The sequence below is a fragment of the Pseudomonas sp. HMWF032 genome (genome assembly GCF_003060885.1).
Taxonomy (GTDB): Bacteria; Pseudomonadota; Gammaproteobacteria; order Pseudomonadales; family Pseudomonadaceae; genus Aquipseudomonas.
Map to the genome: position 1 here is coordinate 31,125 of NZ_QAIG01000001.1, position 106,569 is coordinate 137,693.

Consider the following 106,569-nt stretch of genomic DNA (forward strand, 5'->3'; position numbering starts at 1 on the left):
ATGCCCTGCTCAATGTTGTCGCGGCTGAAGAAGTTGCCCCGGTGGTAGAACAGCACTTCATCGTAGTCGTCATTGTTGTGATAGAACGGCACCTTCAACGCGCCGGGGTCGCTTTCCACCGGACGCGGGGTGAAGGTGCAGATCACAAAACCATTGGCGACAAAGGTGGTGTGCGCTGACGGCGGCAGGTGATAGCGGTGGCTCATCAGCGGGCGGATATCGCGCCAGTTGAGGCGCACCACCGTGTTGTCGCCATGCCAGCCGACCACATCCAGCGGGTTGTAGGGGTAAGTCACGGTGCTGATCTGGCCGCGGCGCTTGATGCGAATCTGCCAGGTGTTTTCGTCCTGCTGCGCCTTGAAGGCATCATCGATGCGTGGATGATCAAGCACCGCCGGATCGAAGATCGCCTGCGGGCCGAGCAAACCCTTGTCCGGAAGCTGATAGGCGCCGTCGGTGCTTTCGATCAGCAGCATAAAGGTCGGCTCGCAGGCCTCAATACGCCAGGCGGTTCCGCGGGGGATCAGCAGGTAATCGCCGTCGCGGTAGGTCAAATGACCGAAATCGCAATAGAAGTGCCCTGCTCCCTCATGAATAAACAGCAGGTCATCGCCATCGGCGTTGCGCACCAAATGGCGCATGGCACCAACGGTTTTCCACACGCGCAGTTTTACATCGCTGTTATGCAGGGTCAGCGGCGCGGCCAGCGGGCAGTCGCGCTCGCTGGCAATGGTGTTGAAATTGAACGCGTGCGGGCGCAGTGGCCCCTGCCAGTCGATCCAACCGGTGGGCGGATGCTTGTGGTGCAGGTGCGCGGTGGGGCCGAAAAAGCCCTCGCGGCCCATCTCGCGCTCGTAGGTGCCTTCGGGAAAGTCGCAGTGCGCCTGACGCGAGCACTCGCCTTCACGCAAAGGGAAACGGATCCATTGCCGGCTCATGGCATTACTCCTCGGAGATCACGCCGCGCTTAATCTGGTCTTCTTCAATCGACTCGAACAGCGCCTTGAAGTTGCCCTCACCAAAGCCCTGGTTACCCTTGCGCTGGATGATCTCGAAGAAGATCGGGCCAATCACCGTATTGGTGAAAATCTGCAGAAGGATGCCGTCATCGCCCGGCGCACCGTCGATCAGAATGCTCAATTCACGCAGCACATCGCTCGGCTCACCATGCCCGGCCACGCGGGTGTCGACCTTGTCGTAGTAAGTGCCAGGTGTGACCATAAACTGCACGCCATTGGCCCGCAGCTGGCGTACGGTGGTGTAGATGTCTTCGGTGCTGAGGGCGATATGCTGGATGCCCTCGCCCTGGTACTCGCGGATAAATTCCTCGATCTGCGACTTGTCGTCGGCCGACTCATTGATCGGGATGCGAATCTTGCCGCACGGCGCGGTCATGGCGCGCGACAGCAGGCCGGTGAGCTTACCTTCGATGTCGAAGTAGCGGATCTCGCGGAAGTTGGCGATACGCTCGTAGAAGCCTGACCACACGTCCATCTGCCCACGCTTGACGTTGTGAGTCAGGTGATCCAGCGCTTTCAGGCCGACCGCGTTATCACTGGCGCTGCGCCCTTCGATGTACTCGAAGTCGACGTCGTAGATGGTCTTGTCGCCATAACGATCCACCAGGTACAGCAGCGAACCCCCAATGCCTTCCACACAGGGGATATTCAGCTCGCCGAAATTGGCGTGACTACCGACCAGTTTGGCACCCTGGGATTCTACATAGGCGGCCGCCTGAGCCGCGTTCTGCACACGGAAGGCCATGGCGCAGGCGCTCGGACCGTGCTTCAGACCGAATTCACGCACGTGCCCGGTGGGGCTGCCGTTGAGAACGAAGTTGATGTCGTTTTGCTGGAACAGCCAGACCTCTTTCGAACGGTGCTTGGCCGTTTCGGTAAAGCCCATGGCGGTAAACAGCTCACGCAGCTGCTGGATGCCTTCCGGGGTCGGCGCGGTGTATTCAACGAACTCGAAGCCGTCGGTGCCGATGGGGTTGTGCTGCTGGATCTTGTTCACGGCGTTCATTGCGCCTCCTCGTTGTTGTTTTGATCAACCGCTGCGCGATGCAACGGCGCGGATTGACCTCATAACAACCGAGCACAGCCCTGCTCACAAGCCGGCCCAGAGCGCCCTGCCACAAGTGTGGCCATGGCTTTCGGCAAGTTTTTAATACAGCGAGAGAAACAGCGGGAATGCTGACCGAAAGCACCCACCATGCGTAACGATAAATTTACAAAGCGGTCGATTTAACTGCCAGGCGCGGGGCAGCAGCGCGTCCTGGCAAGGTCATGACCCACGAAAAAGTGTGCAATCAGAAGAAACCGTAAGGTGGATGACGCTTGCCCAGCGCAGCTATAAGTGCTGCAGATGCCCATACAGCTTGGCGTAAAGCCCGCCCTCGGCGATAAGCTGCTGATGCCCGCCGTCTTCGGCGATGCTGCCACCGTCGAATACCAGCACCCGATCGGCCTGCTTAACCGCACTCAGGCGGTGGGCGATGATCAACGTGGTGCGGCCTTGGAGGAATTGATTGAGCGCCTGGTGCAAGGCGTATTCGGTGGCGGCATCCAGGGCCGAGGTGGCCTCATCCAGAATCACCACTTTCGGCTCGGCCAGCACCATGCGGGCAATGGCCAGACGCTGACGCTGACCACCGGACAGACGCACGCCGGAACGCCCGACGATGCTGTCCAGGCCTTGTGGCAAACCGTGAATGGTGTCAGCCAATTGAGCAATCTCCAGCGCACGCCAGCAAGCGTCATCGCCCCGCTCACGCCCCATACACAGGTTGGCGCGCACCGTGTCGTTGAACAGCGCCGGATGCTGCAGCACCACCGCCACGTGCTCTCGCACGCCTTCCAGACCGATTTCTTCCTGGCTGCTGCCGCCAAAGCGGATGGTCCCAGCCTGCGGCGTGTAAAGCCCGAGCAGCAGTTGCACCAGGGTGCTCTTGCCACCGCCACTGGCGCCGACAATGGCGACCTTCTCGCCGGGAGCAATGCTTAGGTTGAGCTGGTTCAGCACCGGTTCATCGTTGTAGGCAAAGGTTAACCCGCTGACTTCGATGCCCACCGTGTCGCGCCCCTTGAACGGATCAACGCGACCGGGGTACTGCGGCTCATCCTTGCGTGCCAGCAGTTCGTTGATCCGCGTCAGCGCACCACCGGCCGCGTAATAGGCGTATTGCAGGCTGAGCAATTGCTCGACCGGACCGATCATAAACCACAGGTAGCTGAACACCGCGAGCATCTGGCCGATCGACAGGTCAGAGAACAGCACAGTGAGCATCGCCGCCGCGCGAAACACGTCGATACCGAACTGGAACAGCAGGCCGCTGGCACGGTTCGAGGCATCGGTTTTCCACTGTGAGGCCACGGCATAGTCGCGTACTTCCTTGGCCCGACCACCCAGGCGACCGAGGAAGAAGCCCTGGCGGTTGCCGGCACGGATTTCCTGAATCGCCTCGAGGGTTTCGGTCAGCGCCTGGGTAAAGCGCGAGGTGCTGTCGTTCTCCAGCTTCTTCAGGTGTTTGACGCGCTTGCCCAGCTGCACCGTGGCGTAGATCACCAGCGGATTGAACAGCAGGATCAGCAACGCCAACTGCCAGTGCATCCAGATCAGGATCGCCGAGGTGCCGGCCAGGGTGAGCATGGCCACCAGAAAGCGACTGAGTGTTTCGCCGACAAACTTATCCAGCGTGTCCAGGTCGGTGACCAAATGCGTGGTCACGGTACCGCCGCCCAGGCTTTCATATTCGCCCAAGGAAATGCGTTTGAGCCGCTCGATCAGTCGAATACGAATGCGGTACACAATGTCCTTCGACAGACGCGCAAACAGCCGCGCCTGCACCACGTTAAAGACCAACGCGCCGCCGCGCAAAAACAGGGTCAGCACCAGCATCAGGCCGATGTAGCCGGCGGCGGTTTCCCAGTGCGCGGGCAGGAAGTTGTCCATGACCTTGAGCGCGGCGTCACCGTCGTTGAGCAGCACTTCGTCGACCAACAGCGGCAGCAACAGCGGGATCGGCACGCTGCATAGGGTCGCCAGCACGGCAACCAGGTTGGCCCAGATCAGCGCCTTCTTGTGCTGCAGGGCCAGCCGACGAACTTCCGCCCAACTCAAACGATCAGGCATGGGCAACCCGCTCCAGCCAGCGCGTCAGCAAGGGCTGCAGCACTTCAAGGGGTTGATAGCCGTTGGTCAGCAGCGCCAGTTGGCCGTTGCGTTCAGCGAGCAGCGTGGGAAAGCCGGCAATGCCCAGATCCTGGGTCCAGCTGAAGTCAGCCGCGGTGGCGGCGCGCTGTGCAGCGCTGTCAAAGGCTTCGGCAAACACGATACGTGGAATCCCGGCGCGCTCGGCCAACTCCACCAACACGCTGGCGCGGGTGACATCCACCCCTTCGGTGTAGAACGCCCGCTGAATCAACCGGGCCAATGGCCAGGTCAATTCAGGTGCCAGGCTGCGCGCAGTGACCAGGGCGCGGCAAGCCGGCTCGGTGTCGTAGACCAAACCCTCAGGCAGTCCGGCATTGAAGTTGAACAACTGCCCAGTGCTGGCATTGACCGCCTGCCAGTAGCCCAGGTAACGCACCCGCGCCGCCGCATCAATGGCCACGCCATCACGGCGCAAGCCACCTAGCACCAGTTCCAGCCCCACACCTGCGGCAGCAGCCTGCTCAGCGAGGGACTCAAGTACCGGGGCAAAACCCCAGCACCATGAACACATCGGGTCCATCACATAGAGCAGGCGTGCGTGCATGCTTAAGCCTCGCGATTTTGTCGGGGGTTGTAGCCCAGCGGGTGCGGCTGATTGCGCTCTTTAGCCAATTCAATCTGCCGTTGACGCTCGCGGGCGCCGGCGCGGGTTTTCTCCGGCAGCGAGTCCCAACAATGCGGACAGCTGACGCCAGGGGTGTAGAACTCGGACTGACGATCTGCCACCGACACCGGGGTGCGGCAGGCGTGGCACTGGTCGTAGTCACCTTCGCTGAGGTCGTGACGCACAGTAACCCGGTTATCGAAGACAAAGCAGTCGCCCTGCCATTTGGTCTCTTCCTGCGGCACTTCTTCGAGGTACTTGAGGATGCCGCCCTTGAGGTGGAATACCTCCTCAAAACCCTCACCGAGCATATAGCTGGAAGCCTTCTCGCAGCGGATGCCGCCGGTGCAGAACATCGCCACTTTCTTGTGTTTGGCCGGGTCGAAGTGCGCCTTGATGTAGTCGGGAAACTCGCGAAACGACTTGGTTTTCGGGTCGACCGCGCCTTCAAAGGTGCCAATCGACACTTCGTAATCGTTGCGCGTATCGATCAGCAGCACGTCGGGATCGCTAATCAGCGCGTTCCAGTCCTTGGGTTCGACGTAGGTACCGACCTTCTGGTTCGGATCAACGCCGGGCACGCCCAGGGTGACGATTTCCTTCTTCAGCTTGACCTTGGTGCGATAGAACGGCTGCTCGTCGCAGTAGGATTCCTTGTGGTCGATGTCGGCCAGGCGCGGGTCCAAGTCAAACCAGGCCATCAGGGCATCAATACCGGCACGCGAGCCGGAGACGGTGCCATTGATGCCCTCTTCGGCCAGCAGCAAGGTGCCCTTTACCGCGTTATCCAGCATGCATTGCAGCAGCGGCTCACGCAGGTTATGGAAGTCAGGCAGGGAAACGAATTTATACAGCGCGGCGACAACGATCTTGTCAGTCATAAGCAAATCCTTCAGTAGTCGCCCACGTAAAGGGCGGACCGGGACACAAACGTGACCAGCAGCGGCTTTGACAGGCTGCTGAGCCACAAACAAAAGCGCCGGCGCTAGGCCGGCGGGGTGCGCAGTTTACTGCCCTTGAGGGGAACCGTGTAGAGGCGAATTGCCTCAGAACCTGCTTACGATCTGCTGCGCGTCGGCCCTGCTGCGTTAAAAGCAGACTCGGATGCTCATGTACAACTCGTACACTCCGCTTCCTCGCCTGCTTTTGCCTTACGGCGCTCTAGCTCGCGAGATCGAAAGCAGGTTCTCAGTGGCCGCCCTTGCAGGTCGGCGAAGCCGGAGCCACGCCCTGCTGTGACCACTCATCGGGTGTATAGGTATGCAGTGCCAGGGCATGGATCTGCCCCATAAGCTCGCCTACGGCGGCATAGACCTTCTGATGCCGCTTGACCGCATTCAGGCCGGCGAAATGCTCGCTGACGATCACCGCCTTGTAATGGGTTTCCAGCCCCCGGCTGTGCATATGGCTTTCATCCAGCACATCGAGCTGCTGGGGCTGCAAGCTTGCCAGAGCGGCCTGCAACAAATCGATCTTCGGCATAGGGACTATCACTCAGGGCTTCTTTGGAGTCAGCTTGGTGGTCATTTCCGCCAATAGCTGATTGACCTTGGGTACGGCGGTTTCCAGCTTGCCCTGAGTCAGCTGCGCCGACTGTGCGGTCAGCGTTGGCATTTTCTCCAGGACTTTCTTGCCCAGCGGCGACTCGTAGAAACGGATCAGGTCCTTCATTTCCTGCTCGTTGAAGTTGCTGGTGTAGAGCTTGACCATATCCGGCTTGAGCTTGTCCCAACCCACGGCTTGTTCCAGAGCCGTATTGGCCTGGGCCTGGTAGGTTTCCAGCACAGCCTTCTCGCTCTGCGGCGCATTGCTCTCGGCAAAGCGCTGGGCAAACATCTGCTGCACCTGGGCAAACACCGGTACAGCGAGCTTGTCAGCACGGGCCAGTACGAGGAAACGCTCGGCATCAGCAGCGTGGCCCTTGGCATCGGCGAGCACCTGAGCACTACCGCACGTCAGTATTAGGGCAGCGCAAAAGGCAGGTAAACGTGACATGTACTACTCCTGAATGAGAGAAGAGCCGTGTTTGACTCACTTTGCGGCATTTTGTGCCCAAGGGCTTGTCCTACTCAAGCCTGCACGCCGCTTTGACCAGATCAAGCTACAACTGTGCACTGGCGCACAACCTGCTTAAAGTTCAAAATGCCAGTAATTGCTGTGTTGATGTGCACCTGTGCATGCTCACAGCATTGGCCATCTCTGTTTCAGCGCACCGCCAGACTCGTAAGGTTGCGCACACATGGACGTGTTTGATGAACAGCTTTACTCATCCCGAACCCTTCGCCGCTATTGCCCTGTGCGATAGTCATGGCCAGTTGAACCCTCAGGCGGTTGGCTGGGCACCCAGGCCAATGGTCAACTGTGCCATTCCCGGTAACCTGGGCCGCCGAAAACGCTGGAATCACTGGTGCATCACCACCCCACAGTGGATGCTTGCGTTCACCATTGCCGACCTGGATTACCTGGGCTACGCCGCGGCCTACTTTCTGGACCTACAGTCTGGACAAGGCATGGCCTACAGCCAATTCCGCCTGTTCGGCCGAGGCTGCGAGCTGCCGGATCACCCCCAGATCAGCCATGAGTTCAACCACCCTCGCCTGCAATTGCGTGTGTCGGAACATACTGGCCGTACCCGTATCACCATTAACGCACCTGACCTCGGCGGGCAGCCGTTACAGGCATCACTGGATATCCAACGCCCCGCCCACCTTGACTCAGTGAACCTGGTGGCTCCACTCAAAGGAAAGTGCTTTCACGCCACAAGCCGGCAACTGGGCCTCCCCTGCTGTGGAACAGTGCAGTTGGGTAAACGCCAATATGGTTGTCTACCTGGGCAGAGTTTTGCTTCCTTGGACTTCGGTCGCGGTGTCTGGCCGCTTAATAGCCATTGGACGCGGGCGGCCTTTGCGGCACCGGGTGGCATCGCTGGCAATTTCGGCGCTGGCTGGACAGATCATAGCGGGCTCTCCGAAAACACCTTGTGGTTTGGCGGTGAACTGCTGCACCTGGACAGCCCTATCGCCATCACCCAAGGCCCGAACACCAGCCTGGCGCCCTGGCAACTGCGCAGCCAGGATGATGCCGTACAACTGACATTTTCCCCGCGCCAGCGCCACCAGGCCTACCGCCGGCTTGGGCCGTTCTTTGCTGACACGCAGCAGTGGTTTGGGCATTTCGAGGGGGTTCTGCGCGGCCCGGAAGGTGAGCGCGTACCCGTCAACAACGCCCTTGGCTGGCTCGGTGAAACCCGCGCCCGCTGGTAGTTAACTGCGGCATTTGAACCTCTGCTGATGCACAGCGACCTAAGCTGAGATACGCCCAGGCTGGCAGTCGCTGGCCTGGCAATCCCTATGCTGCATGCGCAACCATCAGGAGAGCCACCATGAGCCGCACTGAAACCGACAGCCTGGGTTCCATCGAAGTACCCGATGAAGCCTATTGGGGCGCGCAAACCCAACGCTCGCTGATCAACTTCGCCATCGGTCAGGAGCACATGCCCTTACCGGTCGTGCATGCCCTGGCGCTGATCAAGAAAGCCGCCGCGCGGGTCAATCAGCGTATCGGTGAGTTGCCGGCCGACCTGGCCCGACTGATCGAGGAGGCCGCCAATGAAGTCTTGGCCGGCCAACATGATGAGCAATTTCCCCTGGTGGTCTGGCAGACCGGCAGCGGCACGCAAAGCAACATGAACGTCAACGAGGTGATTGCCGGGCGGGCCAACGAACTGGCGGGCAACGACCGTGGCGGTAAAACGCCGGTGCACCCCAACGACCACGTCAACCGCGCGCAAAGCTCCAACGACAGCTTTCCCACCGCCATGCATATCGCCGCCGTGCACGCCGTGCAGCAGCAATTGCTGCCCGCCTTGCGCGAACTGCGTGCTGGACTGCAGGAACAAGCTGAACGGCATGCGCGGCAGGTCAAAACCGGGCGCACACACATGATGGATGCTACACCGATGACCTTCGGCCAGGAGCTATCGGCCTTTGTCGCGCAGCTAGGTTATGCCGAACATACTATCCAGGCCGCTCTGCCGGCCGTCTGCGAACTGGCCCAAGGGGGGACAGCTGTGGGCACTGGGTTGAACTCACCACAGGGTTTTGCCGATGCTATGGCTGCCGAACTGGCCGCTTTGAGTGGCCTGCCACTGGTCAGTGCGCCGAACAAGTTTGCCGCCCTCGCCGGCCACGAACCGCTGGTGGCGCTCTCAGGTGCCTTGAAAACCCTGGCAGTGGCCCTTATGAAACTGGCTAACGATCTGCGGTTGCTGGGCTCCGGCCCTCGCGCAGGCTTGGCCGAGGTGCGTTTACCGGCCAATGAACCGGGCAGTTCAATCATGCCAGGCAAAGTCAACCCAACCCAATGCGAGGCGCTGTCGATGCTGGCATGCCAGGTATTGGGGAACGACACCACGATTGCCTTTGCCGCTAGCCAGGGCCATCTGCAACTCAACGTGTTCAAACCGGTGATCATTCACAACTTGCTGCAATCGATACGTTTATTGGCGGACGGCTGCCATAACTTCCAGCAGCACTGCGTCGCGGGCCTGCAACCGGACGCAGGGAAAATGGCCGAGCACCTGGAACACGGTCTGATGCTGGTCACCGCACTGAACCCGCATATCGGCTACGACAAGGCCGCAAAAATCGCCAAGCTGGCCTATCAGGATGGCACTACCCTGCGTGACGCAGCGCTGCAACTGGGCTACCTGAGCAATGAACAATTCGACGCCTGGGTGCGTCCCGAAAACATGCTGGAGGCGGGTCAACATGAGTGACGCAGTAAAGAGCGGCGCAACACCACTGGAAGGTGATGGTAAACGCATCCTGATGATTTTCGGCACACCCAAGGCCAACAGTTTCTGCCATGCCCTCGGTGAAGCCTATGCTCAAGGCGCACGCCGCAAGGGCCACGTGGTACGCCAGCTGAAGCTGGGTGAAATGGACTACGACCCAGTACTGCGCGACGGCTATGAGCAAAGCCAGCCACTGGAACCCGACCTACTGGAAGCACAGCGGCAGATTCATTGGGCCGAACACCTGGTATTCGTCTATCCGGTCTGGTGGGGAGGTATTCCCGCACTGCTCAAGGGCTTCTTCGACCGCACCTTTCTACCAGGCTTCGCCTTCAAGTACCGCAACCGCTCGCAACTCTGGGACAAGCTGCTGACGGGACGCACTGCCGACCTGCTGGTGACCATGGATACGCCGCCCTGGTACTTCCGCTGGATCTACGGTGCGCCTGGGCATCGGCAGATGACCCGCACCATCCTCGGTTTCAGCGGCATCAAAACCCGCCGCCTGGCCGAATTTGCGCCGGTACGCCCCTCGAGCGAAGAACAGCGCCAAAGCTGGTTGCGCCGCGCGGAAAACCTTGGCGGCAAAGCCTAGTCGCCGAGGTACTCACGGGCTTTCAAACCGACATAACGCCGACCGGGGTTATCTTCACTGGCGCTCCACTCCTCAGGGGAAAACAGCTGGAACAGGCCAATGCGGCAGAGCGTAGGAACGGCCAACGCCAACTCACGCTCGACCTCGCCGCGCTCACCCTGGTTGTACAGTTCGATATTGTGCAGCATGGTGGCGACCGTACCCGTCTGGACTCGGCTGCCATCACGCAAGGTCACCGCCGGTAAAGACGGCTCTCCGGCAGCCAGTATCTTGCCGTTGACTCGCGCCAGTTCATCGGTACTCATTTCAGGGCTCCTACAGGCATCACGCCGCTCTTGCGGGCTTTCCAGCTGGCGACCAGGGATGGGCCGAGCGCCGTCAACGCTGACCCCAGCACCACCAGTACTGCGCCACCATAGGCTAACCAGTTGATCTGCTCAGGCTGCACATGATCAGGCCACCAGCTGGCAGCCAGCGCCACCGAGGCAAACGTCACCAACGGGGTAATCGCCAATGCCGCACTGACCCGCGAAGCCTCCCAATGCGCCAACGCTTCGGCAAACGCGCCATAAGCCACCAGCGTGTTCAGGCAACAGGCAAACAGCAGCCAACCCTGCAGCGGGCTCAACTCCAACGCTTGCAGCGGATGTGCCCAAGGCGTCAGCAGCATGGCGCAGGCCAGGTAGATCACCATCATCACCTGCAGCGAGTTCCACACCGTCAGCAACTGTTTCTGCGCCAAGCCATAGAACGCCCAGACAAACGCCGCCAGCAGCACGATCAACACACCGGTGGTGTAGGCCGTCAGTGAAGTCAGCAGCTCATCCAGACGTTGATTAAAGAACAAGACAAAACCGATCAGCAGCACCAACAAGCCCAGCCCCTGGCCAAGGCTGAAACGCTCGCGGAAGACAAACAGACTGCTGATCAACAACAAAATTGGCGCAACCTGAATCACCAGCTGCGTAGTACCGGGGCTGAGCAAATTGAGGCCAACCAGATAAAGCACATAGTTGGCGGTCAACCCGGCTATCGCCAGCAGCAACAGCCATACGCCCTTCTTGCCCAACGGACGGAAGGCGGGCAAGCGTTTGCTGGCCGCCAGATAGGCGAGCAGGATAGAGCCGGAAACCAGCAAGCGAAACCAGGTCACCGTAACCGGGTCCATCACCTGCAGCACTTCCTTGAGCTTGATCGGCAGTACGCCCCATAACAACGCCGTTAACAGTGCCAGGAACAACCCATACAGCCAACGACCGGAGGAAACATGCATAAACGCCTCTAAACCCAGCGCTACAACCATCGACTGATGCAGGTTGCAGCCGCAAACCAGCATTCTAGGCCGCGCCCATGGACCGGCACAGCCACAGCTAGGCAGTGCTATTCACTGCAACTGTACTGATAGCCAGGCAACATCAAGTCACCCAATTGACGCCAAAAATACAAAATCAAGGAAAAAGATGGCGATATTCGGCGAAAACGACCATTTGTCGTTAAATTCAGCAGCCAGAAAAACGCCGTTTAGACTGATTTTCATCAGCTCATCTTGCGGGAGGTTCATCCATGTTCGGTCAACGTAATGTCGATCACAGCCCTGGCACCCACTACCGCAGTGAACGCGTTAGCGCGGTCAACGGCCAATACTTCTTCTCCACCCGCGAGGGCACCCTGGAAGGCCCCTACTTCAACCGAACGGATGCCGAGCGAGAGATTGCCTTTTATATCCGTCGAATGGCTCAGGCCAACGAGATCATCGAAAGCCGTGCATTCTGAATCACCCCAGCCAGCCCTCTCTAAGCCAGTGAGGGCCATAGAACGGGGCTTGCAACAGGCCTTTAACCTGACCTCAACAGAGCTTTTCAGAAAAAAGCGCCAATGTAGTCGCCCTCATCATGACGGTGATGGTATCGCCACACGAGATCCAGTTCAGGTAATGGCCCGCCTGTAGCGAAAGGCTTACATACCATGGCTGCAATGCCGATAGGGGTAAGCGTATATCTCATGCAGCAATGGTTTGTCGTAGAAATACATTCGGCGAATTCTGCCCACCATTTCCATGCAGATCCCCTGTTTTCTCCTACTCAAAAAACGAGCGGAGGCAGTTGAACACCCGCCTCGATAAGCTGCGCAGCATGAATACTCCTGTGCTCAGTCAAGCCTACTCCCGCCGCGAGATGGTCTACAATTTAACCTATTCCTATGCTAACGGTTCTCATTACATCGGAGGGCTGAACTATGATTGAGCTTTGTTATGTCAGTAGTGCCAATGAGAGATACAAATCAAAAGATTTGGTGCAGTTATTGACCCAGGCAAGAGCAAAAAATCAGCGTCTTGGCATTACGGGTCTATTACTCTATGACGGAACCGGCACCTTTATTCAGGCCCTTGAAGGTGATAATAAAATAATAGAGTCGTTATTTGATGTTATCAAAGCCGATAGCCGGCACAAGAGAGTCAATTTGCTCGGTATCCACGAAATCCACGAGCGTTCGTTTGGGGGCTGGAGTATGGGTTTTCGCTCATTAGATCATCCTGAAATAACCAGCCTGAATGGTTTTTCTGAGTTTTTGAATGTTTCGCCAGATACTTTTAATCAAAAAGTACAAACGAAATCAGGTTTTGCTTTAAGGATGTTGTCTTACTTTAGGCAGCAGGCATTGGCTGAGACAGAAGATAAACATGATATTTAATTGTTACTTAGGTTGAGGTTGAATATATGCTGTCGCTCTTGAAGATATCTCATAAAGTCTATTTGATGGGTGTTGTGCAGTTAGGCTTGCTGATTTTAATCGGAGGTATTTCAATAGCGCAGATGGCGAAAATAGGCACTCAAATACTTGAAGTTGCCGAAGAGGATATTCCTCTGACGCGAAAAATTACGAAAACAACTGACTACCAGTTACAACAAGCTATTGTTTTAGAAAGAGTCTTCTTTAAAGCCACCTTAGTGAAGGAAGGTTACTCAGGTGCCCAGTCTGAATTGGATAAAAATATTCAAAAGGTTTCTGAGTACCAAAAGAGCGCCCAGGCAGAATTGAATAACGCGAAGAACTTTGCACAGGACGCAATGAGCAAGTTACATACCGAAACAGCCAAGACAGAGTATCGCGCAATAGTTTCTGACCTTGCGGCAGTTTCGTCTGAATTGACCGTACTGGAGGGGCTAACGGCTAAAGTTATCAGCTCTGCCAGGGCTGGCGATATTGACAGCGTTATCGAGCAGGCCAAAGTCATTGAAGCACTGGAAGCTGAAGTCAATGCTCAACTTATCGAGTTGCTAGACACTATCCAAAATTTCACTCAGCGGTCTGTATCGCAGGCTGAGGCCGATGAGCAGTCTGCCATCGAACTCATTGCCGGCCTGTTCATCGTGTCGCTTGCTCTTTCGATTGCGCTGCCATTTCTCATAAGCCGTTCCATTGTTGTCCCTATCAACAACCTACTCACTAGGCTTAGAGAGGTTGCTGATGGCGACGGCGATTTGCGCCTGCGTCTTGATGACTCTGCAAAAGATGAAACCGGCGAGGTGGCTAAAGCCTTTAATAAATTTATGATGGTGTTGAATAAGGTTATCAAAAGTGTGTCCACTCAGGCTGATGAGCTTGGGACTTCGGCAGAAGTCAGCCTTAGGGTGATGGAGATTACCGTTAAGAACGTAGATACACAGCATCGTGAAACGGAGCAAGTGGCAGCGGCTGTTGAAGAAATGAGCGCCACCACTAATGAGATTGCCAGAACTACCAACGAAGCCAGTCAGGTAGCCGACGCAGTTCGAGATAAAGTTCGTGAAGGCCAGAATATTGCTCAGAACACACAAAAAATCATAGAACAGCTGGCCACTGAGGTAGAGCAGGCGGCCGAAGTTATTTCAGGTTTAATGGCGGAAACCAACAATATTGGCCAAGTGACGGATACCATACAGTCCATCGCCGAGCAAACTAACCTACTGGCCCTGAATGCTGCCATTGAAGCCGCTAGGGCGGGTGACAGCGGGCGCGGGTTTGCTGTAGTGGCTGACGAAGTGCGCTCTCTTGCAAAACGCACAAGAGATTCAACTGTGGATATTCAGGGGTTGGTGCAGCGACTGCAAGAGCAAGCCAATAAAGCTGTTAATAGCATGGCCAGCGGTAAAAGAAGTACTTCCCTGTGCTTTGAAAAAGTCGTTGAGACTACCAAAGCGTTTGACGATGTATCGACTGCCGTTGATGGGATTTCTGATCTAAATACGCAAGTTGCTGCGGCGTCAGAGCAGCAGGCTTTCGTGTCTCAAGAGATCAACAACACGCTGTTGAGAATAACCCATATTGCTCAGCAAACCGCCGACGGTGCCCGAGAGACTTCTGATGCCAGTGAAAAAATTGCCAAGCGTTTGATTGATTTGCATACCAATATCAACATTTTCAAAACTTCGTAAATATTGAATACAAAGACCAGCCAATAAAAAACCGCGACACGTCGCGGTTTTTTATTGGACGCAGGACGATCAGCGCACGGCTTCAAACAACCCGGTCGCGCCCATGCCGCCGCCCACACACATGGTGACGATGCCGTAACGCAGGTTACGTCGCTGCAGCTCACGCACCAGATGACCAACCTGGCGCGAGCCGGTCATACCGAACGGATGGCCGATGGAAATCGAGCCGCCATTGACGTTGTACTTGGCGTTGTCAATTTCCAGACGGTCGCGCGCGTACAGGCACTGCGAAGCAAACGCCTCGTTAAGCTCCCAGAGGTCGATATCGGCAACACTCAGACCCTTGGCCTTGAGCAGCTTAGGCACCGAGAACACCGGACCAATGCCCATCTCATCCGGCTCGCAGCCGGCGGCCACAAAGCCGCGGAAGAACGCCAGCGGCTTGAGGCCTAGTTCGATGGCTTTTTCCAGGCTCATCACCAGAGTCATCGAGGCGCCATCGGACAGCTGCGAGGCATTGCCAGCGGTGACCGACCCGTCGTCGGCAAATACCGGTTTGAGCGCGGCCAGGCTTTCCAGAGTGGTGTCGGCACGGTTGCAGTCGTCGTGAGCGACGATGCCATCGATGATGCTCTTCTCGCCGGTGGCTTTGTCTTCGACCTGATACTTGACGTGCATCGGCACGATCTCATCATCGAACAGAGCTTCAGCCTGCGCCCGCGCAGTGCGCTGCTGGCTCTGCAGGGCATAGGCATCCTGGGCTTCGCGGCTGACGTTGTAACGACGAGCGACGATCTCGGCGGTCTGACCCATGGGGTAATAGATACCCGGCAGATCTTTTTGCAGCACCGGGTTGAACAGGTTCTGCGTGTTCATGCTTTTCAGGGTCATGGTGATCGACTCGACGCCACCCGCCACGATCACATCGCTGCAACCCGACGCCACCTGATTGGCTGCAATCGCAATGGCCTGCAGGCCCGAGGAGCAGAAACGGTTGAGGGTCATGCCCGCCACATTGGTGCCCAGGCCGGACAGCACGGCCACGTTACGACCAATGTTCATGCCCTGAGCGCCTTCATTGGAGCCGGCACCAACGATGCAGTCATCCACCAGCGCCGGGTCGATACCGGTGCGCGCCAGCAGTGCATTGACGCAGTGAGCCGCCATGTCGTCTGGACGGGTCAGATTGAACTTGCCACGAAAGGACTTGGCCAAACCAGTCCGTACGCTGTCAACGATCACCACTTCACGCATGTCGCACCTCATTGTAATTGGGTTGAGTTGCCAACAAGAATAAAGCTGGACAATCTCACTCAGCGACAATCATTCATCAGCCGTATGCGCGACCATCCTGTTGCCCGTGTAACTCAGTCTTTGCCGAATGCGGCCTCAAGCGCTTCATTGATAGTGCGCAGCACCTTGATCCGGGCAAAGCGCTTGTCATTGGCTTCCACTAACGTCCACGGGGCGATCTCGGTGCTGGTGCGATCGACCATATCGCCAATTGCATCGCGGTACAGCGGCCATTTCTCGCGATTGCGCCAGTCTTCTTCGGTGATTTTGAAACGCTTGAAAGGAATCTGCTCGCGCGCCTTGAAGCGTTCCAGCTGGGTTTGCTGATCGATCGACAGCCAGAACTTCACCAACACCACGCCGGCTTCGCTGAGCTGCTCTTCGAAGTCATTGATCTCGCCATAGGCGCGCAGCCAGTCGCCGGTGCTGCAAAAGCCCTCGACCCGTTCCACCAACACTCGGCCATACCAGGAGCGGTCAAACACGGTGAACTTGCCGCGCGGCGGAATGTGCCGCCAGAAACGCCACAGATAGGGCTGCGCGCGCTCTTCTTCGGTCGGCGCGGCAACCGGGACGATGCGGTACTGACGGGGATCGAGCGCACCAATCACCCGACGAATCGCCCCACCCTTGCCGGCCGCATCATTGCCTTCGAACACTGCAATCAACGAATGGCGACGCATGCGCTTATCACGCATCAGGCTGGACAAGCGAGCCTGTTCGATAACCAACTGTTCAGCGTACAACTCCTTATCCAGCGCCTGACTCATGTCCAGGCTGTCGATCAGCCCGCGCTGATCGAGACTGGAGGTCAACGGCGCAGCATGAGGATGGGGCACGGGGCGCGTCTTGGCCTTCAACGCGGCTTGCAAGCCATCGAGCAGAATGCGCCCGACCGTCAGGCTGCGGTAATACTCATCCACGCCTTCCACCACATACCAGGGCGCGTAGTCGCGACTGGTGCGGCGCAACACACGCTCGCCGACACGTACAAATTTGTCGTAGGTTTTTGATTGCTGCCAGTCCAGCGGACTGATCCGCCAGCTGTGCAGCGGGTCATCCTGCAGCGCCTTGAGGCGCGCTTTCATCTGCAGCTTGGATAGATGGAACCAGAACTTGAAGATCAGCGTACCCTCATCGCAGAGCATGCGCTCCATCCCCAGGGTGCTATCGATGGCCTGGTCAAGCACGGCATTCTTAATCCGCCCATGCACCCGCCCCTGCAGCATCTGGCTGTACCAGTTACCAAAGAAGATGCCGATACGCCCCTTGGGGGGCAGTTGCCGCCAGTAACGCCAGGCCGGCGGTCGCGCCAGCTCCTCATCGGTCTGCTGGTCGAAGGTATTGACCTGAATCAGCCGCGCATCCATCCACTCGTTAAGCAGCTTGACCGTCTCTCCCTTACCCGCACCTTCGATCCCGTTGATCAGAATAAGCACGGCAAAACGTCCTTGCTGCTGCAACTCGTACTGCGCCTCAAGCAACGCTTCGCGCAGCGCGGGAGCCTCGGCTTCAAAAGTTTCTTTATCAATACGGCGGCCGATCTCGGCGGATTCGAACATAGCCCACTCCCTGACATTATCGTTTGAGCCTAGCGGATCGGCAGTGGCTTTGGCCAAAGCTATTGCGGGATTCATTCAGCGCCGAGTGATCAGCCCCTGCTTGGCTACACGCGTCAACTGACGCACGGTTTCATCCAGCTGCGCGGCCGTTGGCGCCTGGATCACCGCCATATCGAAATGATTGCTGGCAAAGCGCGCAAGCGACTCGCCATCGTGAACGAAGTTGATCAGAAAGGTCCGCGGCCCTGCCCAGCGCTTGGGCCAGCCATCGAGATAGCGCAACAGCGTCGGCTGATGGCTACCGCCAAGGAGTATTTTCGGATTGCGCAGGGTCAGCCCAGAGGTGATCGGGGCCAGGCGAATAAGCGGTTGGGGACAGTGCATCGATATGTCTCCGCCTCATTGAGTCCGCTGGGCAGCGGTGAGAGGCGACACCGAACCAGCGCTTTAGCGGAATTTCAAAGCCTCCAAGAGAGTACTTCTCAGGGCGCTGCAATCAGCAGGTAACCCGGCGCCCCGCAAGTAGCTGTTTAAATCGGCGCTGGGTCAGCATCCTAGAGAAGCACGCGCAAAACTGTCAAGGCAGCGGCGCGCCCAACCGCCACCCAACCTTCGATTGGAAAAGCAGATAAACAGCCTGCCAATCCATCAATAAACCGGCGTGCACTAGCCTCTCGCCCCGACATCTGGGGCCTGCCAGCAAGGTTGGGCCGTTTCAGCCCGTAACAACCGCGCAGCAACCTGTTTGCGACAGGCGCGCAACAGACCAGACGCAAGGCCCGTGGCAGAGCCTTGCACGTATTTTGTGCTGGAATGGCATGCTTTCTGCCATTGCCTTGGGGCTGAAGTACGCGCCATGGGACGGGCGTTTTGGCTGCATGGACTGCCTTTAACTGCCCGATAAACCCTAGCGAGAGCACCAATGAACAACAATAAAACCCTGCTCGCCCTCTGCCTGGGCGCCGGCTTGCTGGCCTCTGGCAACACCCATGCCTTCTGGTTCGGCTCCTCTGGATACACCCAGACCAAGTATCCAGTTGTACTGGCCCACGGCATGCTCGGCTTCGACAGTATCCTGGGAGTCGACTACTGGTACGGCATTCCTGCCGCGCTGCGTCGCGACGGTGCCAGCGTGTACATCACCGAAGTCAGTCAACTGAACACCTCGGAAGCCCGCGGCGAAGAACTGCTGAACCAGGTGGAAGAGATTGTCGCCATCAGCGGCAAGCCCAAGGTCAACTTGATCGGCCATAGCCATGGCGGGCCGACCATCCGCTACGTCGCTGCCGTCAAACCAAACCTGATTGCCTCCGCCACCAGCGTCGGCGCACCGCACAAGGGCTCGGCCACCGCCGATTTTATCCGCCAGGTTCCAGCAGGCTCGGCCGGTGAAACCCTGCTAGCCGGCATCGTCAATGGCCTCGGCACGCTGATCAACTTCCTCTCAGGCAGTTCCAGTACCAGCCCGCAGAACGCCCTCGGCTCCCTGGAGTCGCTCAACAGCCAAGGCGCGGCGCGGTTCAACGCCAAGTTCCCGCAGGGTATTCCCACCACGGCTTGCGGTGAAGGGGCCTACAGCGTGAATGGGGTGCGCTACTACTCTTGGAGTGGGACCAGCCCGATGACCAATATCATCGATCCCAGCGATTTACTGCTAGGCGCTACGGCTCTGACCTTCAAGGGTGAAGCCAACGACGGTTTGGTCGGCCGCTGCAGCTCGCGTATGGGCAAGGTGATCCGCGATAACTACCGGATGAATCATCTCGACGAGGTCAACCAGACACTGGGGCTGACCAGCCTGTTCGAAACCGACCCGGTTACGGTCTACCGCCAACATGCCAACCGCCTGAAAAACGACGGCCTGTAATACAGGACCGGGGGCTGGCGACAGCCCCCGGTTTCAGTGCAACCGTTTCCACACCAGATGAAGAGTTCCCGTGAAGAAATTTCTGCTGCTATCGCCACTGGTGTTTGCCGTTTGCGTGACTCTGGCGCTGTACCTGAAACCGGTGGATATCCCTGCTCAACTCAACGGCAATCCTCTCGCAGCAGCCACGCCCCAGCCACAACGTCCCCCCCCCTTGCTGCACGCCGGAACAACTAAGGCTGCACATGCGCTGCAGAGCCTGCCAGCCTCCTTCAGCGGTACCATGGTGGACGGTACATTTCGTCTCGACGCAGCAGGTAACCTACTGATCAGCGAAGACATCCGACGGATATTCGACTACTTCCTCGCCGCCGTGGGCGAAGAACCATTGCGCACCAGCGTGGAGCGGCTGCGGGCCTATATCGCCGAGCAACTGCCGGCAAATGCTCGTGAACAGGCGCTGGCCCTGCTCGATCAATACCTCGACTACAAACGCGAGCTGGTCTTGCTGGAACGTGACCTACCACAGGTTGCCAACCTGGACGCCTTGCGGCACCGAGAAACAACCGTGCAGGCACTGCGTGCGCGAATCTTCGACACGGCAACGCAACAGGCATTCTTCGCCCGCGAAGACGCCTACAACCAATTCACCCTGCAACGCCTGGCCATCCTGCACGACAGCCAACTGGACGATGCCGGTAAGGCCACTGCCGTCGATCAACTGCGCAACAGCCTGCCTGCCGAGATGCAGGATGCTGTCCTGCCTCAGCTGCAGAATGAACTGCGCCAACAGACTGCTCAGCTACACGCCGCTGGGGCCAAACCCGAGCAAATTCGCCAACTGCGCCAACAACTGGTGGGCGCAGCAGCCACCCAACGTCTAGAAGTGCTCGACCAACAACGACAGACCTGGAAGAAGCGGATTGCTCAATACCGCATCGACAAGGCCGCAATCGAAAACAACCCTGGCCTGAGTACCAGCGATAAGCGCGCAGCGATTGCCCAACTGGCAGCAGAAAACTTCGATGAACGCGAACGATTGCGCCTGGAAGCCGCTGAACAGTTGGCGACACAGAACAAAGCACAACCCTGAAATGCAAAAAGCCCACCGAAGTGGGCTTTCCGCAGTTTACGCAGGCTTCGCTTAACCGGCGATGCGCTTGTCCAGTGACAGCTTGCCAGCCCCCTCGATCATCACCGCAATACTGATTGCCAGCAGAGCCAGGGCAAACTCGTAGCCGTTATTGCTCATAAAGAAGCCATTGGCCAAATGCACAGTAGCAATCGCCACCACCATGGTCAGCGCCAGTACCGCAGCAGCTGGGCGCGCCAGCAGGCCAATGATCAAGGCCAAGCCGCCAAAGAACTCGGCGCTACCGGCCATCAGGGCCATCAGGTAACCCGGTGCCAGACCGATACTTTCCATCCACTGAGCCACGCCTTCCAGGCCATACCCACCAAACCAGCCAAACAACTTTTGTGCACCGTGAGCGGCAAAGGTGATGCCAGCGATGATACGCAGGACAGTTAGGCCATAGCCTGCTTGAGTTGCAACAACGGTTTTGATCAGAGCGTTCATGTGCAGCAGTCCTGTAGTGAGAAGTTGATGGGGTGCAGACTAAACTAAAAATCGAATACTTAAAGCGAATAAAATTGCTATAAACAATCTAATAAATAGATTAATTATTCACTGAGCTGCATCAAGGCTCCAGTAGATAACGCTCACGGTCATACGCCAGGTAGTACTTATTCACACTATTCACATAGCTGACGACCCCCATACCCATCTGCTCCATGGCCACCCGCTCCACCTGGAAAAACCACTGATTGGGATTCAGGCCGCGTCGGCGCGCTTCAGCACGCAGCCCCTGAACCCGCTGCGGCCCCAGGTTGTAGCCGGCCAGAATAAATGCCATGCGCTCGCGCTCATTGAGTTGCGGGCTGTTGAAGTAGTTGCGGCGAATCATCGCCAGGTACTTCGCGCTGGCCTGCACGTTATTATCCAGCGCACTGATATTGCTCACCCCAACGCTGCGGGCGGCCACTGGGGTGATCTGCATCAGGCCGGTGGCACCACTTGCCCCCCGCGCGGCTGGATTGAGGGTCGACTCCTTAAAGGCCAGTGCTGCCAGGGCCAGCCAGTCAAAATCATGCTGGGAGGCGTAGCGTTGCAAGACTGGACGAACTTTCTCCAGGCGCTGGCGCTCGGTACGCCCAAGCGGGTAATGCACCTTGTACAGACGACGGTAAACGCGCTGGAACACGGCATCCAGATCCGCAGGATCTTTGTACCCCTTGAGAAAGCGATCAATGCTGGCGCCGAGCATTGGCGTATCTCGCCGCACATACCAGCGCATGTCACCGTCCTTGGATAGCTGCAGATGACGATCCAGGCGCAGCTTGGGCATCACCTTGGCCCAACGCTCGGCAATCGGCTGCTCGACCGCTGTTACCGCGAAAATTCCAGCCTGCACCATCTCCAGTACATCTTCGACGGCAAGGCTCGGGTCGACCCATTCGATGACAATGGGCGAGCGCTTCTTATCAATCAACTTCTGATTAAGCAGCCGAATCGCTTCGGCAGCCACACTACCCGCAGGTAATGCCAGGCTGCGCCCGGAGAGCTGTTCAAGATTCTGGTATCGCCGATTCCCCTGGCGAGCCACGATGATCAGCGGCACATCCTGGCGTATTGCAGCACTGGCGCTGAGCTTACTGCCACGCGGCATATTAAGCAGCTCTCCGGGGGCCACCAGATCGCCCTCACCGCGCTGCAGAGCCGCCAGCAACTGATCCTTGGCTCGCGGGACAAGCTTCAATTTGAGGCTACGGCCATCGCGCGCGTTGCGATTGAGGTACTGCTCAAAGGCTCGCAAACGGTGGTACTCAACGCCGATACTCTGGCCTTTGACTTCCCCCGAGCTGTTGCGGCTCTGATTGACCAGCACACGCAGTTCACCACTGCTACGAATGCTCGCCAGGTCTCGGGCAGCCTTGGGCTGCTCGACTTCCAGCGGCCCAGCCACACGTGCTACCGCTGTACAGGACAGCAGCAACAGGCAGCAGGTGAGCAACACTCGCAGCATCTGGGCTCCAGGGAAAAATGCTCGACAGATCAGCAACACGCCTGTCGGCTAACACATGACTGGCCGCTCGCGCGGGGCGCGGAGGTTCGCACAGCCCACCCATGGACGCCAGCCAGTTGTCACACAAAACATCACATAAACAGGATAACTATTTGTATTTATTGACCTTTTAAATAGACAAAAAAGCTCTGCTATGCTGCCCGGTCAATTCAGCAGGTAGCACCATGCAACTCATCGACATCGGCGTCAATCTGACCCACCCCAGCTTTGCCGAGCAACGCGAAGCCCTCCTCACTCGGGCCTATGCCGCAGGCGTCCAGCAAATGCTGCTGACCGGTACCCGCCTCGACGAAAGCCGCCATGCCTTGGAACTGTGCCGGCAATTGGATAGCAGCGGCACACATTTGTTCAGTACCGCCGGTGTCCATCCTCACGATGCCAGCAGCTGGAACAGTGACAGCTATGCCGAACTCAAGGCTCTGCTGGACGATGTCCGAGTTCGCGCCGTGGGCGAATGCGGCCTGGACTTCAACCGTGACTTTTCCCCCAGGCCACAGCAGGAGCAGGTGCTGGAGCAACAACTGGCCCTGGCCGTGGAGTTGCAGCTGCCCGTGTTTCTGCATGAGCGCGATGCTGACGAGCGCCTGCTGGCGATCCTGCGTCACTACCGCGATCAGCTACCGGCTGCCGTGGTGCACTGCTTTACCGGGGAGAAACGCGCGTTGTTCAACTACCTGGATATGGACCTGCATATCGGCATCACCGGCTGGATCTGTGACGAGCGCCGTGGCAGCCACCTGCACCCACTGGTCAAGGAAATACCCCGTGGCCGCCTGATGCTGGAAAGTGATGCGCCGTTCCTGCTGCCCCGCAGCCTTCGGCCGAAACCGAAGAACGGCCGCAATGAGCCGGCTTTTCTGGTAGAGGTGCTGCGTGAAGTCGCATTGCACCGCGGTGAAACCGAACAGATTTTGGCGGCCCATACCAGCGCTGCGGCGCAGGCGTTTTTCCAATTGCCTGCACCCGGCAATAGCCAGCCACACACCTGAGCCCGCGGTTGATAAGGGTCAATAGGCCTGCGCAGGTTTTACCCGATACTGGTGGCACGGTGGCAAATGCTTTTATTGCCATCGGCCTAAACCCGGCAGGGACTTCGCCGATACAGACTGTGCCGTCCATTGCATACCGAACATCCCATAACGCCCTGCGAGTAAGCAGCCAACCTCCACAAGGAAGAGATGTGCATGAGTCACTGGATTAGCGATCTTTCCCTGAAGTACAAATTCTGGGCCGTCAACGCGGTAGCCTTCTTCACTACGCTGCTGCTGGTGCTGTATGCCCTCCATCTGGAACATCAAACCCATCTGGACGCAGCCAAGCTTGCCGCCCAGCAGCAAGCCCGCCTACTGAGCCTGTGGCCGGCAGAGCAAGCCTTGCCCAGCGCTAATAACCTGCTGAAACTGACCAATGGGCAAACGCCGCGCCTACCGGACAACCAAGGCAGCGCTCTGGCCAATGCTCGCGGCTGGGTCGAGCTCAATGGCAGCGAAGGGTTGATCGGTGCCGAGGTCATCACCCGCCAGGACGGTCAGCGCCTGGCTGTCACCGCCACAGCGCCAAGCCCGACCGACATATTCCTTGACCGTGCGCCCAGCTATGCGCTGGTGGTTGCCCTACTGATGCTGCTGCTCCTGGCCGCCTCACAGTTGCTGATCCGCTTCCTGCTAAGCCACCTCAACACCCTCAAGGATGTCATGCTGCAAGTGGAGAAAAGCGGCGATCTCAGCGCCCGCGTCCCCCTCGACAGCCGCGATGAGGTGGGCCAGATGGCCAGTGCCTTCAATGCCATGCAAGCTGGCTACCAGCGAGTTGTCGGCATCGTCGCGCAATCGGCAGCGCAGCTGGATGAAGGCGCCGAGCGCATGGCCAGCAGCATGCGTGACGTACGCCAGGGCATGCTTGATCAGCAGAGTGAAACCGAACAGGCGGCCACCGCGATCAACGAGATGTCCGCCACGGTGCACCACATTGCCGAACATGCTGCCGACACCCGCGATCAGTCCCAGAATGCCGAACAACTGGCCCGCAGCGGCCAACAGGTGGTTAATCGAGTCACGCAGTCAATTTCCGGCCTGTCCAGCGGTGTGCAAGAGACCGCGCAGATGATCGAGCAACTGGCCGCCGACAGCCAGAAGATTGGTGGTGTGGTCAGCGAGATTCATGGAATTGCCGAACAGACCAACCTGCTCGCCCTCAACGCGGCCATTGAAGCCGCCCGCGCCGGTGAAATGGGCCGAGGTTTTGCCGTGGTAGCGGATGAAGTGCGCAACCTGGCCAAGCGTGTACAGGACTCCACTGACCTCATCACCCAGATGATCAATACCCTGCAAAGCGGCACACGCGATGCTGTGGACTTTATGCAGGACAGCTCGATCAAGGCCGATGAATGTGTCAAGCAGGCGGATGAAGCGGGTCAGGCGCTGGCAGCCATCACCGAATCCGTGGCGCATATGCGTGAAAGCAACACGCAGATCGCCGTGGCGGCCGAACAGCAAAGCCAAGTAGCTGAAGAGATGAACCGCGCGGTGATCCGCATCCGCGATGTCACCGAGCAAACCGTCGGACAGACCGGCGAGTCGGCGCTGACCAGCGCCAACCTGGCCAACCTGGCCGGCGAACTGAACAAGGCTATCCGCCAACTCAAGCTGTAGAGGACCAAGCAGCTATTGCCGTGCTGCACACTGCTGCAACGGCAGTAACCGGCGCTTAACCGAACACCGCCACCGTCTGCCGGCTGATGGCCAGCAACTCACCATTGGCCGTCCACATTGCTGCCGCCACGTGGCCGTACCCATCACGGGCATGCTCGATGTGCGCGCGGTAGAGGCACCAGTCCTGCGTCGTCAACGCACTCATGGGCTGCACGAACTCAATGGTCCATGTCAACGTGCTGCCAGGCGCTGGCGCACTCAGGTGCGGCAACACGGCGGGCGGCCAGGCATCGACCAGGGCGAGCAGGTGAGCCTCACTGACAGGTTCAACCGCCGCCTGATCACGCAAACGTACCCAACCGCCCATGTCCCGCGATGTATTGCCGCTGAACGGCACGCCACCGAAGGCCCAGCGCATGGCCAGGTAACGGGTGAATTCAGGGGTGACGTTGGGGATATAAGGTAACTCCTGGCAGGCCTCCACGGCCGTGGCCTGCGGTGCCGGCTCAGCTGCAACCGCGATGTGCGACTCACGCCCGGCGCCGAAACTGCCCTGCACGATGGTCACCACCTGACCATCCTGTATCGCCCGGCCGAGCACCTGACTGACGGCCTTGCCTTCGCGCAGCACGTCCACTTCAAAACGCACCGGCACATCCGGCGCCGCCGGGCCCACAAAGGTCATGGCCAGGGAGCGCAGCGGTCGCCCGCTCGACACCTGGGCGCGCATGGCTTCATACACCAGCGCAGCCACCAGGCCACCAAAGCTGGCGCGACCCTGTCCCCACTGCGCGGGAATCAACACCGCCTGCGGGTTGTCGCGCACGGCCTGAAGTAACTCGGAAAAACCCATAACCACCTCGAAATCTGAAGATGCGGATGATCTTAGGGTAAAGGCAGCGATGAATGACACGACATTTCGGCCAAACAAGCCGAATGTATAACGACTCTTCAGCCAACTCAGCTGCTGGCGTGAACAAACCCTGCGGTCAATCCTTGCAAGGCCAGACTGGCTTGCTGCTCGGCACTCTGCATAGCGTCACGCCAAGCAAGCACGCAAGGCTGCAGATCCACCTCCGCTTCGGCACGTTGTAACCACTGCCAGTGGTCGTGCCAATCACCCAGCGCTGACTGCACCTGCTTTAGCTGCAAGCGCATACGCCCAGGCATATCGGCCAACGCTGGATAGGCCTCGGCGGCATAACGCAGACGCTTGACCAACAAGCGCAGGCGATGACGGTCATGGGCGGGGTCAAGCAGAGCCTGTGCCAGGCGTTTACGATCCTTGCGCAAGCGTTCCTTGATCAGTTTATGCAGGCCGTGCAGTTGCCCATTGCTGGCAGCCTGGCGCCATTGCTCTGGCCAGTCATCCAATGCATCAAGCAAATGCGCCAACGGTGCACTGTCCAATAGCTGCAGATAGCCTTGCTGCAGCAGTGGCATCCGCGAGTACGCAGCACTCTCGTGACCTTGCTGTTGCAGATAAGCCTGCAGCACTTCAAGGTCGCGCAGTGGACCGCTCAAGCGCCCCAGCTCGGCCGCACGCTGCTGCAAGGCCTCACAGACCGCGACCGAAGATAACGGCCGCAGCAGGCTGCGTAATTGGCGCAAGGCAATACGCAGATCGTGCAAGGCCTCGTCATCGGTGCACACACGTAGCCGCTCGCGGCAGGCAAACAAACGCATTTGAATGCGTAGTACGTGTCGCGGTACTTCATCAATCATGCCTTGCATCGCCTCACTCCTGTGATATCGCACCCAGCTTATGCACTGGTTGATTAGCCACAAGTGGCCAATGGTCGCTATGAGTCCAAACGAGTAAGCCGCCAAGGCAATGCCTGCCGCAGCGCCTTTAGATGCTGACGTAACTGCACAGCAGAAGGTTCTTGCCCGGCATAGCGCTGAGCCTCGAACGCGGCTGCAAAGTTGCCAATCGCTTGCGCCTGGGCCGGCATCTGCTGGGCTGCCCGCGCGGCATAGTCGCGCGGGCCTTCACCGGGTTTGCGTGGCACACCATGACGCGCCAGCAAACCCTCGAAACGGCGGAACAAGCGCTGCTGCACATCGCGCTCGCGCTGCCAGGGCTTGAACAGCCAAAGTGAAAGCAAACCGAGCAGCAGCGCCCCGCCGCCGACCAGGCCGATCACCAGCGATTGGGCATCCACCCGACCCAACCAGCGCTGGAGAAACTCCAACTGCTGCTGACTCTGATAGCCCAATACCCAGCGTTGCCAGCCGTAGTTGATGTTGTCCCAGGCCAGACGCAATTGATTCAACCAACTGAGATTGCGGTAGCGCAGTGGGGAAAAGGGCGAGTCTTCAAGAAAACTCTGCTCGTCAGCCAAGGCTTCTTCCAGGCCCATTTCGACCCGTTCGGGGGCTACCTGGAAGGTCGGATCGACACTGACCCAGCCCTGCCCCTCTTGCCAGTATTCGACCCAGGCATGGGCATCGAACTGACGCACCTGTACGTAATTGCCCGTGGGGTTGTACTCACCGCCCTGATAACCCGCCACCACCCGCGCTGGAATGCCGGCCGCACGCAGCACATAGGTCATGGCTCCGGCGTAGTGGGCGCAGAAGCCGCTGCGGGTTTCGAACAGAAAATCATCAATATTGTTTACGCCTAACGTTGGCGGAGTCAGGGTGTAAGCAAAGGGCTCACGGTTGAAATGGCTAAGCAGCGCCTGCACCAGCTGTTCGGGCTGTGGGTGCTCACGTTTAAGTTGTTCGGCCCAGGCGCGGCTGCGCGGCTCACCTTGAGCCGGCAACTGCAACGCACGGCGCAGGGTCTCCTGGGCCGGCTGCGGCTCGCGTAGCGCCTGTGGCCAGGAGGTGGCCTGATAGATCAGCGAGCGATCCACCGGCTGACGGCGTTGCAAGCGAAAGTCGCTCATCTGCCGAGTCTGCTCCAGCGGGGTTTCCGCCACATCCAGAGCAAACAGCCAGCGCTGCGCACTGGGCTGCATGACGATGCTGTAACTCAGTGACTCGCCCTGCTTCTGCCACTGCGCACCGGGGCCAAACTCGGCGTAATCGGATTGTGACCAGCGCCGGCCATCAAAACGATCCAGGGTCAGTGCACGCCAGTACAGCTCACTGCGCGGCGGTGTTTCGCCGTTGAAGCTGGCGCGAAACGCCAGGGCCGCGGAACGGCTCAGATCGGCGATATCCGCCGGCGCCATACTGTCCGACAGACCGGTGGTGGCCTTGTCATTCGGCACCGGCAAGGACCACAGAGGCCCCATACGCGGGAAAAATACAAACAGCAGCAGCATGACCGGCAGCGCTTGCAGGAGCATCGCGCCCGCCAGCCGCGCGGTCGGCCAAGGCTGAGTGGCCAGGCGGCTCTGCTGCAGGCCAATCAAGGCCGCGAGCAAAGCGGTGACCGGTAGCAGGCTGTAGAAGGCCACCAGCATGCTGTCATCGAACAGGTAAGCGGTGACCACCACAAAGAAGCCCAGAAACACCAGTACCAAAGCATCGCGTCGTGTACGCATCTCAAGCAGTTTCAGGACAAAGGCAGCGACCAGCAACACCACCCCGGCATCCAGGCCAATCAGGCTGCCACGGGAGAGAAACACGCCAAGCGCTGCGGCCAGCATCAGAGCACCCTTGGCCCAGGCATTCGGATAACGCGCGCGCATGCGGAAAATCTGAATACGCCAGGCTGCGCTCCCCAGCCACAGGCCGATAATCCACAGCGGCAAATGCGTCAGATGCGGAAGGATCACCAGCGCCTGCGCCACCAGCAGCCAGGTCAGGCTGATGCGCGGAATCGTCGTAACCCGACTCATGGTGCACGCCCGAACAGCGCCAGGGCGCGCAGGCAGGCATCACGGTGCAATTCGCCGCTGTCGACCTCCAGCACCTGGCCAGGCAGGCTCAGGGCAAAGGGTTGCTGCCGCTCGGACAGCTGCAATACCCAATGGCAGAGCAGCGACAGGCGCGTCTCCATATCTCCGGACAAGGCGTCGAAATCCAGGTACAGGTCACGCCCGGTGATCGAGGCGAAGTCCTTGACCAGCAAACCCTGGCCACGGGAGTAGGCTTTCCAATGCAGGCGACGCTTGGAATCGCCCGGCTGATAGGTTTTCAGCCCCTGGTAGTCATCCACACCCTGACCATGGGGCCGACTACCCTCCTCGTCCGGATCTTCACTGGCACCGGCGGACAGCGGCAGATCACCGGGCAAAGGCTGTGGGTAAACCAACACACGCTGATCCAGATCGACCCAGCTCCAGGCCACCAGAATGCCCAGCGGGAAACGGCTTTCGACCCTCAGCCGACCAGGCCGCAACCAGCCGCGCTGCAGTGCCGGCAGGTTCAACTGGCATTCGCTCACGCCTTCGGCTGGCACATCCAGCGTCTGCAATTCGGCCGGTGGCCAACCCAGACTGACGGCCTGATGGGCCCGCTGGCTGCTTTCCAGGCGCAGGCGAAAACCGGCTGGCTCGCCAACAAATACTGCCGGCGCACTGCCGGCCTTGAGGATCAACCCGGCGAGGTTCCGGTAAGTGTGCAGAATGGCCACGACGAACACCGAGGCCAGCAGGAAGGTCAGGCCATAGGCCAGGCTGTTCTGGTAATTGATCGCCGCCAGTAGCATCAACAGCAGCGCCAGCATAAAGGCACCACCGACACGGCTGGGGATGATAAAGATCCGCCGCTGGTTCAGGCGTACGCTGCTGGCTGCCGGAATGCGCCGTGCTAGCCAGCGGTTCCAGCGCGGTCGGAGCTGGGCGATCAAAGCGCCGGCACCTCACGCAGCAACCACTGCACCAGGCTGCCGGCACCATGCCCAGCGGGGTCGGCGCGCTCGCGCAGGCGATGGCCGACCACTGACGGCAGCACGGCCTGTACATCTTCTGGAATCACATAATCACGCCCGGCGAGGAAGGCCCAGGCTTTCGCAGCCGCGAGCAGTGCCAGGCTGGCCCGAGGTGACAGGCCCCAGGCGAATTGCGGCTGGGTGCGGGTGGCATCGACCAGGCGCAGCACGTAGTCGATCAATGCATCACTGGCGCGCACTTTCGGCACTTCGGCCTGCACCAGCGCCAGTTCAGCGTGGTCCAGCAGCGCTGGCAAAGTGGGCAGCAGGGAGCGCCGCGAGTCGCCCAGCAGCAGGGCCTTTTCCGCGGCCTTACCGGGATAGCCGAGCGACAGACGCATCAAAAAACGGTCCAGCTGCGACTCAGGCAAGGCAAAGGTGCCGCCCTGGCTGACCGGGTTCTGCGTGGCGATTACAAAGAAGGGTTCCGGCAGTGGCCGGGTCGCGCCTTCGATGGTCACTTGGCCCTCCTCCATGGCTTCGAGCAGCGCACTCTGGCTTTTCGGCGTGGCGCGGTTGATCTCATCGGCCAGCACCAGCTCAGCGAAAATCGGCCCCGGATGGAAGATAAATTGCCCGCTGTCCTTATCGAACACCGAGGTACCGAGGATGTCACCGGGCAGCAAGTCGGAAGTGAACTGGATGCGCTGGAAGCTCAGGCCCAGCACCTTGGCCAGGGCATGGCTGAGGGTGGTTTTGCCCATACCGGGCAAGTCCTCGATCAACAGATGGCCCTGGGCCAACAAACACGTCAGCGCCAAACGCACCTGCGGCTCCTTGCCCAGAAGCACGTGATTGACCGTCTGCAGCACAGTTTCCAGTTTGGCGCGCATGTATCACTCCTTTAAAACCGATTGGTGATGCTACTGCGCCGCGTTGCCACGGCATAGCGGCTGGAAACCTTTACTGACGAACTTGTGAGCCATTCAATTGATCAAAGCTAACACCCACCTCGTTTGTGGTGTTTAGGCTAAAGACCCGAACAGCGCTGGAGCAGATCAAATGCAAGCGCCATCTGGCCATAACTGGCACGCCCTGCCAGCGCATCAAAGCCTGCAGCACCTCAACAGCAGCAGCCAAGGCCTGGACAGTGCTGACGCCGCCCAGCGGCTCAGCGAGCACGGCCTCAACCTGCTGCCGCAACAACAGGCCAACGGGCCGCTAAAGCGCTTTGCCCTGCAGTTTCACAACCTGCTGATCTACGTCCTGCTCGGCGCCTGCCTGCTCACCCTGCTACTGGGCGAATGGCTCGACAGCGCGGTGATCTTTGCCGTGGTGCTGATCAATGCGCTGGTCGGTTTTGTTCAGGAAGGCAAAGCTCAGCACGCCATGCTGGCGATTCAGCAGATGCTCAGCCTGGAAAGCCGGGTACGGCGCAACGGCCAGGTGCACAGCATTGCCGCCGAACAGCTGGTACCCGGCGACTGGGTGCTGCTGGAGGCCGGCGACCGCGTGCCCGCCGACCTGCGCCTGCTGGAGACCCGCGACCTGCGTATTGACGAGGCCGCACTGACCGGTGAATCCCTACCCGTGGATAAACACCACGATGCCGTAGCCACCTCGGCCAGCCTGGCCGACCGCCGCAGCATGGCCTATTCCGGCACCCTGGTGAATGCCGGCAGCGCTGCGGGCGTGGTAGTGGCCACGGCCAAGCAGACCGAGCTGGGCAAGATCAGTCACATGCTTGAAAGCGTGGTCAGCCTGCAAACGCCGCTGCTGGTCGACATGGCCAAATTTGCCCGCCACCTGACCCTGGGCATTCTCGTTCTGGCGCTGCTGACCTTTGCCTTTGGCATCCTGCTGCGGGGTTACAGCGCCGAGGACATGCTGCTGGCCGCAGTCAGCCTGGCGGTGGCGGCCATTCCGGAAGGCCTGCCGGCGGTGCTGACGATCATCCTCGCCCTCGGCGTGCAGCGCATGGCCAAGCGCCGGGCGATCATTCGCCACCTGCCAGCGGTGGAAAGCCTCGGCGCGGTCACAGTGATCTGCTCGGACAAGACCGGCACCCTGACGTGCAATGAAATGACCGTACAGCAGGTGTTTACCGCCGCTCACCATTACCGCGTAGACGGCGTCGGCTATGCGCCCCAGGGCAGCATTCACGGTGATGACGGCCAACTGTGCCAACTAGGCGCTGCCGATGATCTGCGTGAACTCGCGCGTGCCGGGCTGCTGGCCACTAACGCCAGCCTGCGCAGTGGCGAGAACGGCTGGTGCATCACTGGCGACCCCACCGAAGCCGCCCTGCTGACCCTGGCCGGCAAGGTCGGTCTGGAGCTGCAGCAGGAGGCGCACAACCTGCCGCAGGTCGATGTCATCCCCTTCAGTTCCGAGCAACGCTGCACCGCCAGTCTGCACCATGACCATGCTCGGCATGGTCTGATCTATATGATCGGTGCCCCGGAACGCGTGCTCGAAGCCTGCAACCGCCAATGGCGTGACGGCCATCCCGAACCGCTCGACCCACGCCACTGGCATCAGGCCCTGGACAGCGGCACCCACCAGGGCCTGCGTATGCTTGGCCTGGCCATTCGGCCGCTCGGCGAACCGCAGCAGAGCCTCGATTATCAGGACTTGGACGGCGATTACGTGCTGCTCGGCCTGGTCGGCATGCTCGACCCGCCACGCGAGGAAGCCATTGTCGCCATTGCCGACTGCCACAGCGCTGGCATCGCGGTGAAGATGATCACCGGCGACCATGCCGGCACCGCCAGCGCCATTGCCCAACGCCTTGGCCTGGGCGGTGGCAAACCGCTGACCGGGGCCGAACTCGACAGCCTCAGCGACAGCCAGCTGGATCAGCTGCTCCCCATCACCAGCGTATTCGCCCGCACCAGCCCGGCGCACAAGCTACGCCTGGTTGAACGCCTGCAAGCCTGCGGCGCGCGGGTGGCCATGACCGGCGATGGGGTCAACGATGCGCCCGCGCTGAAACGCGCCGACATCGGCGTGGCCATGGGCATCAAGGGCACGGAAGCTGCCAAGGAGGCCGCGCAGATGGTGCTGGCCGACGACAACTTCGCCACCATCACCCACGCCATCGAAGAAGGCCGGGTGGTTTACGACAACCTGGAAAAATCCATTTTGTTTATCCTCCCCACCAGTGGTGGACAGTCACTTACCCTGCTGGCGGCCATCGCCCTGGGACTGACCTTGCCGATCACCCCACTGCAGATTCTCTGGATCAATATGATCACCGCTGTGACCCTGGCGCTGGCACTGGCGTTTGAGCCGGCAGAAGCCAACCTGATGCGCCGCCCACCACGTGATCCCAAGGTCAATCTGCTCAGCCACCACCTGCTCTGGCGCGTAGTGTTTATCGCGGTGCTGATGACCCTGGCCAGCCTGGGCCTATTCCTCTACACCCAGACTCTTGGCTGGAGCCTTGAAAGCAGCCGCACCCTGGCGGTCAACGCCGTGGTTGCCTGTGAAATCGGCTACCTGTTCAGTAGCCGTCGCCTCGAAGGGCCGGCGAACTTTGGCCTACACGACAACCCGATGATCTGGTGCATGGCTGGCCTATTGCTCAGCCTGCAGCTGATACTCACCTACTGGCCGGCCATGCAGCAGGTCTTCACCACCGCCGCCCTGCCGGCATACGCCTGGGGTTGGTGCCTGCTGGCAGCGCTGGGCGTATGCGCCTGCGTGGAAGCGGAGAAGTGGCTGTTGCGGCGGCAAGGCCCTTAGGGACGCTGCAACTCAAAGCGCTGCAAGGTGCGGGTATAACCACTGCCGCCAAGACGGCCAATCAGGTCGAGCTGACTGCTGTCGATACGGCCCTGCTCATTCAGCACCGCATCGTCGATATGCGCCAGTAGCACTTCGGCGAAGATCAGATGGCAATTGGGCTTATCTGCCGGGTAGGCCTGGATCTGCGCCACCCGGCATTCAAAGGCCACCGCCGCGCCGGCCACCCGAGGCGGTGCGACTCGCTGCGAGGGCAGGCTGGCGATGCCGCACTGTTCGAACTCGCTGATGCCGTAGGGCAATAGCGCCGCACTGGCATTCATCGCCTCGGCCTGGGCAAACGACACCAGCTGAATCACCAATTCGCCACTGGCCTGCACATTCAACAGGGTGTCCTTGAGGCCACCATCGGCGCGGTGATTGACGTTAACCATCAAGGTTGGTGGATCATCGCTGATCACCTGAAAGAAGCTGAACGGCGCCAGGTTGCTAACGCCCTCAGCCGACTGACTGGACACCCAGGCAATCGGTCGCGGAGTAATGGTCGAAGCCAGCCAGCGGTAACGCTCAAGCGGTGTGAGTGAGGTAAAGTCCAGTTGCATCAGCGACCAGCCCGCGACTCGCGAATATAGAAACGGGCGCGCTCGGATTTCGCCGTGCAGCCTTCATAGCCCTCAAACTGTTGCTGGGTTTTCGCTGCTGTCAGCAGCGACAGGGCCTTGGAATAGCTCACCGTACCGGCAAAACCTTCAGCCTTGGCCAGATCCAGTTCACGCCAGGCGGCATCCAGCTGATTGGCGCAACTGTTGCGATAAGCCGTTTTCCCCGCACAACCGCTCAACACCAGCAGCATGGGCAACACAATCCACAGTTTCATCAGGTAACTCCTGCAAATAGATCCACGAAGAACTCGGTAGCAAAACGCATCATAGCGCTGCATCAATCCCTGCACTCTGACGCACATAACAGACAAAAGTGCCAGGTCGCTCAATGGCCACTGCGCTGGATACTAGCAAATCGCGCCTTGGCGACTGGGGTTGTGGCGCGTATGTTCGCGGCATCTGTTTCGGAGGGCATCGGCATGAGCAAACGCATTGCGCTGGTACTGGGTTCCGGCGGCGCGCGCGGCTACGCGCACATCGGCGTAATCGAGGAGTTGGAAGCCCGCGGCTATGAAATCGCCTGTATCGCTGGCTGTTCCATGGGAGCGGTGGTCGGCGGGATCTACGCCGCCGGCAAACTCAATGACTACCGTGAGTGGACACAGAGCCTGGATTACCTGGACGTACTGCGCCTGCTCGATGTGAGTTTTCGTCTGGGGGCGATTCGCGGTGAAAAGGTTTTCGGCAAAATTCGCGAAATAGTCGGCGAGATCAATATTGAAGAGCTGCCGATCCCCTTCACCGCCGTGGCCACCGACCTGACCAACCAGCAGGAAATCTGGTTCCAGGAAGGCTGCCTGCACCAGGCTATGCGCGCCTCAGCGGCGATTCCCAGCCTGTTCACCCCTGTGGTACAGGGCAAGCGCATGCTGGTCGATGGCGGTCTGCTCAACCCGCTGCCCATCGTGCCGGTGGTATCCAGCCACTGCGATCTGATCATTGCGGTCAACCTCAACTCGACCCAGCAGCGGCATTACGAACTGCCGGTGATCGAACGCACGCCAGCGCTCAAGGGGCGCTTCGACCTGCTGATGAGTTCCCTCGGTTCCCGCTTGCCCTCGTTCAAACGCAAACAGGGTGAGGATGACGAACTGCTTCTGCTGGAAGACCAGCGCCACGCCGTGCAACCTGAAGCGATCAACCCCTGGCAGCAGAATGCCCGTGGCAACCTGGACAAACCCGCCGCACCGAAATCCGCCAGCGGCTCGCGGGTGGCCGATCTGAGCGGCCCGGCGTCACTGCTGGAGCTGATCAACCAGAGTTTCGAAGTGATGCAGACCTCATTGGCGCAATACAAGATCGCCGGCTACCCGCCGGACATCCTGATCAACGTGCCCAAGCGGGTGTGCCGCTTCTTCGAGTTCTACAAGGCGCCGGAGCTGATCATGCTCGGCCGGCAGATCGCCCGCGATACGCTGGATAAGTACGAACGCGGGGATCACTGAGGTCCAGGGTCAGAAGCGATAGGACAGGCTCAACGAGGTGCTCTCGTTGTTCTTGTCCTTGCCGACCTGGTTGGAGTCCTTTTCCTTGTGCTCATAACTGACGGCAACCAGCAGGTCCTTGGTCAGTTTATGGCCCAATGTAAGGGCGTACTTGTCTTCATCCTCTTCTTTACCCTTGGGGTCATTGCCATAGTCGGTATGCCGACGGGTATAGGCGATGCCGGCAAAACTGTCCCAGGGCAATTTGCGTGCATACGCCACTTTCCAGCCGCCCTGATCCTTGTCTTTTTTGCGCTGATCATTGTCCTCGACCTTGGGGGAATAACTCAGGTCGAAACTGTCATGGCTTGTGGGTTTGAACTTGACGGAAAACTTCAGCGTATCGATTTCAACGTCTGGGCTGTTCTCGCTGTTGAGGTCGCGGTTTTCGTAGTTGTAGCGAACCCCTAACTCCAGCACGCGATTAAGCTTGTGGCTGACACCCAGCGACCAGATGGTGCTGGAAACGTCATAGCAGTGATCTTTGTACAGTTGCAGGTAAGTGACCGATGGATTGACCTTCAAACGCCAATCCGGCACCAGAAAAACCGGCCCCGTGGAAAGCGCAATCGTCTCTCGGTTCAGAGTGTCCTGGTCGTCCTGGCGGGCTTGACTGAAATTACCGGCGAGATTCCAGCGATCGCCGCGCTCATTCAGGCCATAGGAATAACGCAGCGCAGCAGACGCTTGACGACGATTGTCATGCACAGAACGCTTGGGCTTGGCGGGAGTAGCGGTATCCCCCGCGTCAGCATCTGCATCATCATCCGCGCCCTCTTCATCTTCCCCGCCGTCCAGGCCCTCTTCTTCGTCGAGGTCATCCTCGTCCAGGTCCACGTCTTCGAGCAGATCATCGTCAAAATCGGCATCAGCGAAGTCATCATCTTCGTCAAAATCGCCGTCTTCGTCGTCGAGGTCTTCATCGTCATCATCATTAAATGACGGTTCACTGACCGGACTGCCAGAAGAAGCATTGGCCGTATCGGTGTCATGGATCATGGCAAACTGGATTTTGCCACCGTAGCTGTGCGCTTTGGTCTTGCTCGCTGCTTTGCGCTGCAGCTTACGCGCCTGCTTGGCCTCTTCACTGTCAGGCGCGGTCGCGATCAACTGCGCCAGTTCACTGCGGGCGGCCGGGTAATCAAAGCTGTCGAGATACAGGCGCGCCAGACGCAACCGAGCGGTGTTGTGCGACGCTTCTAAATCAGGGTTGGCCAGCACTTGGCGATACGCAGCGATGGCAGCACCCAACGAGCCCCAACGCGCCTGTTGCTCGGCCTGTCGACTGATTTCGGCATACTCGGACGCTTGTCCATATAGCGGTAAGCCCAAGGTTCCCAATAATGCGGCAACAGCGACACCCTTGCGATTCATGACAGCTCCTGAGACGCGTACAGATCAGTTTTGCGGCGCAGTCTATGCAGACTCCAGAAAGCCGTCTAGCACGCCGCCAGAATGCGAATGGTCGTTCACAATTTCTCGCGCAGACGATAGCCAACACCGGCCTCGGTGACGATAAAACGTGGCGCGGTGGGGTCGTCGCCAAGTTTCTGCCGCAGGTGACCCACCACCACCCGCAGGTAGTGGCTGTCTTCGCCGTGGGTTGGGCCCCAGATGTCCTTGAGCAGTTGCTGCTGGGTCACCACCCGGCCGATATGCTTGGCCAGTTGTGCCAGTACGGCGTACTCCTTGCGGGTCAGGCTGACCTCGACGCCATCCAGGCTGACCCGACGGTAGGCGAAATCCACCTGCAGCGGGCCGCTGCAGACCGCAGAGCTGGCTTGTTCCGCGCCACCGGCAAGACGCAGCAACACGCGCACGCGGGCGAGGAATTCCTGAATGCCGAAGGGTTTGGTCACGTAGTCATTAGCCCCGCCATCCAGCGCCAGGACCTTTTCGCCCTCGCTGGCCCGCACCGACAGCACCAGTACCGGTACCTGTGACCAGGCGCGCAGCTCGCGCAGCACCTGTTGACCGTCCATATCCGGCAGGCCAAGGTCGAGCACCACCAGGTCCGGCTTGCCCAGCGCAGCTTGAGCCAGGCCTTCCTGCCCCGTAGCACCTTCCAGCACCTTATAGCCCTGGGCCGTCAGGCTGATGCGCAAAAATTTGCGAATCTGCGCTTCGTCATCAATGACCAGAATGGTCGCGGGGTTTTGGCTCATTGGCTGTCCATCACTGTTCTTCTTCCATCGGCGGCTGGGTGTGCAACGGCAGGTGCAGGGTCAGGCTTGCACCCAGGCCATCCAGCCCTTCGCCCACTGTTACCCGGCCGCCATGAGCGCCGAGCATGCCCTGGCAGATCGCCAGCCCCAGACCAGTGCCCTGCCCGCCGCGATCACCCCGGGCAGCGGTATAGAACATATCGAAAATCTTCGTGCGCTCATGCTCGGGAATACCCGGCCCCTGGTCACTGACAATAAAGCGCAGTTCTTCGGCATCCGCCTCGATGGCCACGCACAAACGCCCCTGGGGTGGGGAAAAACGCGCAGCATTCTCCAGCACATTGACCAGCGCTTGCTCAATCAACGCCGCATGCACATAGAGCAGCGGTAACTCTTGCGGTAGCTGAATTTCTAATTGCAAGGTGGACAATACCGGGCGCAAGCGCTGAGTCGCACTGGCAACGATATCCGCCGGGGCGACCCAGTCACGCGCCAATTTCAGCCCACCATGACCCAGGCGCGTCATGTCCAGCAGGTTCTGGATATAACGGTCGAGGCGCTCGGCCTCATCGCGAGTGCCTTCCAGCAGCTCGCGGCGATCCGCCAGGGGAATCTGCTCACCCAGGGCCAGCAGGCTGTCGATTGAGCCGCGCATGGCGGTCAACGGCGTGCGCAGGTCATGGGAGACCGAGGCCAGCAGCGCGCTGCGCAGCTCCTCGGTCTGCCCGTGCAGGCGTGCGGCTTCCAAATCCTCGGCCAGTTGCGCGCGCTCGAGGGCCTGCGCCAGTGGCTGGCCGAGGGCGGTAATCAAGCGGCGCTGCTCGGCAGGCAGTGCACCGCCATCCTTGGGGCTGATGCCAAGCAGCACCAACGGACCGTCCTCGCCCGACAACGGCGACCACCACCAGCGCCCACCCGGCAAGGTGCCGGTGCCCAGGCCGGCTGGCTGATCGTGCTGCCAGGACCAATCCGCCGCTGCCCGTTCCTGCTCGGTGAGCAGGCGCTGTACGCCTGCCTCGACTTTCCATACGCCGTCACTGCTGCGCGCCAGCAGGCTGACTTCAACCTCATGCCACTGGCTGAACTGCTGAATCGCTGCGGCCAGTACGGCCTGGCGGTCGGTGGCGGCTGTCAGTTTGCGCGACAGTTCAAGCAAAGCGGTGGTTTCGCCCTGGGTCTGACGTAACGCCTGCAGCTGGCGGCGCTGACGGCTGGCCAGGTTACCAGTCAGGCCAGCCATGATCAGGAAGAACAGCAGGGTCAGCACATCCTCCTGACGCTCGATGGTCAGGGTAAAGGTCGGCGGAATAAACAGAAAGTTGTAGGCCAGAAACGACAGGCCGGCGCAGGCCAGCGCGGGGCCCAGGCTGCTGCGTACCGCCACCACGAGCACGGCAATAAGGAAAATCAGCGAGATATTCGGCAACTCAAGAAACCGCGACAAGCCAAGCGCAACACCGGCCGCCACCATGGTCGCGAGCAAGGCCAGCAGGTAGTCGGCCCAGGCCAGCGGTGGCGCGCTCCGGCGTACGGCCGGAGCTTGGTCAACCTCGGTGTCCAAGACGCTGACTTCCAGCCCCTCGCCAAGACTTAACAGCCGCTCAGCGAGGCCGCGACCAAAACGCCAACGCCGACGCAGGCGCTGACGACTGCGCCCCACCAGGATCAGGCTGGCGCGACGCTCGCGGGCATGTTCGACCAGGGTGTCGGCCACCGAGTTGCCCCGCAGCAGCACCACTTCGCCACCGAGGCGTTCGGCCAGTTGCTGCGCGGCCTGCAAGTTACCCAGACGCTCTTCGTCGCGCGTGCCGCCGGTGTCTACGTGCAACACCGACCAGGGCAGATGACGCCGCTCGGCCACACGGCAGGCATGCCGTACCAATCGCTCGGCCTGGGCGTCGCCGTCGATACCAAGCAACAATCGGCCGCGTACCGTCGGGGCCTGCTGACCTTGCTGGCGGTAGCGTCGATTAAGGTCAGCATCCACCCGCGCAGCCGCTGTCTGCATCGCCAGCTCGCGCAGAGCCGTGAGGTTGGTTTGGCTAAAAAATGCATCGATGGCGGCGCGCGCCTGCTCGGGCACATACACCTTGCCCTCACGCAAACGCTCCAGCAGCTCACGCGGCGGCAGGTCGATCAGCAGAATCTCATCCGCTTCCTGCAACACCCAGTCCGGCAGGGTTTCGCGCACCTGCACCCCGGTAATGTCGCGCACCTGATCATTCAGTGCTTCGAGGTGTTGCACGTTGACCGTGGTGTACACGTCGATGCCGGCATCCAGCAGTTCCTGCACATCCTGCCAGCGCTTGCTGTGGCGGCTGCCCGGCGCATTGCTGTGGGCCAGCTCATCGACCAGCAGCAGCTTCGGTGGCTTGGCCAGAATGCCGTCAAGGTCCATCTCGCTCAGCGCCACGCCACGGTATTCCAGACGCTGCTGCGGCTGTTGCGGCAAGCCGGTGAGCATCGCCTCGGTTTCCGCACGGCCGTGAGTCTCGACCACGCCCACGCGCAGGTCGACGCCCTGGCGCAACTGCGCCTGCGCCGCCTGCAACATGGCGTAGGTTTTACCCACGCCCGGTGCCGCACCGAGAAAGACCTTTAGCCGACCGCGCCCTTCTCGCGGCATTTCATCAAGCAGGGCATCGGCCCGTACGGCATCACTCATGCAACTTACTCAGTCTTGGCGGGAGGCGAATTGTCGGCCAGCGCCAGGTTCAGCGCCAGCACATTGACCACCGCCGGCCCTACCAGCGGTTTTTCCACGTGCTGTTCGATCAGTCGCTCCAGACTGGCAGCGGGAATACCGCGTGCTGCGGCAATCCGGGCGATCTGAAACTGCGCCGCTGCCGGCGACAGGTGCGGATCAAGGCCACTGGCCGAGGTGGTCACCAGTTGCATGGGCACTGCGCCTTGGCCTTCAGCCTGCAAACGCTGGGCATCGGCGGTGATCCGCTCGGCCAACACCGGGTTGCTCGGTGCCAGGTTGCTGGCACCGCTGGCCACGGTGGCGAAGCCCGCCGCCGAGGGGCGTGGCGCAAACCATTCGGCCTCATTAAATGGCTGCGCCAGCAGGCTGCTGCCGAGCACCTCGCCTTTAGCACCCGTGATCAGGCTGCCATTAGCCTGTGCTGGGAAGGCCAGTTGCGCCACGCCGGTGACAGTCAGCGGGTAGACCACGCCGGTGACCAGGGTCATAAACGCCAGCACGCTGATGGCTGGACGAAGTTGTTTAAGCATGATGATTCTCCACTCTTCACTTGTAAGGTGGACAGCACAGGGCATGTCCACCATTGCGCGATAAGGTTCGCTAGGCGGTTAAACCAGTCCGATCGCCACCAACAGCAGATCAATCAGCTTGATCCCGATAAAAGGCGCGACCAAACCGCCTAGACCATAAATGAGCAGGTTGCGCCGTAGCAGGCTCGCCGCATCGGCGGCCTGCACACGCACCCCGCGCAGGGCCAGCGGAATCAGCGCGACGATGATCAGCGCGTTGAACACGATGGCCGAGAGAATCGCGCTCTGCGGGCTGTGCAGCTGCATCAGGTTGAGTGCGCCAAGCTGCGGGTAGATACCCGCGAACAGCGCCGGCAGGATGGCGAAGTATTTGGCCACATCGTTGGCCACCGAGAAGGTGGTCAGTGCGCCACGGGTCACCAGCAGCTCCTTGCCCACCTGCACCACGTCGAGCAGCTTGGTCGGATCGGAATCGAGGTCGACCAGGTTAGCCGCCTCACGCGCCGCCTGTGTACCGTCGTTCATCGCCAGGCCCACATCGGCCTGGGCCAGCGCCGGTGCGTCGTTGGCGCCGTCGCCGCACATGGCGACCATCTTGCCTTCGGCCTGCTCGGAGCGGATGCGTTGCAGCTTCTTCTCCGGGGTGGCTTCGGCGATCAGGTCATCGACACCCGCTTCGGCCGCAATCGCAGCAGCGGTCAGGGGGTTGTCACCGGTCACCATCACGGTGCGGATGCCCATGGCGCGCAGCTCGGCAAAGCGTTCGCGAATGCCCGGTTTGACCACGTCTTTTAGGTGAATCGCGCCGAGCAACTGGCCATCACCAGCCACCAACAAGGGGGTGCCGCCACTTTGCGCAATCTTTTCGATTTCACGGGCCAGTGTGGCCGGGACGTCGCTGCGCTGGATACCCAAATAAAGCAAGACCGCATCCACCGCGCCCTTGCGGTAGCTGTGACCGTTGTAATCAGCACCGGACAGACGCGTTTCGGCGCTGAACGCGATCGACTTGATTTCACTGCGCTCCGGCTCCTGCATGGTACTGAGCCCGCGCAGGTATTCGACAATCGACTTGCCTTCAGCAGTGTCGTCCGCCAGCGAAGCCAGCAATGCCGCATCGCTAAGCTGCTTGCCGGATACGCCCGGTGCTTTGTACAGCGCGCTGCAACGGCGGTTACCGAAGGTAATGGTGCCGGTCTTGTCGAGCAGCAGCACATGCACGTCCCCCGCTGCTTCCACCGCGCGGCCGGACTTGGCGATCACATTCAGACGCACCAGACGGTCCATGCCGGCGATGCCGATGGCCGAGAGCAGGCCGCCGATGGTGGTCGGGATCAGCGTCACCAACAGTGCAGCGAGGTACACCAAAGGCAGATCACCGCCAGAGTAACGGGCAAACGGCTGCAGGGTCGCGACCACCAGCAGGAAGATCAGGCTCAGACCAATCAGCAGAATATCCAGCGCCACTTCGTTGGGCGTCTTCTGCCGCTTGGCGCCTTCGACCAAGGCAATCATCCGGTCCAGGGTCGACTCGCCTGGGTTGGCGGTGATCTTCACCAGCAGCCAGTCGGACACCACCCGGGTGTTGCCCGTCACGGCCGAACGGTCGCCGCCGGACTCACGGATCACCGGCGCGGATTCACCCGTAATCGCCGCTTCGTTGACTGCAGCAATCCCTTCGATCACCTCGCCATCGCCAGGGATCAATTCACCGGCCTCGACCCGCACGATATCGCCACGGCGCAAGCTGCTGGCCGCCACGGTCTCGAACTGCTGACCATTCTTGCGGCGCGCATTCAGACCCTGACTGCCGGCCTTGAGGCTGTCAGCGCGGGCTTTGCCACGCCCTTCAGCCAGTGCTTCGGCGAAGTTGGCAAACAGCACGGTAAACCACAGCCACAGGGCAATCTGCACGGCCAGACCGGTAGACACCTGAGGGTTGGGGATAAAGCACAGCACAGTGGTCACCACGGCCGTCAGTTCGACCACCAGCATCACCGGTGAGCGCACCAACTGACGCGGGTCAAGCTTGACGAAGGCCTGGCGCAGCGCGGGTTTCCACAGCGCGGCGATCGAGGTTTTCGGTTGTTGCGCGGCGCTGTTCAGCACCGGTTCGGTACGGGCGTTCATCATGGTTCTCCCTTAGAAGCCCTGGAACATAGTCATGTGCTCAGCAATCGGGCCCAAGGCCAGTGCCGGCAGGAAAGTCAGGCCACCAACCAACAGAATGGTCAGGGTCAGCAAGGTGACGAACAGCGGGCCGTGGGTCGGGAAGCTGTTGCTGCCTACGGGCGCACGCTTCTTCGCCGCCAGACTGCCGGCAATGGCCAGGATCGGCAGGATGTAGCCGAAGCGACCGATCAGCATGGCCAGGCCGATCATCAGGTTGTGGTACGGCGTGTTGGAGCCGAAGCCACCGAAGGCCGAACCGTTGTTAGCCGCACCAGAGGTGTAGTTGTAGAGAATCTGGCTGAAGCCGTGGGCGCCCGGGTTGGTGACCGAAGCCGCCGGGCCCGGCAAGCTGGCCGCCAGCGCGCCGAGTACCAGCACGCCAACCGGCATCACCAGCAGGGTCGCCACCAGCAGGCGCACTTCGCGCGCTTCGAGCTTCTTGCCGAGGTATTCCGGAGTACGACCGATCATCAGGCCGGCGAGAAACACCGCGATCAGCACGAACAGCAGCATGCCGTAGAGCCCCGCACCGACGCCGCCGAAGATCACTTCGCCAAGCATCATGTTGAACATCGGGATCATCCCGCCCAGCGCGCTGAAACTGTCGTGCATGGCGTTGACCGAGCCGTTCGACGCTGCGGTAGTGGTGACCGCCCACAGCGCCGAAGCGGCGATGCCGAAGCGACTTTCCTTGCCTTCCAGCGAACCACTCTGCTCAATCGGCAGCGCAGCCAGGGCCGGGTTCGGCTGATGCTCGGCATACAGGGTCACACCCAAGCCGAGCACGAAGATGATCAACATGCAGGCCAACAGCGCACGGCTCTGGCGCAGATCCTTGACGTAATGACCGAAGGTGAACAACAAGGCCGCCGGAATCAGGATGATCGAGGCCACCTCGAACAGGTTGCTCCAGGCCGTGGGGTTCTCGAACGGGTGCGCCGAGTTGACGCCGAAGAAGCCGCCGCCGTTGGTGCCTAACTGCTTGATGGCAATCTGACTGGCTGCCGGGCCAAGCGGTACGACTTGATCGGTGCCGCCAAGAGTGTGCGCCGTAACGTATTCAAGGAAGGTTTGCGGCACGCCCTGCCACACCAGAAACAGCGCCAGCACCAGACAGAACGGCAGCAGGCCATAGAGCGTGGCACGGGTCAGGTCAACCCAGAAGTTGCCGACGCTGTTGCTCGAACGACGGGCAATGCCGCGGCAGAACACCACCAGCACGGCCAGACCGACTGCCGGGCTGACAAAGTTTTGCACACCCAGGCCAACCATCTGACTGAAGTAGCTGAGCGCGGCTTCGCCGCTATACGCCTGCCAGTTGGTGTTGGTGACGAAACTCACGGCGGTGTTGAACGCCAGCGTCCACTCCAGACCCGGCAACTGCTGGGGGTTGAGCGGCAGACTGCCTTGCAGCATCAGGATGGCGAACAGCGTCAACAGGCTGACCAGGGTGAAGGCCAGCAACGCCAGGGCGTAGGTTTTCCAGTCTTGCTCAGTCTTGCTATCGATCCCGGCAATCCGGTAGCAGAGGCGCTCGACCGGCTGCAGCACCGGGCTCAGCCAGGTTTTCTCGCCTTCCATCACCCGGTACAGGTAACGCCCGATAAAGGGCGCTGGCAGCAGGACCAGGGCGAAGAACGCCAGGATCAAGGTGAAATCGTAACTGTGCATATGCGCTCCTACGCCTGATCGGCGCGCAGCAGCGCAACCAGCAGATAAATGAATAGTCCCAAGGCCAGGCCCAGGGACACCCCGTCGAGAATGCTCATGTGTTTGCTCCTTATTGCGGTGGCTACCGCTTGGGGCAAATTGTCGGCAACCAGGGCGTAAAGGAACGAGTGCGGGGGATGCCACCCGGCATAAAGAAAGCGTAAAGATCGTGGGCCACGGACAAACAAAAACGGCCAGGCGCCCTGCTTTACAGGTCGTCTGGCCGTATGTGGCGCTCGCTACGCCCTGGGCGTAGCACTGAAGGCGTTACTGAATGGGGCTTTCAGCCTCGCTTTCGTCCAGCAGCATTTCCTCAGCCGGGGTTTCAGGGGCCATGCCCGCCAACCCACCACCGCTGCTCATGGCCAGTGCCACGAACTGTTCTACGGTCATCTGCTTGCCGTTGAAGGTCACCTGATCGTTGGCGTACTGCAGGCTGGAGCTGATGTCCTGCCCCTGCACCACCGCCAGTTCGCTGGCCACCGCCATGCCACTGGCCATTTCACCCACCATCGCCGCCTGCTGGGCAATCGCTTCCTTGTCGGTTTCCCCGGCCAGTGTGGCCTGCACGCCAATCACATCAGTAATCATCGCCTTGGACACCAGCAACTTGGCATCCAGCTGGGCGATCAACTGCTTGGCCAGTTCAGGCGCCGGCAGGTCGAAGGACGCCGGCTTGTTCAGGTCCAAGCCAAAGCTGAAGCTGCTCTCGCCGTTGGCGGTCTTGAATGCCAGCTTTTCCAGGGCCAAACCCGGTTTGCCGGCCAGCAGTTTTTCCAGATCAGTCTTGAACTGCTCGGTTTGCACGTCGGTTACTTCCGGCATACCGGTTTCACTGTCGATCTTGCCGTCCTTTAGCAGCGTGCCGTAAAGCTCGACCATGGATTTCAGTGCAGCGGCATCAAGGTTCTTTACGCTCCAGTGCATCTGCGAAGAACCGATATCCGTGCCCTGGTAGCTGATCATGCCGACGTCATAGCTGTAACGTGCCGAGAGCTGCTGGTTGGCTTCGCTGGTTTCATCGCGCTGGACAAAATCCTTGATCAGTACCGGGGCATTCTCGCCAACCTGCAACTCGATCAGTTGCAGGCGCACTTCGTTCTGCCCCAGGTAGAAATCACTGACGCCTTTACGCGTGTTGCTGTCCAGGTTCATGCCCTTGAATTCGATACGCAGGTCTTCATCGCTGTCCAGTTTGGCGCTGATCTTGAAGCTGTCCATCAAGCCCGTGGCGCTGATCTGCTCGGCGTCGGCCGTGGTATCGAAGTCAACATTCAGACCAGTGAAATCGATGCGAGTCTGCTCATCGAGGTCCAGCTGCAAGGGTTGCAGGCGCAGATTTCCTTGCATTGAACGGTCATAACCAAGGCTGACCTGGCCTTGCAGCGGTGCACCACTCTGACTGGCGGCAAACCAGGCGTCCAGCGCCGGGCTGCGTTCCAGGGCGTAATTGCTGGTGGCCATGACCGGCAGCAATTTGAATGCCTTGAGTCGCGACAACGGGAAAGGACCGTGCTCGATGTGATCGATCATGGTCCATTCGAAGTTGGCCGGGGCCTCGCCGTCCAGACTCCCCACCAGTTTGATGCGGTAGCGCGCATCGCTGCTGAACAGCTGCTGCTCCAGTGAAACCAGTTCGACCGTGGCACTGAAGCCGACAGCCGGCAGCGTCTTGGCCATGTCTTCGTTGGCGTTCTTGATCGCCGTATCCAGCACCGTAGGCAACTGCTGGCCGGTGTACCAGGCGCCTGCCGTACTCAATGCGCCAAGGGCAACAATAACGCCGATGGCGCTGCCTAGAATTTTCTTCATGAAGGGTATATCCGTTGCTTGGTTAAGAGGTCTTCCCTGTTGCCACAGGCAGCGCCAGAGACGCGACATGTGGTTTGAGGTGCAGCCGCCAATGGCTGCTGCAAAGCGCGTGCAAGGCTACCACCCGGCCCAGCGGCGACCAAGCGGGGCCGCAGAAAATCCACAGAAAATGCCAACCCGCTCGAACAAGTCGGCGGGTTTCCAGCAACGAGGCTCAACTGTGCGACGTGTCGCGGTTCTCCGGCTGCTGTGCAACCGGTTGGCCAAGCGGCGCCTCAACCCAGTCGCTCAGCAGGCTGTAGGCCACTGCCAGCAGGGTGGGCCCGAGGAACAGCCCCATAAAGCCAAATGCCAGGATGCCACCGAACACCCCCAGCAGCACCACGATCAGCGGCAGGTTGCCGCCACGGCTGATCAGGTACGGCTTGAGGATGTTGTCCACGCCGCTGATCACCAAGAACCCCCAGACCAGCATGAAAATCCCCATGCCAACTTCGCCCTGCCAAAACAGCCAGGCCACGGCGGGCCCCCAGATCAGCGGCGGTACCATGATCAGGCTGAAACCGAAGGTCAGAATGCCCAGTATCAGCGCCCCCGGTACCCCGGCGATGGTGAAGCCGATCCAGGCCAGAATGGCCTGCGCCGCAGCGGTCCCGATCACCCCATTGACCACTCGTTGCACGGTGCCGGCGACCAGCTCCAGGTAATGCTCGGCACGCTCACCGATCAGACGCTCCAGCAGGCTCTCGGCAAAGGCCGCCAGGCGTGGGCCGTCGCGGTAGAAGAAGAACACCAATACCAGGCTCAAGGCCAGCTCGACCATGCCACCGCCGATCCGCGCACTGCGCGCCAGCAACCAGTTGCCCACCTGCCCCAGGTACGGCTGCACCGTGGCGAACAATGCCGCGCCCTGCTGGTCGATGGTTTGCCAGAAACCCAGGAGGTTTTCCCCAATCAGCGGCACATCAGCCAACCAGGTCGGAGCCGGCGGCAGGCCGTCAACCTGGAAGTCCTTGAGCATGCCAGTCAGGTCCTTGATGTGGTCGGCCAGGTTCAGCCCAAGCATCACCAGCGGCACCGCCACCAACAGGGTCCACACCAGCGTCAGCACACCGGCGGCCGTTGCCTGACGGCCACCGAGCAGCCGGGTCAGCACACGCATCACCGGCCAACTGGCAAACGATAATACGGCCGCCCAGAACAGCGCTGACCAGAACGGCGCCAGCACCCACAGGCTGGCGCCCAGCAAGGCCAGTAGCAGGATCTGCACGAGCAAGCGATCGTTATTGGCCATTCAAACAGCTCCCAGCAAAAGCGCAAAAAGGCTCTGCCACAAGGGGCAGAGCCACGGCAGTAAAGTGCGGCAAGGTTACCGGCAAATAGGGGGTCAGCGCAGCACGTTGAGTTGCACGCCACTGACATCAGGCTCGCCCAGCTCCAGCCGACTGGCACGCACCCGCTGTTCAATCAGGGCTTCACGCCAGGCTTCGGCCTGAGCGCCACTGATGCTGACCCGCAGTGTGCTGTCGAGTTTAAGCGTACGCGCCAGCAGTTCGACCCAGACCGCGCTGGGCTCAACCTGCTTGCTTAACTGCAATGCACCGCTGCCCTTGAGCTGGCGCTGCAGGGTGGCCGGTGTCGGCATCACATCCGCCAATGGCGCATTCGCCGCCAGCCGTTCGGCATGCAGGTACGCACGCTTGTTGCCACGGGTGATGCTGTACAACGCCAGCAGGCTGTCCTGGTGCGGCGCGGCCAATCGCAGCAAAGCATAGCTCTGCTGCTCATCCGATCCGGTCAGGGTCGCGTTGTCAAAAACGGCGTTGGCCCACAGGCTGCTGGAGCCACATTCACGACCCACACACCAGTAGAGCAACTGCGCATCCTGCGCCTGCAGAGCTTCACGGGCGCTAGCAAAGGCTTCATTGGCCGTGTGGGTGCGTGGCAGCTCATAGGTCACGGCGGTCAGCGGGCCCTGCACCGTCACTTCACGCTCATAGCGCAAGGTGCCACTGATGCGACGAATCGCCCCCTGCGGGTAGATGCGCTCCTGTTCGGTGAGGTTTTTGAAACTGACAATCTTGCTGTTCGCGAAGCGCGGAAGGACGTCAAGGTCCTGGCTGCCTGGAACATCAGCACAGGCCACGGCACTGGTCAGCAGCAGACTCAATCCGAGGCCGTAACGATTAACGCCGCTCATTTGATCAGCATCGCTTGGGCAGCTTTGACGACTTTTTCACCGTCTGCTTCGCGCTGTGGCACCAGCAAACCACGCTGCACAGCTGGGCGCGCAGCCAGCTCACTCATCCAGCGCTGCAGGTGCTCCAGGCCATCGACGGAAACACCGGCCCAGCCATGGATACGCACCCAGGGGTAGGTGGCAATATCGGCGATGCTGTAGTCATCAGTCAGGTACTGCGACTCGCTCAGGCGGCTGTCGAGCACTTCGTAGAGGCGGCGGGTTTCGTGCTGATAACGGTCGATCGGCCCCTGCAGCTTTTCCGGGAAATAGCGAAAGAACACGTTGGCTTGCCCCTGCATCGGGCCGACGCCACCCATCTGGAACATCAGCCACTGAATCACCCGCGAGCGACCCTTGACGTCACTGGGCAGCAACTGGCCGGTTTTCTCAGCGAGATACAGCAGAATGGCACCGGATTCGAACACGGCGAAATCATCATTAGCGCGGTCGACAATTGCCGGGATACGGCCGTTGGGGTTGATCTTGAGAAAGGTGGGACTCTTCTGTTCCTGCTTGTCAAAACTCAGTGCCCGGACGTTATAGGGCAGCTGTAACTCTTCCAGTGCGATGGACACTTTATGGCCGTTGGGGGTGGCGGCGGTATACAGGTCGATCATGTGGGTCTCCATGGCTATCGACCACACCTTTCCCCAGTTGCCTTTAGCAAGTCAAGGCGAACCCAGGAATGCTTTGAAACAGTCTGCTACCAAGCCAGCACCCGCGTCGTCATCCAAGTGCAGGTGATGGCCACCAGGCAGCTGAGCCACCTCGAGGGGAAGATCGGCAACCAGCTCGCGGATGCTTGGCTGCACCAGCAACATGCCCTGCTGCGCCATCACCAGCTTGGTCGGGCATTGCAGGCTGCGCACAAATGCCAGCGCATGGGCGTGTGTCAGGCGCAGTGGCGACGGCAGGGTCAAGCGGCTGTCAGTGCGCCAGGTATAACCACCAGGCACCGGCATCAGGCCACGCTGAGCAAGTAACTCTGCGGCTTCACGACTGACCGCACCTACCCCACGCATGCGCGCTTGCACAGCTCGGTCGAACTCGTCATACACCGGTTTGCTCTTGCCAGCCAGGGCCAGCTGCGCCGTGAGCGCTTCACCCAGCTTCTGCGGCGCCGTGTCCGGCTCACCGGTGTAGGGAATCAGTCCATCAATCAGCGCCAGACGTTCGATTCGCTCCGGCATCGCACCGGCCAGCAACACCGAAACAATCGCGCCCATGGAATGCCCGAGCAACGAAAAGCGCTGCCAGCCGAACTGCTCGGCAACCTGCAGCACATCGTGGGCATAGTCCCAGATGGCGTAACTGCCACCGGGCGGGCGGTGATCGGAATGGCCGTGGCCGGCAAAGTCCAGAGCCACGATGCGCAGCCCCGGCAACAGCGGCGCCAGACGGGCGAAGCTGGCGGCATTGTCCAGCCAACCGTGCAGGGCAATCACCGGCAGACCGTCTTCCGGGCCATACAGATGGGCTGCAAGCTCGATATGTGGCAGGCGCAGACGCACTTCTTCGAAATTCAGGCTCATGCACTTTGCTCGCTTACAGGGTGTCCAGCCCAGCGCTGGAACAGCTTTTTCAGCAACTCCGCGGTGTCTTGTGGGCGTTCCAGGGGAAACATATGCCCGCCAGGCAACGTCAGGTACTCGCCCTTCGGCACGCGGCGCACCAGATGGGCGTGATGCGGCATAACCACTCGGCTGTGCCGGCCGCGAACCATCGCAAGCGGAACCTTCAGCTGCTGCGGACGACCAGGGCTGGTGTGCGGCACGCTGCGGTAGATACTGATTTCCGTAGCCGGATCAAAGCGCAGGCGCAGGTTATTGCCCGTTGCTTGCAGGCCGTGTTGCACATAGGCATCCAGGCAGTCCGGATCAAAGCGACGGAACAGCCCCTTGCCGGCGAAATAACCCCGCGCCTCGGCCAGGTCAACAAACTCTTCCCGCCGCCCCAGGGTACGCCCGGCCGGGGTAATACGGTCGATAAAGCCAAAACGCTTGGCGGCGCGAATCACCATTTTGTCTGCCAGGGTAAGCACCGGCGAATCAAGCATTACCACCCCACGGTACAGCTCGGGGCGCAGCAAAGCGGCGTGATAATGCAGTACGCCACCGAGGGAATGGCCAACACCCCAGACTGGCTGCTGGCTGGCTTCAAGATGGTGGATCAGCTCATCGACCAGGTTGCTCCAGTTGTCGTTCACCGGGAAACGCGGGTCATGGCCATGCTGTTCCAGGTGCTGCACCGAGTAGTCAGGCGCCAGCGCGGCAAACAGCTTGCCGTAGGTGGCCGACGGAAAGCCGTTGGCATGGGCAAAAAAAACGGGCTGGTTCATGGCGGCGGCTTGTCAGGGAAGTTACGGATGATTGTCCGGCAGCCTTGCCGATGCGGCAATGACAAAACGGCCAGTGAATGACGGCACTATAGCCAAAGCTGATGGGAGGCCCGCCAGTTGACTCGACGCTGACGGGTCGCGTTAGCCGCAAGCGGCTTGCCGAGCTTGCTTGTAATGCAGCAGGACCGACAAGCAGCAAACTTTGCGCAGGTTCTAGCGTTGCGCCGGGCCGTTCTCACCCAACGGCACAATGGCCATAGTCAGCCGGGAAATGCAGCTGGCCTTACCATCCTCGCCACTCAGGCGGATATCCCAGACATGGGTGGTACGCCCCAGGTGCACAGGCCGCGCCACGGCCGTAACCCGTCCACTGCGCAGACCGCGCAGATGGTTGGCGTTCACTTCCAGGCCGACGCAGTAGAACTTGCTGCTGTCGATGCACAGATGGCTGGCGGTGGAACCGAGGGTTTCCGCTAGCACCACCGAGGCACCGCCATGCAGCAGGCCGTAGGGTTGGTGGGTCCGCGCATCGACCACCATGCTGGCGGTCAGCGACTCGTCATCGAAGGCGTCAAAACGAATATCCAGTTGTTCGCCAATGGTGTTCTTCAGAAAGCCATTGAGCTGAGCCAGGTTCGGGGTTTGCTGCCAGAGGGCCATGGTTTGTCCTTTAAGGTCGATTCAGCCAGAACGCGGCCAGCACACAGCTGCCGGCCACATGCCAGATCACTCGTGCCAGAGCACCGTTTCACTGCGTTCGGTCCATTCGCCGAAGCGTTCGCTGTAGGTGCCTTCCACCACCGCGCGCTTGATCTTCAGGGTCGGGGTGAGGAAGCCGTTATCCACCGCCCAGACTTCTTTGACCAACACCAAGCGTTGCAGACGCTCATGCTTGTCGAGGCTCTGATTGACCTCTTCCAGCAGTTTTTTCAGGCTGTTCTCCAACTCGCCACGGCCACTGGCGGCCTCGCTGCGGCCGACATCGGAGAGCACACAGAGCGCCATCGGCTGTGGCATACCATCGCCGACCACACAGACCTGCTCAATGCGCGAGTGCTCACCAAGCAGGTTCTCGATCGGTGCCGGGGCGACGTATTTGCCCTTGCTGGTTTTGAAGATTTCCTTGATTCGCCCGGTCAGGCGCAGGTTGCCTTCACCGTCCTGCTCACCCTTGTCACCGGTACGCAGGAAGCCGTCGTGGGTGATGGTTTCTGCGGTTTTCTCCGGGTCCTTGTAGTAGCCCTGCATGGTCGCGCCGCTGCGCACCTGCACCTCACCATCCTCGGCGATGCGCACCTCAACGCCAGGGCTGTTCTGACCGATCCAGCCTTGTTTGAATTTGCCCGGCCGGCAGACATGGGAGTAACCACAGTTCTCGGTCATGCCGTAGACCTCAAGCACATCCAGGCCCAGGCGTTTGTACCAGTTGAGCAGCGCCTCAGGCACCGGCGCGGCGCCAGACAGAGCGTAGCGCACGGCGTCCAGGCCGAGGCCGACCAGCACCTTCTTGCCGACGATGCGACCGATGATCGGCAGTTTGAGCAGGAAATCCAGTTTCTCCGCCGGCATCTTGCTGTAGACGCCCATCTGGAACTTGGTCCAGATACGCGGCACGCCGAACATCACGGTTGGCCGCGCGCGTTTGAGGTCTTCGAGGAAGGTGTCCAGACTTTCGGCGAAGAAGATCGTCTGCCCGGCGTAGATCGAAGCCAACTCGACAAACATGCGCTCGGCCACGTGGCACAACGGCAGGTAGGACAGCACCCGGTCATTTTCGCCGACGCCAAACAACTCGGTGGCGCGGCTGGCGGCAAAGCCAAAGTTGCTGAAGTGATGCATCACGCCTTTCGGCGTGCCGGTGGTGCCGGAGGTGTAGATAATGGTGGCCAGCTGATCGGCGGCCGGTTTGGGGTTGTCCTGAATCGGCGTACAGGCCTGCAAATCATCCCAGGTAAAGCTGAACTCACCCTGCGGACGCAGCGGCAGGCCAATGGTCGGCACGCCCTCAGGCACACCCGCCAACATGGCTGGCCAATCGTCCAACTTGCCAACGAACACCAATGCTGCCTCGGAATGGCGCAGCACCTGACCGACCGAATCGGCCGTGAGGTTAGGGTACAGCGGCACGGAGACGTGTCCGGCCATCCAGATCGCCAGATCGGTGACGATCCAGTGCGCGCAGTTCTTGGAAATGATCGCAATGCGGCTGCCCTGCGGCAATTCGCGGCTGCGCAGCCAGTTGGCCGCACGGCGCGCCTGCTCGCCGACGTCGGCCCAGCTCAGTTCCTGCAGCTGGCCGCCCGGCAGCGGCTGCACCATGTAGCGTTTATTCGGGTGCCGAGCCTCACGCTCATAAAACACCTCAAGCGGCAAACGGATAGCATCAGCCACAGGGCTTCCTCCTTTGTTGTTTTTGTGGAGCCAACCAAGCAATTGCTTGGTCGGACTATTCCACGCACAAAGGCGGCCCGCAAGAGGAGAAATGTTTCGGTGTGTAGTGCGCTGTCAGCGATATGCCGGGTGCTTGTGGAGCGACAATTTCATTAATCCGGCCAGCAGTTCATCGCCTTCCAGCAACGCCAGGCTGGCGGTGTTCATTGGCAACGGTTGCTGGCGGTGGCCGTGGATCAACAGCCCTGCCAGGCTCCCCACCAGCGGTTGATGGGTCACCAGCAGCAGCTCATCGAGGACAACGCCACCCAACTCACGCAGAGCTTGGCGCAGATCGCTTTCCGGCGTCAGCCAGGGCACGGTTGCCCGTAGTCCGCTGAAACCCAGCGCCTCACAAAACAAATCGGCGGTCTGCTGGGCTCGTACATAGGGGCTCACCAATACCGCCTGCAGCGGCTGTCCCAGCATGTAATTGGCAGCCTCACGCACCTGCTGCCGACCATAGGCCGTCAAATTGCGTTCGGCATCGCTGCGGGCCTGCGGCTCAGCCTCACCATGCCGTAACAACCAAAGCTTCACCGCACGCGCCTCCCTGCACAACAGCTCATAGTTTCGGTTCTTCGTCACGTGCCGGATGGGGCGCGGGGGCAATGCTGTGCGGGATTTCACCCCGTGGTGCTTGCGCGGTTGGCCAATCAGCGAACGGCCAGGGTTTATCGTCCGTATTGAAGGTGCCGAAGCGGCCAATCTGCGCCAGGTACTGGCTCAGGCTGTCACCAAAGCCCAGCAGGCCGGCATTCGGTGCACCGTAGAACAGGCGATATCCCAGTTGCAGCAGCACCACGGCCCCCAGGAGGATTTCCGCCAGTTGCCAAACGATGACGAAAATCACCATCCAGAGAATGCGCAACAGTATCGATTCACGCTCAATATCCTGATTACTTTCACTCATGCTCATCTCCTTAAGGGTCGTAACGTTAAAACTCAAAAACCGCTGATGGGGATAAAGTCGACGTCGGTCTTCGGCTCACCGCGCATCAGAGCGCCGATCACCTGATCCAACGTGCGCCCCTCGAACAGAATGGCATGAAGGCCAGCCACTAACGGCATGTACACCTGCAACTCCTCGGCTTTGGACTTCAGCACCTTGATGGTGTTCACCCCTTCCGCCACTTCACCCAGACGCGCTACGGCCTCCTCCAGACTCAATCCCTCCCCCAGGGCAAAACCAACCTGGTAGTTGCGGCTTTTGGCCGACGAGCAGGTGACGATCAAGTCCCCAACCCCCGCAAGCCCGAGGAAGGTCATGGGGTTGGCGCCCAGCTTGACCGCAAAACGGGTCATTTCCGCAAGTGCGCGGGTAATCAGCATGCTCTTGGTGTTTTCGCCCATGCCCATGGCCGCCGCCATACCGGCGATGATCGCGTAGACGTTCTTCAGCGCCCCGCCCAGTTCGACGCCAAAGCGGTCGCCACTGGCATATACGCGAAACGTGCGACCGTGTAACGCGGCCTGCACCTGCCGACAGAGGTCTTCGTCCTCACTGGCAATCACCGAGGCCGTCAAGGCATGCTCAGCCACCTCGCGCGCCAGATTCGGCCCAGACAGCACGCCAATGCGCGCCTGCGGAGCAATGTCCTCGAGAATCTGGCTCATCAGCAGAAAGCTCTGCGCCTCGATGCCCTTGGTGGTGCTCACCAGCAACTTGCCGCTAAGCAGCTCGGCCGCTGGCTGCAAGGCCTGGCGCAAGGCACTGGAGGGCAAGGCCACGAAAATAAGCTGACAGGCATTCAAGGTCGCGCTCAAGTCAGTTACCGGCTCAACACTCGGGTGAATCTTGATGCCTTTCAGGTAACGGGGGTTCTCCCGGGTCAGCCGAATCGCCTGAGCCTGTTGCGGGTCACGCATCCAGTGCAGAACCTGTTGACCATTCTCGGCCAGCAAATTGGCAATCGCTGTGCCGAAGCTACCGCCGCCAAGCACAGCAATGGGGTGCTGATCAGTCATAACGCATCCGTGGTAAACCATTAAAAGTGGCGAATTTCTCGCATTATACGGCGACACCTGTATGCAGCCAGCTTTTAGCAGTTTGCCTGGTACTGGCAAAGCCAGGCCGCTCGGTTAACATGCAACCTTTAAAACGCAAACAAGGTTGTGGCGTGATCTATTGCACCCAAGCCCGGCTTCTCCCCGAGACCTCACACAATCGGCCGGTTCGCCAGTTTTCGCAACGCCTGCGTAATAGCGGAGGAGCCCGATGATTCTGCGCCGCGGCTGGAATATCCATACCCGCACGCAGCTGATAAGTGTCGGGCCCGCCTTGCTGCTGACCCTTCTGCTGACCGGCTTTTTTACCTTCGCCCGCTTGCAGGACCTGCGTCAGGAACTTAACCACTACGGCCAGTTAATTGCCAACCAACTAGCTCCGGCAAGTACCTACGGGGTGATTTCCGGCAACTTCGGCGTGCTCGATGCCTTGTTACAGGCGACGCTGGAAACTCCACATGTGCGCTTTCTCGAAGTACGCGACCGCACGGGCAAGATTCTCGTGTATGTCGAGCAGACGCCCGGCAGTGGCCATGCCAGTAGCCAGGTTGAAATTTTCCAGGCGCCGATACAGCGTCCCAGTCTTGCCATAGGTAACCCTGCCGCAGCAGCTAGTGCGGATGCCTACCTGGGCTATGTTGTCGTCGGCATGTCCAATGACGCGTTCAACACCCGCCAACAGGAAATCCTGTTCAAGGCCACCCTGCTCGCTCTGTTCGCCCTGGCCCTGACCTTTATTCTCGCCCGCCGCCTGGCTCGCCACCTGTCGCAGCCGCTTAGCGCCATGGGTGAAGCCGTCAGTGCGATTCAGGCCGGTAACTACCAGACCACCCTGCCCGAAGTCGGTGAAGGGGAATTGCAGGCGCTCGCGCGGCATATCAACAACCTCGCACACGGCCTGGCCAGCGCCAGTGAAGAACAACAACGGGCCATGGCCCTGCTGATTCAGGCGCGCGAACAGTCGGAGCTGGCCAACCGCGCCAAATCTGACTTCCTGGCGATGATGAGCCACGAGTTGCGCACGCCGATGAATGGCGTACTGGGCATGCTGCAATTGCTGGAAACCACCGAGATGACCCAGGAGCAGGCGGAATACGCCGCCCTGGCTACCGAGTCCACCGAGCACCTGCTGAAAGTCATCAACGATATTCTCGACTTCTCGCGCATCGAACGCGGCGCGCTGGAACTGGAGCGCATCCCATTCAGCCTGCTGGATCTTTTGCATAATTCGATCCAGGTGTTCCAGCACAGCGCTCAGCAGCGCGGCCTGCAACTGCAACTGGAACTGCAGAGCGGTGTGGAACACCTCCAGGTGCAGGGCGACCCAACGCGGATTCGGCAGATTCTGGTCAACCTGATCGGTAATGCCCTGAAATTCACCGAAAGCGGCAGCATTCGCGTGCATGCCAGCTGGCAGGCGCTGGATAACCAGGTGCTGTGGTTCAGCTGCGCCGTGCACGACAGCGGCATTGGCATCTCACCTAAGCGCCTGGAGCACATGTTCGATGCTTTCCAGCAGGCCGACACTTCTATTTCAAGACGTTACGGCGGCACCGGGCTGGGTTTGCCCATCGCTCGCACGCTGGCTGAGCGTATGGGCGGCACTTTGCGCGCGGTCAGCGAAGAAGGTCAGGGTTCGGTATTCACCCTGGAAATCCCCCTGCCGTTTTCCCAGCAGGCCGCCGAGGTGGCCCATGACCACCGGCCTCCAGGCCAGAGTGGCCAGGGTCAGCCGGTACTGCTGGTTGAAGACAACCCGGTCAACCAGACCGTGATCGAGGCCATGCTACGCAGCCTGGGCTACCAAGTCAGCCTGGTCGGCGATGGCGCTCAGGCTGTGCACCAGGTCACCCAGCAGAATTACGCGGCGATTCTAATGGACTGCCGCCTGCCGATCATGGATGGCTACGAAGCCACCCGGCAGATCCGCCGCCTGGCAGATTGCGCTGAACTGCCGATCATCGCCCTCACCGCCAATGCCCTGCAGGGCGACCGCGAGGCCTGCCTGCAGGCGGGGATGAACGATTACCTGGCAAAGCCGTTCAAACGTGCCGATTTGCAGCAAATACTGCAGCGTTGGCTACCCCCTCGACCTTCGACGGGTAGTCAAGAAGGCCCAACTGCTGCAGGCTAGAGCCAGGCATTCAGAACAGCCGCGTAAAAGCGGAGTACAACTGTACTCACAAGGCTGTGACTTTCACCACAACGCAACAGTCTATGACTAGGCTGTTGGCAGGCGCAGAGGCTGCGTCGCCAGCCAGGACGATTCGCCCAGCCTTGGCGCATGGGACATATTGAGGAGCTCGCATGACCAAACAAAACGCCTTCACCCGGGAAGAACTGCTCGCCTGCGGTCGCGGCGAACTATTCGGCCCAGGTAATGCGCAACTGCCCGCGCCGAACATGCTGATGATCGATCGCATCACCCACATCAGCGACACCGGCGGCAAGTACGGCAAGGGCGAAATAGTCGCCGAGCTCGATATCACTCCTGACCTGTGGTTCTTCGCCTGCCATTTCGAAGGCGATCCGGTGATGCCAGGCTGCCTGGGCCTGGATGCCATGTGGCAGCTGGTCGGTTTCCACCTCGGCTGGCAGGGCAACCCCGGCCGTGGCCGCGCCCTCGGTTCGGGCGAAGTGAAGTTCTTCGGCCAGGTCCTGCCGACTGCCAAGAAAGTCACTTACAACATCCAGATCAAGCGCACCATCGCCCGTTCCCTGGTACTGGCCATTGCCGATGGCACCGTCAGTGTCGATGGCCGCGAAATTTACAGTGCCGAAGGCCTGCGTGTTGGCCTGTTCACCTCTACCGACAGTTTCTAAAGGATTCTCTACATGCGTCGCGTCGTGATTACCGGCCTGGGTATCGTTTCCTGCCTGGGCAATGACAAAGAAACCGTCTCAGCCAACCTGCGCGCTGGCCGTCCGGGTATCCGTTTCAACCCGCAATATGCTGAGATGGGCCTGCGCAGCCAGGTATCCGGCTCAATCGACCTGAATCTGGAAGAGCTGATCGACCGCAAGGTCTATCGCTTTATGGGTGATGCTGCGGCATTTGCCTACCTGTCGATGGAACAGGCGATTAAGGATGCGGGGCTCAGCGCGGAAGAGATCTCCAGCCCGCGCATCGGCCTGATTGCAGGCAGCGGCGGTGCTTCCACCTTCAACCAGATGGAAGCAATGGACATCCTGCGCGAGAAAGGCGTCAAGCGCGTAGGCCCGTACCGCGTGCCGCGTACCATGGGCAGCACTGTATCCGCCTGCCTGGCCACGCCGTTTAAGATCAAAGGCGTTAACTATTCAATCTCTTCGGCCTGCGCCACCAGTGCACATTGCATCGGTAATGCCGTCGAGCAGATTCAACTCGGCAAGCAAGACATCGTCTTTGCCGGAGGCGGTGAGGAAGAACATTGGAGCCAGAGCTTCCTGTTCGACGCCATGGGTGCCCTCTCCACCCAGTACAACGAAACCCCGGAGAAAGCCTCGCGTGCCTACGACGCCAAACGTGACGGCTTCGTGATCGCCGGCGGCGGTGGCATGGTGGTGGTTGAAGAACTCGAGCACGCCCTCAAGCGTGGCGCGAAAATCTACGCCGAAATTGTCGGCTATGGTGCCACCTCCGACGGCTACGACATGGTCGCACCGAGCGGTGAAGGTGCGGTGCGCTGCATGCAGCAGGCCTTGGCCACCGTCGATACACCTATCGACTACCTCAACACCCACGGCACCTCGACACCCGTCGGCGACGTGGCCGAAAGCCGCGCAGTACGTGAAGTGTTCGGTGACAAGGCACCGGCGATCAGCTCGACCAAGAGCCTGTCTGGCCACTCGCTGGGTGCTGCAGGCGTACAGGAAGCCATCTACTGCATGCTGATGATGGAAGGCAACTTCATTGCCGGATCAGTCAACATTGATGAAATAGACCCAGAAATTGCCGATCTGCCGATTCAACGTACAACCGTTGAGAACGCCAAGATCGACACCGTGATGAGCAACAGCTTCGGCTTCGGTGGCACCAACGCCACCCTGGTGCTCAAGCGCTGGGCAGGCAAGTAACCCCCTGTTCTTGCTGCACAAGAAAGGCCACCGTGACGGTGGCCTTTCTTATTGCGGAGAGTTTATTGCCAGTCTTTCAGCGCCTGCTTGGCCGCCGGATTCATCGGTTCAGCCAGCAGGCCGGCAGGCGTCAGGTTGATACTGAAAACGGCTTCGTCGGCCAGAGGCAGATAGTTCACCCGACGCGCCTGTGGGTCGAAAATGAACAGATCATGCGAACCCAGCCGCAACCAGCGCCACAGGTCAATACCATAGGGGCTGCGCGCCAGTTCGACACGGGTATGCTGTGCCAGGCTCTGCTGCTCAATGGAAAGAAAACGCCCGGAGAGCTTTTCCAGCCGAAAGCCCGGCTGTAGACCAATCAACGCAGCCAACCCCTTCCACTGGAGAAGGCGTGCATCCAGCTGCCAAAGATCGCCCTCCATCGTCAGCGTACGCTCCTGGGCGCCCTCCAGCACACTCACACGGTACAGCGGGCCATCGGCCTTGAAGCTCAGGGTCGCCAGTGGCTTGCCTGCGGCAACCGGTGCGTAGCTGTACAAGTCATAGGCAAGCACAGCAATCAACGCCGTCAGCGCGACAAAGGCCAGGCCGCAAGTACCGCGCAACCAACCCAAAAACCACTGCCGACTGAACAAAATGCGTGCGGCCACAAATGCCGCCAGTAGCGCCAACAATGCCATTGCCCAAGCCAGTCCGCCGTATTGCATCGCCTTGCATTCCTTATGCGGTGAATTGACGGCATTATGCGCAGCTACCTGACTGGCGAACAGACGAAGTCACGCACAATTAGACACAGCGCGTATTTTGCCGGCTTATCTGGCAAGCTGCCGGTGATAAGCCGACGCTACACGCGATCAAACCTCTTCCGGTAATTGCTCATGGCTTTCCCGTTTGATTTCGGCATGGAATTGTCGACCCTGGCGATTCTGGCTCTGGTGGCCTTTACGGCTGGTTTTATCGATGCAATCGCCGGAGGGGGCGGCCTGTTGACCATTCCCGCCCTGCTCACCGCTGGTCTGCCGCCCCACCTGGCCTTGGGCACCAACAAACTCTGCGCCACCTTTGGCTCTGCGATGGCCAGCTACACCTTTTACCGACGCAAACTGTTCAACCCTAGCCAATGGCGTAACGCTCTGACCGCCACAGCCATGGGCGCCCTGATGGGCGCGATACTGGCGCACTGGCTGCCATCGGACTGGCTCAACCAGTTCTTGCCCGTGGTGGTGTTCGCCTGCGGTCTGTACCTGCTGTTTAGCAAACCGCCCACCGCACCGCTGACAACCGATGCCGCGATTGCCAAGGGGCGTCAGTGGCCGCAGGGTCTGACGCTGGGTTTCTATGATGGTGTAGTTGGCCCCGGCACCGGCGCGTTCTGGACAGTCAGCAGCCTGCTGCTGTATCCGCTCGATCTGGTGAGGGCCAGTGGCGTGGCACGTAGCATGAACTTCATCAGTAACGCCTGCGCCCTGAGCATCTTCATCATCAGCGGCAAGGTCGCCTGGCTGCTGGGCATCAGCATGGGCCTGGCATTGATGGCCGGGGCGTTTCTTGGCGCACGGACAGCGATCAAAGGCGGCTCAAAGTTTATCCGCCCGGTATTCATCATGATGGTGCTGGCGTTGACGGCTCGCTTAGCCTGGCAGCACTGGTTCGGGCAGGCCTAGACGACGCGCGACATAGACGTCGATCAGGTAGCGGGCAATTGAGCGCGGAGCTGGCAGAGGCGGCAGGTCATGGACACTGAACCAGCGCGCATCCTCGATTTCATCCACCTGCATGACAATCTCGCCCGACGCGTATTCGGCATGAAACCCCAGCATCAGTGAATGCGGAAACGGCCAGCCTTGGCTACCCAGGTACTGCAGGTTGCAGATCTCCACACCGACCTCTTCGCGCACCTCGCGCGCCACGCAGTGCTCCACCGATTCGCTCGGCTCAACAAAACCCGCAAGCGTGCTGTACACCCCGGCCACGAAACGTGGCGAACGAGCCAGAAGAATTTCATCGCCGCGGGTAACCAAGACGATCATGCTCGGCGACAGGCGCGGATAATGTTGCTGTTCGCAACCCGCACAGCGCATGGCCCGCTCACCAGGCACCTGTTGCATCGCGGCACCGCAATGCCCACAGAAGCGGTGCTGCGCAGCCCAGGTGGAGGTTTGCGCGGCGTAACTGAGCAAACGGAAGGTGTCGCTATCATCGCCCTGCAGCATGAATTGGCGCAGGCCTTGCCAGAGGAAACCCGGCATGTCATGTAACTGCTGCAGTTCAAGCAGATAGACAGCATCGCCCTTGAAATAACCCAGGCCATGCTCGGCGACCACCGATAAGTCCTGTTTTTTCAACCACTCGCGCGGAAACAATACGCCATTGCTGTCTGCCAGAAAGTGCTGCTGACAATGTACCAGCGCCCAGCCGCCCGGCTGCTGACAATCAAGCACCTTGGGTTGCCAAGGGAGCATGTTCAAACCTCCAACGACATGCCCAGCGCGCGCACGCTCTCGGCTGCAAGATCAAGCACGCTCGGCTGAGTTTCCGGCCTCAGCACAGCGCCGCCCTCGAGGTAGTACTCAAGGCTGCTCAGGGCATCGGCCAGGGTTTCCAACATCTGTTCGGCCGGCATTTGCTGGGCATCGAACATCTGCGTCTGGATGTAATCTGCACAGGCACCCACCAACCCTGCCGCACGCTCCTGCCCAAGGAACCATAAGCCGCCACGCACAGCTTGAAGACTGAACGGTACATTGGACAGGTGCATGCGTTCGCCGCCTGACTCCAAGTATGCCGTGATTGCCCGCTTAGCCAAAGCTAGGCCTGCCTGAGCTTCATCCACCACAACAATCCGCGCCTCGGTGAGTTGGTGCAGGGCAAAGGACTCTGCCTCATCACCTGGTTGCACCTGTGCAGGACGCGCATCACGATGCTCACCACGCTCCAGGCTGGCGACCATACCTTCGACATACAGCACGGCATCCGCCAGTCTGTGCAGCTCCTGGGCGTGCGGCGGGGACGCCTCACTCCAGCTGGCCACAGTTTGCAACTGCGCACCGAGCGCATTGCCCGCTGAGCTGAGCCCCACCATACCGAGGGTTTTGCTTAATTTGCCGAGCAGCGCATGCAAGCTAACAAGGCTTTCGCCTTGCAACGTGCCGCGCTCGATCAGGTCAAGCATATCCTTGACACTATTGAGCTCTTCGCGGATAGCCGAACTCAGCGAGCGCATAACCGCCTGCCCCGGGCCGGCGAGACGCTGGTATTCCTCTTCCAACATGTGGTCGGTAAATGGCAGCGGCATCAACCCGAATACGTCACTCAAGGTTGTCGCCAATGGACCGCGGGTATCAGCCAATGCCACCAGATACAGCAACTCTTTAAGCAGGTTACGCGGCGCTTCGTATTGGCCATTGATCAACAACTGCTTAAGTTCGCGATCAATCCGCGAGAACAGCTGCTTGCGCGACTTGCGTGGCAGCAGTTGTCCATCAACCTGCGCTTCAACTGCTGCGCAACCCACCCAACACAAACGACCGCGCGGCTCATTGGCGAACAGGCTGTCGAGGCGAGTCAATGCACGCCCCATCAGTTTGAGACTGGCCTGAGGATTCTGCTCACGAAGGAAACCGAGCAGACCAACCTGATACATGTGACGCAGACGACGGCCTTCCCCTTCGCGCGCTGCGCCATCAATCGAGGCAGGCGCCGTGCGTGGCCGGGCATGGTCGAGACGCACGCTGAAAAAGAAGCTTTCCGGCAAGGCAGGCTGACCGCCCGCTTGACGTAGATCATTGATGGCCGGCAGCAGCAGTTCCGGCATTTCCTGACGATGTGCCTCGACGTTTTCCAGGTAGCGGCGCAACACGTGCAGCGCATTGCTCAGGGCAGACAACTGGACGTCGCGTTCCTCACCGGCACCGGCTGGGATATCGGTGGCTTGATCGAGTACTTCCTGCGCCAGCAGTTCGGCACCGGCCAGCTCGATCAGGTTCAGCGTGCCGCGCACTTGATGCAGGCTTTCCACCGCCTGCTGCAGCAGGCTGCCGTTGTTGCGATCGGCAATGAATTGCTCAAGGCTCGACTCGGCCTCTTCCATGGTGGTGAACAGTTCATCGCGCACCAGATTAAGCGACGTGGCTCCGGAAACCATGGGCAATTACGCCTCCCGCGCCTGAATGAAAAATAACTGTAAGGGCCGCATCAATCAGCGAACTCCGGTTTCTGCTTGCTCATGTGCGCCGTCATGGCCACACGCAGGTCGGCCGACTGCAGCATGGCCGCGTTCCAAGTGGCGATGTATTCGAGGCCATCGTCGACACGGTGGTCGCGCATGTAGCGAATCATTTCCTTGGTACCACGGATGGCCACTGGCGACTTGCTGGCGATCTCGCGGGCAATGCCCATCACACCATCAAGCAAAGCATCAGCGTCAGCATAAGTACGGTTGACCAGGCCGATGCTGCGCGCCTCCTCACCGTTGATGGTGCGCCCGGTAAAGGCCAGTTCGCGCATCATGCCGTCGCCGATGATGCGTGGCAGGCGCTGTAACGTACCAACGTCGGCGGCCATACCGATGTCGATTTCCTTGATCGAAAACTGCGCATCAACCGTCGAATAGCGCATGTCGCAGGCCGATACCAGGTCAATGGCGCCGCCCAGGCAGTAACCCTGAATAGCCGCCAGGACTGGTTTGCGGCAGTTGTCCACGGCATTGAATGAGGCCTGCAGTTCGAGAATCTTGCGCCGCAGTTTTTCGGCATTACGGCCGACATCCGAGCCCAACTGACTACCGACCGAGGCCAGCATCATCAGGTCGATGCCTGAGGAGAAGTGTTTACCGGCACCGGAGATCACCACCGCACGCACTTCATCGGTGTCATCGATCCAGCGGAAAATCTCGATGATCTCGCGCCAGAAGTCCGCGTTCATCGCATTGACCTTTTCCGGGCGATTGATCACCACATGGGCGACCTTATCTGCCAACACGACATTAAAGGCTTTGTAGTCGGACACGGCAGTCATCCTCAGCAGGGGCGCAAGCGCAAGATGGAAATTTTCTTATGGTAAAAATCGAGCAACTATAACAACCAACCGACAAATGTCGATGCTGGCCACTGTGACGCAGGGCACGTCATTAAAGTTAAGCTCAATTTTTACCTATCGGCGATAAGCGCTTGATCTACAGAGGTAAGCCGCACAGCACAACCAGCCTGCCGCTTAACGCGGCAGGCTGGTCAAGTGTCAGGCCTTAATGCAGTCGACGGTATAAGCCCCATCCTCACGCTGCAGACCGTGCACATCGGCATCGAAACCGGGGAAGCTGCGGTCGAACGTACGGGCAAACGCCAGGTAATCGATGATCGAACGGGTCTGCGCGGTAAACCGCTCACCGGGCATGATGAGCGGGATTCCTGGCGGATAAGGCACCAGCATCACCGCAGCAATGCGCCCCTCCAACTGCTCGATTGGCACCGCCTCGACTTCACCACGCACCAGTTGGTTATAAGCATCGGCGGGCTTGATCGCCACCTCTGGCAGCACCGTGTACATGCGTTTGAGGGCCTTGGCAGTGGCGTTTTCGCGGTAGCAGGCATGCAGTGCATCGCACAGATCACGCAGGCCCATGTCCTGATAGAAGGTCTTGCCGGCCTGAGCAATCGACGGCAGCACATCACTCAACGGCAAGTTGGCGTCATAGCTGCGTTTGAACTCCAGCAATTCGGTCAGCAGCGTGCTCCACTTGCCCTTGGTAATACCCATAGAGAACAGCACCAGGAAGGAGTACAGCCCGGTCTTCTCTACCACCAGGCCGCGCTCCCAGAGGAACTTGCTGACCACCGCCGCCGGTATGCCACGCGCATCCAGCTTGCCGTCTGCAGTTAAGCCCGGCGTCACCAGGGTCACCTTGATCGGGTCGAGCAGCACATAGTCTTCGGCCACCTCACCAAAACCGTGCCAGTCGGCTTGCGGTTGCAGCAGCCAATCCTGGGTGGCCACATCATCGGTGCCTTCGGCCTTGGCCGGCTGCCAGATGCTGAACCACCAGTCATCGGCACTGAGGTTTTGCCGCAGATTGGCCAGGGCACGGCGGAAACTCAGGGCTTCATCAAAGGTTTCCTGGATCAGTGAGCGCCCGGCCGGGCCTTCCATCATCGCCGAGGCCACATCCAGTGAAGCGATGATGCCGTACTGCGGTGAGGTGGAGATGTGCATCATGAAGGCTTCGTTAAAGCGATCCCGATCCAGCTGACGCTTGCCACCGTCCTGCACATGGATCATCGAAGCCTGACTGAACGCGGCCAACAGCTTGTGAGTGGAATGGGTGGTGAACACCAGTGGCGTGTCTTCGCTGCGCGCGGTGCCCATGCCGTAACGCCCGCAGTAAAACTCATGAAATGCCGCATAGGCGTACCAGGCCTCATCGAAATGCAGCACCTCGACGCTGTTGCCCAGGGTCTGTTTGATCAGCTCGGCGTTGTAACAGAGGCCGTCGTAGGTCGAATTGGTCACCACCACCAGCTTGACCATCGCGCCACTGCTACTTGGCACACGGCCGCGCGCCAGCGGGCTGGCATCGATCTTCGCCTGAATCGACTCACGACTGAATTCGCTCAGCGGAATCGGACCAATGATGCCCAGCTCGTTACGCTCCGGGCACAGATAGAGCGGAATCGCCCCAGTCATGATGATCGAATGCAGGATCGACTTGTGGCAGTTGCGATCCACCAGCACCAGGTCGTCGCGGCCGACCATGGAGTGCCAGACAATCTTGTTCGCCGTCGAGGTGCCGTTGATCACGAAGTAGGTGTGATCGGCACCGAAATTGCGCGCCGCGCGAGCTTCGGCCTCAGCAAGCGGGCCCGTGTGATCAAGCAGCGAACCCAGCTCCGGCACCGATACCGAGAGATCAGAACGCAGGGTGTTCTCGCCGAAAAACTGGTGAAACGCCTGCCCCACCGGGCTTTTGCGATAAGCCACACCGCCACCATGGCCGGGCGTGTGCCAGGAATAGTTGGACTGCGCAGTGTGCTGCACCAGCGCCTTGAAGAACGGCGGCAACAGGCAATCCAGGTAATTGCGCGCGGCGCGAGCCACTTGGCGGGCCAGAAATGGCACGGTGTCTTCGAACAGATAGAGAATGCCGCGCAGCTGATTGAGATCGACCATGGCCTCGGCCGGCGCGTTTTCGATGGTTACCTGCTCGCCCAAGGCAAAAATCGGCAGTTGTGGCGCACGGCGGCGAGCGATGCGAATCAGCTCGACCATGTCCTGCAACAGGGTCTTGTTCTCCCCTGCACCTTCGGCGGCGACCAGAATGCAGGCCAAACCATGGTGCGTGGAGGCCACGATGCGCCCCTCGGCGGAGCTGGCGGTAGAAAGGATACTGAAACCGTCCTGCTCCAGTTCTTGGGCGATGGCGCGTACCCGGTCACCGGCCACGGTATCGGCCTTGATGTCGCGGTGCACGATCAGGACGGGGAACTTGAGGTCTTTATACATTGTGGCGTCCCTGAGTGTGACAGGCTGAGCCTGCCTATCTCATCAGGGTAGAGGCTGGCTCCGCCAGGCGGAACCCCCTCTGCGTGACGCTGTACGAAAAGGTCGCGAGTGGATAACTCAACACTCGCTAGAGCCGTTCACCTACAGGCTAACGGCAACCGCCTGGCGGCCGATCAGGCCTCCACCTTGGGCTGCTCAAGCTGAACCCAGAGTGGCGGAGCACCGGCCGACTTCTCGATGATTGCCAAACGCGCCAAATGGGCATTCAACTCGTCGTCACTGGCGCGGATCACCCGTGTGCGAGGCCGCTCAGCCGACAACCGACGAATTGCACTGGGCTGCTGACGGCCATTGCTGTCACCTTCCGAGCCGTCACCAGCGAGGGACAAGTTGGTCTGTCCGCCGGTCATGGTCAGGTAGACGTCAGCGAGAATCTCGGCGTCGAGCAAGGCCCCGTGCAGATCACGACCAGAGTTGTCGACACCATAGCGTTTGCACAGGGCGTCGAGGTTGTTGCGCTGCCCCGGATGGCGCTCGCGGGCCATCATCAGGGTGTCGAGGATCGAGCAGTGCTCACTGATATCAGCGCGGTCGTCCTGCTTGACCAGGGCAAATTCGTTGTTGATAAAGCCAACGTCGAACGCCGCGTTGTGGATGATCAGCTGCGCGCCCTTGATGAACTCGAAGAACTCATCGGCGACGTCCTTGAAGCGCGGCTTGTCTTTGACAAAGTCGTTGGTGATGCCGTGCACCGCAATCGCGCCTTCGTCGATTTCGCGATCAGGCTGTAGGTAAACGTGAAAGTGCCGCCCGGTCAGACGCCGGCCGATCAGTTCAACACAGCCGATTTCGATAATCCGATGGCCATCAGCCACCGGCATACCCGTGGTTTCTGTATCGAGCACCACACTACGCATGCTTCAACCCTCTTACTTCATCAACACCGCGGTTGGCCAACTGGTCAGCGCGCTCGTTACCTGGATGGCCGGTATGGCCGCGTACCCACTGCCACGTCACTTGATGACGATTGACCTGCTCATCCAGCGCCTGCCAAAGATCGGCATTCTTTACCGGCTCCTTGGCGGCGGTCTTCCAGCCGCGTTTCTTCCAGTTCGGCATCCACTCCTGAATGCCCTTCATCACATACTGTGAGTCGGTAACCAGGCGCACCGAACAGGGCCGCGTCAGTGCGATCAAGGCGCAGATTGCCGCCATGAGCTCCATGCGGTTATTGGTGGTATTGGGCTCACCGCCCCACAGTTCCTTCTCCACACCCTTGCAAATCAGTAACGCTCCCCAGCCACCCACGCCAGGATTACCTTTGCAGGCGCCGTCGGTGTAGATCTCGACCTGTTCACTCATCTATCTGCAATCTCTCGCTCAATTAGTCCGGCCGGTTCTACTGCCTATGCCAGCTACTTCTGCGGTGTTTCACGCCGGCTGACCTTGGCCACCGGCATCGGCAACAGCTTGCCCACCGATTGCCGGCTGGGTTGGCGCAACGGTCGCAGCCCCACCACCAGCTTGCGGGCCACCAGCACGTAAAAACCGCCACCAGGTGGCTGCCAGGCCGCCCCAATGCGCTCCAGCGCAACCAGGCGTGCTTGCCAGGCCGGCGCAGAAAGCGGCGGACGATAGCACCCGAAGCGGCGTTTCTCCAGCGCGAAGCCCAGCAGGTGCAACCAGTCGCTGACCCGACTAGGCGCAATACATCGGGCCAGACGGAACGCGTCGCGAGAAAAAAGATGGCGTACACCCCAGCTACTCATCGGGTTTATCCCGACGATCAGCAGATGACCGCCTGGCCGCACGCTACGCGCTGCCTCACGAAGCAGGCCATGGGGCGACAGGCTGAAATCCAGACCATGCTGCACCACCACCACATCCGCAGCATGCTCGGTGAGCGGCCAGGATTGTTCCTCACAGACAATCTCCACCCCCTTGAATGGCGCGCCCAGGCGCACGCTGCGCTGAATTTGCCGAGCATTCGGCGGCGTGTCTGCAGCAGGGCCGTAATGCACCAGGTACCCGCCAAAAAAACGCGCCAGCTCTTCCTCCAGCAACTGCCGCTCCTGCTCTAACAACAACTGCCCGAGCGGGCCGCTCAGCCAGGTGCGCGCGGAACCAATCAGGTCGAGCCATTCACGGTCTGCATGGGCAAAAGGGTGATCGGACATAAGGGGCTACTCCCGTAATATTCACGACCGAGCGGGGACTTAGAACCTACTCACGATCTCGCGAGCTAGAGCCATGCAAGGCATAAAGAGGCGAGGAAGCGGAGTGTACTTTTGTACATGAGCATTCCGAGCCTGTTTTTAACGCAGCAGGGCCGACGCGCAGCAGATCGTGCGGCGTAGCCAGCACCGCCATTGCGCCCTAAGATGCACCTTTGTGTTCTGCTTAGCGACCCGCTGATGATAAAAATCGACGCCCTGCCTGCATTCTCCGACAACTATATATGGCTGCTGCAAGACCAGGAGCAGCGTCGCTGCGCGGTGGTTGACCCGGGTGACGCTGCGCCAGTCGAAGCCTGGCTGGCGGCCAATCCCGGCTGGCAGTTGAGCGACATTCTGATCACCCACCATCATTTCGACCACGTCGGCGGTATTGAACGGCTAAAGGCGGCAACCGGTGCCCGGGTATTGTGTCCGGCCAATGAAAAGATTCCAGGACGTGACCTGGGGTTGTACGACAGCGACCAGGTTGACGTGCTGGGCCAGCGATTCGATATATATGAAGTGCCGGGGCACACACTCGGACATATCGCCTATATCCAGCCCGAGCAGCACTGGCTGTTCTGTGGCGACACGCTGTTTGCTGGCGGCTGTGGTCGCCTGTTCGAAGGCAGCCCCGAGCAGATGCACACCTCGCTCAGCCGCCTGGCCGCCCTCCCCGGACAGACACAGGTGTATTGCACCCATGAATACACCCTGAGCAACCTGCGCTTTGCAGCGGCTGTTGAACCGGATAATCCGCAAGTCCAGCAGCGTCTGGCGCAAGTCGGCCAATGGCGCGAGGACGGACAAATCAGCCTGCCATCATCCATTGCACTCGAACGTGCGACCAATCCATTTTTGCGCTGCCACGAACCGGCTGTCATCACCATAGCGGCCCAACGAGAAGCTGCGGCAAACCTGACGCCGACACAGGTGTTCGCCGCCTTAAGGGCCTGGAAGGATCATTTCTAAACCTCGACAGCCCCACAAAAGACTGGTTAAAACTTGACCAAGCGCAGGCTGCTTCCTAGAATCCCCCGAACTTTTTGCCGGGATATACACCGCCGCCAATGCCTCTATCACCACGCAAGACCTTGAATTTAAAGGCATTGATACAATGCGCTCAGACGCTTGTGGTGATCATGTGCATGGTCTTGGCCGGCTGCCAAACCACTAGCAACTATCGCCACGACAGCGGTCGCGATACCGATCGCGCAGTAGGTCTGGAGCAGGAACCCGAGTGGCTCAGCAGCCAGGCCTCAGAGGTCCCCGATGAACCCAAAGACATCTGGGAGCGCGTACGCAGCGGTTATCAACTGCAAGACAGCATAACCCTCAACCCACGTATTGAGCAGCAACGCCTGTGGTTTGTCAGTAATCCATCGTTTGTCGAAAAAGCCGGCGAACGCAGCAGCCCTTATATCCATTTCATTGTCGAGCGCCTGGAAGCGCGCAACATGCCCATGGAACTGGCCCTGCTGCCGATTATTGAAAGCTCATATGACCCCATGGCCTACTCGCCAGCCGACGCGGTCGGGCTATGGCAGTTCATCCCCTCCACTGGGCGCAACTTCAACCTGCGCCAGACCAGCTGGTATGACGGCCGCCGCGATGTGATGGCCTCTACCGACGCGGCCATTAATTACCTGACACGCCTCAAGGAAATGTTCAACGGTGACTGGCTACTGGCGCTGGCCGCCTATAACGCCGGGGAAGGCCGTGTCAGCCGGGCGATTGAGCGCAACCAGAAACTTGGGCTGCCGACCGACTACTGGAATCTCTCGCTACCAAGCGAAACACAGAACTACGTGCCCAAACTGCTGGCCCTGTCTCAGGTGATCATGACGCCGCAGGCCTATGGGGTCAGCCTAAACCCCATCGCCAATGAACCCTATTTCGAGAAGGTCGAGTTCAAGCAGCGCATGGACCTGGCCCGCGTCGCCGCCATGGCCGATCTGGATGAAGATGAGCTTTACCTGCTCAACCCCGCATTCAAAAAAGGGATTACCCTCGATGGCCCACAGCATCTGCTGGTACCCACCGACAAGGCTGATCTGCTCACCGCCAACCTGTCACTGATGAAGCCTCAGGAACGAGTCGACTGGCAGCAATACCGCGTGCGCTCGGGCGACAGCCTGCACAGCATCGCCAATCGGCATCAATTAACGGTCAATACCCTCCGGGACATCAACAAACTGTCCAGCAACAACCTGCGCCTCGGCCAGGTTCTGAGCATTCCCACTCAGCCCGGAGTAACGCCACATGAACCACTGTTTCAGCGCCCAGTGGCACAGAGTCAGCCGGTACGCACCTACCGAGTAAAAAATGGTGACAATCTCTGGCTAATTGCCAAGCACCACAATGTGTCAGTCAAGGACGTGCAGCGCTGGAACAAGCTGTCCGGCAACAGCCTGCGCGTCGGCCAGGTACTGACCATGCAAGCCGGCCAGGCAGCTTCCGGGGGAAGCGGCGGCGCGCCCCGCAAAGGAGCCACCTACTACACAGTACGCCAGGGTGATTCCCTGTATCTGATCGCCAAGCGCTTCAAGGTACCGATGAAAAGCCTGCAGAACTGGAACCCCAGAGCCGGCAAGGCACTCAAGCCTGGGCAGACCCTGACTCTGTACAGCGTAAACTGATCAGGCCTTCTTGCTCATTGCGTCCAGGCAGCGCCCGGTCAACTGGGTAAAGCGCTGAAAAGCGACAAATTGCTCATGCTTCAGCGCCCGCCCTGATACCCGGCTATCGGCATACAGCAAGCCAATTTCGCGCGTTCCTGCCAACAGCGGCGCAATAAAGAACATGCCCTGTCCCAGACGCTGACGGATTGGCTGAGTGACCAATTCATTGAGGTTGTAACTGGCCGGCACCCCCATCCATAGCGCCTCTTTGTTACGCAGGGCATAGCTGAAAATATGCGGTTGCTCGGCTTGCTCAACCGGCAGGATAAAGTCATGCGCCCAACCGCCTGTGCCCTCACCGATCACCCGCTTGCAGCGAAAGCAACTCTGCCCGTCCGCCAGTACCACCAACATGATGCGCTCCAGCCCAGCGCCCTGATGCAGGCCCTTGAACAGGGTATCGAGCACCAATCCCAAATCGGCACGCCGCGAAACCAACAGCCCAAGGTCCTGGAGGGCTTGCTGCAAGATCAGCAGATCAGGTTGCAACAGCCGCGCCTTGCGCTGTTCCTGCTGCAGGCGAATCTGCTCCGGATCGGTATTGGGAATCAGCTTGCCTAGCTGGCCCACGCCAAAGGTGGCAGCCATCGCTACAGTTTCTTCAGCGCTGGCCAGCACCTGTTGCATAGCCTCCTGCGGGCTCACGCCGATAAAACCGGCCAGTTGCCCGACCAAAGCGTCCATGGCCGGTGAATCCCAGCCTTCAAGCGCCACCTGACTGATCTTCGCGCCAAGAGCCACGGCTTTGCCGGCAGGGTCATGCTGACTGCTCGACTGCAGCGCCAGACTCAGGGTATCGCCGAGGTTCCAGCTTTTCACCAAAGCCAAACTCATTTGCCGAAAACTGCTGCCCAGCACGCTCATCACCACTTCATCGGCATTTACACCCGGCTGCGCCAGGGCACTGGCCAATTCATCAGCCACTTCACCGGCGCAGCCCCAGAATGCCAGTTCACCCACGTTATGCAGCAAGGCGGCGATAAACACCTCCTCGTCACTTCGGGTAAGCACGTAGCCGGCAATATTGCGCGCCTGCACAGCGGCATGAAACGACTGCGCGAGCAATTCGGCGAGCTGCTCGCGAGAGCTGCGCGCCAACAGGCCATCAATCAGGCTGATCGACAGACCAATCTGGCGCACGTTATCAAAGCCAATCAGCACAATGGCCCGGGAGATGGTCCGAATGGGCTCTTGAGAGGGGTTGTAGAACACGCTGTTGCCGACGCGTAAGACCTTCGTGGTCAAAGCCGCATCCCGTAATAAGACATCGGCCAGTTGCTGCACCGAGGACGTGTGCCCCTGAGTCAAACGATGCAAGTCATGCACCACTGTGGCCAGAGCAGGTAATTCGGCTTGGTTGAAGCGATCAATCCATGACTGCAAACCATGGCAGGCTGTCAGCAAAATGATGCCCTCGCAGTGGATAGTCTGAGTGTAGTCAAAGTGCTCTCGTCACCGGCTCTCGATACGACCCTTTTTCCTGCTGATACAAGCTGTTAATGTGCCTGACCAGCAGCCCACAAGACGCCACGGATCGGATATTTCACTTGATACGTCCCCTCCTCTCGCTGTTTCTCTGCCTGGCCATCAGCTCATCTGCCTGGGCGACCCTGTATAAAAGTCACGGCTACGCTCAGTTTGGTGAGCTGAAATACCCTGCCAGTTTTACCCATTTCGCCTGGGTCAACCCGGAAGCGCCCAAGGGCGGCACGCTACGGATGATGGCCAACGGCACCTTCGACACGCTCAACCCTTATACCTTCAAGGGCAGCAGCCCGATCAGTACCGCCAACTTCCTGCAGTACGGCGTCAATGAGCTGAATGCGCCGCTGATGGTCGGCACCGGTGCCTATGACCCTTCAGGTGACGAGCCTGCTTCCAGCTATGGCTTGATCGCCGAGTCGGTGGAATACAGCGATGACCGCAGTTGGGTGGTATACAACCTGCGCCCCGAAGCACGCTTTCACGATGGCAAACCGATAACCGCCTATGATGTGGCCTTCTCCTACCGCCTGCTGCTCAAGGAAGGTCACCCGCAGTACCGCACCAACCTGCAGGAAGTCAAACGGGTCGATATCCTCAACCGCCACAGCATCCGTTTTGTACTCAAGCGCGCCGGCAACTCCCTACTGATTCTGCGCCTGGGCGAATTACCGGTGCTGCCGCAACATTACTGGAAAGATCGCGACTTCAAAGCCACCACCTATGAACCGCCGTTGGGCAGTGGCCCCTACCGTATTACCCAGGTCAGCCCCGGACGCAGTCTGCGCTTTGAGCGGGTCAAGGACTGGTGGGGCGCCAAGCTGCCGGTCAACCGTGGCAAATACAATTTCGACCGGGTCGACGTGGAGTTTTACCGCGACAGCCATGTGGCCTTCGAGGCCTTCAAGGCCGGTGAGTTCGACATTTATATCGAACAGCAGGCGAAGAACTGGGCCAACGGCTATCGCTTTCCGGCACTCAGCCGTGGTGAGGTAATCCGCGCCGAAATCCCGCACAAGATTCCTACCCAGTCCCAAGCGCTGTTTATGAACACCCGCCGCGAGGTGTTTGCCGAGCGCAAGGTGCGCGAAGCATTGGGCCTGATGTTCGACTTCGAATGGGCCAATCGCGCGCTGTTCAACAGCTCTTACACCCGCGCCCAGAGCTATTACCCCAACAGTGAATTCGCCGCCAGCGGTAAACCGGAAGGCGCCGAGTGGCTGTTGCTCTCGCCTTACCGCAAGCAACTTCAGTCACGCCTGTTCAGCGAACCGTTCAGCGTGCCGCAAACCGATGGCCGCGGCATCCCACGGGAAACCTTGCGCCGCGCCCTCGGTCTATTGGCCGATGCAGGCTGGAAGCCCTCCGGCCAGCGTCTGCTCAACAGTCAGGGGCAGCCCCTGCGCTTTGAAATATTGCTGGTTAACCCGAACCTTGAACGCATTCTCCAGCCCTTTACCGAAAACTTGGCCAGCATCGGTATCCAGGCCAGGCTGCGCACCGTTGACCGCGCGCAATACAAACAGCGCCTCGATCAATACGATTTCGACATGATTCTGGTCACCCTGCCACAAACCCTGAGCCCCGGCCTGGAACAGTCGCTGTATTTCCATTCGTCGCAAGCCAAGGTCAAGGGCGGCAGGAACTACGCCGGCGTTACCCACCCGGTGGTCGACGCCATGATCGAAAAACTGCTCTCGGCGCAGAACCGTGACGAACAAATTGCCGCTACACGCGCCCTTGACCGGATACTGTTGTGGCAGCACTACAGCATTCCGAACTGGTATATCGATTACCACCGCCTGGCTTACCGCAACCGATTTGCCTTCGTCACCACGCCACCCTACACCTTGGGCCTGCGTACCTGGTGGCTGAAATCCATGGAGAACGCTGAATGACCCATGCCGTGCGCGCCCTGATTATCCGCTTCAGCAGCCTTGCCCTACTTGGCGTTGCCGGCCTGGTCCTGGCCGGCCCCAAGCACGCACAGACCTTGTATGACGAACCGCCGAAATACCCTGCCGGCTTCCAGCACTTCGAGTACGTAAACCCGGATGCCCCCAAAGGCGGCACCCTGCGCCAAGCCGGGTTCGGCAGCTTCGACAGCCTCAACCCGTTCATTTCCAAGGGCGTTGCTGAAGAAAACATAGGCATTATCTACGACAGCCTGACACGCCCCAGTCTGGATGAACCCTTTACTGTTTACGGCCTGCTCGCGGAAAAAATCGAAAAAGCGCCGGACAACGCCTGGGTACGGTTCTACCTGCACCCCAAGGCCCGCTTTCATGACGGCCAACCGGTAACCGCCGAGGACGTCAAATTCACCTTCGACACCCTGATGAGCAAAGGCGCACCGATGTACCGCGGCTACTATGCCGATGTCGATCGGGTTGAAGTCGAAAGCCCACAGCGCGTGCGCTTTATTTTCAAACATGCCGGTAACCGCGAACTGCCGCTGATTGTCGGCCAGTTGCCAGTATTGCCCAAGCACTGGTGGGCTGAACGCGACTTCAGCAAAAGCGATCTCGACATCCCCGTTGGCAGCGGCCCTTACAAGGTGGCTGATGTTCAGGCGGGTCGTTCAATTCGTTATGAGCGAGTCAAGGAATGGTGGGGCCAGGACCTGCCGGTCAACCGTGGCTTCTACAATTTCGACACCTTGCAGTTTGACTACTACCGCGACAATACCGTCGCCTTGGAAGCACTCAAAGCCGGGCAGTTTGATTACTGGCTGGAAACCAGCGCGAAGAACTGGGCCACGGCCTATAACACTGCCGCGGTGGCCAATGGTCAGCTGATCAAGGAAGAGATCGCCAATCGCAACCCCACCGGCATGCAGGGTTTTATCTTCAATACCCGCCGCCCACAGTTCAGCGACCGCCGTGTGCGGGAAGCCCTGGGGCTGCTGTTTGACTATGAATGGACCAATCGTCAACTGTTCAACGGTGCCTACACCCGCACGCGCAGTTATTTCGACAACTCGGAACTGGCCTCCGTCGACCTACCCTCAGCGGATGAGTTGAAGCTGCTGGAGCCATTGCGCACGCAGATTCCATCCCAGGTATTTACCGACGAGTATCAGCCCTCGGTCACCGATGGCAGCGGCATCATTCGTGAGCAGCAGCGCCGCGCCTATCAACTGCTGCAGGAAGCCGGCTGGCGTGTCGATGGCGACAGGATGCTCGACAATACCGGCAAACCGGTGAGCATCGAATTCCTGCTGGCACAAACCGAATTCGAACGTATCCTGCTGCCGTTCAAACGCAACCTGGCCGACCTGGGCATTGAACTGGTGATCCGCCGCGTCGATGTATCTCAGTACGTCAACCGCTTGCGCTCACGTGACTTCGACTTGATCGTCGGCGGCTTCGCTCAATCCAATTCACCCGGCAACGAGCAACGCGAATACTGGCACTCCAGCAGCGCTGACAACCCCGGCAGCCGTAACTTTATCGGCCTCAAAGATCCAGCCGTGGACAGCCTGGTCGACGGGTTGATCAATGCCGATTCGCGGCAAAGCCTGATCGCCCACACCCGTGCCCTTGATCGTGTGCTGCTGTGGAGTCATTACGTGGTGCCCAACTGGCATATCAAGACCTGGCGCGTGGCTTACTGGAACCGTTTTGAGCACCCCAAGATCAGCCCGAAATACGACGTAGGCCTCTACACCTGGTGGGCCCGCGAGAAATCCCCTGAAGCGGCGGCCGACGAAGCTGCCACAAAAAACACTGTCGACGTGGAGCAATAAGATGCTGGCGTATATCGTTCGTCGGCTGCTGCTGATCATCCCCACGCTGTTCGGCATTCTGCTGATCAACTTCATCATCATCCAGGCCGCCCCCGGTGGCCCAGTTGAGCAGATGATCGCCAAACTGGAAGGCTTTGACGGCGCCACCAGCCGGATCGCCGGCGGCGGTGCCGAAGTCTCGGTGGCCGGTTCCAACTACCGCGGCGCCCAGGGCCTGGACCCCGAGCTGGTGGCGGAAATTGAGCGCATGTACGGCTTCGACAAATCCGCCCCGGAACGCTTCTGGCTGATGCTCAAGAGCTACGCGCAGCTGGACTTTGGCTCGAGCTTCTTTCGCGATGCCGAGGTCATCGACCTGATCATCGAGAAGATGCCGGTGTCGATCTCCCTGGGGCTGTGGAGCACGCTGATCATGTACCTGGTGTCGATCCCGCTGGGCATCGCCAAGGCCACTCGCCACGGCAGCGCCTTCGACGTGTGGACCAGCTCGGCGATCATCGTCGGTTACGCCATCCCCGCCTTCCTCTTCGCCATCCTGCTGATCGTGCTGTTTGCCGGCGGCAGCTACTGGGACTGGTTCCCGCTGCGCGGGCTGACGTCAAACAATTTCGACGAGCTGAGCTTTACCGGCAAGCTGCTCGACTATTTCTGGCACCTGGCGCTGCCCGTCACCGCCCTGGTGATAGGCAACTTCGCCACCCTGACGCTGCTGACCAAGAACAGTTTTCTCGATGAGATCAACAAACAGTATGTGGTCACGGCCCGAGCCAAGGGCCTGAGCAACAACCGCGTGCTCTATGGGCATGTGTTTCGCAACGCCATGCTGATCATCATCGCCGGCTTCCCGGCAGCTTTTATCGGTATTTTCTTTACCGGCTCCTTGCTGATCGAAGTGATCTTCTCCCTCGACGGCCTGGGCCTGATGAGCTTCGAGGCCGCGATCAACCGTGATTACCCGGTGGTCTTCGGCACCCTGTTTATCTTCACGTTGCTGGGCCTGGTGGTGAAATTGATCGGCGACATTACCTACACCCTGGTCGATCCGCGTATCGACTTCGAAAGCCGGGAGGGTTGAGATGAAACTGTCACCAATCAATCAACGCCGCTTCCAGCTGTTCAAGGCGCACAAACGCGGCTGGTGGTCGTTGTGGGTGTTCCTCGCACTGTTTTTCGTCACCCTCGGCGCCGAACTGATCGCCAACGATAAACCGCTGGTGGTGGGCTACGACAACGAGCTGTATTTCCCGGTATTCAAGCGCTACCCGGAAACCACCTTTGGCGGTGAATTCCCGCTGCAGGCCAACTACAAAAGCCCTTACATCCAAGAGCTGATCAAGGAAAAGGACGGCTGGATGATCTGGCCGCCGATCCGCTACAGCTACTCCAGCATCAACTACGACTTACAAGTGCCCGCCCCCGCGCCGCCCTCGGCGGAAAACTGGCTGGGTACGGATGATCAGGGCCGCGATGTACTGGCACGGGTGATCTACGGCTTCCGCATTTCGGTGTTGTTTGCTCTGACCCTGACCCTGGCCAGCTCGGTGATCGGCGTGTTTGCCGGCGCCTTGCAGGGCTTCTATGGCGGCTGGGTCGACCTGGCTGGGCAACGCTTTCTGGAAATCTGGTCAGGCCTGCCGGTGCTCTACCTGCTGATCATTCTCGCCAGCTTCGTACAACCGAACTTCTGGTGGCTGCTGGGCATCATGCTGCTGTTCTCCTGGATGAGCCTGGTGGATGTGGTGCGTGCCGAGTTCCTCCGTGGGCGCAACCTGGAATACGTGCGTGCAGCCCGTGCACTGGGCATGCAGAACGGCTCGATCATGTTCCGCCATATCCTGCCCAACGCGATGATTTCCACCATGACCTTTATGCCGTTTATCCTCACCGGCGCGATCGGCACCCTCACCGCACTGGATTTCCTCGGCTTCGGCCTGCCGCCTGGCGCGCCGTCACTCGGCGAGTTGGTGGCCCAGGGCAAATCCAACCTGCAAGCGCCCTGGCTCGGGATCAGCGCTTTTGCCGTACTGGCCTTGATGCTCAGCCTGCTGGTGTTTATCGGCGAAGCGGCGCGCGATGCCTTCGATCCGAGGAAATGACATGACCGACTCCAACACCCTCATCGAGGTCCGCGACCTGGCGGTCGAATTCGTCACCGGCAGCCTGAAACAGCGCGTGCTCGAAGGCGTCAACTTCGACATCAAGCGCGGCGAAACTCTAGCTTTGGTTGGCGAAAGCGGCTCGGGCAAATCGGTCACCGCGCACTCCATCCTGCGCCTGCTGCCCTACCCCCTGGCCCAACACCCCAGCGGCAGCATTCACTACGCCGGGCAAGACCTGCTCAAACTGAACGAGAACAAGCTGCGCGGTATTCGCGGTAACCGCATCGCCATGGTCTTCCAAGAGCCCATGACCTCGCTCAACCCGCTGCACAGCATCGAAAAACAGATCAATGAGGTGCTGGGCCTGCATAAAGGCCTGCGCGGCAAGGCGGCTACAGCGCGCACCCTGGAGCTGCTTGATCTGGTCGGCATTCCCGAACCGCACAAGCGCCTCAAGGCCTACCCACATGAGCTCTCTGGCGGCCAACGCCAGCGCGTAGTGATCGCCATGGCCCTGGCCAACGAGCCGGAACTGCTGATCGCCGACGAACCCACCACCGCCCTTGACGTCACCGTGCAGCTGAAGATCCTTGAGCTGCTCAAGGACCTACAGGCACGCCTGGGCATGGCCATCCTGTTGATCAGCCACGACCTCAACCTGGTGCGACGGATTGCTCATCGAGTCTGCGTGATGCAACGCGGACATATCGTCGAACAGGCGACCTGCGAAACACTGTTTAAAGATCCGCAGCACCCCTACACCCGTGAGCTGCTGGGCGCCGAACCCACGGGAGGCCCGGTCGATCAGCCACCGGGTAAAACCATGCTGGAAATCGACAACCTGCGCGTCTGGTTCCCGATCAAAAAAGGCCTGCTGCGCCGCACCGTCGATCACGTCAAAGCGGTAGACGGTATTCATTTCAACCTGCCGCAGGGGCATACCCTGGGCATCGTTGGCGAAAGCGGCTCAGGTAAATCCACTTTGGGTCTGGCGATCCTGCGCTTGCTCGGCAGCCAAGGCGGCATCCGCTTCCAGGGCCAGGCGATCGATAGCCTGTCGCAAGATGATGTACGCCCGCTGCGCCGGCAGATGCAGGTGGTGTTTCAGGACCCCTTCGGCAGCCTTAGCCCGCGTATGTCGGTGGGTCAAATTGTCGGCGAAGGCCTGCAAATCCACCGCATGGGCAGCGCAGCCGAACAGGAACAGGCGATTATCGACGCGTTGGTGGAGGTAGGTCTGGATCCGGAAACCCGCCACCGCTACCCCCACGAGTTTTCCGGTGGTCAGCGCCAACGCATCGCCATCGCCCGCGCCCTGGTACTTAAACCGGCGTTGATCCTGCTGGATGAGCCGACTTCGGCCCTCGACCGCACCGTGCAGCGCCAGGTAGTCGAGCTGTTACGCTCGCTGCAGGCCAAATACAACCTCACCTACCTGTTTATCAGCCACGACCTGGCGGTAGTCAGGGCCCTGAGCCATCAGGTGATGGTGGTCAAGCAGGGCAAAGTAGTCGAGCAAGGTCCAGCAGCACGTGTCTTTGCTGCGCCACAGAACATCTATACACAGCAGTTGCTGGAAGCAGCCTTTATGGCCCCAGCGAATTAACCGGCTATTGAAAAGCGCTGGCGATGCCGCCAGCGCAAGGTAAATACAGTGATGGCCACGCAGGTAGCTCTTCAACTGCCTGCCAATCCTTGTAGACAGGAAGAGGAACAACACACATGGGTTTTCTAAGCGGCAAGCGCGTACTGATCGTTGGCGTCGCCAGCAAACTGTCCATCGCCTCCGGCATCGCGGCAGCCATGCACCGTGAAGGCGCCGAACTGGCCTTCACCTATCAGAACGAAAAGCTCAAGGGCCGCGTCGAAGAGTTCGCCGCTGGCTGGGGCTCGAACGCAGATCTGTGCTTCCCTTGCGATGTAGCCAACGATGAGGAAATCGCCTCGGTATTCGAAGCCCTGAGCAAGAAATGGGACGGCCTGGATTGTATCGTTCACTCCGTGGGCTTCGCCCCGGGCGATCAGTTGGATGGCGACTTTACCAACGTCACTACCCGTGAAGGCTTCCGCATCGCCCACGACATCAGCGCCTACAGCTTCGTCGCCCTGGCCAAAGCTGGCCGCGAGATGATGAAAGGCCGCAATGGCAGCCTGCTGACCCTGTCCTACCTGGGCGCCGAGCGCACCATGCCCAACTACAACGTCATGGGGATGGCCAAAGCCAGCCTGGAAGCCGGTGTACGCTACTTGGCCGGCAGCCTCGGTCCAGAAGGCACTCGCGTCAATGCCATCTCCGCGGGCCCGATCCGTACCCTGGCGGCTTCCGGGATCAAGAGCTTCCGCAAGATGCTCGCTGCCAATGAAAAGCAGACCCCACTGCGGCGCAACGTGACCATCGAAGAAGTCGGTAACGCCGGTGCCTTCCTCTGCTCTGACCTGGCCTCGGGCGTCAGCGGCGAGATCATGTACGTCGACGGCGGTTTCAACACCACCGCCATGGGCGCCATGGAAGAGTAAGTGTGGCTGTGCAGGGAGACCAGCTCTTCCTGCGCCATCAGCACCGTTGCTGCCACGGATGGCAAGCATAAAAAAGGCCGCTTGAGTAAGCGGCCTTTTTACATTCAGCAGACTCGATCAGAAGCGCTCGATATCCGCTGTTTCTTCCAGCTGCTTGCGGAACGCAGCAAAGTCCTGCTGACCGACGCGTGAGGCGAGGAAGCGGCTGTACATGGCCTTATCCTCATCCGACAGCGCTTGCTCCGGCTGGCTCACACCATTCAGACGGATGATCATGAAATCGCCGTTGCTCAGGCTGATACCGGCGAAAGTTGGCTTGTCAGCAGCCTCAGGCTTGGGCATGCGGAACAACGCCTGCAGCACTGCCGGCTCAACGCCTTCCTGGCTACGCGTCGCGGCTTCGACCACGTTCCAGCCCTGCTTGGCATCGGCCTGAGTAACCGGCGTCTGACCTGCGCGCAGAGCAGTCAGCTGCTCTTCACCCCTGGCTTTAACGGCTTCGCTTGCACGAACCTTGGTCAGCTGAGCACGGATACTATCGGCAACCTGCTCAAGCGGCAGTTGCTCAGGTTTGTTGTGCTCTTTAACGCGCACCACCACCACGGTGTTCGGATCAAGCTCGATCACACTGCTGTTGCTACCGTCTTCCAGCACTTCATCACTGAACGCTGCCTGCACGACCTGGCGGTTAGCAGACACACCCTCAGCGCCGCCTTGACGGCCAAACGGTTCAGTGGTCTTAACCTGCAGACCAAGTTCCTGCGCCGGTTGACTTAGATCCGAGGCTTCAAATGCAGCGTCTTCAAGCTGTTTGGAAACCTCAACAAAACGCTGTTCAACCTGACGCGCCTTGAGATCTCGCTGCAGTTTATCTTCCAGACTGGCGAAGCTCGGCAATTCCGGCGCCTGGACGCCCAGGAGCTTAATCAGGTGCCAGCCGAACTCGCTGCGCACGGGTGCCGACACAGCATTCTCGCTAAGCGCATAGAGTGCTTCTTCGAAGGCCGGGTCATATACACCAGGACCGGCAAAGCCCAGATCACCACCGTCAACAGCTGAACCCGAGTCATCAGAAAACTCTTTGGCCAGCGCGGCGAAATCTTCCCCCTGTTCCAAGCGCTTCTGCACCTCGACCAGCTTAGCTTTGGCCTGATCGTCATTCAGCGTGTCGCTCACTTCAACCAGAATGTGAGCCGCACGACGCTGTTCGGCAAGGTTGGCAATTTCACTCTGATAAGCACTTTGCAAGGCTTCGTCAGTGACTTCTACCTGATCGAAGAAGGCATCTTTCTTCAGCTCGACATAGTCCAGCACAACCTGCTCAGGACTCATGAACTCTGCAGCTTGAGCATCGTAGTAAGCCTTGATGTCATCATCGCTAAGTGTCACCGCAGCCAGGTCTGCTTTCAGGGTCAGCGTGGCAAAGTCACGGGTCTGTTTCTCTAATGCCGCAAACGCTTGCACCTGAGCATCAGTGACGAAACTACTGTTGGCCAGACCTGCACGCAATTGGCCAATGAGCATTTCCTGCTCAAGCATCTGGCGGAATTGCAGGCGGCTGTAGCCCAGCTGACGAATCACCTGATCAAAGCGCTCCGCATTGAACTGGCCATCCACAAGAAACTCTGGCGTCTGCAGAACTACCTGGTCCAACGCCTGCTGCGAAAAGGCGAACTTGGCATCTTTGGCGCTCTCGAGCAGCAGTGTGCGCTCAACCAGGCCATTGAGGGCGGCCTCACGCAGCAGCTTCTCGTCCAGCAGGGAGGCGTCGAAATCGCGCCCCAACTGTTGCAGCAGCTGACGACGCTGCATCTCGACAGCCTGACTAAGCTCAACTGAGGTGATCTTTTCGCCATTCACCTCAGCGGCATTCTGACTGTTACTGGTGCTGGTAAAAATGGCATCGACACCGGTCAGAGCCATGAGCGCGACGATGATGGCGATAATGGTTTTGGCAATCCAACCTTGTGAATTGTCCCTGATGTTCTGCAGCATGCATCCCCCAGAACGGCTGTACAAAAAAGCAGCCGCGCAGTGTGGGTAAATTCCGGATAGAAGAAAGGCGCATCAGGGATGCGCCTTCTCGTAACTGGCAAAGCGGAGCGAACGCAAGCAACTGATTCGTCGTATTCAGTCAAATGTGATTGGCTGAACATCCCGCCTGCCTCAGATTAGCCATTCAGCCAACCTGCTAGGCAAAACAGAAAGAGGCTTAGTTAACAGCGTCTTTCAGAGCTTTGCCGGCTTTAAAGCCTGGAATCTTGGCAGCAGCGATGCTGATCGGGTTACCAGTCTGTGGGTTACGGCCAGTACGAGCAGCACGCTCTTTGACTGCGAAAGTACCGAAGCCTACCAGTACGACAGAATCACCAGCCTTCAGAGCGCCAGTAACGGATTCAATAACTGCGTCCAGCGCACGGCCGGCAACAGCTTTCGGGATATCAGCAGATGCGGCGATGGCATCAATCAGTTCCGACTTGTTCACTCTTAAGTCCCCTTAATTTCTGTTGAGTTTATTTCTTGCTTTTAAATGTAAGCGAAGCTGATGCTGAAGAGCCTGCTGACACGATATGAGCCGCTTTATAACAAGGGCTCTAAAAATGTGTCAAGGAAGCTCTCCTGCTAATGCGTGCTGATTCGCTCCATGGAATCAGTCTCGCGCTTTTCATCCTTTGCAACTATGGGAGCCGCATCAGGCAAGGGCTCCGGAGCGTATTGCAGCGCAATTTGCAGGACCTCGTCAATCCATTTAACCGGTTTAATCTGTAGGTCCTGCTTAATATTGTCCGGAATCTCCTTCAGGTCGCGCACATTCTCTTCTGGAATGATCACGGTCTTGATTCCGCCACGGTGTGCGGCCAGCAGTTTTTCTTTCAGACCACCGATAGCCAAAACCTGGCCGCGCAAGGTTATTTCACCGGTCATGGCGACATCCGCGCGCACAGGAATCTGCGTCAGTGCCGAAACCAGCGCTGTGCACATACCAATACCGGCGCTGGGCCCATCTTTAGGCGTAGCACCTTCTGGCATGTGGATGTGGATATCCTGCTTCTCATAGAAGTCCACAGGCACACCTAGACTCTTGGCCCGACTGCGCACAACAGTCTGCGCTGCGGTGATCGACTCCAGCATCACATCGCCCAATGAGCCGGTTTTGATCAGCTGACCTTTACCAGGCACAACTACGGCCTCGATTGTCAGTAACTCACCACCGACCTGGGTCCAGGCCAAGCCCGTCACCTGCCCAATCTGGTCCTGTTGCTCGGCCAGGCCATAGCGGTGCTTACGCACACCCAGAAAGTGTTCAAGTGAATCCGCAGTGACAGTCACCTGGAAGCGCTTCTCGGCCGCGTGCTCCTTGACCGCTTTGCGGCATACCTTGGCAATCTGCCGTTCAAGACCACGCACCCCGGCTTCGCGGGTGTAGTAACGAATGATGTCGCGAATCGCCAACTCTTCAAAAACCAGTTCGGCCTTCTTCAAACCATTGGCCTGAACCTGTTTGGGCACCAGGTATTTGATGGCGATGTTGATCTTTTCAGCTTCGGTATAGCCCGGAAGACGAATCACTTCCATACGGTCCAGCAACGGACCCGGAATGTTCATCGAGTTCGCGGTACACAGAAACATCACATCGGACAGGTCGTAGTCGACCTCTAGATAATGGTCATTGAAATTGTGGTTTTGCTCCGGATCCAGCACCTCAAGCAGCGCTGACGCTGGATCACCGCGCATGTCCTGCCCCATCTTGTCGATCTCATCGAGCAGGAACAGAGGGTTACGCACGCCGACCTTGGTCATCTTCTGAATCAGACGACCCGGCATGGAGCCAATGTAGGTGCGTCGGTGACCGCGAATCTCAGCCTCATCACGCACACCACCAAGGGCCATACGCACGAATTTGCGGTTAGTGGCGCTGGCAATCGACTCGGCCAGTGAGGTTTTACCCACACCAGGCGGCCCAACCAGGCAAAGCACAGGTCCTTTGAGTTTCTTCACCCGTTTCTGCACAGCAAGGTATTCAAGGATGCGTTCTTTGACTTCCTCCAGACCGTAGTGATCTGCATCCAGAATACTTTCCGCCCTTGCTAAATCGAGACGCACTTTGCTCTGCGCCTTCCACGGCACATTAACCAACCAATCGATGTAAGAGCGCACCACCGTGGCTTCAGCCGACATCGGCGACATCTGCTTAAGCTTGTTCAACTCGGCATTGGCCTTGGTATGGGCCTCAGCCGTCAGGCCGGCGTTCTCAATGCGCTTTTTCAGTTCATCGAGCTCGTTATGGCCATCCTCGCTGTCGCCAAGCTCTTTTTGGATGGCCTTCATCTGCTCATTCAGATAGTACTCACGCTGACTGCGCTCCATCTGCTTCTTGACCCGGCCACGAATACGCTTTTCGACCTGTAACAAATCGATCTCAGCATCCAACAAGGCCAGGACATGCTCAATTCGCGCAGCCAGGTCAGTAATTTCCAGAATTTCCTGTTTCTGCTCGATTCTCAGCACCATATGCGCGGCCATGGTATCAACCAGACGACCTGGCTCATCGATACCATTCAGTGAAGCCAGCACCTCGGCGGGAACCTTCTTGCCCAGCTGTACATACTGCTCGAATTGACTCAGCAGACTGCGAGTAAAGACCTCAGATTCGCGCTCAGCAGCATCCACTTCATCGATCAGCTGTACTTCAGCCCTGCAATAACCGCTGACCTCAATAAAGCGTTCAATCTCTCCGCGCTGCTCTCCTTCGACCAGTACCTTGACCGTACCATCCGGCAGTTTCAGTAACTGCAACACAGTGGCCACGGTGCCCACTCGATAAAGACCATCCTCATCCGGATCATCATCAGCAGGGTTCTTTTGGGCCAGCAACAGAATCTGCTTCTCGCCCGTCATTGCAGCCTCAAGGGCCTCAATAGATTTTTCACGCCCGACGAACAACGGGATGACCATATGCGGATAGACCACAACATCGCGCAACGGCAGGAGAGGCAATTCGATGGTTGTCTTCATGATTTCGGCTCTACGGCGGCCTTACGGCCGTAAACAGATGGGATAACCCTTAACGCTAAGATGGGGGCACCCCCAACAAAAAACAAGCACAACAACAGGAAAACAAAAGGGGCCCGCAGGCCCCTTGCTTTCAACATGTTACAGCGCAATCAAGCGTCCGGAGCGGCCTTTGCAGGCAACTCGTTATTCTCATAGATAAGCAAGGGCTTTGATGCACCATCGATGACACTTTCATCAATGACCACCTTACTGACATCCGATTGCGACGGAATCTCATACATGGTGTCGAGCAGAATGCCTTCCAGAATAGAACGCAAGCCGCGAGCACCTGTTTTACGCTCCAGGGCCTTGCGAGCAACGGACTTCAGTGCATCTGGACGGAACTCCAGCTCAACACCTTCCATCTCGAACAGTTTACCGTACTGCTTAGTCAGTGCATTCTTCGGCTCAGTCAGGATCTGCACCAGCGCGGCTTCATCCAACTCATCCAACGTGGCAATAACCGGCAAGCGGCCCACGAACTCAGGAATCAGACCAAACTTGACCAGGTCATCTGGCTCAACGGCACGCAGCGACTCGCCGACTTTCTTGCCCTCTTCCTTGCTACGAACCTCGGCACTGAAACCGATCCCACCTTTGGTCGAACGCCCCTGGATGACTTTCTCCAAGCCTGCAAAAGCGCCACCACAGATGAAGAGAATATTACGCGTATCGACCTGCAGGAATTCCTGCTGAGGATGCTTGCGCCCACCCTGCGGCGGCACCGAAGCAACAGTACCTTCAATCAGCTTCAGCAGAGCCTGCTGCACGCCCTCACCCGACACGTCGCGGGTTATCGACGGGTTATCTGACTTACGTGAAATCTTATCGATTTCGTCGATATAGACGATGCCCATCTGGGCTTTTTCCACATCGTAATCACACTTCTGCAGCAGTTTTTGAATGATGTTCTCAACGTCCTCACCCACATAACCGGCTTCGGTCAGGGTGGTCGCGTCAGCGATGGTAAACGGCACATTAAGCAGGCGCGCCAGCGTTTCAGCCAGCAAGGTCTTACCCGAGCCTGTTGGACCGATCAGCAAAATATTACTCTTGCCGAGTTCGACGTCATCTTTCTTGTCACGCTGATTCAGACGCTTGTAGTGGTTGTACACTGCTACCGCCAGTACCTTCTTCGCGCGCTCCTGACCGATCACATACTGATCGAGAATCGTGCTGATTTCCTTGGGGGCAGGCAATTTATGTGCGCTGCTCTCGGCCTGGGCTTCTTGCACCTCCTCACGGATGATGTCGTTACACAGGTCAACGCACTCGTCGCAGATAAAGACCGAGGGGCCGGCAATTAATTTGCGTACTTCATGCTGGCTTTTGCCGCAGAAGGAGCAATAAAGCAACTTGCCGTTGTCCTCGCCGTTGCGGGTGTCAGTCATTCGTTCGATCCAAATCCGATATGCTTGCAACACAAGATGAAGGCTTAAGCGGGCTTTTTCAAGCCCACTGGAGCCGGACATGCCGACCTTTTAGCTGCTTATATTAAGCGGGGCGTTTTTCAAGCACTTCATCGATCAAACCGTACTCACGAGCGGCTTGTGCGCTCATGAAGTTATCACGATTGGTGTCGCGTTCAATTTCTGCCAGGGTGCGTCCGCTGTGCTTGGCCATCAATGTGTTGAGACGCTCGCGGATAAAGAGAATTTCCTTGGCGTGGATTTCAATGTCCGACGCCTGCCCCTGGAAACCGCCCAACGGCTGATGAATCATCACACGTGAGTTCGGCAGACAGTAACGCTTACCCTCAGCACCTGCGGTCAGCAGGAATGCACCCATACTGCATGCCTGCCCAATACAGGTCGTGGACACATTCGGCTTAATGAACTGCATGGTGTCATAGATCGACATACCTGCCGTTACCGAACCACCTGGAGAGTTAATGTAAAGGTGGATGTCCTTGTCTGGATTCTCCGCCTCAAGGAACAGCAATTGCGCACAGATCAGGTTGGCCATGTAGTCCTCTACAGGACCGACAAGAAAGATAACTCGCTCCTTGAGCAGGCGCGAATAAATGTCGTAGGCGCGTTCACCACGAGCCGACTGCTCAACAACCATAGGTACCAGGCCACCAGCGGCTTGGATATCGGGCATTTGCTGCATAAAAGGATTGCGGGACATGCTGCACTCGCTCCCTAAATAGTCATGTCACAAATACGCATAAGCCAGCGCGGAGGCTGGCTTATGGCGTGTTCGAACGAGGTAAAGAAATCAGGCGGCTTGTGGTGCTTCTACCGGCTTGACAGCTTCTTCGTACGAGACCGCTTTGTCGGTCACGTTGGCCTTCTGCAAAACAGTATCTACAACTTGCTCTTCCAGTACAACAGAACGCACTTCGTTCATTTGCTGGTCATTTTTGTAGTACCAGGCAACAACCTGCTCAGGCTCCTGATATGCAGAAGCCATTTCCTGAATCATTTCGCGAACGCGAGCATCATCCGGCTTCAGTTCGCACTGCTTGACCACTTCAGCCACAACCAGACCCAGCACAACGCGGCGTTTGGCTTGCTCTTCGAACAGCTCAGCGGGTAGCTGCTCAGGCTTGAGGTTGCCACCGAACTGCTGAACAGCCTGCACGCGCAGACGGTTCACTTCATTGCTGATCAATGCTTTCGGCACTTCGATCGGATTTGCAGCCAAGAGACCATCCATCACCTGGTTTTTAACCTTAGATTTGATGGCCTGGCGCAGCTCGCGCTCCATGTTCTTGCGCACTTCAGCGCGGAAGCCTTCCAGGCCGCCTTCTTTTACGCCGAACAAGGCGAAGAAGTCGTCATTCAGCTCAGGCAGCTGAGGCGCGGCGATGCCGTTAACAGTAACGGTGAACTCAGCAGTTTTGCCAGCCAGATCGAGATTCTGATAATCGGCCGGGAAAGTCGGGTTGATTACGCGCTCTTCACCGGCCTTGGCGCCAACCAGTGCATCTTCAAAGCCAGGAATCATGCGGCCGGAGCCGAGAACCAGCTGAGTGCCCTTGGCCGAGCCACCAGCGAATGCCTCGCCGTCGATTTTGCCAACGAAATCGATGTTCAGCTGATCGCCATTCTCGGCAGCACGCTCGGCGGCTTCGAAACGGGTGTTCTGCTTTCGCAGGATTTCCAGCATGTTGTCGACGTCAGCATCAGCCACATCAGCCTGCAGACGCTCAACAGCGATGGAGTCGAAGCCAGCAACGGTGAACTCAGGGAATACTTCGAAGGTCGCAACGTACTCCAGATCCTTGCCTTTCTCGAACGACTTCGGCTCAACAGCCGGAGCGCCAGCTGGATTGAGCTTCTGCTCAACAACAGCTTCGTAGAAAGTAGATTGAATCAGATCACCCAGGGCTTCCTGGCGCGCAGCATCTTCATAACGCTGACGAATCACGCTCATTGGCACTTTGCCAGGACGGAAACCAGGAACCTTGGCACGACGGGCAGTCTGCTGCAGACGCTTGTTGACTTCAGTCTCGATGCGCTCAACAGAGACGCCTACGGTCATACGGCGCTCGAGCGCAGAAGTACTTTCAACAGAAACTTGCATGGATAATCCTCGTTGCACAGACATAAGCCGGCCGTTTACCGGCCCCGAATCAAGGGCATGCATTCTAGAGGGTCAATTTGCAGAAGTCACCCTAGATGCAGGCGGCAAACGGGAGGGAGTTCTAAAAGATGGTGCGGACGGAGAGACTCGAACTCTCACGCCTTGCGGCGCTGGAACCTAAATCCAGTGTGTCTACCAATTCCACCACGTCCGCGTGGTAAAGCCTTATACAAAAACGCCAGGCGTTAACCTGGCGTTTTGGAATATGGGGTGGACGATGGGGATCGAACCCACGACAACAGGAGTCACAATCCTGTGCTCTACCAACTGAGCTACGCCCACCATATTGCATTTGCTTGAGCCAAGACCGCCAAATGGCACGCCCGGCAGGACTCGAACCTGCGACCATCCGCTTAGAAGGCGGATGCTCTATCCAGCTGAGCTACGGGCGCCTATCCATCTGCATATGCAGACTTAAAGCTTTCGGCTTCGGAAAAAACTTTGCAGCTTCGACCTTGCCGTCTTACCCAGCGACTGGCTGTGCTCGACAAGCGGGGCGAATGTTATAGATGCCATTTCAGGTCGTCAACAGAAAAAGTTAAAAAAATTCAGCCATTTAAAGGAGTTACGCGAAAACCGTGGCACGCGCCTTTGCCCCGCAGCACGGCCATGCGAGAATGCGCGCTCTTTTTCCATCCTTTCTTTATGGTTAACCAAGCGCAATGACCGCACAACTGATCGATGGCAAAGCAATTGCCGCCAGCCTGCGCCAGCAGATAGCCCAACGTGTCGCCGAACGACGTCAGCAAGGCCTGCGCGCACCCGGGCTGGCCGTGATTCTCGTCGGTAGCGACCCTGCGTCCCAGGTCTATGTTTCGCACAAACGCAAGGATTGCGAAGAAGTCGGTTTCATCTCGCAGGCCTACGACCTGCCAGCCACCACCGGCCAGAACGAGCTGATGGCATTGATCGACCGTCTAAATGACGAACCATGCATTGACGGCATCCTGGTGCAGTTGCCATTGCCGGAACATCTAGACGCATCTTTATTACTAGAGCGCATTCGCCCGGATAAAGACGTTGACGGCTTCCATCCTTATAACATTGGCCGCCTGGCCCAGCGCATGCCATTACTGCGCCCCTGCACCCCGAAAGGCATCATGACCTTGCTGCAAAGCACAGGCGCCGACCTGTATGGAATGCACGCCGTAGTGGTTGGCGCATCGAATATTGTTGGCCGGCCGATGGCGATGGAACTGCTGCTGGCTGGCTGCACGGTGACCGTGACCCACCGTTTTACCAAAGACCTACCGATGCATGTCGGTCAGGCCGATATCGTCGTAGTTGCTGCCGGCAAACCGGGCCTGGTGCATGGCGAGTGGATCAAGCCTGGCGCCATCGTGATTGATGTGGGCATCAACCGTCAGACCGACGGCAAGCTGATTGGCGATGTGGTCTATGAAACCGCCCTGTCCCGCGCCGGCTGGATCACCCCAGTGCCAGGTGGCGTTGGCCCGATGACCCGTGCCTGCCTGCTGGAAAACACGCTACATGCCGCCGAGCATCTGCACAACTGAGTGCACGGCCAACAGAAATAAAAAACGGCACCTCAGGTGCCGTTTTTATGTGCAACTAAACACAACACCTACTTAGCCAACGCTACAAATCATCGACAGGCAATTTAAGCTGTCCAAGCCCCTGCAATACGCTGGCTCCGGTAAACAGCATAACAATCTGCTCTTCGGCCAACGCACGAATCGCCGCTTGCCACTCAGGCTGACCGATATAGTCCAGCGACAGCTGGAACAGGTTGCGACTGATCAGGTTCGACACCTGCCGCACCACCGCCGGATTGACCATGTCCGGCAGCAGCTTGAAAGCAATGATGTCCTCGGCCATGTCCGCGCCAAACTCATCCATCACCTCCTGCAGCGCCGCCCGCAGCACGGCCGAGGCGCCATGCAGTTCACGCACACCGATGATGAAGGCCTCGGGGTTCTGCGCAACAAAATCGAAGAACAGTTGCACGGTTTCATGGCACACCCGCCGACCGCGATCCAGGTCGATACCAAACAGTAAAGCCACGCTTTTACTAGGCGATTGCACCGCTCGTTCGGCGGCTTCACGGCGCAGGTCGCGCAGCGGCTGACGCAACTGGGTAGAGATCTGCCGGATCACCGTCAGCCCTAGGTCATCGACATCCTTGAAGTGCCTATAGAAGGTATTGGGATTGAGCCCCGCCTCACGCGCCAACTCGCGCAAGCCCAGGTTGCTGAGGCTGCGACTGGTTGAGGTGAGACGTAACGCGGCCTCCAGTAACAGGGTCTTGCCGGGGGCCTCAGTGGCTTTTTCTGCGGCTGGCTGCTGCTCGCTGGCGTCTGCCTGCATGACGAACCCTACCTAAAAGTTGGCTTGTGAGAATGCTGCTTGCTGGCGAGTATACATTTGTCTACCTTGGTATACAGCTGTATACGCCAGCAATAAACATAACAGGAGCTTGGCCATGAATGCACCCGTCTCACCCCCAACTGCCACCCGCCACTGCAAGGTGGCCATTATCGGCACGGGCTTCTCCGGCCTGGGCATGGCCATCCGCCTGAAACAGGCCGGTGAACATGACTTTCTGCTGTTCGAGAAAGAAGCCGGCGTCGGCGGCACCTGGCGGGTGAACAACTACCCGGGCTGCGGCTGTGACGTGCAATCACACCTGTATTCGTTCTCCTTCGAGCAGAACCCTAACTGGACGCGCATGTTCGCCAAACAGCCGGAAATCCAGGGTTATCTGGAAGGCTGCTGGAGCAAGTACCGCCTGCAGAACCACACCCAACTGAATACAGAGATCACCCGCCTGACTTGGGATGAGCAGCAAGAGCTGTGGCAGATCAGTGACAGCGCTGGTAACAGCTACACCGCACAGTTCGTAGTCTCCGGCATGGGTGCGCTGTCCACGCCATCGACTCCGGCGCTCAAGGGCCTGGGCGATTTCACCGGCAAAATCTTCCACTCACAACAGTGGGATCACAGCTATGACCTTACCGGTAAACGCGTTGCAGTCATCGGCACCGGCGCCTCGTCGATCCAGTTCGTTCCGCAGATCCAGAAACAGGTCAGCCAGCTCGATCTGTACCAGCGTACCGCGCCGTGGATCATGCCCAAGCCGGACCGCGCCATCAGCGAGCGTGAGCGCAACAGCTTCAAGCGCTTCCCGCTGCTGCAGAAACTCTGGCGCGGCGCTATCTATGCTCTGCTGGAAAGTCGGGTAATCGGCTTTGCCATGTTACCCAAGGTGATGACCGTCGCGCAGAAAGTCGGCAAGTGGTACATCAACAAGCAGATCAAGGATCCGGTACTGCGCGCCAAGGTCACCCCGGATTACCTGATGGGCTGCAAGCGCGTGCTGATCTCCAACGATTACTTCCCGGCGCTGACCCAGCCCAACGTCGACCTGATCACCGACGGCATCGAGGAAATCCGCAGCGGCAGCATCCGCACCGTGGATGGCAAGGAGCGCGAAATTGACGCGATCATCTTCGGCACCGGCTTCACCCCAAGCGACCCGCTGCCGCGCGGCGTGGTGTTTGGTCGCGGCGGCGTCGACCTGCTCGACACCTGGCCGGAAGGCCCGCAGGCCTACAAAGGCACCCTCACTGCCGGCTTCCCCAACCTGTTCTTCCTGATGGGGCCGAACACCGGCCTAGGGCACAACTCGATGGTCTACATGATCGAGTCGCAGATCCATTACGTGCTCGGTGCGCTTAAGCTGATTAGTGAGCAAGAGCTGCAGAGCCTTGAGGTCAAGCAAGCGGTGCAGGACAAGTTCAACGGCACGCTGCAGGGCAGTCTGGGCAACACCGTGTGGAATGCCGGCGGCTGCAAGAGCTGGTACCTGCATCCGGTCAGTGGCCGCAACTGCACGGTGTGGCCCGGCTTTACCTGGCGCTTCCGCTTGCTGACGCGCAACTTTGACCCAGCGGCCTATCATTTCAGCCGTAAACACGCGGCCCACCCGGCGCAGAACAGCGCTATCCAGTTGACTGCCCAGGAGGCCAGCGCATGAAGTCGTTTGAAAACAAGGTAGCCGCCATCACCGGCGCCGGTTCCGGCATCGGCCGCGCCCTGGCTTTCGGCCTGGCTCGCCAGGGTTGCCAACTGGCGCTCTCCGATGTGAATGCCGAAGGGCTGGCGGAAACCGCCGCCCAGGCGCGCAAGCTCGGTGTGCAAGTCAGTGAAACCCTGGTCAACGTCGCCGACCGTGAAGCCGTGCATGCCTGGGCCGATCAAGTAGTGAGCGAGTTCGGCCGGGTCAATGCAATCTTCAACAACGCCGGCGTGGCCCAGGGCGGCACCGTGGAAGGCAACGACTACGCCGACTACGAGTGGATCATGAACATCAACTTCTGGGGCGTGGTCAACGGCACCAAGGCCTTCCTGCCGCATATCAAAGCCAGCGGTCAGGGTCATATCGTAAACGTCTCCAGCGTCTTCGGCCTGTTCGCCCAGCCGGGCATGAGCGCCTATAACGCCAGCAAGTTTGCCGTGCGCGGCTTTACCGAGTCGCTGCGCCAGGAGCTGGACATGGCCGATTGCGGTGTATCGGCCAGCTGCGTGCACCCGGGCGGGATCAAGACCAACATCGCCAAAACAGCGCGGATGAACACCAGCCTGAGCAGCGTCACCGGTCAGGATGCCGACCAGGCGCGCCAGCAGTTCAACGATCAGTTGCTACGCACCACGCCGGAGAAAGCGGCCCAGGTGATCATCAACGGCGCTCTGGCGAACAAGCGACGCATCCTGATCGGCCCGGACGCCTACGCTCTGGATGGCATGCAACGCCTATGGCCAGCGCTCTATCAACGCCTGGTGACCGCCTCTATGCGTCTGGCCGCACGTTTTGCGCCGAAAGGCTCAAGCAAGAAAGCCCAGGCTGCCGTGGAGTAATCGGCTAACGCCCAAGCCCAAGCCCCAGCGCCACAGGTGCCTGGGGCTTTTTTACGTCCAACGTTTGCCTGCGCAGGATAAACACGCGTGCATTCAATTGGCATAACAGTAGTTAGCACGATAAATTGTCGCCAACTGTCCTGTACCGCCGGAGAACGCTATGAACACGCAAGACCCTTGCGCCGAACTGCTGCTCGATAACCAGCTGTGCTTTGCCCTGTATTCGACCTCACTACTGCTGACCAAGGTCTACAAGCCACTGCTGCAGGGGCTGGGCCTGACGTACCCGCAGTACCTGGCGATGATGGTGCTCTGGGAAGGCGATGGCATCACCGTGGGCGACATCAGCAGCCGCCTGCTCACCGACCCTGGCTCCGTCACCCCACTGCTCAAACGCCTGGAAGCCGAAGGTCTGCTCAAGCGCACCCGCAGCAGTGTCGACGAGCGTGTAGTTGAGTTGTTCCTCACCGAGAAAGGCCGCGCCCTGCGCGAACAGGCCAAAAGCATCCCCAGCTGCATCCTCACCGCCACCCAGCAATCCACCGCGGAACTCGGCGCTCTGAGGGCTGAGTTGGTCGCCCTGCGCAGCAGCCTGCAACAGGCCGTGTAAGTACCTGGGCGACAGGCTGCCGCCCGCCTCGTCGTCCACATCGCGCCACTCTTACCCGTCATCCCCCTGCTCCAGTCGACAATTTCGTCCTGCCGCAGCTCTCGAAAAATCGCGCAACAGCCCGCCATTCCTCGCTTATGCCTGAACACAGCAGTGCTTATCGCAAAATCTTCAAAAAAATATATTGCGCGCCAAATTAATGAACACTAGAGTTCGCTTCATCGAACTACTTGGCGCGCAAAATTTTAGCGCTAATAAACCAGCGACTAACCAACCAAACAACCCAGCAGCTGAGGAGAACCGTTATGCAAACCCTGATCACATTCACCATCGCCATCACGCTCTCCGCTGCCGTACTGGCGGACCACAGCCAGAAGCAGCAACAGGATGGCAAAGGCCTGTACCCAGAATGGCTGATCAACCACGGCGGCTGATCAACCACAGATACCGCAACACCTGCAACGCGTACCAACCCAAACTGACTTTAGAGGACTACCACCATGTCGATTCAAACCATTGCTTACCGTGCCTATGCAGAAGCCACCGGCGGCCGTGACGGCCGTGCCATTTCCTCCGACGGCATACTCGACGTCGCCCTGACCACCCCGAAAGAACTCGGCGGTGCTGGCGGCGCGGGCACTAACCCTGAGCAGCTGTTCGCTGCGGGCTACTCGGCTTGCTTTATCGGCGCGATGAAGTTCGTCGCGGGCCGCGACAAGCTGGCGATGCCAGCAGACGCCTCGATTGAAGGTGTCGTGGGCATCGGCGCGATTCCCAACGGTTTCGGCATCGAAGTCGAACTGCGCATCAGCCTGCCGGGCATGAACCGTGAGCAAGCGCAGACCCTGATCGAGCGTGCACACATCGTTTGCCCTTACTCCAATGCCACCCGCGGCAATATCGACGTCACCCTGACGCTGATCGACTAACTCACTACTCATCCGGCCGCTGCCAGTCAGCGGCTCGCCCCAGGAGGCTGAACATGAACATCAAACACCGTTTGTCGATCGCCGTACTCGCCCTTGCCGTCAACAGCGCGTTTGCCGCTGGTAGCCCAGGGGTGGAGCGTAATACTCAAGGTTTTCTCAATGCCCTCGCCGCTGGCGGTGGCAAGCCCCTCGAACAGCTGAGCCCGAAAGAGGCGCGCGCCGTATTGGTCGGCGCGCAGGCCGGGGTCAAGGTCGATGTATCGGGCATCAAGGTGGTCGACAAGACCATCGAGGTCGATGGCCAGTCGATCCAGCTGAAAGTCGTGCGCCCGGTCGATGCCCAGGGCACGCTGCCGGTCTTCATGTTCTTCCACGGTGGCGGCTGGATACTGGGCGACTACCCGACCCACGAACGTCTGATCCATGACTTGGTAGTGGGCTCTGGCGCGGCGGCGGTGTATGTCAATTACACCCCGTCACCCGAAGCCAAGTACCCGACCGCGATCAACCAGGCCTACGCCGCGACCCAGTGGGTGGCGCAGAACGGCGCGCAGATTGGTGTCGATGGCAAGCGTCTGGCAGTGGCCGGCAATAGTGTGGGCGGCAATATGGCTGCAGTCGTCAGCCTGATGGCCAAAGAAAAAGGCACCCCAGCGATCAAATTCCAGCTGCTGATGTGGCCGGTAACTGACGCCAACTTCAACAACGCCTCCTATAACCAGTTCGCCGACGGTCACTTCCTCAGCAAGAGCCTGATGCAGTGGTTCTGGGATAACTACACCACCGACCCAAAACAGCGCGCCGAAATCTACGCCTCGCCGCTGCAGGCATCGGTGGAACAACTGAAAGGCTTACCGTCAGCCCTGGTGCAAACCGCCGAGTTCGACGTACTGCGTGACGAAGGCGAAGCCTATGCGCGCAAGCTAGATGCGGCGGGGGTCAACGTGACCTCCGTGCGCTACAACGGCATGATTCACGATTTCGGTTTGCTCAACGTGATCAGCCAGATCCCCGGCACGCAAAGCGCCATGCAGCAAGCTGCAGCCGCGCTGAAAGCTAGCCTCAAGTAACCCGCGTCACAACAGAACACTCCGATACGCTAGCGTACCGGGGCGTTCTGCTGTTCAAACGGCCTGGCACTACAGGCTACGCAGCAGGCCTTGCTGCAAAGCCTGGTCGAGCACCTGCTGCAACAGCGGCACAGCGAAGAATGCCAGCGGCGTTGCAACAGCCACTGCGCCGTATCATCCGGCAGCTGCTGCAACTCAACACCCAGGCACCCAGGCACCCAGGCACCCAGGCACCCAGAAATGGTCTGTATGAATTCAGCCAAGTCGTCCAGACACAATCCCTACTGTTCGGTGCGTCCCACCCTGGCATGCAGGCAGAGCTGCCGCGACAACAACAGATGCAGCGAGATGACGCATTCAGAGTTAGGCGATTTCTGGCGAATTAATGCCTGATCCTGCTATGTAGTACGCGCACGGCAGACGTGCCTGAAAAACCGGAATAGGCTGCTGGCAATCACAGAAGCTTTGCCCGATGCCATATCCTCTCGACGACAACCTGGCCCCGCGCCAGACAGAACTGGCGGCCTTGATCCAGCGGCAGTGCCCTGGTGATGGCCTGCATGGCACCACAATAGCGGACCTCGATGCAGCGTTCAGATACAAGAGGCCATGCAGCCCAGGAAAATAGCGACCTACCAGGGTTCGTCCCAATAAAAACATGAATAATTAACGTTAAGCCCAACACTCATGGTGAAAACGGCCTATGATGGTCGAGCTGAACTGTAGTAATCAGCAAAACCGCATAGGTGCTATGAGCACTCTGGCACCGCAATTCGTATCGATTTAAGAGACACACCATGGCAAATCGCGAAACTGGCACCGTCAAATGGTTCAACGATGAAAAAGGCTTCGGCTTCATTACCCCGACTAACGGTGGCGATGACCTGTTCGTGCACTTCAAAGCTATCCAAAGCGACGGTTTCAAAAGCCTGAAAGAAGGCCAGACTGTTACCTACGTGGCCGCCCGCGGTCAGAAAGGTATGCAAGCTGAAGAGGTACAGGTGGCCTAAGCCCCTGTCCGCTTGAAAACAAACCCCGCGCTCGCGGGGTTTGTTTTATCTGCAATCTGTCATTTGGGCTACAGGCCCATCTGCTTGCTGATGATCTCGTTCATGATCTCTCGTGAGCCACCGCCAATCGAGAGAATGCGATTGTCGCGGTACAGACGCTCCACCAGGCTTTCACGCATATAGCCCATGCCACCCATGATTTGCACAGCGTCGTAGGTCAGTCGGTCGGCAATGTCAGTGGCGAAGTTCTTAGCCATGGAGATTTCCTTGATCACGCTTTTACCTGCCGCCATTTTCGCTGCCTGCCGGTAAGTGAACTCCCGGGACACCTCCAACTGGGTCGCCATCTCAGCTAAACGGTGCTTGAGCACCTGAAACTTGCCGATGGGCTTACCGAACGCCTCACGCGACTTGGCCCAGCGCATCGACTCTTCCAGCGCCAATTGCGCCGTCATATTGGCCATGATCGCCAACGACAGGCGTTCACTCTGGAAATTGGCCATGATGCAAGCAAAGCCCATGTTCTCCGCACCGATCAGGTTATCCACCGGCACCTTGCAATCTTCGAAGAACAGCTCGGCCGTGTCGGATGCCCACCAGCCCATTTTCTTCAGCTTGCGGCCGACCGTGAAACCCGGCGTCCCCTTTTCAACCAGTAGCAGGCTGACCCCCGCAAAACCATCCCTCCCAGTTCGCACGGCAACGGTGTAGTAGTCCGCACGCACCCCACTGGTGATAAAGGTCTTGCTGCCGCTCACTCGGTAATAATCGCCATCACGTACCGCGCGGGTTTTCAAATTAGCCACATCAGAGCCGCCGGAAGGTTCGGTCACTGCAAGGGCCATGATTTTCTCACCTGCCAACACCTGCGGCACGATGCGCTCTCGCAGCGCCGGCTTGGCCCACTTGACCACTGGCGGCAGACCGATATCCAGAGAACCAAGCCCCGCAACCAGGCCGCCAGAGCCTGAACGCATCAACTCCTCGCTGGCAGCCACTTTGGCAAAAACATCGCCCTCATGACTGCCGCCAAAGGCTTCTGGATAGCCGATACCGAGAATCCCGGCGGCCCCGGCCTTGAGATAAAGCTCGCGAGGAAACTCCTCGGCCTCTTCCCAATCGTTGATATACGGCAGGATTTCCCGCTCGACAAAACGCCTGACAGAATCACGCACCAATTGGTGGGACTCATCAAAAAATTCCTGAGAAGCAGACATGAGGGTATTTCCACTGAGGTTTCAGGGAAATTACCAAGCGCTTGCTTGGTTTACAAGAAGAGGATCACGCCATGTACAAGGGCAATCAAGCCGTAAGCGATTGCGTCAAAGCAGAATCGGCCGGCGCCCCGCAATCGAGTGCGCCAGGGTTCCGCCATCCACCAACTCAAGTTCGCCACCCAGAGGCATGCCGTGAGCAATGCGCGATGCGATAAGCCCCTTGCCGGCCAGTAGCTGTGCAATGTAGTGAGCTGTTGCCTCCCCCTCCACAGTCGGGTTGGTCGCCAAAATCACCTCACTGAAGGAGCCGGCTTCAATACGCGCAAGCAACTCGGGAATACCGATGGCTTCCGGCCCCAGGCCATCAAGCGGAGAAAGATGCCCCTTGAGCACGAAGTAGCGCCCGCGAAAGCCCGTGTGCTCCACTGCATAGACATCCATAGGCCCTTCAACCACGCACAGCAAGCTGTCGTCACGCCGCGGGTCGAGGCACAGCTGGCAGACCTCATCTTCACTCAGGCTGCGGCACTGCTTGCAGTGACCGACCCCTTCCATTGCCTGGGTCAGCGCCTGTGCCAAGCGTAACGCGCCATGCCGATCACGCTCAAGCAGCTGCAAAGCCATTCGCTGAGCCGTCTTTTGCCCAACCCCAGGCAGGGTGCGCAATGAGTCGATCAGATGGCGAATCAGCGGGCTAAAACTCATAGCAGGACAACTCAAGGGCAACAGCGATTGGGAGGAACCGACAGCGGCTGGCATGGGCAGTGCAGCCCATGCCAGCCGTAAAGCTTTTAGAACGGCATTTTGAAGCCAGGCGGCAGTTGCATGCCGGCGGTCATCCCGGCCATTTTGTCCTGGCTGTTCTGCTCAACCTTGCGCACCGCATCGTTCACGGCGGCGGCGATCAGGTCTTCCAGCACTTCTTTGTCTTCTTGCATCAAGCTGTCGTCCAGAGTGATGCGTTTGACGTCATGGCGGCCAGTCATCACCACGCTGACCAGACCGGCACCGGATTGCCCGGTGACCTCAGCATTGGCCAACTCTTCCTGCATCTTTTGCATCTTTTCCTGCATCTGCTGTGCCTGCTTCATCAGGCCGGCCATGCCACCTTTCATCATGGTGCAAATCCTCGGTAATCAGGGGTTAACGGAAATATCCAGGGGTTCAATGCTGTCCGCCCGGACAACCGCGGCGAACTGCTGAATCATTTGTTGGATCACAGGATCCTGGTGAATCGATGCTTCGGCTTCACGCTGGCGATTGGCCCGCTTGCGCGCGGCCGCTTGCGCCGGGGTTTCCTGTTCAGGCTTGCGCAACTCGATCTGTACCTTAAGTTCGCGACCATGAAACTGGTTGAGCGCATCATTCAAGCGACGCTGCTGAGTGGGGTTGAACAGCGCCGAATGGGCGGGATCCAAGTGCAAAAGCCAGTGATCACCATCTACAGACGTCAGCGTGCAGTTGGCACCAATGCTTCCGGTCATCCCCGACAAGCCAAGCTTGGGGAACAGCTCCAGCCAGTCGGCAGCCAAACCAGTGGCCGGCTGCGCGGCAGGCAGCACTTCAGGCTCGACCGACGCATCGCGCTTGACGGCATCAAAGTCATAATCGAATGAATCGGCATCCATTTCGACATAGTCGTAGTCGCCCAAGGGCGGCTCATCATCGTCAACATCGACTACAGGCGCGGCAGCAGCCTGCTCAGGCTCAGGCGATACAACTGGCGCTGGCGCAGCCAGCGCAACCTCTGTAACAGGCTGGACAACCATAGCCGGGACCCGCTGCGGTTCTTCCCAAGGCAAATCGACGACGACCGCAACCTCAGGTTCAACAGCCGGTATCGCAGCAGCCTCGGCACGTTGCTCAGGCGCTGGCTGAACAGCCATATAGGCCGGTTCAGGTGCAGGAGAATCCAGCGCCTCCGGCACTTGTGCAACCCCTACAGCGGCAGGCGACTGGGGTGTGACAACAGGTAGAACAGCGGCGACTGGTGCAACAGCAACACTGGCCGGTACTGGTATAGCAGCACCGGCCACTGGGTTGATCGCGGGATCAGCAGTGGCCTGACTAATCCCCAGCGGCTTTAGCGCCACCCTAGGTGCAGCGCTGGTGTCCGCGGGGCGGAACGCCAACATACGCAGCAGCACCATCTCGAAGCCGCTGCGTGGATCGGGTGACAGTGGCAGGTCTCGGCGACCGATCAAGCCCATCTGATAGTAGAACTGGACATCTTCAGCGGGCAGGACCCGCGCCAGTTCAAGCACGCGGTCACGATCACCCTGACCATTGTCTACGGCTTCAGGCAATGCCTGAGCGATAGCCACACGGTGCAGCACATTCAGTATCTCGGCCAACACGCCATTCCAGTCCGGACCTTGTTCGGCAAGATGACGTACGGCCTCGATCAAGCTGCGAGCATCGCCCTCCAGCAAAGCGTGCAGCACGCCATAAACCTGACCATGGTCTAAGGTCCCCAGCATTGCACGCACATCAGCAGCGAGCACCCGGCCCTCGCCAAAGGCAATTGCCTGATCGGTGAGGCTCATGGCGTCACGCATGGAACCGTCGGCGGCACGCCCGAGCAGCCACAACGCATCGTTCTCGAACGGAATCTGCTCTGCCGTCAGTACATGGGTCAAGTGATCAACCACGCGCTCTGGTGGCATGTTCTTCAGTGAGAACTGCAAGCAACGCGACAGTACGGTGACCGGAAGTTTCTGCGGATCAGTAGTGGCCAGGAGGAACTTGACGTGAGGTGGCGGCTCTTCCAGGGTCTTCAGCAACGCGTTGAATGAGCTGGTCGAGAGCATGTGCACTTCGTCGATCAAGTAGACCTTGAAACGTCCACGACTAGGCGAGTACTGCACGTTATCCAGCAACTCACGTGTATCTTCAACCTTAGTACGGCTGGCGGCGTCGACTTCAATCAAATCGACAAAGCGCCCTTCGTCGATTTCCCGACAGATCGAGCACACACCGCAGGGAGTCGAGCTGATCCCCGTTTCACAATTCAGGCACTTGGCGATAATTCGCGCAATAGTGGTCTTGCCTACACCGCGAGTCCCCGTGAACAAATAGGCATGATGCAAACGCTGGCTATCAAGCGCATTGATCAGCGCCTTAAGCACATGGGTTTGACCAACCATTTCGTTGAACGAGCGCGGACGCCACTTGCGTGCAAGAACCTGATAACTCATCGAAACCCGTCACGAGAGGAAAGCAAAAGTGGGCTAATCCTAACGGAGCATGGGGCAAATTGCATCCGATGCGCAGCCCGCATGAAGCAGGAGCAAAACCAGGCAGCAGATTATCCTGGCGAAAAAACGATCAATCGATTATCATCCCCACCGTTCGTACCACGCTGTAAGTCAATTAGGCCTCTGGCCCACCTTGCTGGTTTCCAGGCAAAGAGCGCATTGCCCCATCAATGCCGCACAGCTCTCGCCCATGACCCCAACCTGCTGACTGATCTGGCCATCACGCGCAAGCGCTGATTCAAGCCCGCCTCCGAAGTACCGACCCGCACAGCCCTAAAGGGAACTTGTGCGCGTAGTCCAGCTCCAACACAGACATGCAATCGACTCAACAAGTCGACAGCCTGGAGCTTTATTCAGCGCAATGACGCGCACGTTGTTTTAGGAAGTACCAAAAGAATGAATACACAACACCAAATTCAGGATGCTATTCGCACCCTATCCAGTGCATTTGCACCCTTTGATTGCCGCATTCTGGCTGCCCGCAAAGGCTGTTTCAGCTTCACCATCGTCAACCATGCCGGCATCGCCCAGCATAGCCAGCGCCTGTACCCTGGCCAGTACAGCGGTGCACACCTGCAGCAAGTAATTGAACGCGCACGCCAATCCTTGACGGTCTGAGCACAAACAGACGAACTATCGTGCCATCCTGAGGTCTGAATCGATCACCCTCAGGATGGAGCATCGTCATGGATAGCCTTAACCGCGAACTTGTTGAACAACTGTTCGCGCCACTGCGCGCCACCTTCAGCCCACCACGCCCAGACGGTGGCGTGATCCTTTCACTGCTGGATGCCAGTGACACGACCGCCTACAGCCGCGTACTCAGCGCCGCCCAGCGTGCAGACCCACAAGCCTTTGCACAAAGTCTGGAAGACATCCGCCTTGAGCTCGCCATGCGCTCCGGCAGCATTCCCGCCGATATGCGCAAGGCGCTCAAAGAACAGGACAGCGTACTCAGCTATCACGCCAACTGAATCAGGCAGAGGCCCCGCGCTACGCCGGGTCTCGCCTACCCATCAAGCACCGCTTAGCACAGCCGCATACGTGAAAAGAGCTACGGAAGAAAACGCGCAGAATATTTGCGTACAGCAGCAGGCGACTGGCCGAAAGCCATGCCAAGAATATAGAAGCTAAAAAGAGGAATACCGATACTGGCGTATGCTGACAGGCTAGACCCGTATATTTCTTAGCCAGTAGGTGGAGGCAACCCCACCAGCCACACCTCGGCACACAATGTCACCGCTGCGGCTGCTCCCTTCCAGGCCTGACCGGGTTCACGGCTGATCGTTGCGAGGGGACCGGCAGGGCCACCATAACGCAGCTCACGAGAAGCGAGCTGCGCCATTGTACCGGCTTGAATTGAAGTTACAACCGTTTCAATCACTTAGCCAACTGAATCGGCCATCAGACGCGGAACCGACCAACCAATTTGGTCAACCCTTGTGACAGCTCCGAAGACGCTGACTCGCCTGCGCGCTCTGCTCAGAAGTCTACGCAGACTCATTGGAAAAATCGCGAATATCACTGATGTGGCGAGCAATCTCTTCGGTCACGCTGCTCTGTTCTTCACAAGCAGTGGCAATCTGTGCCGTCGTTTCATCGACATCCCACCCGATTTGAGTAGCGCTCAGCTTTAGAGTCCAATCCCAGTAACCAGGAGATTGGACATGAAGAAGCGTTTCACTGAAGAGCAAATCATTGGTTTCCTACGAGAAACCGAGGCTGGGCTGCCGATCAAGGAACTGTGTCGTCGGCACGGCTTTTGAGAGGCCAGTTACTACGTCTGGCGCAGCAAGTTCGGCGGAACGAGCGATTGGCGGGCTTGCGTTGACGCGCATTTTTGGATCGTCTGGCCATGTCACGCGGGTTGCCCAAAGCCATCCGGCACGGACAATGGCAAGGGGCTCTTTGGTCGCGCCATGCTGACATGGGCTCATCAGCGAGGTGTGCAGTTGTTTCTGATTCAGCCCGGCAACCCCAATCAGAATGCCTACATCGAATCGTTTAACAGGCGCTTTCGTGATGAATGCCTGAACGAACACTGGTTTACCAGTCTGCAGCACGCCAAGGTGGTGATTGAGTCCTGGCGGAGGGAATATAACGAAGAGAGACCGAAGAAAGGGCTTGGTGGGCTAACCCCATCGGCCTATGCCGAGCAACTGGCCTCGAAAGCCGTTACATTGACCCAGGACTCTAAAGCCAGCTGCTACTGAAGATGGGGAGTCGCCCCCTATCCATATGACCATTAGAATCCACATCCCATGATTAAGTGCGCTCGGCAGCACCGAATGCACCAATCCTTCACTCAAAGGAGTTACACGTGGCCATCACTAAAGACCAATTGATCAGCGATATTGCTGAGGCTATCGATACACCGAAAAGCACAGTGCGTGCAGCCCTTGAGCAGCTCGGCGAAATAGTCTCAGACGCTCTGGAAAATGGTGATGAAATCACCCTGCCCGGCATAGGTAAACTCAAGGTCACTGAACGGCCAGCACGCACAGGGCGTAACCCACAAACAGGCAAGACGCTGCAAATTGCAGCAAAGAAAGTTGTCAAATACGTTCCAGCAAAAGCACTTAGCGACGCCATTAACTAAGCACTGGCGCGCCCTACGGGCGCGCTGATTCTGATCAAAAAAGCCGCGACAGTGGCTGGTTTGTTTTTGCGGGTAAAAGTAAAACCCCCGATCGTTTTCACGATCGGGGGTTTTGGTATAGGTGCTTGACGATGACC

At 59.1% G+C, this 106,569-nt stretch carries 95 protein-coding genes, 3 tRNA genes, 1 other RNA gene and 3 pseudogenes; 38 read left to right on the plus strand and 64 right to left on the minus strand.

Going from position 1 to position 106,569, the window contains the following annotated elements; translation table 11 throughout:
* The 7 genes from DBR00_RS00165 to DBR00_RS00195 all read right to left on the minus strand — a co-directional run.
* On the minus strand, positions 1-938 hold a 938-nt coding region (locus DBR00_RS00165), incomplete at its 3' end, for a homogentisate 1,2-dioxygenase (protein WP_256582892.1).
* Positions 939-942: 4 nt separating this feature from the next.
* A complete protein-coding gene (gene hppD / locus DBR00_RS00170; RefSeq protein WP_108488779.1) occupies positions 943-2,025 on the minus strand; it encodes a 4-hydroxyphenylpyruvate dioxygenase in 1,083 nt (360 codons plus the stop codon).
* A 327-nt stretch (positions 2,026-2,352) separates the two neighbouring features.
* Positions 2,353-4,134 (minus strand): ABC transporter ATP-binding protein, encoded by a 1,782-nt coding sequence (locus DBR00_RS00175; protein ID WP_108488780.1) that lies wholly within the window; start codon positions 4,132-4,134, stop codon positions 2,353-2,355.
* A complete protein-coding gene (locus DBR00_RS00180) occupies positions 4,127-4,759 on the minus strand; it encodes a DsbA family protein (protein WP_108488781.1) in 633 nt (210 codons plus the stop codon). The genes DBR00_RS00175 and DBR00_RS00180 overlap by 8 nt, the downstream gene beginning before the upstream one ends.
* 2 nt (positions 4,760-4,761) lie before the next feature.
* Positions 4,762-5,700: a rhodanese-related sulfurtransferase gene (locus DBR00_RS00185; protein WP_108488782.1), complete on the minus strand. Its 939-nt coding sequence runs from the start codon at positions 5,698-5,700 to the stop codon at positions 4,762-4,764.
* 307 nt (positions 5,701-6,007) lie between these two features.
* Entirely contained in the window at positions 6,008-6,301 is a 294-nt protein-coding gene (locus DBR00_RS00190) for a BolA family transcriptional regulator (protein ID WP_108488783.1), read from the minus strand.
* A gap of 12 nt (positions 6,302-6,313) precedes the next feature.
* On the minus strand, positions 6,314-6,814 hold the full coding sequence (locus DBR00_RS00195) for a DUF2059 domain-containing protein (RefSeq protein WP_108488784.1): 501 nt from the start codon (positions 6,812-6,814) through the stop codon (positions 6,314-6,316).
* A 257-nt stretch (positions 6,815-7,071) separates the two neighbouring features.
* On the opposite strand from DBR00_RS00195, the gene DBR00_RS00200 reads away from it, so the two are divergent.
* From DBR00_RS00200 to DBR00_RS00210, 3 genes are all read left to right on the plus strand, one after another.
* Positions 7,072-8,082 carry a DUF2804 domain-containing protein gene (locus tag DBR00_RS00200; protein WP_108488785.1) on the plus strand — a complete coding sequence of 337 codons (1,011 nt, stop codon included), beginning with the start codon at positions 7,072-7,074 and terminating at the stop codon, positions 8,080-8,082.
* A gap of 119 nt (positions 8,083-8,201) precedes the next feature.
* Positions 8,202-9,596, plus strand: a complete 1,395-nt coding sequence (locus DBR00_RS00205; protein ID WP_108488786.1) for a class II fumarate hydratase — start codon at positions 8,202-8,204, stop codon at positions 9,594-9,596.
* Positions 9,589-10,209 (plus strand): NAD(P)H-dependent oxidoreductase, encoded by a 621-nt coding sequence (locus DBR00_RS00210; RefSeq protein ID WP_108488787.1) that lies wholly within the window; start codon positions 9,589-9,591, stop codon positions 10,207-10,209. The genes DBR00_RS00205 and DBR00_RS00210 overlap by 8 nt, the downstream gene beginning before the upstream one ends.
* Here DBR00_RS00210 and DBR00_RS00215 read toward each other — a convergent pair.
* Positions 10,206-10,514: a hypothetical protein gene (locus tag DBR00_RS00215; RefSeq protein WP_108488788.1), complete on the minus strand. Its 309-nt coding sequence runs from the start codon at positions 10,512-10,514 to the stop codon at positions 10,206-10,208. The genes DBR00_RS00210 and DBR00_RS00215 overlap by 4 nt on opposite strands.
* The gene (locus DBR00_RS00220) at positions 10,511-11,482 is read right to left on the minus strand and encodes a DMT family transporter (protein WP_108488833.1); all 972 of its coding nucleotides are present in this window, start codon (positions 11,480-11,482) and stop codon (positions 10,511-10,513) included. Before DBR00_RS00220 ends, DBR00_RS00215 begins: the two co-directional genes overlap by 4 nt.
* A 290-nt stretch (positions 11,483-11,772) precedes the next feature.
* Here DBR00_RS00220 and DBR00_RS00225 point away from each other — a divergent pair, with 290 nt between their 5' ends.
* The 4 genes and pseudogenes from DBR00_RS00225 to DBR00_RS21320 all read left to right on the plus strand — a co-directional run bounded on the left by DBR00_RS00225 (position 11,773) and on the right by DBR00_RS21320 (position 14,624).
* Positions 11,773-11,982, plus strand: a complete 210-nt coding sequence (locus tag DBR00_RS00225; RefSeq protein ID WP_108488789.1) for a DUF6316 family protein — start codon at positions 11,773-11,775, stop codon at positions 11,980-11,982.
* A gap of 462 nt (positions 11,983-12,444) precedes the next feature.
* Positions 12,445-12,900 (plus strand): BLUF domain-containing protein, encoded by a 456-nt coding sequence (locus DBR00_RS00230; RefSeq protein ID WP_108488790.1) that lies wholly within the window; start codon positions 12,445-12,447, stop codon positions 12,898-12,900.
* A gap of 377 nt (positions 12,901-13,277) precedes the next feature.
* Positions 13,278-13,760 (plus strand): annotated as a pseudogene (locus tag DBR00_RS21315) (HAMP domain-containing protein); the annotation flags it as partial.
* An 84-nt stretch (positions 13,761-13,844) separates the two neighbouring features.
* A complete protein-coding gene (locus tag DBR00_RS21320; protein WP_371920606.1) occupies positions 13,845-14,624 on the plus strand; it encodes a methyl-accepting chemotaxis protein in 780 nt (259 codons plus the stop codon).
* A gap of 69 nt (positions 14,625-14,693) precedes the next feature.
* Here DBR00_RS21320 and DBR00_RS00240 read toward each other — a convergent pair whose 3' ends face one another.
* The 3 genes from DBR00_RS00240 to DBR00_RS00250 all read right to left on the minus strand — a co-directional run bounded on the left by DBR00_RS00240 (position 14,694) and on the right by DBR00_RS00250 (position 17,863).
* Entirely contained in the window at positions 14,694-15,878 is a 1,185-nt protein-coding gene (locus tag DBR00_RS00240) for a thiolase family protein (protein ID WP_108488792.1), read from the minus strand.
* 113 nt (positions 15,879-15,991) lie between these two features.
* Complete coding sequence (gene pap / locus DBR00_RS00245) at positions 15,992-17,479, minus strand: polyphosphate:AMP phosphotransferase (protein WP_108488793.1); 1,488 nt, start codon at positions 17,477-17,479, stop codon at positions 15,992-15,994.
* Positions 17,480-17,554: 75 nt separating this feature from the next.
* Positions 17,555-17,863 carry a hypothetical protein gene (locus DBR00_RS00250; RefSeq protein ID WP_108488794.1) on the minus strand — a complete coding sequence of 103 codons (309 nt, stop codon included), beginning with the start codon at positions 17,861-17,863 and terminating at the stop codon, positions 17,555-17,557.
* Positions 17,864-18,401: 538 nt separating this feature from the next.
* On the opposite strand from DBR00_RS00250, the gene DBR00_RS00255 reads away from it, so the two are divergent.
* Entirely contained in the window at positions 18,402-19,346 is a 945-nt protein-coding gene (locus DBR00_RS00255; protein WP_108488795.1) for a triacylglycerol lipase, read from the plus strand.
* Positions 19,347-19,416: 70 nt separating this feature from the next.
* A complete protein-coding gene (locus DBR00_RS00260; RefSeq protein ID WP_108488796.1) occupies positions 19,417-20,439 on the plus strand; it encodes a lipase secretion chaperone in 1,023 nt (340 codons plus the stop codon).
* 51 nt (positions 20,440-20,490) lie between these two features.
* Here the strand turns inward: DBR00_RS00260 and DBR00_RS00265 are convergent, their stop codons facing one another.
* Entirely contained in the window at positions 20,491-20,925 is a 435-nt protein-coding gene (locus DBR00_RS00265) for a DoxX family protein (protein ID WP_108488797.1), read from the minus strand.
* A gap of 121 nt (positions 20,926-21,046) precedes the next feature.
* Complete coding sequence (locus DBR00_RS00270) at positions 21,047-22,432, minus strand: transglycosylase SLT domain-containing protein (protein ID WP_108488798.1); 1,386 nt, start codon at positions 22,430-22,432, stop codon at positions 21,047-21,049.
* Between the two features lie 224 nt (positions 22,433-22,656).
* Here DBR00_RS00270 and DBR00_RS00275 point away from each other — a divergent pair, with 224 nt between their 5' ends.
* Positions 22,657-23,481: a TatD family hydrolase gene (locus tag DBR00_RS00275; protein ID WP_108488799.1), complete on the plus strand. Its 825-nt coding sequence runs from the start codon at positions 22,657-22,659 to the stop codon at positions 23,479-23,481.
* A 195-nt stretch (positions 23,482-23,676) separates the two neighbouring features.
* Complete coding sequence (locus DBR00_RS00280; protein WP_108488800.1) at positions 23,677-25,143, plus strand: methyl-accepting chemotaxis protein; 1,467 nt, start codon at positions 23,677-23,679, stop codon at positions 25,141-25,143.
* A gap of 55 nt (positions 25,144-25,198) precedes the next feature.
* Here DBR00_RS00280 and DBR00_RS00285 read toward each other — a convergent pair whose 3' ends face one another.
* From DBR00_RS00285 to DBR00_RS00305, 5 genes are all read right to left on the minus strand, one after another.
* Positions 25,199-25,996 (minus strand): acyl-CoA thioesterase II, encoded by a 798-nt coding sequence (locus DBR00_RS00285; protein ID WP_108488801.1) that lies wholly within the window; start codon positions 25,994-25,996, stop codon positions 25,199-25,201.
* A gap of 107 nt (positions 25,997-26,103) precedes the next feature.
* Positions 26,104-26,877, minus strand: a complete 774-nt coding sequence (locus DBR00_RS00290) for a CHAD domain-containing protein (protein WP_108488802.1) — start codon at positions 26,875-26,877, stop codon at positions 26,104-26,106.
* A 68-nt stretch (positions 26,878-26,945) separates the two neighbouring features.
* Entirely contained in the window at positions 26,946-28,940 is a 1,995-nt protein-coding gene (locus DBR00_RS00295) for a DUF3488 and transglutaminase-like domain-containing protein (protein WP_108488803.1), read from the minus strand.
* Positions 28,937-29,893, minus strand: a complete 957-nt coding sequence (locus DBR00_RS00300; protein WP_108488804.1) for a DUF58 domain-containing protein — start codon at positions 29,891-29,893, stop codon at positions 28,937-28,939. The genes DBR00_RS00295 and DBR00_RS00300 overlap by 4 nt, the downstream gene beginning before the upstream one ends.
* A complete protein-coding gene (locus tag DBR00_RS00305) occupies positions 29,890-30,807 on the minus strand; it encodes a MoxR family ATPase (protein ID WP_108488805.1) in 918 nt (305 codons plus the stop codon). Before DBR00_RS00305 ends, DBR00_RS00300 begins: the two co-directional genes overlap by 4 nt.
* A 169-nt stretch (positions 30,808-30,976) precedes the next feature.
* Here DBR00_RS00305 and DBR00_RS00310 point away from each other — a divergent pair, with 169 nt between their 5' ends.
* A complete protein-coding gene (locus DBR00_RS00310) occupies positions 30,977-33,661 on the plus strand; it encodes an HAD-IC family P-type ATPase (protein ID WP_108488806.1) in 2,685 nt (894 codons plus the stop codon).
* Here DBR00_RS00310 and DBR00_RS00315 read toward each other — a convergent pair.
* Positions 33,658-34,263: a flavin reductase family protein gene (locus DBR00_RS00315; RefSeq protein WP_108488807.1), complete on the minus strand. Its 606-nt coding sequence runs from the start codon at positions 34,261-34,263 to the stop codon at positions 33,658-33,660. The genes DBR00_RS00310 and DBR00_RS00315 overlap by 4 nt on opposite strands.
* Positions 34,263-34,538: a hypothetical protein gene (locus tag DBR00_RS00320; RefSeq protein WP_108488808.1), complete on the minus strand. Its 276-nt coding sequence runs from the start codon at positions 34,536-34,538 to the stop codon at positions 34,263-34,265. The genes DBR00_RS00315 and DBR00_RS00320 overlap by 1 nt, the downstream gene beginning before the upstream one ends.
* Before the next feature lie 204 nt (positions 34,539-34,742).
* Between DBR00_RS00320 and DBR00_RS00325 the strand changes: the two genes are divergently transcribed.
* Complete coding sequence (locus DBR00_RS00325; protein ID WP_108488809.1) at positions 34,743-35,768, plus strand: patatin-like phospholipase family protein; 1,026 nt, start codon at positions 34,743-34,745, stop codon at positions 35,766-35,768.
* 9 nt (positions 35,769-35,777) lie between these two features.
* Here the strand turns inward: DBR00_RS00325 and DBR00_RS00330 are convergent, their stop codons facing one another.
* The 18 genes from DBR00_RS00330 to DBR00_RS00415 all read right to left on the minus strand — a co-directional run bounded on the left by DBR00_RS00330 (position 35,778) and on the right by DBR00_RS00415 (position 55,881).
* The gene (locus DBR00_RS00330; protein WP_108488810.1) at positions 35,778-37,181 is read right to left on the minus strand and encodes a tol-pal system YbgF family protein; all 1,404 of its coding nucleotides are present in this window, start codon (positions 37,179-37,181) and stop codon (positions 35,778-35,780) included.
* A gap of 95 nt (positions 37,182-37,276) precedes the next feature.
* On the minus strand, positions 37,277-37,972 hold the full coding sequence (locus DBR00_RS00335) for a response regulator (RefSeq protein WP_108488811.1): 696 nt from the start codon (positions 37,970-37,972) through the stop codon (positions 37,277-37,279).
* A gap of 10 nt (positions 37,973-37,982) precedes the next feature.
* Entirely contained in the window at positions 37,983-40,637 is a 2,655-nt protein-coding gene (locus DBR00_RS00340) for a sensor histidine kinase KdpD (protein WP_108488812.1), read from the minus strand.
* A 5-nt stretch (positions 40,638-40,642) separates the two neighbouring features.
* Positions 40,643-41,209 (minus strand): potassium-transporting ATPase subunit KdpC, encoded by a 567-nt coding sequence (gene kdpC / locus DBR00_RS00345; protein ID WP_108488813.1) that lies wholly within the window; start codon positions 41,207-41,209, stop codon positions 40,643-40,645.
* A 78-nt stretch (positions 41,210-41,287) separates the two neighbouring features.
* Positions 41,288-43,339 carry a potassium-transporting ATPase subunit KdpB gene (gene kdpB / locus DBR00_RS00350; RefSeq protein ID WP_108488814.1) on the minus strand — a complete coding sequence of 684 codons (2,052 nt, stop codon included), beginning with the start codon at positions 43,337-43,339 and terminating at the stop codon, positions 41,288-41,290.
* A gap of 12 nt (positions 43,340-43,351) precedes the next feature.
* Positions 43,352-45,052, minus strand: coding sequence for a potassium-transporting ATPase subunit KdpA (kdpA, locus tag DBR00_RS00355; protein ID WP_108488815.1), 1,701 nt, complete (start codon positions 45,050-45,052; stop codon positions 43,352-43,354).
* A gap of 8 nt (positions 45,053-45,060) precedes the next feature.
* The gene (gene kdpF, locus DBR00_RS00360) at positions 45,061-45,150 is read right to left on the minus strand and encodes a K(+)-transporting ATPase subunit F (protein ID WP_090253391.1); all 90 of its coding nucleotides are present in this window, start codon (positions 45,148-45,150) and stop codon (positions 45,061-45,063) included.
* A gap of 208 nt (positions 45,151-45,358) precedes the next feature.
* On the minus strand, positions 45,359-46,903 hold the full coding sequence (locus DBR00_RS00365) for a YdgA family protein (RefSeq protein WP_158271535.1): 1,545 nt from the start codon (positions 46,901-46,903) through the stop codon (positions 45,359-45,361).
* 214 nt (positions 46,904-47,117) lie between these two features.
* Positions 47,118-48,197: an AI-2E family transporter gene (locus tag DBR00_RS00370; protein ID WP_108488817.1), complete on the minus strand. Its 1,080-nt coding sequence runs from the start codon at positions 48,195-48,197 to the stop codon at positions 47,118-47,120.
* Between the two features lie 93 nt (positions 48,198-48,290).
* Positions 48,291-49,103 (minus strand): DUF4892 domain-containing protein, encoded by an 813-nt coding sequence (locus DBR00_RS00375; RefSeq protein ID WP_108488818.1) that lies wholly within the window; start codon positions 49,101-49,103, stop codon positions 48,291-48,293.
* The gene (locus DBR00_RS00380; protein ID WP_108488819.1) at positions 49,100-49,762 is read right to left on the minus strand and encodes a glutathione S-transferase family protein; all 663 of its coding nucleotides are present in this window, start codon (positions 49,760-49,762) and stop codon (positions 49,100-49,102) included. The genes DBR00_RS00375 and DBR00_RS00380 overlap by 4 nt, the downstream gene beginning before the upstream one ends.
* A 51-nt stretch (positions 49,763-49,813) precedes the next feature.
* Complete coding sequence (locus DBR00_RS00385) at positions 49,814-50,677, minus strand: alpha/beta fold hydrolase (protein WP_108488820.1); 864 nt, start codon at positions 50,675-50,677, stop codon at positions 49,814-49,816.
* Positions 50,674-51,483, minus strand: coding sequence for an alpha/beta fold hydrolase (locus DBR00_RS00390; RefSeq protein ID WP_108488821.1), 810 nt, complete (start codon positions 51,481-51,483; stop codon positions 50,674-50,676). The genes DBR00_RS00385 and DBR00_RS00390 overlap by 4 nt, the downstream gene beginning before the upstream one ends.
* Before the next feature lie 213 nt (positions 51,484-51,696).
* Positions 51,697-52,143, minus strand: coding sequence for a hotdog fold thioesterase (locus tag DBR00_RS00395; protein ID WP_108488822.1), 447 nt, complete (start codon positions 52,141-52,143; stop codon positions 51,697-51,699).
* A 66-nt stretch (positions 52,144-52,209) separates the two neighbouring features.
* Entirely contained in the window at positions 52,210-53,874 is a 1,665-nt protein-coding gene (locus DBR00_RS00400; protein ID WP_108488823.1) for an AMP-binding protein, read from the minus strand.
* 114 nt (positions 53,875-53,988) lie between these two features.
* Entirely contained in the window at positions 53,989-54,453 is a 465-nt protein-coding gene (gene sixA / locus DBR00_RS00405; protein ID WP_108488824.1) for a phosphohistidine phosphatase SixA, read from the minus strand.
* Between the two features lie 25 nt (positions 54,454-54,478).
* Positions 54,479-54,826, minus strand: coding sequence for a DUF4389 domain-containing protein (locus DBR00_RS00410; RefSeq protein WP_108488825.1), 348 nt, complete (start codon positions 54,824-54,826; stop codon positions 54,479-54,481).
* 32 nt (positions 54,827-54,858) lie between these two features.
* Positions 54,859-55,881, minus strand: a complete 1,023-nt coding sequence (locus tag DBR00_RS00415; protein ID WP_108488826.1) for an NAD(P)H-dependent glycerol-3-phosphate dehydrogenase — start codon at positions 55,879-55,881, stop codon at positions 54,859-54,861.
* Positions 55,882-56,131: 250 nt separating this feature from the next.
* On the opposite strand from DBR00_RS00415, the gene DBR00_RS00420 reads away from it, so the two are divergent.
* The 3 genes from DBR00_RS00420 (at position 56,132) to fabB (ending at position 59,976) form a co-directional block, all read left to right on the plus strand.
* Positions 56,132-58,054: a response regulator gene (locus DBR00_RS00420; protein ID WP_108488827.1), complete on the plus strand. Its 1,923-nt coding sequence runs from the start codon at positions 56,132-56,134 to the stop codon at positions 58,052-58,054.
* 173 nt (positions 58,055-58,227) lie between these two features.
* Positions 58,228-58,743, plus strand: coding sequence for a 3-hydroxyacyl-[acyl-carrier-protein] dehydratase FabA (gene fabA, locus DBR00_RS00425; protein WP_108488828.1), 516 nt, complete (start codon positions 58,228-58,230; stop codon positions 58,741-58,743).
* A gap of 12 nt (positions 58,744-58,755) precedes the next feature.
* Entirely contained in the window at positions 58,756-59,976 is a 1,221-nt protein-coding gene (gene fabB, locus DBR00_RS00430; RefSeq protein ID WP_108488829.1) for a beta-ketoacyl-ACP synthase I, read from the plus strand.
* Between the two features lie 62 nt (positions 59,977-60,038).
* Here fabB and DBR00_RS00435 read toward each other — a convergent pair whose 3' ends face one another.
* Complete coding sequence (locus DBR00_RS00435) at positions 60,039-60,686, minus strand: hypothetical protein (protein WP_108488830.1); 648 nt, start codon at positions 60,684-60,686, stop codon at positions 60,039-60,041.
* A gap of 195 nt (positions 60,687-60,881) precedes the next feature.
* On the opposite strand from DBR00_RS00435, the gene DBR00_RS00440 reads away from it, so the two are divergent.
* On the plus strand, positions 60,882-61,643 hold the full coding sequence (locus DBR00_RS00440; RefSeq protein WP_371920607.1) for a TSUP family transporter: 762 nt from the start codon (positions 60,882-60,884) through the stop codon (positions 61,641-61,643).
* On the opposite strand, the gene nudC is transcribed toward DBR00_RS00440, so the two are convergent.
* The 7 genes from nudC to DBR00_RS00475 all read right to left on the minus strand — a co-directional run bounded on the left by nudC (position 61,611) and on the right by DBR00_RS00475 (position 69,650).
* Complete coding sequence (gene nudC, locus DBR00_RS00445) at positions 61,611-62,441, minus strand: NAD(+) diphosphatase (protein WP_108488832.1); 831 nt, start codon at positions 62,439-62,441, stop codon at positions 61,611-61,613. The genes DBR00_RS00440 and nudC overlap by 33 nt on opposite strands.
* Before the next feature lie 2 nt (positions 62,442-62,443).
* Positions 62,444-64,123 carry a ferrous iron transporter B gene (locus DBR00_RS00450; protein ID WP_108538002.1) on the minus strand — a complete coding sequence of 560 codons (1,680 nt, stop codon included), beginning with the start codon at positions 64,121-64,123 and terminating at the stop codon, positions 62,444-62,446.
* Between the two features lie 50 nt (positions 64,124-64,173).
* Positions 64,174-64,986 (minus strand): crotonase/enoyl-CoA hydratase family protein, encoded by an 813-nt coding sequence (locus DBR00_RS00455; protein WP_108486088.1) that lies wholly within the window; start codon positions 64,984-64,986, stop codon positions 64,174-64,176.
* 228 nt (positions 64,987-65,214) lie between these two features.
* Positions 65,215-67,473 carry an Orn/Lys/Arg decarboxylase N-terminal domain-containing protein gene (locus DBR00_RS00460; protein ID WP_108486085.1) on the minus strand — a complete coding sequence of 753 codons (2,259 nt, stop codon included), beginning with the start codon at positions 67,471-67,473 and terminating at the stop codon, positions 65,215-65,217.
* Between the two features lie 173 nt (positions 67,474-67,646).
* Positions 67,647-68,390 (minus strand): DNA polymerase III subunit epsilon, encoded by a 744-nt coding sequence (gene dnaQ, locus DBR00_RS00465; RefSeq protein WP_108486084.1) that lies wholly within the window; start codon positions 68,388-68,390, stop codon positions 67,647-67,649.
* The gene (gene rnhA, locus DBR00_RS00470) at positions 68,383-68,835 is read right to left on the minus strand and encodes a ribonuclease HI (RefSeq protein WP_108486083.1); all 453 of its coding nucleotides are present in this window, start codon (positions 68,833-68,835) and stop codon (positions 68,383-68,385) included. The genes dnaQ and rnhA overlap by 8 nt, the downstream gene beginning before the upstream one ends.
* Before the next feature lie 53 nt (positions 68,836-68,888).
* Entirely contained in the window at positions 68,889-69,650 is a 762-nt protein-coding gene (locus DBR00_RS00475) for a class I SAM-dependent methyltransferase (RefSeq protein WP_108486082.1), read from the minus strand.
* Positions 69,651-69,887: 237 nt separating this feature from the next.
* On the opposite strand from DBR00_RS00475, the gene gloB reads away from it, so the two are divergent.
* Positions 69,888-70,661 carry a hydroxyacylglutathione hydrolase gene (gloB, locus tag DBR00_RS00480; RefSeq protein ID WP_108486087.1) on the plus strand — a complete coding sequence of 258 codons (774 nt, stop codon included), beginning with the start codon at positions 69,888-69,890 and terminating at the stop codon, positions 70,659-70,661.
* A 98-nt stretch (positions 70,662-70,759) separates the two neighbouring features.
* Positions 70,760-72,328: a lytic transglycosylase domain-containing protein gene (locus DBR00_RS00485; protein WP_108486081.1), complete on the plus strand. Its 1,569-nt coding sequence runs from the start codon at positions 70,760-70,762 to the stop codon at positions 72,326-72,328.
* On the opposite strand, the gene DBR00_RS00490 is transcribed toward DBR00_RS00485, so the two are convergent.
* Positions 72,329-73,753 carry an HDOD domain-containing protein gene (locus DBR00_RS00490; protein WP_108486086.1) on the minus strand — a complete coding sequence of 475 codons (1,425 nt, stop codon included), beginning with the start codon at positions 73,751-73,753 and terminating at the stop codon, positions 72,329-72,331.
* Between the two features lie 167 nt (positions 73,754-73,920).
* On the opposite strand from DBR00_RS00490, the gene DBR00_RS00495 reads away from it, so the two are divergent.
* From DBR00_RS00495 to fabI, 6 genes are all read left to right on the plus strand, one after another.
* Positions 73,921-75,750 carry an extracellular solute-binding protein gene (locus tag DBR00_RS00495; RefSeq protein WP_177479856.1) on the plus strand — a complete coding sequence of 610 codons (1,830 nt, stop codon included), beginning with the start codon at positions 73,921-73,923 and terminating at the stop codon, positions 75,748-75,750.
* Complete coding sequence (locus DBR00_RS00500) at positions 75,747-77,600, plus strand: extracellular solute-binding protein (protein WP_108486079.1); 1,854 nt, start codon at positions 75,747-75,749, stop codon at positions 77,598-77,600. Before DBR00_RS00495 ends, DBR00_RS00500 begins: the two co-directional genes overlap by 4 nt.
* A gap of 1 nt (position 77,601) precedes the next feature.
* A complete protein-coding gene (locus DBR00_RS00505; protein WP_108486078.1) occupies positions 77,602-78,675 on the plus strand; it encodes a microcin C ABC transporter permease YejB in 1,074 nt (357 codons plus the stop codon).
* 1 nt (position 78,676) lies between these two features.
* The gene (locus DBR00_RS00510; protein ID WP_108486077.1) at positions 78,677-79,696 is read left to right on the plus strand and encodes an ABC transporter permease; all 1,020 of its coding nucleotides are present in this window, start codon (positions 78,677-78,679) and stop codon (positions 79,694-79,696) included.
* A gap of 1 nt (position 79,697) precedes the next feature.
* On the plus strand, positions 79,698-81,305 hold the full coding sequence (locus tag DBR00_RS00515) for an ABC transporter ATP-binding protein (protein WP_108486076.1): 1,608 nt from the start codon (positions 79,698-79,700) through the stop codon (positions 81,303-81,305).
* A gap of 116 nt (positions 81,306-81,421) precedes the next feature.
* Positions 81,422-82,216 carry an enoyl-ACP reductase FabI gene (gene fabI / locus DBR00_RS00520; RefSeq protein WP_108486075.1) on the plus strand — a complete coding sequence of 265 codons (795 nt, stop codon included), beginning with the start codon at positions 81,422-81,424 and terminating at the stop codon, positions 82,214-82,216.
* Between the two features lie 117 nt (positions 82,217-82,333).
* Here the strand turns inward: fabI and DBR00_RS00525 are convergent, their stop codons facing one another.
* The 9 genes from DBR00_RS00525 to DBR00_RS00565 form a co-directional block, all read right to left on the minus strand.
* Positions 82,334-84,211, minus strand: a complete 1,878-nt coding sequence (locus tag DBR00_RS00525) for a SurA N-terminal domain-containing protein (RefSeq protein WP_108486074.1) — start codon at positions 84,209-84,211, stop codon at positions 82,334-82,336.
* A 217-nt stretch (positions 84,212-84,428) separates the two neighbouring features.
* The gene (gene hupB, locus DBR00_RS00530) at positions 84,429-84,701 is read right to left on the minus strand and encodes a nucleoid-associated protein HU-beta (RefSeq protein ID WP_010490206.1); all 273 of its coding nucleotides are present in this window, start codon (positions 84,699-84,701) and stop codon (positions 84,429-84,431) included.
* Positions 84,702-84,838: 137 nt separating this feature from the next.
* Positions 84,839-87,232, minus strand: coding sequence for an endopeptidase La (gene lon, locus DBR00_RS00535; RefSeq protein WP_108486073.1), 2,394 nt, complete (start codon positions 87,230-87,232; stop codon positions 84,839-84,841).
* A gap of 149 nt (positions 87,233-87,381) precedes the next feature.
* Positions 87,382-88,662 (minus strand): ATP-dependent Clp protease ATP-binding subunit ClpX, encoded by a 1,281-nt coding sequence (gene clpX, locus DBR00_RS00540; RefSeq protein ID WP_108486072.1) that lies wholly within the window; start codon positions 88,660-88,662, stop codon positions 87,382-87,384.
* A gap of 103 nt (positions 88,663-88,765) precedes the next feature.
* Positions 88,766-89,401, minus strand: a complete 636-nt coding sequence (clpP, locus tag DBR00_RS00545) for an ATP-dependent Clp endopeptidase proteolytic subunit ClpP (RefSeq protein ID WP_108486071.1) — start codon at positions 89,399-89,401, stop codon at positions 88,766-88,768.
* 90 nt (positions 89,402-89,491) lie between these two features.
* Positions 89,492-90,802, minus strand: coding sequence for a trigger factor (tig, locus tag DBR00_RS00550; RefSeq protein ID WP_108486070.1), 1,311 nt, complete (start codon positions 90,800-90,802; stop codon positions 89,492-89,494).
* Positions 90,803-90,931: 129 nt separating this feature from the next.
* Positions 90,932-91,016 (minus strand) — tRNA-Leu (locus DBR00_RS00555).
* Between the two features lie 52 nt (positions 91,017-91,068).
* Positions 91,069-91,144 (minus strand) — tRNA-His (locus DBR00_RS00560).
* Positions 91,145-91,177: 33 nt separating this feature from the next.
* Positions 91,178-91,254, minus strand: a tRNA-Arg gene (locus DBR00_RS00565).
* Positions 91,255-91,524: 270 nt separating this feature from the next.
* Between DBR00_RS00565 and folD the strand changes: the two genes are divergently transcribed.
* Positions 91,525-92,379, plus strand: a complete 855-nt coding sequence (folD, locus tag DBR00_RS00570; protein ID WP_108486069.1) for a bifunctional methylenetetrahydrofolate dehydrogenase/methenyltetrahydrofolate cyclohydrolase FolD — start codon at positions 91,525-91,527, stop codon at positions 92,377-92,379.
* Between the two features lie 82 nt (positions 92,380-92,461).
* On the opposite strand, the gene DBR00_RS00575 is transcribed toward folD, so the two are convergent.
* On the minus strand, positions 92,462-93,190 hold the full coding sequence (locus tag DBR00_RS00575) for a TetR family transcriptional regulator (protein WP_108486068.1): 729 nt from the start codon (positions 93,188-93,190) through the stop codon (positions 92,462-92,464).
* Positions 93,191-93,305: 115 nt separating this feature from the next.
* Here DBR00_RS00575 and DBR00_RS00580 point away from each other — a divergent pair, with 115 nt between their 5' ends.
* The 7 genes from DBR00_RS00580 (at position 93,306) to DBR00_RS00605 (ending at position 99,359) form a co-directional block, all read left to right on the plus strand.
* Positions 93,306-94,859 carry an NAD(P)/FAD-dependent oxidoreductase gene (locus DBR00_RS00580; protein WP_108486067.1) on the plus strand — a complete coding sequence of 518 codons (1,554 nt, stop codon included), beginning with the start codon at positions 93,306-93,308 and terminating at the stop codon, positions 94,857-94,859.
* A complete protein-coding gene (locus DBR00_RS00585; protein WP_108486066.1) occupies positions 94,856-95,740 on the plus strand; it encodes an SDR family oxidoreductase in 885 nt (294 codons plus the stop codon). The genes DBR00_RS00580 and DBR00_RS00585 overlap by 4 nt, the downstream gene beginning before the upstream one ends.
* Before the next feature lie 160 nt (positions 95,741-95,900).
* Positions 95,901-96,350, plus strand: a complete 450-nt coding sequence (locus DBR00_RS00590) for a MarR family winged helix-turn-helix transcriptional regulator (protein ID WP_108486065.1) — start codon at positions 95,901-95,903, stop codon at positions 96,348-96,350.
* Positions 96,351-96,655: 305 nt separating this feature from the next.
* A complete protein-coding gene (locus DBR00_RS20845) occupies positions 96,656-96,784 on the plus strand; it encodes a hypothetical protein (protein ID WP_256582895.1) in 129 nt (42 codons plus the stop codon).
* A gap of 66 nt (positions 96,785-96,850) precedes the next feature.
* On the plus strand, positions 96,851-97,279 hold the full coding sequence (locus DBR00_RS00595) for an organic hydroperoxide resistance protein (protein WP_108486064.1): 429 nt from the start codon (positions 96,851-96,853) through the stop codon (positions 97,277-97,279).
* A 53-nt stretch (positions 97,280-97,332) separates the two neighbouring features.
* Positions 97,333-98,349: an alpha/beta hydrolase gene (locus DBR00_RS00600; RefSeq protein WP_108486063.1), complete on the plus strand. Its 1,017-nt coding sequence runs from the start codon at positions 97,333-97,335 to the stop codon at positions 98,347-98,349.
* A gap of 797 nt (positions 98,350-99,146) precedes the next feature.
* Complete coding sequence (locus DBR00_RS00605; RefSeq protein WP_069516724.1) at positions 99,147-99,359, plus strand: cold-shock protein; 213 nt, start codon at positions 99,147-99,149, stop codon at positions 99,357-99,359.
* A 68-nt stretch (positions 99,360-99,427) separates the two neighbouring features.
* Here the strand turns inward: DBR00_RS00605 and DBR00_RS00610 are convergent, their stop codons facing one another.
* The 4 genes from DBR00_RS00610 to dnaX all read right to left on the minus strand — a co-directional run bounded on the left by DBR00_RS00610 (position 99,428) and on the right by dnaX (position 103,773).
* Positions 99,428-100,576: an acyl-CoA dehydrogenase family protein gene (locus DBR00_RS00610; RefSeq protein WP_108486062.1), complete on the minus strand. Its 1,149-nt coding sequence runs from the start codon at positions 100,574-100,576 to the stop codon at positions 99,428-99,430.
* 105 nt (positions 100,577-100,681) lie between these two features.
* Complete coding sequence (gene recR, locus DBR00_RS00615) at positions 100,682-101,281, minus strand: recombination mediator RecR (protein WP_108486061.1); 600 nt, start codon at positions 101,279-101,281, stop codon at positions 100,682-100,684.
* Between the two features lie 86 nt (positions 101,282-101,367).
* Positions 101,368-101,694, minus strand: coding sequence for a YbaB/EbfC family nucleoid-associated protein (locus tag DBR00_RS00620; RefSeq protein WP_108486060.1), 327 nt, complete (start codon positions 101,692-101,694; stop codon positions 101,368-101,370).
* Between the two features lie 18 nt (positions 101,695-101,712).
* Positions 101,713-103,773 (minus strand): DNA polymerase III subunit gamma/tau, encoded by a 2,061-nt coding sequence (gene dnaX, locus DBR00_RS00625; RefSeq protein ID WP_108486059.1) that lies wholly within the window; start codon positions 103,771-103,773, stop codon positions 101,713-101,715.
* A 456-nt stretch (positions 103,774-104,229) separates the two neighbouring features.
* Between dnaX and DBR00_RS00630 the strand changes: the two genes are divergently transcribed.
* Entirely contained in the window at positions 104,230-104,451 is a 222-nt protein-coding gene (locus tag DBR00_RS00630) for a hypothetical protein (RefSeq protein ID WP_108486058.1), read from the plus strand.
* Positions 104,452-104,519: 68 nt separating this feature from the next.
* The gene (locus DBR00_RS00635) at positions 104,520-104,807 is read left to right on the plus strand and encodes a DUF3509 domain-containing protein (protein WP_108486057.1); all 288 of its coding nucleotides are present in this window, start codon (positions 104,520-104,522) and stop codon (positions 104,805-104,807) included.
* A 233-nt stretch (positions 104,808-105,040) separates the two neighbouring features.
* Here the strand turns inward: DBR00_RS00635 and ffs are convergent.
* Together ffs and DBR00_RS20850 are read right to left on the minus strand one after the other, a co-directional pair.
* An RNA gene (ffs, locus tag DBR00_RS00640) (signal recognition particle sRNA small type) lies at positions 105,041-105,137 on the minus strand.
* Between the two features lie 100 nt (positions 105,138-105,237).
* Positions 105,238-105,425, minus strand: a pseudogene (locus DBR00_RS20850) (methyl-accepting chemotaxis protein); the annotation flags it as partial.
* A gap of 75 nt (positions 105,426-105,500) precedes the next feature.
* On the opposite strand from DBR00_RS20850, the gene DBR00_RS21325 reads away from it, so the two are divergent.
* From DBR00_RS21325 to DBR00_RS00655, 3 genes and pseudogenes are all read left to right on the plus strand, one after another.
* Positions 105,501-105,599, plus strand: coding sequence for a transposase (locus DBR00_RS21325; RefSeq protein ID WP_371920605.1), 99 nt, complete (start codon positions 105,501-105,503; stop codon positions 105,597-105,599).
* A 31-nt stretch (positions 105,600-105,630) separates the two neighbouring features.
* Positions 105,631-106,030, plus strand: a pseudogene (locus tag DBR00_RS00650) (transposase family protein); the annotation flags it as partial.
* A 123-nt stretch (positions 106,031-106,153) separates the two neighbouring features.
* Complete coding sequence (locus DBR00_RS00655) at positions 106,154-106,432, plus strand: HU family DNA-binding protein (RefSeq protein WP_108486056.1); 279 nt, start codon at positions 106,154-106,156, stop codon at positions 106,430-106,432.
* The last annotated feature ends 137 nt before the right edge of the window (positions 106,433-106,569 follow it).

Excerpts from the sequence above, each read along its gene's own strand:
- DBR00_RS21320 (WP_371920606.1), top strand. The coding sequence starts at position 13,845 with ATGGAGATTACCGTTAAGAACGTAGATACACAGCATCGTGAAACGGAG.
- DBR00_RS00280 (WP_108488800.1), top strand. The coding sequence starts at position 23,677 with ATGAGTCACTGGATTAGCGATCTTTCCCTGAAGTACAAATTCTGGGCC.
- DBR00_RS00320 (WP_108488808.1), bottom strand. The coding sequence starts at position 34,538 with ATGAAACTGTGGATTGTGTTGCCCATGCTGCTGGTGTTGAGCGGTTGT.
- DBR00_RS00200 (WP_108488785.1), top strand. The coding sequence starts at position 7,072 with ATGAACAGCTTTACTCATCCCGAACCCTTCGCCGCTATTGCCCTGTGC.
- DBR00_RS00250 (WP_108488794.1), bottom strand. The coding sequence starts at position 17,863 with ATGCACTGTCCCCAACCGCTTATTCGCCTGGCCCCGATCACCTCTGGG.
- DBR00_RS00415 (WP_108488826.1), bottom strand. The coding sequence starts at position 55,881 with ATGACTGATCAGCACCCCATTGCTGTGCTTGGCGGCGGTAGCTTCGGC.
- DBR00_RS00590 (WP_108486065.1), top strand. The coding sequence starts at position 95,901 with ATGAACACGCAAGACCCTTGCGCCGAACTGCTGCTCGATAACCAGCTG.
- DBR00_RS00195 (WP_108488784.1), bottom strand. The coding sequence starts at position 6,814 with ATGTCACGTTTACCTGCCTTTTGCGCTGCCCTAATACTGACGTGCGGT.
- folD (WP_108486069.1), top strand. The coding sequence starts at position 91,525 with ATGACCGCACAACTGATCGATGGCAAAGCAATTGCCGCCAGCCTGCGC.
- fabA (WP_108488828.1), top strand. The coding sequence starts at position 58,228 with ATGACCAAACAAAACGCCTTCACCCGGGAAGAACTGCTCGCCTGCGGT.
- DBR00_RS00515 (WP_108486076.1), top strand. The coding sequence starts at position 79,698 with ATGACCGACTCCAACACCCTCATCGAGGTCCGCGACCTGGCGGTCGAA.
- DBR00_RS00635 (WP_108486057.1), top strand. The coding sequence starts at position 104,520 with ATGGATAGCCTTAACCGCGAACTTGTTGAACAACTGTTCGCGCCACTG.
- lon (WP_108486073.1), bottom strand. The coding sequence starts at position 87,232 with ATGAAGACAACCATCGAATTGCCTCTCCTGCCGTTGCGCGATGTTGTG.
- fabI (WP_108486075.1), top strand. The coding sequence starts at position 81,422 with ATGGGTTTTCTAAGCGGCAAGCGCGTACTGATCGTTGGCGTCGCCAGC.
- DBR00_RS00435 (WP_108488830.1), bottom strand. The coding sequence starts at position 60,686 with ATGCAATACGGCGGACTGGCTTGGGCAATGGCATTGTTGGCGCTACTG.
- DBR00_RS00420 (WP_108488827.1), top strand. The coding sequence starts at position 56,132 with ATGATTCTGCGCCGCGGCTGGAATATCCATACCCGCACGCAGCTGATA.
- DBR00_RS00255 (WP_108488795.1), top strand. The coding sequence starts at position 18,402 with ATGAACAACAATAAAACCCTGCTCGCCCTCTGCCTGGGCGCCGGCTTG.
- DBR00_RS00610 (WP_108486062.1), bottom strand. The coding sequence starts at position 100,576 with ATGTCTGCTTCTCAGGAATTTTTTGATGAGTCCCACCAATTGGTGCGT.
- DBR00_RS00485 (WP_108486081.1), top strand. The coding sequence starts at position 70,760 with ATGCCTCTATCACCACGCAAGACCTTGAATTTAAAGGCATTGATACAA.
- DBR00_RS20845 (WP_256582895.1), top strand. The coding sequence starts at position 96,656 with ATGCAAACCCTGATCACATTCACCATCGCCATCACGCTCTCCGCTGCC.
- DBR00_RS00190 (WP_108488783.1), bottom strand. The coding sequence starts at position 6,301 with ATGCCGAAGATCGATTTGTTGCAGGCCGCTCTGGCAAGCTTGCAGCCC.
- kdpA (WP_108488815.1), bottom strand. The coding sequence starts at position 45,052 with ATGCACAGTTACGATTTCACCTTGATCCTGGCGTTCTTCGCCCTGGTC.
- DBR00_RS00580 (WP_108486067.1), top strand. The coding sequence starts at position 93,306 with ATGAATGCACCCGTCTCACCCCCAACTGCCACCCGCCACTGCAAGGTG.
- DBR00_RS00315 (WP_108488807.1), bottom strand. The coding sequence starts at position 34,263 with ATGCAACTGGACTTTACCTCACTCACACCGCTTGAGCGTTACCGCTGG.
- DBR00_RS00365 (WP_158271535.1), bottom strand. The coding sequence starts at position 46,903 with ATGAAGAAAATTCTAGGCAGCGCCATCGGCGTTATTGTTGCCCTTGGC.
- DBR00_RS21325 (WP_371920605.1), top strand. The coding sequence starts at position 105,501 with ATGAAGAAGCGTTTCACTGAAGAGCAAATCATTGGTTTCCTACGAGAA.
- DBR00_RS00380 (WP_108488819.1), bottom strand. The coding sequence starts at position 49,762 with ATGATCGACCTGTATACCGCCGCCACCCCCAACGGCCATAAAGTGTCC.
- gloB (WP_108486087.1), top strand. The coding sequence starts at position 69,888 with ATGATAAAAATCGACGCCCTGCCTGCATTCTCCGACAACTATATATGG.
- DBR00_RS00215 (WP_108488788.1), bottom strand. The coding sequence starts at position 10,514 with ATGAGTACCGATGAACTGGCGCGAGTCAACGGCAAGATACTGGCTGCC.
- dnaQ (WP_108486084.1), bottom strand. The coding sequence starts at position 68,390 with ATGCGTAGTGTGGTGCTCGATACAGAAACCACGGGTATGCCGGTGGCT.
- DBR00_RS00210 (WP_108488787.1), top strand. The coding sequence starts at position 9,589 with ATGAGTGACGCAGTAAAGAGCGGCGCAACACCACTGGAAGGTGATGGT.
- tig (WP_108486070.1), bottom strand. The coding sequence starts at position 90,802 with ATGCAAGTTTCTGTTGAAAGTACTTCTGCGCTCGAGCGCCGTATGACC.
- DBR00_RS00585 (WP_108486066.1), top strand. The coding sequence starts at position 94,856 with ATGAAGTCGTTTGAAAACAAGGTAGCCGCCATCACCGGCGCCGGTTCC.
- DBR00_RS00525 (WP_108486074.1), bottom strand. The coding sequence starts at position 84,211 with ATGCTGCAGAACATCAGGGACAATTCACAAGGTTGGATTGCCAAAACC.
- DBR00_RS00275 (WP_108488799.1), top strand. The coding sequence starts at position 22,657 with ATGCAACTCATCGACATCGGCGTCAATCTGACCCACCCCAGCTTTGCC.
- DBR00_RS00410 (WP_108488825.1), bottom strand. The coding sequence starts at position 54,826 with ATGAGTGAAAGTAATCAGGATATTGAGCGTGAATCGATACTGTTGCGC.
- DBR00_RS00265 (WP_108488797.1), bottom strand. The coding sequence starts at position 20,925 with ATGAACGCTCTGATCAAAACCGTTGTTGCAACTCAAGCAGGCTATGGC.
- DBR00_RS00390 (WP_108488821.1), bottom strand. The coding sequence starts at position 51,483 with ATGAACCAGCCCGTTTTTTTTGCCCATGCCAACGGCTTTCCGTCGGCC.
- DBR00_RS00475 (WP_108486082.1), bottom strand. The coding sequence starts at position 69,650 with ATGTCCGATCACCCTTTTGCCCATGCAGACCGTGAATGGCTCGACCTG.
- DBR00_RS00510 (WP_108486077.1), top strand. The coding sequence starts at position 78,677 with ATGAAACTGTCACCAATCAATCAACGCCGCTTCCAGCTGTTCAAGGCG.
- DBR00_RS00285 (WP_108488801.1), bottom strand. The coding sequence starts at position 25,996 with ATGGGTTTTTCCGAGTTACTTCAGGCCGTGCGCGACAACCCGCAGGCG.
- DBR00_RS00605 (WP_069516724.1), top strand. The coding sequence starts at position 99,147 with ATGGCAAATCGCGAAACTGGCACCGTCAAATGGTTCAACGATGAAAAA.
- DBR00_RS00630 (WP_108486058.1), top strand. The coding sequence starts at position 104,230 with ATGAATACACAACACCAAATTCAGGATGCTATTCGCACCCTATCCAGT.
- DBR00_RS00440 (WP_371920607.1), top strand. The coding sequence starts at position 60,882 with ATGGAATTGTCGACCCTGGCGATTCTGGCTCTGGTGGCCTTTACGGCT.
- DBR00_RS00185 (WP_108488782.1), bottom strand. The coding sequence starts at position 5,700 with ATGACTGACAAGATCGTTGTCGCCGCGCTGTATAAATTCGTTTCCCTG.
- DBR00_RS00330 (WP_108488810.1), bottom strand. The coding sequence starts at position 37,181 with ATGAATCGCAAGGGTGTCGCTGTTGCCGCATTATTGGGAACCTTGGGC.
- DBR00_RS00450 (WP_108538002.1), bottom strand. The coding sequence starts at position 64,123 with ATGGTTTCCGGAGCCACGTCGCTTAATCTGGTGCGCGATGAACTGTTC.
- DBR00_RS00310 (WP_108488806.1), top strand. The coding sequence starts at position 30,977 with ATGCAAGCGCCATCTGGCCATAACTGGCACGCCCTGCCAGCGCATCAA.
- DBR00_RS00505 (WP_108486078.1), top strand. The coding sequence starts at position 77,602 with ATGCTGGCGTATATCGTTCGTCGGCTGCTGCTGATCATCCCCACGCTG.
- clpP (WP_108486071.1), bottom strand. The coding sequence starts at position 89,401 with ATGTCCCGCAATCCTTTTATGCAGCAAATGCCCGATATCCAAGCCGCT.
- DBR00_RS00340 (WP_108488812.1), bottom strand. The coding sequence starts at position 40,637 with ATGAGTGATGCCGTACGGGCCGATGCCCTGCTTGATGAAATGCCGCGA.
- DBR00_RS00375 (WP_108488818.1), bottom strand. The coding sequence starts at position 49,103 with ATGAGCGGCGTTAATCGTTACGGCCTCGGATTGAGTCTGCTGCTGACC.
- DBR00_RS00595 (WP_108486064.1), top strand. The coding sequence starts at position 96,851 with ATGTCGATTCAAACCATTGCTTACCGTGCCTATGCAGAAGCCACCGGC.
- fabB (WP_108488829.1), top strand. The coding sequence starts at position 58,756 with ATGCGTCGCGTCGTGATTACCGGCCTGGGTATCGTTTCCTGCCTGGGC.
- DBR00_RS00180 (WP_108488781.1), bottom strand. The coding sequence starts at position 4,759 with ATGCACGCACGCCTGCTCTATGTGATGGACCCGATGTGTTCATGGTGC.
- DBR00_RS00370 (WP_108488817.1), bottom strand. The coding sequence starts at position 48,197 with ATGGCCAATAACGATCGCTTGCTCGTGCAGATCCTGCTACTGGCCTTG.
- nudC (WP_108488832.1), bottom strand. The coding sequence starts at position 62,441 with ATGCTCCCTTGGCAACCCAAGGTGCTTGATTGTCAGCAGCCGGGCGGC.
- rnhA (WP_108486083.1), bottom strand. The coding sequence starts at position 68,835 with ATGAGTGAACAGGTCGAGATCTACACCGACGGCGCCTGCAAAGGTAAT.
- dnaX (WP_108486059.1), bottom strand. The coding sequence starts at position 103,773 with ATGAGTTATCAGGTTCTTGCACGCAAGTGGCGTCCGCGCTCGTTCAAC.
- DBR00_RS00620 (WP_108486060.1), bottom strand. The coding sequence starts at position 101,694 with ATGATGAAAGGTGGCATGGCCGGCCTGATGAAGCAGGCACAGCAGATG.
- clpX (WP_108486072.1), bottom strand. The coding sequence starts at position 88,662 with ATGACTGACACCCGCAACGGCGAGGACAACGGCAAGTTGCTTTATTGC.
- kdpC (WP_108488813.1), bottom strand. The coding sequence starts at position 41,209 with ATGCTTAAACAACTTCGTCCAGCCATCAGCGTGCTGGCGTTTATGACC.
- DBR00_RS00270 (WP_108488798.1), bottom strand. The coding sequence starts at position 22,432 with ATGCTGCGAGTGTTGCTCACCTGCTGCCTGTTGCTGCTGTCCTGTACA.
- DBR00_RS00205 (WP_108488786.1), top strand. The coding sequence starts at position 8,202 with ATGAGCCGCACTGAAACCGACAGCCTGGGTTCCATCGAAGTACCCGAT.
- DBR00_RS00305 (WP_108488805.1), bottom strand. The coding sequence starts at position 30,807 with ATGCGCGCCAAACTGGAAACTGTGCTGCAGACGGTCAATCACGTGCTT.
- pap (WP_108488793.1), bottom strand. The coding sequence starts at position 17,479 with ATGTTCGAATCCGCCGAGATCGGCCGCCGTATTGATAAAGAAACTTTT.
- recR (WP_108486061.1), bottom strand. The coding sequence starts at position 101,281 with ATGAGTTTTAGCCCGCTGATTCGCCATCTGATCGACTCATTGCGCACC.
- hppD (WP_108488779.1), bottom strand. The coding sequence starts at position 2,025 with ATGAACGCCGTGAACAAGATCCAGCAGCACAACCCCATCGGCACCGAC.
- DBR00_RS00335 (WP_108488811.1), bottom strand. The coding sequence starts at position 37,972 with ATGAGCCAAAACCCCGCGACCATTCTGGTCATTGATGACGAAGCGCAG.
- kdpB (WP_108488814.1), bottom strand. The coding sequence starts at position 43,339 with ATGAACGCCCGTACCGAACCGGTGCTGAACAGCGCCGCGCAACAACCG.
- DBR00_RS00325 (WP_108488809.1), top strand. The coding sequence starts at position 34,743 with ATGAGCAAACGCATTGCGCTGGTACTGGGTTCCGGCGGCGCGCGCGGC.
- DBR00_RS00395 (WP_108488822.1), bottom strand. The coding sequence starts at position 52,143 with ATGGCCCTCTGGCAGCAAACCCCGAACCTGGCTCAGCTCAATGGCTTT.
- DBR00_RS00385 (WP_108488820.1), bottom strand. The coding sequence starts at position 50,677 with ATGAGCCTGAATTTCGAAGAAGTGCGTCTGCGCCTGCCACATATCGAG.
- DBR00_RS00230 (WP_108488790.1), top strand. The coding sequence starts at position 12,445 with ATGATTGAGCTTTGTTATGTCAGTAGTGCCAATGAGAGATACAAATCA.
- DBR00_RS00500 (WP_108486079.1), top strand. The coding sequence starts at position 75,747 with ATGACCCATGCCGTGCGCGCCCTGATTATCCGCTTCAGCAGCCTTGCC.
- DBR00_RS00575 (WP_108486068.1), bottom strand. The coding sequence starts at position 93,190 with ATGCAGGCAGACGCCAGCGAGCAGCAGCCAGCCGCAGAAAAAGCCACT.
- DBR00_RS00175 (WP_108488780.1), bottom strand. The coding sequence starts at position 4,134 with ATGCCTGATCGTTTGAGTTGGGCGGAAGTTCGTCGGCTGGCCCTGCAG.
- DBR00_RS00290 (WP_108488802.1), bottom strand. The coding sequence starts at position 26,877 with ATGCAAGGCATGATTGATGAAGTACCGCGACACGTACTACGCATTCAA.
- kdpF (WP_090253391.1), bottom strand. The coding sequence starts at position 45,150 with ATGAGCATTCTCGACGGGGTGTCCCTGGGCCTGGCCTTGGGACTATTC.
- DBR00_RS00220 (WP_108488833.1), bottom strand. The coding sequence starts at position 11,482 with ATGCATGTTTCCTCCGGTCGTTGGCTGTATGGGTTGTTCCTGGCACTG.
- DBR00_RS00225 (WP_108488789.1), top strand. The coding sequence starts at position 11,773 with ATGTTCGGTCAACGTAATGTCGATCACAGCCCTGGCACCCACTACCGC.
- DBR00_RS00600 (WP_108486063.1), top strand. The coding sequence starts at position 97,333 with ATGAACATCAAACACCGTTTGTCGATCGCCGTACTCGCCCTTGCCGTC.
- DBR00_RS00295 (WP_108488803.1), bottom strand. The coding sequence starts at position 28,940 with ATGAGTCGGGTTACGACGATTCCGCGCATCAGCCTGACCTGGCTGCTG.
- DBR00_RS00240 (WP_108488792.1), bottom strand. The coding sequence starts at position 15,878 with ATGCGTGAAGTGGTGATCGTTGACAGCGTACGGACTGGTTTGGCCAAG.
- DBR00_RS00460 (WP_108486085.1), bottom strand. The coding sequence starts at position 67,473 with ATGTATAAAGACCTCAAGTTCCCCGTCCTGATCGTGCACCGCGACATC.